Raw genomic sequence first — 115343 nt, 5'->3', positions numbered from 1 at the left:
TATCTATGCCCTAGTTGGTTTAGCAGGTCTATATTGTATTTCAATTCTTTTCAAACCAGATGAGGAGCTTGAACGTGTTCCTGAAACACAACGTTAATAGATAAGGGTCTGACTTCTTTTTTAGAGAGTCAGACCCTTTTCAGGTATAAAAAAAAAGGTCGGTTTTACCTTTTTTTATATACCTGAAGCCCTGTGCGTAGCCGCCGTTATCACTTTAGCCTTTTAAGCGCCCTTCTTAAAAGGCGTACGGCGTGCGAAGCCAGGGCCATTCCCTTTGACTTCCCTCTTTCTAGAAGAAAAAAGGTCGGTTTTACCTTTTTTTATATACCTGAAAAGAAAAAAGCACTCAAATGAGTGCTTTTACTATTTATTTCTTCGCGCGCTTGTTTAAGTCAGCTTGGATTTCGTTAGATTGCTTTAACCATTCTTTTAGCTTATCTTCTAATGTGTTAAATCCTTGTTGCTGTTGTTGCTTTTGTACTTGTGGCTTACGGCCGCCACCAGCATTTCCTTGTGGACGAGGCTTAGCCGGACGAGCAGGACGCTCAGGAGCTTCCTGTGTAGCACGGATAGAAAGTGAGATTTTTCCAGACCCCTCTTCTACATTCATGATTTTCACTTTCACTTCGTCTCCAACTTTAAGAACATCATTAATATCCTTAACGAAACCGTGCGCTACTTCTGAAATATGAACAAGTCCTTGCTTTTTTTCATCAAGAGCTACAAAAGCACCAAATGGCTTAATGCCAGTAACTTTTCCTTCTACGATATTGCCTACTTCATAATTTGACATATACATACATCTCCTAGATAATTTTTAACCTTTTAATTTTAACACAACTAGAGCGTTTAAGCAAAAACGGATTGTACTCTTTTTGTATTGTTATATTTACCCTATAATTTCAGCAAGTAAACAAGCCTTTTCGAATTCAAAAAAGCGCTAGAACCGTATCCGTATCCTAGCGCCACATCTTTATTTTGTTTGCAACTGTCCTCTTGCAAGATAACGCTCTTCTAACTCAATTTTCAAATCACGTTTGTATTTTTCTAATTTATACTCATTGTTTCGATCAATTAACGTAATGACCGTTCCAGCCTTACCCATTCTTCCTGTACGTCCAGATCGGTGCAGGTAGCTGTCAGGACTCGCTGGTGGATCCAATTGAATAATATGTGTAACATCATCGACATCAAGTCCGCGCGCAGCCACATCTGTTGCGACAAGTATATGCGTATCTCCTTTTCTGAAAGATTGGAGAGCATGCTCCCTTTCCTGCTTCCCTTGATCTGATGATAACGCTAATGTCTTAATTCCTTTATAAGAGAATTTTTCAGCTGTTTCAGCTAACTTTTCTAATTGGTTGACAAAAACAATCCCTTTTTCAATGTTTTCAGCGTGAATTAAGCGCCTAGCCGTGTCAATCTTATCTCTCGTGTCTACTCGAAGGAAAAGATGTTTAACCTGTTCTGTATGTAAAAGGCCACCTTCTGCTTCAATTTGAACAACAAACGGGGCTGCATCTGCCACTTGCTCTGAGAAATCTTTAGGAATCGTTGCAGAAACAAATAAGAACTGCGTCTCTCTTCCTGCCCGTTTTGCAATCTGCATCGTTGCTTCCCACGATGGACGCTCTGCCATCATCCGGTCAGCTTCATCAACGGCAACAACTTTCACTTCATGGAGCTTCAATTTCTTCATTTCAATCAGCTCTAACAATCTACCTGGTGTGCCAATCGCCAATTGAGGCTTCTGCTTTTTCAACTTTTCAACTTGACGCTTAATATTGGCTCCGCCAATAAATGCTCCAATTTCAATTGGTTCTTCCTTCGTCAAGCTTTTTGCCACTTCATGAACTTGCATGGCAAGCTCCTGAGTTGGTGCTAGTACAACGACTTGCATGCCCTTTTTATCCTTTTCAATCTTGGCAAGTGCAGGCAGGAGAAAGGCTAGGGTCTTTCCAGTCCCTGTTTGTGAACGAGCAATTAAGCTTTGTCCTTCAAGTGCTTCTGGAATCATTTTTGCTTGAATATCAGTTGGTTCGGTTACACCTTGGCCTTTCAATGCATTCACCAAAAAACTCGGTAACACATTAAATGAAAATGTTTCGCTCATTGTTTTCCCTCTTTCTATTTAAAACGTTTCTGTGCGCTTTAATTGTTCTATTTGTTGACCTGTTAATAGGTGAAGGTTATTTAAAAATGCTTGTTGGAAGGCACCAATACCTAGGCTTTCCGTTTTTTCATATGCTTGCTCACCTGCAATACCATAATAAGTAACCGCACTCGTTGTTGCTTCAAGGATATTTTCACGGTGAACAGCTATAAATGTACCAATCACTCCGCCTAAAAGGCAACCAGTTCCTACCACTTTAGTCATCCAAGGGTGTCCATTATGAATTGCTTGAGCAAGACTCCCATCGGTTACGATATCCACCTCACCCGTAACAACACATACACATTGAAATTGAGTCGCTGCACGTTTTGCTAAATCTAATTTATCGCCTTCCATATTGCCATCTACACCCTTGACATGAGCTTCTAATCCAACAAGAGAAGCGATCTCCCCAGCATTCCCTCTCAACACAGAAATATTTACTTGATCCAAAATTCTCTTACTGCTTTCTGTTCGAAACGCTGTTGCTCCTGCCCCAACCGGGTCAAGGACAACCGGTACTCCAGCACGATTAGCTTCTTGTCCAGCTACAATCATCTGATCAATCTGGTCTTTTGAAAGCGTACCGATATTTAATAATAAAGCTCCAGCTAACCTAGCCAAATCTGCTACTTCCTCTTCAGCATACGCCATTACTGGCGATGCACCTAGTGCCAATAATCCATTCGCAGTAAAATTCGTAACTACTACATTGGTCATACAGTGAACCAATGGATTCTCTTTTCGAACATGCTCTAGCAAATAAACCGCCCTCTTCTTGTTTAGATGATTATGAGAAAGTGAAGTCTATGAAAAAGGTGAAAACCAACCTCTTTCAATGCCTCGATTAAATAACTAGGCTCCTCACGTTGCAGTGCACTGAAAAGGTGAAAGTCGGAGGCCACTGAAAAAGGTATGGTTTTGACCTTTTTCAATGGCCTTTAAGCAATGAGCGGAACCGTTGCTTTGTCTTAAAGCCTGCTATGAGTGGTTTTCTCATAGCAGGCGCGCAACGTGTGGAGCCATTGCTGCTTCCTAGAATCTGCTAAAAAAGACTTTTTCAGTCCCCACGAAAGTCGACCTTTTTCAGTGTACTCGAGAAAATCTTACCTTTTTTCCCTACTAAAAACAAACGTAACATTTTTCTGACGATTATGTATACAATTCAAAACAATGCCCATAATGTATATTACAATCGTATTCCCCCTACGAATTAAGGCAAGAGCTTAAGCTCTTGCCCTCTTTTTTTATAGGTCCTACAATTCTACGTTAGTTTTTTTAACAGTCTTTCTAACCGCTCCACTGACTGTTCTAAATTATCCATCGATGTTGCATAAGAACAGCGAATGTGCCCTTCTCCTCCAGCACCAAATACATGACCAGGAACGACAGCCACTCTTTCTTCTAATAATAGCTTCTCTGCAAACTGCTCAGAAGTAAGCCCAGTTCTCTCGATTGATGGGAATGCATAAAACGCCCCGCCAGGCGTATGACAAGATAAGCCAATCTCCTTAAATGACTTTACAACATAGTTTCTACGTTGTTTATACGATTGCTTCATTCGTTCGATATCATCCATTCCGCTCTTTAGCGCTTCTAATGCTCCGTGTTGCGCCATTGTAGGTGCGCACATAAGGCTATATTGGTGAAGCTTGAGCATCGCTGAAAGCAAGTCCTCAGGAGCTAATACAAAACCGAGTCGCCACCCTGTCATAGCGAAGGATTTAGAAAAGCCCGAAATTAAAATCGTCCGGTCTTTCATATTCGGAAGCGACGCAAAACTAACATGTTTTTCATCATAGCTAAGCTCTGCATAGATCTCATCAGAAAATACGAGTAAATCATGTCGCTGGGCAAGCATAGCTATTTCTAGCATCTCTTCCCGATTCATTGTTGCACCAGTCGGATTATTAGGAAAACACAGCATAAGCGCCTTTGTTCGATCTGTAATAGCTGCCTCAATTTGCTTTGCTGACACTTTGAAATTATCTTGATTATTCGTTCCAACTGATACAGGTACTCCACCAGCCATTTGAACAAGCGGTACATACGACACAAAGCTTGGTTCAACGATAATGACTTCATCGCCTTCATTAAGAATAGCCCGCATGCCAATATCTATTGCTTCACTTGCACCTACTGTTACTAATACTTCGCTCTCAGGATCATACTGAATTGAAAAACGCTTGTTCATATAAGAGGAGATCTCTCTTCTTAGTTCAATGATCCCCGCATTGGCAGAATAAGCGGTGAAACCTCGCTCAAGGGACGAAATGCTCGCTTCACGAACATTCCAAGGCGTGACAAAATCCGGCTCCCCTACCCCTAGTGAAATAATGTTATCCATTTTTGAAGCTAAATCAAAGAACCGCCGAATACCAGACGGTTTAATCTGTTGAACACGATCTGATAATCGCGAGTTTGTTTTGACGTTTGACATTATGGTGTCACCACAATTCGATGGTCTTCTTCTCCTTGATCAAAGACAACCCCATCATGCTTATATTTTTTCAATTGGAAATGAGTTGTTGTAGAAATAACGGTATCAATCGTTGATAGTTTTTCCGAAACAAAGCGAGCAATTTCAGACATTGTCTTTCCTTCAATCACAACAGATAAATCATAAGCTCCAGACATTAAGTAAAGTGCTTTCACTTCAGGAAAGCGATAGATTCGCTCTGCTACTTCATCAAAACCTACCCCACGCTGCGGTGTAACTTTCACGTCGATCACAGCTGTAACGCCTTCTTGTTTCTCAACCTTACTCCAATCAATAACAGCAGAATAACTTAAAATTACTTTTTCATCTTCTAATTTTTTTAGAATTGCTTTGACTTCATCTTCTGTGGCATCAACCATTTTAGCAAGTGTGCTAATTGATACTCGACCATCTCCTTCAATGATTTGCAAAACTTCCAATGCTTTTTCATTCATTTTTTCACTATCTCCTTTGTGTTCGTTAAAGCGTATGTTATCTAATCATTTGGTTTATCATAACATACCGAGCCACTGTAACAAATCACCTTTTTTTTCACATTATTCGAACATTTCTTTTAAAAATGTTATCTTCTTTATGCAAGTGTTTCGATACGTTAAACAAAGTCTTCATTCCCTTACTTAGGAGGAGTCTAGAAAACATGACACCAACTGCACCACGTTATGCATTACTCATTATTGATATGATTAATGACCTTGAATTTTCAAGTGGCTATCAATTGCTTCCTTATGCTCTTACTTCGGCGAAGAACATTGCCACATTAAAACGCACGTTAAAAAATGAAGGTATACCCGTAATATATGTTAACGATAATTATGGGAAGTGGCAATCAGACTTCAGACACCTTGTCTCTCATTGTCTTGAAGAAGATGTTCGTGGCAAACCAATTGCTGAAATAATGAAACCAGATAATGATGACTATTTTATCTTAAAGCCTAAGTATTCAGGGTTCTTTGCTACTCCTTTAGATCTGTTGCTTACTCACTTACATGTCAATACATTAATTATTACGGGAGTTGCTGGAAATATGTGTGTGCAATTTACAGCAAACGATGCCTATATGCTTGATTACCAGCTTTTGATTCCATCTGATTGCGTTGCATCAAATACAACGAAAACAAATGAACATGCTTTATCGTTTATGGAAGAAGTACTAAAAGCCGACATTTCTCCTTCAACGACATTCATTAACAATCTAACAAAGGGGTTATCCCAAAAGGGCTGATTTTGACCTTTTGGGATAACCCGCCTTCTTTACCGGCTTTTATTTGTTTCTTTGACTTGGGTTCGTATGATCAACTTCAATATTATGAACATTTGCAAATTGAATCAATTCCGTTTCTAGCCCTTCTGGAGAGAAACGCTGCAGCTTCAGTCTGAACCCTCTTTTTAAATGAAGAAGGATAATCGTCCTTTGACCTAAATGAATAGTGGTCAGTTTGGCTACTTCATTCGCTTCGATTGTCCGCTTCCTTATAGTAAAGCCGAATACGTGAACAATATGAATTAATTTATCTTCAAGCACGTCCAGTCGATAACTGATTGTCATTGCTGCAAAAAAAATAAAAGAAACACCATATGCTACATTTGTCCATAATGTTTCTTCAAGAGCATACGCATAAGTAATCGTTAAAATAAATAAGAGAATCCAAAGAAATTTCGGCTCCTTAGCTTGATAAGTCAAGGTAACACCCCTTTCTTGTCTAACACTTCTCACTGCTGACAGTTTCGATTTTATCCTTTTCATTATACACGAGTTTCATCCGGCTTAAAGAGGGGGATTATACAAAATAAAACCATTTTAAAGGAGAAGAAGATGCAGAAAAACTCTTTTTATTCCCTATTTTTTCACAAACTAAAAACCGACCCTATTCCAGATTGGTCTGCCACATTGGCTTACTATTTTATGCTCTCTATTTTTCCTTTGCTGATTTTTTTATTAGCTCTTATTCCATATTTTCATTTTGACCTTGATACAATCTATTCATTTATTAATGACTACGTCCCTGAAGGACTTGATGAACTCTTTTCAACAACGATTTTAGAAGTCATTAGCGAGCCTCAAGGAGGACTCGTTTCCTTCGGGGTACTAGCAACAATTTGGTCGGCTTCTAACGGGGTAAATGCCTTAGTGCGCGCTGTCAATCGTTCATATAATATTGAAGAGACAAGAAACTTTGTTAAGCTTCGAATTCTTTCCATTTTGTTAACCGTTGCTATGATTGCCGTTATTTTAGTCACTCTGTTAATGCCTGTCTTTGGTAATGTAATTATTCACGCGCTCGAGGAATATTTCTTTCTCCCTCATGAAACAGCTCAAATCTTGAATTCATTACGTTGGATTATCGGAATTGGCTTGATGACGTTTGTGCTTATGATTGTCTACTCCATTGCTCCAAACGTGAAGCTAACTTTTAAGCAAGTTATTATAGGAGCTGTATCTGCAACGGTTTGTTGGCAAGTCATCTCAGCTTTATTTGCCACGTATGTAAGTAATTTTGGAAATTTCACGGCAACCTATGGTAGTCTTGGCGGGGTTATCATCCTTATGCTTTGGTTCTTTCTAACGGGAGTCAGTCTCGTTATTGGCGGTGAGATTAACGCCACTCTTTACTTACAAAAAAAATATAAAAACAGCAATATGCACTAGGAAAAGAAATTATCTCAAAAAAAATGTATATAATTTTCATTTTTGGAGATGATGGTATCAGAATGCACAGTGAATTTAAATGAACGAGGAGATGACAGGGAATGAATAAAACGGAACTTGTACAAGCTGTTGCTGAACGTACACAACTATCCAAAAAAGATGCCGGAAGCGCTGTCAATGCAGTATTTGATTTAATTGAGGAGTCATTGTCAAAAGGGGAAACAGTCCAACTCATTGGTTTTGGAAACTTTGAGGTTCGCGAAAGAGCGGCTAGAAAAGGACGTAACCCACAAACAGGTGAGGAAATTGATATTGCCGCAACAAAAACACCAGCATTCAAAGCAGGAAAGCAATTAAAAGAATCAGTGAAATAAACATGCCATGTGATGGTAGAACAAAAAGAAAAAGGTCTGATCTTGTGCAACCGTTCTAGATCAGACCTTTTTAGGCTATTTTTTAAGATTCCTGATACGGATTGGATTCAGCCGGCTTCTCGTACGTAACATACGTTTTGGCTATCATATCGTGAATACTTCTTTTGTCTTTCCGAAAGGCTACCATAAACGCACTAACAATAAAAGCTATCATTAACGTAATGGCATAAACAAACCCAGCAACGACGACTCGCAATAGCATCGTACCAAATCCAACATTACTTCCATCTAATTTAACGATTCGAATTCCTAACAATCGTTTTCCAACCGTATAGCCATACCACAATACAGGAAGAAGCAATGAATACAGTAAATTTCCTATTCCATCTACAATTTCTCTTGTATTTTGGGTTAACCCAAAAAGTGCCGCTAGAATAAAAATCGTCCCTGAAACAACGATGACATCAAGAATACTCGCCCCTACACGAACCCAAAATCCAGCAGGACGTTCAACCATAAGAAAAAACCTCCCTCTACTCTCAAAACACTCTGTCTATATTATAGACATTTTACAATGATAATGTACACACATTACTTTTGTTAACCGAAGACAAATAAATGTTGACAATACTCCCTCCCCTTATTATTCTAATGTTAACTACTTAAACACACGAGGTGAACAAGTGTCGTCGATTAAACCAAAAATACATACAGTTGATCTTGTACTTGTTGCCATGTTTGCAGCATTAATGGCTATTGGTGCTAATTTAACATCCTTTCTTGTTATTGGATCTGTTCCTATCACATTGCAAACACTTTTTGCCATCTTAGCAGGTGCTCTTCTCGGCAGCCGAATGGGCTCACTTGCCATGATTGTCTACTTGCTTGTAGGTCTTGTCGGCTTCCCTGTTTTTGCACAGTTTTCGGGTGGCTTGCGGACGTTCATTAGTCCAACCTTTGGCTTTCTACTTTCCTATATCCTGGTTGCTTTCATAACTGGACTTATTATCGAGAAAAGCAAGAAAAAGAAAATTACAATTTTTATGGTAGCTTGTTTTGTCGGTCTTATTATTAACTATGTAGTCGGTACTCATTATATGTACTTTGCTTTTCAATTTTTAGCAGGCCTTGAGGCAGTGAGCTATCAAGTAGTCTGGGCTTGGATGGCTGCACCTGCTGTCAAAGATATTATTTTAACTTTCTTTGCTGCTGTACTTTCCTCTCGTATTTATCATACCGTGAACAAAAGACGTGGACGCAACTCATTACCAAATCAAGTTGCTTAAAAGAATGCATCCAAACATGAAGACGCTAGGGCATTATTATGAGAGCAATGAAAGCTCCACTTTCATTGCCTCTATATATCCCTAGCGTCTTCGTCGTTTTACTTTATTATGATTTTACTTCAATCCGCTTAATTCGATATGTACCCTCATCTTTCACCATTGATACGTATAACGTTAAATAATCGATAGAAGGATAGCCAAGCTCACCAAATTGACTGTGACCATACAAATTATCCTCAGCATAAAATTGAATCGGCACATGCTCTGCTCTAAGTTCAATTTTCCCTTCAGCTTCATAAATTTGTATATCATCACTCATTATCATCCGTAAACCTGGGTTAAAAACCGTTTGTCTCGTTACTTCATAATAAGATGAATCCATGTGCTCTTCACTGCCCAAGTAAGACTGCAATTCTTCTTGATACACATACCGCTCATTATGCTGAACATAAATATCATCTAACAATTGTTCCATTCCAGTATCAGTCATATATCTTCCTAACAACTTCCGAATCTCATCTTCTGTATGATACTTTTCGTTATAATACGATTGATCATCATATGTATGATACGCAAATAACTCATGGACATGTTCTAGAAATTCGTCGAATATAGACAAAACCTCATCTTGATTAACCGTATCTTTATGACAGGCTGTTACGAATAAACAAATAAATATGAGAATAGCAATTGACCTCTTCATTTCTTTTACCCCGCCTCTTTCTTCTATACTAAATTAGACGAAGAAAGATGGTAAAAAGTTTCATTTTGCTAAAAAAGTTTAATCTTTTCTAAGATTACATAAAGGGAAAAACAGCCCTTTTTCTAAAAGGCTATTTTCGCATACTTTGTTGTTTTTATGGGGTACTTGTTTTCCAAATGTTCGTTCCATTGCGCTCCAGCCACTCCATTTCACTACGAGAAAAATGTTTCTTCACAGCAAAAATCTTTACGAAAACAGTTTTCTAAAAAGAACGGTCCTCGTTTGCATTGGCTTCACTCGCTGCGCGCCTAAAGGAGAAAAGCGCTCCTTTAGGCTTAAAACATTGGCAGCGGCTTCGCTCAATGCTTCGATTTTAAAGAAAAAGGGAAAACCGCCCTTCCTTAAAAAGTGCGGTCCTCGTTTGCATTGGCTTCACTCGCTGCGCGCCTAAAGGAGAAGAGCGCTCCTTTAGGCTTAAAACATTGGCAGCAGCTTCGCTCAATGCTTCGATTTTAAAGAAAAAGGGAAAACCGCCCTTCCTTAAAAAGTGCGGTCCTCGTTTGCATTGGCTTCACTCGCTGCGCGCCTAAAGGAGAAAAGCGCTCCTTTAGGCTTAAAACATTGGCAGCGGCTCCGCTCAATGCTTCGAGTTCAAAGAAAAAGGGAAAACCGCCCTTCCTTATAAGTGCGGTCCTCGTTTGCATTGGCTTCACTCGTCGTGCGCCTAAAGGAGAAGACCGCTCCTTTAGGCTTAAAACCTTTACGACGGCTCCGCTCAATGCTTCGAGTTCAAAGAAAAAGGGAAAACCGCCCTTCCTTAAAAAGTGCGGTCCTCGTTTGCATTGGCTTCACTCGCTGCGCGCCTAAAGGAGAAAAGCGCTCCTTTAGGCTTAAAACATTGGCAGCGGCTCCGCTCAATGCTTCGAGTTCAAAGAAAAAGGGAAAACCGCCCTTTTTCTTTGAACTCTATAGCATCATTGCGGCGATCCAGCCGAAGATGAATAGTGGTATGTTGAAGTGTAAAAATGTTGGTACGCATGTATCCCATATATGATTGTGCTGGCCATCTGCGTTTAATCCTGCTGATGGTCCTAGAGTACTATCTGATGCTGGGGCTCCAGCATCTCCTAGCGCTCCCGCTGTACCAATTAGAGCAATAATTGCTATTGGTGAAAATCCAGCAGCTAGTCCAAGAGGGACAAACAATGTAGCAATAATTGGAATCGTTGCAAAAGAGGATCCAATCCCCATCGTAATAAACAAACCTATGACAAGCATTAATAATGCTGCAGCGGCTTGACTTTCTCCGACAATATTCGCTGCTTGTGTCACAAGTAACTCTACATGACCTGTTTCACGGATGACAGCTGCAAATCCTGAAGCTGCAAGCATGACAAAAGAGATAAATGCCATCATCTTCATTCCTTCTGTAACGACATTATCTGCTTCCTTCCACTTCAATGAACCACTTACAAGGAGTACAACAAGACCAGCAAGAGCCGCGATGATCATTGAATCGGAAAGCTGCTGTACAATCAGAGTGGCAACAATTGCGATAAGTGCAGCAATGACAGACCACTTTGTAAAAACTTGTTGATTTACAGGCGCTCCTACAATAGGACGATCCTCATACTGCCTGCTTTTTCGATATGTTATAAAAATGGCAATGAGTAATCCTACAACAAGGCCTAACGTAGGTAACGCCATCGCCTTCGGAATATCAGATAGAGCAATAACTAAGCCATTTTCCTCCATGTTATCTGCAACGATTCCATGGAAAATCAGGCCGAACCCATACGGTAAAAAGATATATGGTGCTGTTAATCCAAACGTTAAAATTGTTGCAATTGCACGTCGGTCTACTCCTAATTCATTTAAGATTTTTAAAATTGGTGGAATTAAAATTGGAATAAAGGCGATGTGAATTGGTACGACATTTTGAGAAAAACAAGAAACGACCGCTAATAAAAAGAAAATCAGTGCTTTTGAAAGAGCTTTTTTTCTTGAATCTTCATTTCGTCCAACAAGCTTGATCACCCATGCAACCATGACATCCGGTAAACCGGTACGAGCGATCGCGACAGCAAACGCCCCTAGGAGTGCATAACTAAGAGCTACCGTTGCACTTCCACCTAAACCGTCAGTAAACACATCAATCGTCTGTGAAAAACCTAAGCCTCCAAGTAGTCCTCCGGTTAACGCTCCAATTGCAAGTGCTATGACGACATGGACACGGACTAGACTAAGTATTAACATAACAAGAACTGCTATTAGAACTGCATTCATTTTCCTCAAATCCTTTACTTTGCTAAACCACTAATATATTAAAGCACCCAACTAAACTATCACTATATTACTATATTGTCAATGGGCAGTCTTTTGTTTAATAAAGAGGTAAAGTATCTATTAATAACAACCACAACAAACAAGCCCACTAAAATAGTGAGCTCAAAAGCAAACGAGGGTTGAAAAAATTTATTCTTTTAGGTTGCGAAACTATCCAGAAATCTTTTTCATCCAATCAACGATTCCCATATTCTCTTCTAGACGAAGTTGTTCTACGTTCTTATGACCAAGGACCTTCCCATTTTTAATCAAAACAACTTCATCAAGTATGGCTTCAATTTCTCTAATTTCATGTGTCGTAATTAACACGACTTGACGTTCCAAATCAATAAAGGAAATCAAACCTTTTACAATAGAATCTCGTACCATTGGATCAAGGCCAGAAAGTGGTTCATCCATTAAAATAACCGGCACATCTCTTGAAAGGGTTAATACAATTTTTAATCGTCCTCGATTCCCTTTGGAAAGATGCTTAAGCTTTGCTCCACGGTCCAAATTCATGAATGTACGAATTTCCTCCGCCTTTTCTATATTGAAATCGGGAAACTGCGATGCGTAGAAATCAATGGTTTGGCCTACATTATAAAAATTATAATATTCATCTAACTCCGAGAGATACGACACTTGATTTGCAATCCGACTAATCTTTTTCCCATTAACAGTTATAGAGCCTTTTGTTGGGTGAGAAAGACCTGCAATTAATTTTAATGTTGTTGATTTCCCACTACCGTTTTCTCCAACAAGACCTATGATTTTCCCTTTTGTTAATTCAAGATCAACATCCTTAAGCGCAATTTTATTAATAAACCTCTTGGTCACTTCGTGCAGTTTAATCATCGAACTCCACCACCTTGCCGTTTTTCAAATAAGCTTTAAGACCAGCTTCGATTTCATCATCAACATATCCCATTTCATGCATGCCTTTTACAAACGCTGAAATTTCAACTTCCTTAAGCTGCTCTCTCATTTCTTGTAATGTTCGCTCATTCTCAGTAACAAACGTTCCTTGACCTCGCTTTGTTTCCACAATCTTCATCCCCTCTAACTCCCGGTAAGTCCGTTGTACGGTATTTGGATTTACGCTTGCTTGAATCCCCATCTCTCGAACTGATGGAAGCTTGTCACCGGGTTTTAACTCTCCACGCAAAATTTGTTTTTTTATTCTTTCAGCAAGTTGGCTGTATATCGGTTGTGATGATTGGAACATATCTGTCATATCTTACACCTCTACTTTTCGATCTAGCATCCAACAGGATGCAGCAAATAAGGCGACAACCACAAACGACTCAAATAAGTAAGTACCTAAGTAAAAACTAAGATTGCCTATATCTGTTACAACTTCTGTTCCTGTTTCTAAATTCGTTGTAATGTTAATGCCCTCAGCAATTCCTGTAAGGTGAATCTCTCCCCATTTTGTTAACACACCATATACAGCTGTATGTTTAAACCAGCTATAGACAAAAGAAGTTAAAATGAAAAAGACAATTGTCGCTAGAAAGCTTAAAAAAGATCCCATATATCGATTACACAACAAAAAAATCATCCAATAAAAAATAGCAAAAACTCCAAAGCTTACTGCAAGTAAAACTACGTGGGTTCCTCCGACCATCCCTGCATTCATGATATTAATGGTATTTAACTGTTCAGAAATATGCACAGACTGGTTTATCGCCATAAGTAGGGTCGCTCCTGTAATCGCCAATGTGATGAACATCGATACTAATCCAGCTACCAGTTTAGCTAAAAGAAGACCATATCCCGGCATCGTACTGTGAAGCCACAGGTGTAACTTTTTCTTTTCTACATGTAAACTATTTAACATGTAATAAATTAAATAGAACACTTGAAACCCTGTTGCAAAAAGAGCCACCGCCATAATGGCTTCCCATGTAAAGTCATAACGAGAACCAAAATATGCTGCAATGACCAGTGAAATCAAAAATGCAATAATCGGCCCTAAAAAAGCTGACATCCCTAATCTTATCTCTTTTTTTAATAAACTTACCCAAACATTCATATTTGAGACCTCCTTAAATGTACATAATATTACTGTATTAATCAAATAGTACACTAATACAAAGATACAGTCAATGGTATGAATGCCTAATTTCGAGGTCATTTAGCAAGTTAAACCAACCAAAAAAAGACTGTTGAGTTCAACAGTCTTTTCGTTTACTTATTTATTGATGTGCTGCAATTTCTTCTTCAAGCAATTCTAGCATTTCGCGACCTTCGTCACCGACAACTTCATCGCGGAAGAAGTCACGAACTGGCAATGCTAGCTCACGGAACGCTTCACGCTCTTCTTCTGTTAACTCGATTACCTCTGTTGCATTATCAGTATCATTAATAATCACATCTAAATGCGATTCGTTCATTTCTGCTTGCATTTCGAATACACGTGGTTGCATTTCTTCAACTGTTTCATCAATTAATGCACGAATGTCATCTGGTAAGCCATTGTAAAAATCTGGGTTAACCGTTGTCATTGCTACATAATTATTGTGGTTAGAAATCGTCATATAATCTTGTACTTCATGGAATGATGCAGCTTCAATGAAGAAGATTGGATTTTCTTGACCGTCAACCGTGCCTCGATCAAGGGAGTGATATAATTCAGCCCAAGTCATCGGAGTCGGCTCAGCACCATATGCTGCGTAAGACTCCATAATTAATGGGGATTCTTGTGTACGCATTTTAAAACCTTCGAAGTCTGCAGGTGTACGTAATTCGCTACTTCCTGTCCACTGCATCGCACCTTCAGTGAAAAATGCTAACGGCTTAATGTTATGAGCTTCATACATACCAGCTAAATGTTTATGTAGCGCTTCACTTGTATTAAGAATTTCTTGAGTTAGTTCTTGATCATCTGGGAAAAGGAATTGTAGAGCAAATACCTGACCTTCCGCTACCATCGTACCCGTAAATCCTGGAGAAACAATCGCAAATTCAAGCAATCCATCTTGTAACTGCTCAACCTGGTCTACTTCACTACCAGGAAGCTCCCCAAATGCATATACATCAATATTTATTTGTCCATCAGACTTTTCATTAATTAAATCGGCAAATTCACTTGCATATTCATATTGAACTTGACCTGGCTCTTCTTCTGTTGCAAAGCGCCACTCATACGTTTCCTGTGTTTCAACAGCAGTACCATCATCTGTAGCACCATCATCTGTTCCTGTTTCATCACTTCCACAAGCAGCCAGTGCCAAAGATAAAGCTCCTGCTACTGCAAATGTTTTCCATCCTCTTTTCTTAAAAAACATCAAATACCCCCTGTTTTTTTAATATAGAAATCTATTTTCAAGAAAATCTCTTACGCTCACTTTACAGCAAGAAAAGTGAGATTTCCTCAAATAGTATAATAAGTACGGATGCAATAAGTAGCATCACAATATACGGTGGTGTTCCTTTAATGACATCCAAATATGATTTATTAAACACAGCACTTGCGGTAAATATATCAACCCCAAATGGTGGAGTAGCAGATCCTAACGCTGCCTGGAATACAATTACAACCCCTAAATGAATGGGATCGACCCCAGCTGCTGTTGCTGCTGGATAAAAAATCGGTGTCAAAATTAAAATGACAACAATTGGATCGACAAACATACAACCAATAAAGAAGAAAAGGGCTACGATCACTAGAACATATAATGCTGATGGATCTGGTCCAAGTACCGCCTCCGTTAGCATTCTCGGTACTCTCGCATAAGAGATCAGCCACGAAAATGCTTGACCCGCTGCCACTAAAATGAAAACAGCTGAGGTCACTAAGCCTGTTGAAAGAGCGATTTTTGGTATATCTGGTAGTTTAATGGTTCGAAAAATGAAAAGCTCTAGTATTAATGCATAAAGGACAGATATCCCTGCAGCCTCTGTAGGACTGAAATAACCAAAGTAAATCCCACCTACAATAATTGCTGGAAAACCTAAAGGAAATAAGGCTTTTACCGTAACGCGCCATCGTTCTTTCCATGTGTATTTCTCAGCTAATGGAATCTTATAGATTCTCGCATGGATATAACTGTATATTGCGAACATTCCAAATATTAGTAACCCTGGTCCAATCCCTGCTATAAACAGGTCCCCTACGGATACACTCGGTGCAGCCAGCCCATAAATAATCATCCCAATACTTGGCGGGATTAATAGAGCTATGTCACTCGCGTTAATAATCAGCGCAATCGCACTTGAGTCCTTGTACCCTACAGATAAAAGCCGTTTACGCATCGGTGTTCCAATGGCGACAACCGTTGCTTGAGTTGAGCCTGATATGGAACCGAAAAGTGTACAGGCAGCCGCAGTTGTAATTGCATAGCCTCCACGCAGATGCCCAATAAATGCACCAACAAAATCTAATAGCCGTTTCGATGTTTTTCCCGTAGACATAATGTCGGCTGCAAAGATAAACAGCGGAACCGCTAGTAGAACATAAGATGATATCCCCTCCATCATCTGTTGAACGATAAACATCGTGTTTACGTTAGGTAAAAAGAAAAATACAAGCACAATGGATGCAACCATCATTGGAACCATCATTGGAAATCCTAATAACAGCAGGCCAAACATTATAGCTAACATAGTTGCTATCATTCTCAATTCCTCGCAGTCTTTGTATAGTTTCTTAGCTTAAGAGATGTTTACGATATTACGAATAGTCTTTCTTTTCTTGAGCCAAGTAGACTTCCTTTTCTCTAATATTTACCCACATATTTCGTAAAAATTGGATACCTCCAAGTACCAAGCCGATGAAAACGAAAATCGCAAAGAAGTATACTGGTACTTGCATGGCAGATGTAACTCGACCAGAATCAACGAGCGACATAAAATAGCCATAGGCAAACACAGAGAAAGTAAAAAGGACCACTGAGGTTACCGCTGGAATGATAATGGCAAGCAATTTTCGAATGCGAAATGGAGCTATATCATAAAAAGCCGTCATACTGATATGCCTACCTTTTCTGGCTGCATAACTAATTCCAATAAAGGTTGCAACAGTTACAGCCAAGCGACTAACTTCTTGGTGAAACGCCCAGCTAGAGCCTAAAATAGCTCGGCTTAATACATTGCCTACAACCATGATGGCGATTAAGATAATCGAATAGCTTAAGATTAGCTCTTCCATTTTGACAACCCATCGGTCTAACGTTCGCAATGCTTTCAATGAGTGTTCTCCCTCCTTTTTTAAAGAATTATCAAGTTAAACTAAATAGTTCAAAAACACCAAGTACCATAATCATACTGGAAGAAACTTCCCATCTCAAACGTGATATGTACGCTTGTTCTTTCCTATATTTGCATATTTGAGCATCTACCTAGCTAACAACACTCTTATAGCCTAATCCTCTAAACAGCGCTTGTATATTCTAAAATGCTCCACTCTTATAAGAAGAAAGACCTAACCAAAAGGCTCATGCATGGCTGTTGCGATACTAAAAAAGCCTGCTATAAGTGGAATACTCATAGCAAACTCTCAATGTGAGAAACCATTTCTGGCTATTGAAAAAGTTGGTTCCTATTTTTCATTAGACCTTTCATCCTATTTCTACACTTCAAAACACATCGTTCATATGACGTTTCACTTACTAAAACGAGTTAATAGGGCTTTTGTATCAGTCTTCTTTGTTAATTACAACTTGCGCAAGCGTTCTTGCCATTGCTCCTGTGCCACCTAAAGGTCCAAGGTTAGAAGCTTTTGATTGCCACGCCGTTCCTGCAATGTCAAGATGTACCCAAGGTGTTTCTTCAGCAAATTCACCAATAAACAAACCAGCTGTAATACTTCCTGCTGGGCGTCCTGGTGCATTATTTAAATCTGCAACATCACTTGTTTTGAGCATTTTTTTGTATGGAGCGTAGTTTGGCAGACGCCAGATCCACTCTCCTGTTTCAACGGATGCTTCTAATACTTCCTCCATTAACTCTTCATTATTCGTAACAGCTCCTGTTGTGCAATCACCAAGAGCAATAATAACCGCTCCAGTAAGTGTCGCTACATCAATGAGTGATGTTGCACCTAGCTGTTTCGCATATGTAATTCCATCAGCTAAAATTAAACGTCCTTCTGCATCAGTATTACGAACTTCAATCGTCTTGCCGCTTAACGAAGTTATGACATCACCTGGTTTTAGTGCTGAACCATTTAATAGGTTTTCTGAAGATGGAATAACAGCTAAGACGTTGACCCTTGGTTTCACCGTACCGATAATGTCCATCGCTCCAAGAACAGCTGCGGCTCCCCCCATATCCATTTTCATTTGATGCATATTTTCACGTGGCTTGATTGAGATACCACCTGAATCAAATGTTAAGCCTTTTCCTACTAAACCGATGATCTCATCTGAACTAGAGTTGCCGCTATATTTTAGGACAATCATTTTAGGAGGCTGGTCACTCCCCGCTGCTACCGCAAGTAACGCTCCCATTCCTAGTTTTTCCATTTCTTCACGTTCAAGAATTTCATACTCAAATCCATGTTTTTTTGCTAATGCAACTGCTTCTTCCGCCAAATCTGTCGGTGTCATCAAGTTTCCTGGTGTATTCACAAGCTTACGAGCCCGATTAGCGCCTTGCCCATATGTATAACCAACTTGTACAGCTTCTTTTAGGTCAACCTCTTCTCCATATAAAACGACTTCTTCTAAGTTCACATCGACTTCATTTGTTTTTTCCTTATAATCTAATACGGTATACGTACCCAGGGCAAGAGCCTCACCGATTAAGACAGCTGCATCATTTTTATCTACTGATACACTTACAAAACTTTCAACTAGGAAAGCGACCGTTTTAATCTTGTCCCTTTTCAATTGCTGACTAGCACTAGCTATTACTTCACGAACCGATTCAGTCGTTGAATCTTCTTTTTTCCCAAGTCCTACTACATAAACTGTCTCAGAATTCATGTTATCCATTGTATAAAGAATTGTTCTTTCACCATGTTTTGCTTTCTTCATTTTTTTAAGCTTTGAAATTTGCTTATGAAGCTCGTTGTCGACCTTTTCTACTTCGGGATGAAGTGCTACTTCCTCAAAAATTCCTAGTACAAGTACATTATGCTTTTTTTCACTTTGAAACACCGGTAAAGTTTTAAACACCTAAATCACTCCTTATTTAGTATCTCGTAATTTATTATACATCTCTTCTTCACTTATTTCGACAAACGAAATGATAACACGTCAATAAAATGTGATCTATTAACGAACACTAAACCTAACTAAATCTCTTTTTATGATATAATGAGAAACGCAATCTCCTCTAAAATTAGCCTCATATCTATGGTCACGTTCATGATATTTTTGGCTTTTAATATTAATTTTATTTGGCTGTTTTCGTTAAGATTGTTGAAATAGTTTTCCTCGTAGTGAAATGGAGCGGAAGTCACTCGACTCCTGCGGGATGCAGAGGTAGGGGCGAGACCCCACAGGCACAGCCGAGGAGGCTCGGCACCTCCTTGCGGGTGCGAGTGACTGGAGCGCAATGGAACGAACATGTGAAAAACACGTAAGCCATAAAAAACAACAAAGTATGCGAAAACAGCTTTTATTTTTAAAGAAAACTATAAAAAGTTTAATAATGACCACTGCAAGGAATAAAAACTAAGTATCTCAATTGTTTTACAGGAAAGGACGTATTCATGGAAATTTTTCACAACTTCCCGTTATGGGCAGCATTGTTTGCCATTGGATTTGCTCAATTTGTAAAAGTTCCACTTGCTTTTATAGCAACGAGGAAATGGGAATGGTCCCTATTAACAAGTACAGGCGGAATGCCAAGTTCACACTCAGCTGCTGTTACGGCTTTGTCCACAGCTATTGCTCTTGAATTTGGTTTGGATTCTTCCGTCTTTGCTATCGCCGCTGTTTTTGGCATCATTGTCATGTTTGATGCAACTGGTGTAAGGCGTCATGCTGGTTATCACGCAACTGTCATTAACCAACTTGTTACTGATTTTAATAAACTGGTCGCCGAAGTGAAATCGTGGCCTCAAAAAGAAGAAACAGAAAAAAGAAAAGAATTAAAAGAGCTACTCGGCCATCAACCAATCGAAGTTTTTTTCGGTGCACTACTTGGCATTTTCCTTACATTAACGTTACATGTAATCATTCACTAACACTACGAGAAGGGAGTAAATAAATGAGACTTATTTCAATATGTCCAAGCAATACGGAGCTCGTTGCTTACTTAGGCCTAACACCAAATTTAGTTGGTGTTGATGATTACTCAGATTGGCCAAAAGAAATCAACAACTTACCAAGATTAGGACCTGATCTTTCCATTCGAATCGATGAAGTAGAAGCATTGAAACCAGACCTTGTGCTTGCTTCACTTAGTGTTCCTGGAATGGAACGGAATGTTGAACAATTACAAGAAAGAGGCATTCCTCATGTTGTGTATAACCCGAACTCACTACAGGATATTAAAAATAATCTTCTCGATTTGGGTAGACGAACGAACAAAGAAGAAAAAGCACAAAAAGTTGTTCACAAGTACGAAAGCTTTATACATACATATCAAGAAAGGACAATGCAAGTCGAGCGTTGTAGCCTATATTGGGAATGGTGGCCTAAACCTGTATTCACTCCAGGAGGAAAAAATTGGTTAACCGAAATTAGTATGTTGGCTGGAGGGGAAAATATATATCACGATGTAGACAAAGCTAGTATACAAACTGATTGGTCTGATGTGGCCCATCACAAACCTGACCATATTTGTTTAGCCTGGGTCGGCGTTCAGACAGATAAAGTAAAGCCAGAGCTACTTTGGAAACGGCCCGATTGGCCAAGCTTGCATGCTCTTCAAACAAATCAAGTGCATGTCTTAGAAGAGCCGTTATACTGCCGACCTTCTCCTCGTCTTTTGTTAGGCCTTAAGAAGCTAGCAGCCATTTTGCACCCTACTGTGATGCCACTAGATGACGAACTTGACCCCTTGCTCGAGGTTGACTAAGTACGGATGATAAAAAATGACGTGTTGAACTACAATCAGTTAACACGTCATTTTGCTAAATTGTTTAATCAAACATTTGATTACGAAACACTTGGACAGCTTCATCATCATTCAATTTTTTAAACTCTTCTTCAGACAGATTTCCATCACCAGTTTTCACGACAAACACTTCAACTTCTTGCTTGCCCCATTGATTGAAAACATCATTTACCGTTTCATAATATAAATCAATTCGATTTCCTTTTATTGCAGATCCGGTATCAGCCACTACTCCATAACCATATCCTGGGATGAACAAAACCGTACCAATCGGATACACATTTGGGTCTGCTGCAATTGTGGAGTAAACGTCACGCTTCACTTGTACCCCAGAAAACGTAATGCCGTAACTAGGATCTCCGGGGTTTTTGCCTGTCGACTCATAGCCTGCCGTATAACCTGTTGCCACAACGGTATGTGAAGGATATTGAGACCAATCAATGGCTTCCTCTAAAGAAACAGGCTCTGACTCAACAACGTCTTGTGACATCGATTGTTCTTCAGTTTTTACAGCTGGCAATGACCTTGCTCTAAGCGCCGTACCTTTGAATCCATTGTTCCTAGCTGTATGTAGTAGCTCTTCACGTTCATTTTCCAAGTTATTCATCATCCAATGTTGTAATTCAGCAGCACTAACACCAGAAAAAGTTTGAAATGTTGTAAACAACGCTGCTACAAATAGGCCGCTCATTAATACTCTGCGACCAACTGCTATCATGCTTACCACAAAATTTCACTCCTCTCTTGAATTCAGGATCCCCAGAGAAGTTGAAACTTATACAAACAAATTGGATGAACATTTCAGAAAACGAAACATTTTAATAATATATAGCATTAAAGAGAGTTCTGCCCCCGCCGGAAATAATCTAGAAATAAAAAAAGCAATCTCAAAGGTCCGATCTTAGACCTTTGAGATTGCCTTTTAAAACATTTGATATCCTCTTACACGTAACATCTTTATGACTATTCCAGCAATGATTGCACCAATAAATCCACTTGTTAAGACTAAAATATCGACAAAATGTAGTGCGAGTAAATCAGATCCTAACATCGACAATGATGTAAGCGGTGCTGTAAAATATTCGAAGAAACTAACGTTATCAACAATTAAAATTACAATAATTGGATAGATAAAGGCCATTACCCACGTAGAACGTAAAATCATATTTAACAGAAATCCTATCCCAAAAAATAATATCAGAAATAGGACCATTGATATTAATAATTGCGGCAAATTCATAGCTTGCACCCCCATGTCCTTTTTAAGTTTACTGAACACTGGGGTTTGAAGTCAACTCAATGTATTGACATCTTTGTGGCAAAAACAAAAATTATGTTCTTGCCATTACAAGCAATTATTCACACTCTATAAAAAATGAGTAACTTAATGATTTTGATATCTTTTTTTAAAAGCAACTAAAGACCATTCCGTCACGCCTACGCTTGTTGCTCTTACCCTTCTCCATTACACTTATTGCATGTTTCACTCCCACCAAGGAGAAGTTGAAAATACCCTGTTCCTTCACAATAAGGACATTGTTCTGTAGCTGTTTGTGTAGACGAATTCTTCATCACTTTTCCCCCCTGTTGATAGTTTAGCCTATTAAAGAAATATTATCAGAATCTTTACAATATTAAAACCTCGTTACATTATCTCACGATGTAATGTAAGCGCAAACAACACACTCTTGCTATATATTTTTCAACTATTCTTACTTTTTCATACACAAAAAAACGAATGCAATTCCGCATTCGCTTTTTTTGCCTTATTACATTGGGTTCTTTCCACGTTTTAACACGAGGGCAGGTCCACCTAAAAGGAATAAATAACGGTTATCGATCATCTTTTTCATAAAGTTAGCAGATGTACCGAATAACTTTCTAGTCCCAACTACACCGATAGCTTCTTTCCCACCAAGAGATGCAACTGTTCCTTTGATATCAGGCTTAAATTGTTTAAGTGAGTCGCCTTTCATAAGAGCTTTGATGTTACTTGCACAAACTTCAGCCATTTGCATAGCAATTTGAGCAGTTGGCGGGTAAGGACGATTGATTTCTTCATTAATCATTAGAGCACAGTCACCAATAACAAAAATGTTTTCGTGACCTGGAGCACGTAAGTCTAAATCAACTTTAATACGTCCGCGCATTGCTTCAAAGCCTGATTTCTCAATGACAGAGCTTCCACGAACTCCAGTAGCCCAGACAACCGTTCCTGCTTTAATCTCATCGCCACTAGCAAGTGTTACGCCTGATTCAGTCACTTCTTTGATCGGGCAGTTAATCTTGAATTCCACACCACGGCTCTCAAGTAAGTTCATCGCATATTCCACTAATTCAGGATCGAACCCTGGCAAAGCAGAAGGAGCAGCTTCGATTACGTACATTTTCACTTTTTCTTTAGGGACATCGTAATGTGCACAAAGTTCAGGTAAGCGCTCTGATAATTCACCAATGAACTCAATACCTGTAAAACCAGCACCAGCTACGATAAATGTTAATAGCTCGTCCTGCGGCTCAGGAGTATTGTTATACTTTGCAAACATGTACTCAATATGTTCTTTCACTTCACGAGCACCGTTTACTGTCCACTTACTGAATGCGTGTTCATAAACACCTGGAACACCAAATGTTTCCGCTTCAGAACCTAGTCCAACTACGAGGTAATCGAATTCAAGTTCACCGTTTTCAAGTACGACTCTCTTTTCTTCACGCTTAATTTCTACAACACTGTCTTTAACAAATTTAATTTTGTTAAGATCAAGCACACTGTTGATAGGCATACGTGTACGTTCTGGAGATAGCGTACCAGCAGCTGGTTCATGTAACCAAGTTGTTTGATAGTGATAGTCATGCTTGTTAACTAAAGTAATGTTTGCTTCATTATGGCCTAGTTGCTTTGTAAGACGTGATGCTGTGATCATTCCAGCATAACCAGCGCCAAGAATAACGATATTTGGCTTTTTCAATTTCATCACTTCCATCTTCTAAATAATTTTTCTTCTATATTTTCCCCCGAAAAACAACATTGTGATTCTTTTCACGAATAAGTATAGAATAATAGCTAGTTATTAATAATAAATTTCGTAAAAAAGTCACAAAACCCACCTTTAATAATATGTTTTTTCGACGTATTTTTCAACTACTTTTAAAAATAATTATTCTTTTTCTTGTCCTTTTACTCACTTTTCTTTTACTCGCTATTAATGTAAGCGAAAGCGAAAAAACTTATGCATTCAGCATTTCGTTTTTTCTCAAAAAAAGATCTTCTTACAAAAAGTAAGAAGATCTTTAATCATTAGCAATCTTCAGGTGTCCCTGCATTCGTTGCTGTTCTAAATGATGAACCACATCCACACGAAGCAATAGCATTGGGATTATCAATTGTAAACCCGCCACCCATCATGTTTTGCTTGTAATCAACAACAAGCCCTTTGACGATTGGTTCACTTTCCTTATCAACTAAAACAGAGAGCCCATTTATATTAAGCAATGTATCCTCTTCATGCTTTTCTGTATCAAAACCCATTCCATAAGATAGACCACTACAGCCGCCACCTTTTACACCGATACGAAGCATTAAGCTTTGATCACCTTCAGCTTCCATCATGTCTTTAATTTGGCTTACTGCTGCATCTGTTATTGTAATCATGACACCCCTCCTAATCGCTGTTACGATTAGTATAACCGTTAATACTTATTACCTCAAGGTACGTGCTCACCCAATTTTTTAGAAGGATAAGGAACTTTCCCATTCTTTCGTTCCTGTCATTTCTAATAAAATCACTTTGTTATGTGCACGATCTAACTCCTGACTATAATGCAGAACGATAGGATGACTCAATCCGTATTGTCCTGCTGCAGCAACCATCTTGTTACGGAGTTCTTCTATTTTTTCCATACAGGCGTCTTGTTTCAATACTTTGTTCATCTCCACCATCCCCCCCATTTACAACTTCTATTTATCTGCACACTTCATAAATCAATTTTACCAAGTAAGTGGAAATCTGTGCAAGACCAAATAGTAAAAAAGTATGTATTCACATTTTTTCCAAATTTAGAAATACCCTGTATATACCAAAACGACTCTATTTCTTTCATTAAGCCTATTCTGATAGTATAATAGTAGGCAAACACGAAAGATCTTAATCACTTACTAAATATATTTCTATAAAAACAAGCATATTCCTTCAAAAAAAATGAATGATTTTAGGAATTTTGTTACGGTTTAATGAAGAAATGGAGGACAAGTACGGATGGGAATAATTTTAACGGATACAAAATTACAATCAATTGCCGAAAAGGTGAACCACGGCGAACGTCTGACAATTGAGGATGGCCTTTATTTATTTGAAAGTCCTGATTTATTAGGAATTGCTCAATTAGCCAATCAAGTAAATCAGAAAAAAAACGGGGATAATGTTTATTTTATTGAAAATATGTACATTAACCCTACAAATGTTTGTGAAGCTAGCTGCGGTTTCTGTGGATTCAAACGTAAGCCTGGGGATGAGGGCGCTTATACGATGGACAGTGACGCATTGTTAGAATATGTGGAAAAAAGATGGAATGATAACATTCGCGAGTTCCATATTGTCGGCGGACATAATCACGAAGTACCTTTTGACTATTACTTAAATACTATTCGAACATTAAAAAAGCACTACCCACAAGTTACCGTAAAAGCATACACAGGTGCCGAAATTGAGTTTTTCTCTCGTATTTCTGGTTTATCTATGAAAGAAGTATTAGAAGAGCTAATTAAAGCAGGTCTTGATACACTACCAGGAGGTGGAGCAGAAATTTTAACTGAGCGCTACCGTTTAAAAATGAGCCCAGATAAAGCATCGACAGACCAGTGGTTAGAAGCTCACGAGATTGCTCACAACCTAGGATTAAAAACACATGCAACTATGCTTTATGGTTCCATTGAAACGAAAGAAGAACGGCTGATCCATATGGACCGTTTGCGCCAGCTCCAAGACCGCACAAATGGTTATATGGTATTCATTCCGCTTGCGATGCAGCCTCGTAGCATTAATGCTGGAATTAAGCGTCGTACAACAGCTTATGATGATATGCGTACACTTGCAATCAGTCGATTAATGCTCGATAACTTTGATCATATTAAAGCATATTGGATTAACATTGGAGTTCAATTAACACAAATGGCGCTTACGTTTGGTTCTAGTGACATTCACGGAACGTTAATTGAAGAACGAATTTCCCACGCAGTTGGCGCATTAACGTCACAAGGTATTACGCGTGAAGAGCTTGTTTACCTTATTAAGAGCGCTGGTAAAACACCAGTTGAACGAGATACATTTTATAATGTGGTGAAAACTTACTAGGAGTTCCTTGAGGGGGAGTTCCTACGGAGTGCAAATTACAGATGATAGTGGTTCTCCATCCACAGGTGATTCCCATTAATTCAAAGAAAAACAGTCTTTCATTGCAGATGAAAGACTGTTTTCTTTATTTACCTTAATATTGGTCTTTATAACTTCGATGAAGACTGTTACTCTTGGATTTCAAACACGTTTTGGACTTCATACCCCCGATGATGTCCTCTCCCCTTTGAATTTCTTGCCAGTAATAAAATGCAAAACAAGCTAGGCAGTCCATCCTAGCTTGTTTCCTCATTAAACAAACATTTGTTTAAGATAGTTAAACAAACATTTGATCAAGTTATTTACGTTCAAAAACACCTTCACAAATCACTTCAGCTGCACCGGTCATTAAAACATGACCATTCTCAAGCCATGTAATTCCTAAGTCTCCACCAAGAAGGTGAACCGTCACTTCATTCCCTTTTTCGGCATGTCCATTTAAGATCGCAGCGACAACAGCCGCACAAGCTCCTGTTCCGCATGCCTGAGTAATTCCAGAACCTCTTTCCCATACACGAAAATGAAGTTCTTTCTCAGATACTACTTCAACAAACTCAACATTCACCCATTCTGGAAAACGTTCATCCTTTTCCATTTTCGGTCCAATGGTTTCAACTGGTGCATTATTAATATCCTCGACAAACAGGACAGCATGTGGATTGCCCATAGAAACGGCCGTTACTTGAAACGTTTCATGCTCAATTCGAAAAGCTTCTGCTACTACTTCATCTTGGTCTTCTCCTAACATCGGAATCAACTGTCTTGAAAGAATAGGCTTTCCCATATCTATCGTAACCGTTTTGACTTTGCCCTCCGTTATATGAACAGTCGCCTCCACTAGCCCACCCAATGTTTCAATTTGAAAAGTCTCTTCTTTCACATAGCCATGTTCATAAGCAAATTTTGCGACACAACGTAAACCATTGCCGCAATTCTTTGCTTCGGAGCCATCATTGTTAAATACACGCATCTTCACAGGAGCAACTTCAGAAGGACAAACGAGGATCATTCCATCCGAACCAATCCCTTTGTTTTTATCAGCTATTTCAACAGCAAGCGGCGCTAGCTTGTCTTCAACAAGCGTTTGTTTAAACAAATCTACATAAATATAACTATTTCCTAACCCGTGCATCTTCGTAAAATGCATGCTCGTCAATCCCTTCTTAACTGCTTATCCGTCCAGAAATAATCTTGATCTGCTTCTAAAATGGTTAGCTTGCCATTACAGCATGGTAAGATCAAGATCGTTTTAATTCCTTCTTCCGCCCTCTTAAAATCGGACTTCTTCATATTTGTTAACACGTTCTCCGTGTGACAAAAGGGACAAGATTGTAAATAAATATCATCATAAAGGCGTTCGTATGGCCACGTATTTACAAAAGGAATGACATCCATCTGTCACACATCCTTTCTATATTAAAACATTGGGTTTTCTTCTAGATGCGTATATATATTTTCAACTAACTCTTCTGTCGTCTCACCAGAAACATATTCACCATTTACAAGAGCATATAGCTCTCTTGCACAATTTCCACAACTACTAAGACAACCATACTCGATAATATCTAAATTAGGATCTTTTTCTAATTCTTCCATGGCTTTTTGAGATCCACTTGCTAAGTTACTAAGACAAAACTCTATAATTGGACGCATTTGCTCTCACCTCTTCAATCTACCTCTTTATGCTACTCTCGCAATGAAAAGAAGTCAATTGCCAGGCCGTTATTTTCTAAGGATTTATTGAGTTTATCAAATTGAAAAAATGAGTACTGTAAAGACAAGCTTGAAAACGCTTTTAAAAAAGTCATAAATTTGTTGTTTTTTTATATATTTATCGTTATAATCAAAACTGACCAAGGTCACTTTTGGTGAGGAGAAGAAAAATGAACGAACGAGCGAAAAAAGAACAGACTAAAGCGCGGATAGAAGAAGCTGCATTAACTTTGTTTCGTGAAAAAGGATATTCCCGAACAACTGTACAAGAAATTACAAAAGCAGCAAAAGTAGCAAAGGGAACTTTTTTTAATTATTTTCCAACAAAAGACTCTATTATGCAATCACTTGCCAACGATTTGCTTTTAGCAGTTATGCCACATATTAAACAAACGCATTTAAGAAATCGGCCACTAGCGATTCGATTACGTTCGTATTTACAATTTATATTAACTGACTATGATCGATATCCTGCGCTAACCATCGAAATGTGGAATCACGTTCTTAAGGAACAAACGCTTCTTTTTACGCACTGGAATGAACTTTTACAAGATGCAAAATCACGAGGGGACATTAACTCAAGTGCTTCTATTGAAACATGGTCACATATCATTCACAGTTTAATTTCGCATGGCATTCAAAATTTTGCATCAGAACCAACTAAGACCCGTTTGCTTGAAAACGTAATGACTTTGGTCGAAGCCAGTCTTGAAGCAATTATTGAAAAAAGGGGACATTCGTTTATGAAAAAACTCGTAATCTTAGGTGCCGGTTATGGTGGGATGCGCATTCTTCAACGCCTTTTACCTGAAGGACTGCCTGAAGATGTTGAAATTACTTTAATTGACCGCTTGCCTTATCACTGTCTAAAAACAGAGTATTACGCGTTAGCAGCAGGAACAGCAGCCGATCATCACCTCCGTGTCAGCTTTCCTGAAGATGCAAGGCTCCAAATCAAATACGGAACGATAACAAATGTGAACTTAGATGAAAAAATGGTTGAGCTTGATAATGGTGATTTAGTTCCTTACGATAAATTAATTATTGGTTTAGGCTGTGAAGATAAGTATCATAACGTTCCAGGTGCAGCCGAATACACTCATAGCATTCAAACGATGGATAAAACGCGCAGAACATATGAAACGTTAAATAACGTACGCCCTAATGGGATTGTATCAATTGTCGGTGCAGGGTTGAGTGGGGTTGAACTAGCTAGCGAATTAAGAGAAAGTCGTCCTGATTTAACGATTAAATTGTTCGACCGTGGCGAAATCATCTTGTCTATGTTCCCACGAAAATTAAGTACGTATGTTCAAAACTGGTTTATCGATCACGGCGTTGATGTGATTAATAAATCAAATATTACAAAAGTCGAAGAAGGCATTCTTTATAATCATGACGAACCGATTAAATGTGATGCGATCATCTGGACTGCAGGGGTACAGCCGGTTGAAGTGGTTCGTAATTTAGATGTTGAAAAAGATAAACAAGGTAGAGTGATTTTAACACCACAACACTTCTTACCAACAGATGAAGATGTATTTGTTGTAGGCGACTGTGCTAGTCTCCCTCATGCACCAAGCGCTCAGCTTGCTGAGGGGCAGGCAGAACAAATTGTCACGATTTTGAAAAAGCAGTGGGACGGAGAACCACTTCCTGAAGAATTACCTCAAATTAAATTAAAAGGCGTGTTAGGCTCACTTGGAAAAAAACATGGATTTGGTTTAATGGGCGAACGCACATTGCTTGGTCGAGTGCCACGTGTTTTAAAGAGCGGCGTTCTTTGGATGTATAAATACCATTCAGGTTCTTAATATTTCAAAAAGACGAGCAACGACACGGCGTGTCGTTGCTCGTCTTTGATTACCCTATTTTTCAGAATTACCACGGCTTAATTCATTAATTTTAGCATGAATATCTTTCAGCTTCGGATTTCCTTCTGCTACAACCTCTCCCTCAAGTACAACTAAAGGGTAAAAAAATTCGTCCTCTTTAATGGCTTCCGCATAATATTTGTGGTTCTCATCATTTGTAGGCTCTTCAATGTCGACATACTCAAAATCAATAGCTATGTGAGGATATTTTCTTGTGATAGCTGCTTCCAACCACTCCATCGTCTCTTTGGCAGTAGGAAGATGAATACAACTCGCACACTTTTCCTCTGCTCCATAAACCGTCATTTTCAAATCGCACCCCACCCTTTTTACGTTCATGTTATGTATGGAATCATTATACGACAGTTTCACTCTTTTTTCTTCTCCTTCCATTATTTCACCTGTTCATCTGCGTAAATTCAAGCAGAATCATGGATTTTTTTTATAAACACCATTATAATAGGTAGTAGAAAGGAGTTGTTTTGATATGTCAACAAGTACTGAAATGGTTGAACAAGTTAGTGAAGTATTAGATAAGCTCCGTCCTTTCTTGCTACGTGATGGTGGAGACGTTGAGCTCGTAGATGTAGAAGATGGAATTGTGAAGGTTCGTCTTCTTGGCGCTTGTGGCTCATGCCCAAGTTCAACGATCACACTAAAAGCAGGTATCGAGCGCGCTCTTCTTGAAGAAGTGCCTGGAGTAAAGGAAATTGAGCAAGTCTTTTAATAGTTACCGCCCGACAATGTCGGGCGGTTCTTCTTTTTACAAGGCTTTTTTCGTAAAGGTTGTTGTTTTTATGTGGGTTACGTGTTCTTCACATGTTCGTTCCATTGCGCTCCAGCCACTCGCTTTCCGCGGGGAGGTGTCGAGTGACTTCCGCTCCATATCACTACGAGAAAACACATTGCTTCACAGCAACAATTTACGAAAACATCCCTTTAAAAAAAGCTAAGACTTCTGGCAGAAATCTTAGCTTTTTTATCTTTAAACTCTTCATGAGTTCTGACAAAGGATTGAAACATAAAAACCCCTCACATATAAAACTCCTCAAACAACGATTCAGCTTCCTCATAAGAAGCAAAAATGGCATCGTCTTCCTCTATAGGATGGTAAAAGTCAAATAGCAACAATGATAATCTGCTTGGATCCATAGGATCTCTAGCAATCGTCGCTTCTTGAACATTTGATACTGTTTGTGTGTGTGGATTTCGATAAATAATGTAAACTTGTTGTCCCTCTTCAAGTTGCTGAATATCAAGCATAGCGGGCCTCCTTTTTTTTGGTTTGCCCGCCATACTTGTTCCCTATTCAACTATTTATCAAGCCGATGTTTCCTGTTTGGATTCCTTTTTTACTAGAACTCCTTCTTTTGCTGGTCTTAATAAAGCTACTTCAAAATCTGGGAAATGACGCTGTAATTTTTTTTGAATTTCCTCACCGCGATGAAGTGGTGCCAAACAAAGCATCGTCGGACCTGCCCCACTTAGAGCAGCTCCGTAAGCTGCTGTTTCTTCACGTACTACCTTGATTACTTCCTGAAGATGTGGCACTAATTCTCCACGATATGGATGGTGAAATAAATCTTCGCTCATCATCTTTCCAGCTAATTCCCAATCCCCTTGTAGGATTGCCGCTACAAGGACATTGGCAACACTGCTTGCTCGAACCGCTTGTTTATAAGTAAGTTCAGCTGGCAAGACTCCGCGCGCTTTTTTTGTTTTTAATTCCTCTGAAGGAACGAGTAAGACGAGATCAACTTCAGGAACGCCACCGTATAACACATGTGTGCTGTCTTCTGTATGAGTCCCAATTACGAGTCCTCCATAAACCGATGCAGCTACGTTATCCGGGTGTCCTTCCCACAGACTAGCGAAACGAACTTTTTCACGTACAGAAAGCGATTCACCTGTTAATTGATTTGCTAATTCAATCCCTGCAACAATGGCTGCTGCACTACTTCCAAGACCACGTGCTAACGGAATATCACTTGTCATGTTCACATGACAAGGAAGAAGTTTTTTCCCAATCTCTTTTGCAACATGTGCAGCAACTTGATAAATGAGATTGTCTTCTCCCTCTTCAATTCCTTGTAATTCAACAGATGATGATTCGAACAACCATTTATCTGACGGCCGAACTTCAAGTGTCAAATAGCGGTTTACTGCGAGCCCCACTGAGTCAAAACCGGGTCCTAAGTTTGCTGAGCTACCAGGAACCGTTATGACAAATGGTTGTTGGCTCATGACATCACACCACCTTTAAGGTGAGCAAGAAACGCTTCTTTATCATTTGGTAAGACTGTTGGTTTCACTGTTACTGTATCAATTGCCGTGTTTGGATCTTTTAAGCCATTTCCTGTTAATACACATACAACTGTTGATCCTTTTTTGATTTCTCCTGAATCAAGTTGCTTTTTCAATCCTGCAATAGACGCACAAGAAGCTGGTTCAGCAAATACCCCTTCTGTTTTAGCTAGTAGTTGGTACGCTTCTAAAATTTCCTCATCTGTGACAAAGTCAATTGCTCCATTTGATTCCTCTTTTGCTGCAACTGCTTTATCCCAGCTTGCTGGGTTTCCAATACGAATTGCCGTTGCAATTGTTTCAGGCTCTTCAATTACTTTATTTTGAACGATCGCAGCTGCACCTTCTGCTTCAAAACCACGCATCTCAGGTAAGCCCGTTCCTTTTTTCTCATGATACTCTTTAAACCCTTTCCAGTAAGCTGTGATGTTACCAGCATTTCCTACCGGGATAGCTAAAACATCTGGTGCTTTACCAAGTGCATCAACAATTTCAAATGCAGCTGTTTTCTGCCCTTCAATTCGGTACGGATTTACTGAATTTACAAGTGTAATTGGCTCTTGTTTGCTAATCTCACGGACAATATCAAGAGCGTTATCAAAGTTCCCTTTGATTTCTAATACCTCAGCACCGTACATAACTGCCTGAGCAAGCTTCCCTAGCGCAATTTTGCCTTCTGGGATAACAACGATACATCTAAGTCCTGCTCTCGCTCCGTACGCAGCAGCAGCCGCTGACGTATTTCCAGTTGAGGCACAAATGATCGCTTTGCTTCCCTCTTCCTTCGCCTTTGCAACTGCCATGACCATTCCACGATCTTTGAACGAACCAGTCGGGTTTAGCCCCTCATATTTAACATAAACATTTACTCCCCACTCTTTTGATAGCTGTTCTAACTCAATAAGTGGTGTATTTCCTTCATGTAATGTGAGTAGAGGTGTCTCCTCTGTAACAGGCAAGTATTCCTTATATTCTTGAATTAACCCTTTCCAACGACTCATTTTTAACGTCCTCCTTCGACACGGTAGCTGCTTTCAATCGATTCAATGACTTCAAGCTCAGATAATTTTTTATATAACTGTTCATAGTTTTCTTTAGTTGTATGGTGTGTAATCACAATAACTTCAGCCACTTCTTCACCTTCAAGCGGAAGTTGTAGTAGCTTCTCAAAGCTTACATCATGGCTAGCGAATAAACTTGTAACAGCTTGGAACGTACCAGCCTTATCAATTACACGTAATCGCATGAAATATTTCGAGTCTATTTCATTTGCTTTTTTGAGTACGCGAGCATGTAATGGCTCTTGTACCTGCCTGCCACATACACCTAACCGCATGTTTTTCATAACAGACACTAAATCAGAAACGACAGCAGTTGCCGTTGGCAGCGAACCTGCCCCTGGTCCGTAAAACATCGTCTCTCCTACCGCTTCACCATATACATACACAGCATTATATTCATTATGCACCGATGCTAGCGGATGTTCTTTTGGAAGCAATGTAGGTTCTACACTTACTTCCACACGTCCCTCATCACGCTTAGCTAGCCCGATTAATTTCATAGTATACCCAAGTTGATCACAGTAATCTAGATCTGTTTTCGTGACAGATGAAATTCCTTTAACAGAAACGTCGTCTAAGCTCACATCCATAGAAAACCCAAGTGTCGCTAAAATAGCCATTTTTCTTGCAGCATCTAATCCTTCCACATCCGCAGTTGGATCACTTTCTGCAAATCCGAGCTCTTGAGCAACCTTTAATACTTCTTCATACGAACTGCCGTTTTGCGACATTTTCGTTAAAATGTAATTCGTCGTACCATTAACGATCCCCATCATTTTCGTAATGCGATCTGCAGACAGTCCATCACTTAAGCTCCGTAAAATAGGAATCCCACCAGCTACACTTGCTTCATAATACAAATCGCAGCCATTTTCAGAAGCTACTTGTAATAACTCCGCACCGTACAAAGCCATTAAATCCTTATTAGCTGTAACTACATGCTTTCCATTGCGAAGAGCCGTAAGTAAGTGCTCGCGCGTCGTTTCTATTCCTCCCATTACTTCAATAACAACATCAATGTTTTGATCGAAAAGAACATCTTCTATTTGATCCGTCACGAGTGATTCATCGAGATCCACCGGACGTTGTTTTTCTTTATCACGAACTAGTACTTTTTTCACCGTTACTGGGCAGCCTACTTGGTGACGCAATTCTTCTTGGTGACGGCTAATAATAGAAACAACCCCTGTTCCAACTGTCCCTAAACCCAATAATCCGACGCGAACTTCCGCTGCTGACATACTCTCTCCACTCCTTCTCCATTACTCTATTCATGTATACTCAAAAAGTACATTTGTTTATCTATAATGGACATTATAGACCTCTTTTCGACTAAGTACAATAGGTAATTTAATAAAATTCAGAAAAGTATAAGATATCATAAAAAAAGCCGCGCTTGCGGGCTTTTTTTATAATATCTATGCAATGTGCGGAGCCGTCACTTTCTTTTAAGCCTTTACTGAGTGGTCTTCTCAGAAAAAGCGCGCGACGTGCAGAGCCATTGCGCTTCTTCGATACTACTATCGCCTCCCTCGCTCGATATACGCTGATTTCCTTTACTATTCCCCAAAAAAAGACTAGTCAAAAAGGGAAATTCTCCCCTCTATAACTAGCCTAAAATATGATCAACCGCGACTACAACCAATCAAGCGGTGGCACTACAGTTGTACCGACTCCTTTAGTCATAAGTACAGTTTCAGCAAATTCTTTTAGAAAGCGTTCATTCTTATATTCATTTTCAAGCATCCGAAAAAAAGATTGCCCGAGTTGAATTTTTTCTTCTTGTAATTGACTTCGATAATAGCCCTCTATCGCTTCAAAATAGTGAAGCGGAAATAACAATCTTGCATATAATAGCTTCCATGAATAGCTCGACAATGGTTCGTACTGCTCATACCCTTTTAAAAACTCATTCAATTTCCCCCACGGAAAATTCGTTTCTGCTAAATGTTGATCTCGCGTCCATTCAGCTAAATCTCTACAAGCATGATCGTAAACAAATTCTGTCGGACGTTTTACGATATCTCCTTCTTCCGATAGGACAACCCACGTTCGATCCGTAAATCTCCTGTGACATATAGTGGGCTTTTCCTGATTACGGGCTGGATCATCCAAAGTTGCATCGACAACATATTGAATCGCATTTTCCGTCAGTCCCATAAAATAAGGATAAGAAAACAAAAAAGCCTCATCCACATAAGATTGCGGTCTCTCGTACAATATTTGCTGATACCATCCTTCTAATTGCTCCAACCTTGTTTCCCACAATTTCGGCCATTGACCGAAGAAATCATATCCTCGCTTCGGATACGAAAATTGCTTTCCAAAATGGTGAATAGCTGCTAAATGTCCACCCTTTTCTTCTAACGTTCGAAACCTAAAATGCCCTTCTTTTCTTTCCGCGGTCATTGGCAAAGCACAAACATAAACTTCTTGCCCATCAATTAAGCCACTCCTTCTCCTTTGCAGAGTATACAGGGGCTCAAGTACGGATGAATCGCCAATCGATCGCATGTAATCAGCAAAGGCTGTCATTTCATCTTCTTGTGACATACACTCTTCTTTCGGCAACAAAATATACGACTTACCGTCGGCTTCAAAGCCTTCGTATGACCCAATGGAAAAGCGCTTTTCACAATAAATCCCATACACATCATAAAGGTTCCTCTCAAACATTTACTTCCCTCCCTAACCTTACTCCTTTACCTAGTCTATGACCCAAATGAATAAAATGTGTATGTGGACAGTAGACTAGTATTAGCCTATAGTCATAATCAGGCAATGCCGACGGAGGTGTTTCGATGACAAAAAGGATTATGGACGAAGTTGAAATAAAAGCGAGAGAATGGTTAATTGAACGAGGGGTTACTTTAGAGGACATAGCCGAGCTCGTCTACTTTTTGCAAGTAAAGTATCACCCTGATCTCCAACTTGATGTTTGTTTAGATAACGTTGATAAAGTTCTTCGCAAGCGTGAAGTACAAAATGCAATCATTACTGGAATTCAGCTGGATATACTAGCTGAAAAGAATTTACTTGATGAACCTTTGCAAGGCATCATCGACCGAGATGAGGGATTATACGGCGTTGATGAAATTATTGCTTTATCCATTGTGAATGTCTATGGCTCTATTGGCTTCACAAACTACGGGTACATTGATAAACAAAAGCCTGGTATTTTAGAGAAATTGAACGACAAAGAATCAGGTAGCTGCCATACCTTTTTAGATGATATTGTCGGAGCAATTGCAGCGGCTGCCTCAAGTCGTCTTGCTCACAGTGCAGCTAATACGGAGTGATATTAAGCAAGGGGTTGTTCCAAAAGGTCTGTTTTTTGACCTTTGGAACAACCCCTTTTTTTGGAAAACCCTTATCAAACTGGAAGAAAGTTGTTAACCCATAACCTATAGCTTAATGGTAAAATGAACTATCATGGACGTACTATACGGGGGATATATATACAATGCATAAAAAAAGAAAAGTTTTACTATACATCACCCTTGGGATAATTTGGATATTGGTAACTGATTATATCGTTGCGCAATTGAATTCAGATCTACAAGTGTATATATTAATACAGCAAATCAAAGGGTTTATTTTCGTCATTTTATCGGGTTGCTTTATTTACTATGCCTTTGTCAAAAAGGTTGAAACTCAAGCCGTTAAAGCTGAAAAGGAAAAACTAGAGATATTAATTAATTCAATGGTTGATTTCGTCAACTTTAAAGATGGACAAGGCAGATGGACTCAAGCTAACGAGTTTGCGTTAAAACTCTTTCAAATTGAGCATGTTGATTATGTGGGTAAAAAGGATAGTGAGCTTGCTGAATATAGCGAATTTTACCGAGAGGCGTTCTATTACTGCGAAGCTTCCGATGAAGATGCTTGGAAAGTCGGGAAAGTATCGCGGTGTATTGAACAAATCCCTTCGCCTGATGGGAATACAAAAACATTCGATACGATTAAAGTGCCCATCTTTAATAAAGATGGCTCCCGAAAAGAATTAGTCGTTATGGGGCGGAACATTACTGATCAAGTCAAAGTTGAGAAAAAGTTAGAAAAGAGCCGACAAAATTATAAATCTCTAGTCGAGTTTAATCCCGGATTAGTATTTATTTTAAACCGCCAAGGGAATGTTTTAGAATTGAATCCGCAATTTAATGCGATGACTGGATATGACTCGAAGGATTTTCTAGGAAAATCGATCATGCCTCTAATTGAGAAAAAGAGCAAAAGAGAAGTTATCCGAGCCTTTAACCAAATTCTAAAAGAACAAACAAATTGGGTGAATCAGGAAATTACTGTATCCCACAAAGATGGCAGTCAGCGTATCTTTCGATGTACAGCTGTACCAACAATGTATAATGACAAGGTATTTGGCGCAATTGGCTACGCAATCGACGTGACAAAGGAAAAAGAAACAGAAGAACGATTACGTAAGACAGAAAAACTTTCAGTTGTCGGCGAACTTGCCGCAAGCGTCGCTCATGAAATTCGCAACCCTTTAACATCGATTAAAGGTTTTATTCAATTTATGAAATCAAACGATAACCATAACCAATCTTACTATACGATTATCCTCGATGAATTAGAAAGAATTAATCAAATTTCTAGTGAACTATTAGCATTAGGAAAACCTCGTGAAGTTCAGTTTGATAAGTGTGATATCAATCAAATTTTTGCTAGTGTTATGTGGTTACTAGAATCTCAAGCTAATTTATATAACGTCAAAATCGATTATTACCGAGATAACACATTAGATCATATTGAATGTGAGCCAAACCAATTAAAACAATTATTTATCAATATCATTAAGAATTCAATCGAAGCCGAATCTAAGAATATCAATATTAATGTAGGTGAAGTTATGAACAAGCTTCAAATTACTATTTATGATGATGGAAACGGCATTGATGAAGATCGAATAGAACGTTTAGGAGAACCTTTTTATTCATCAAAGGAAAAAGGAACTGGATTAGGGTTAGCCGTAAGCTATCGAATTATCCAAGCACATCACGGTAGTATTCATTTTGATAGTAAGCTAAATAAAGGAACTACCGTTACAATTACTTTGCCGACAACGCATCAGTAAATGTCTTAATAGCCTGTAAAGGGGGTGTCTCAAATGAGTCACCCCCTATTTCTTGCTAAGTAAACGTGTCTATTTTAAGACTTCCAATAAATAAACATAGTTTTTTTTCCTTTATCTGATAAAATTAGCGTGAGGTGATACTTTCAATGAGTGAATACGGTAAGAATGATATTCGTGAATGGAAGAAAAAACTAGCTCCATTTGAACAGTCACGAGTATCTATAAGTGTGCGTCAATTAATTAATTCAGTTGGACCTTTTTTAGGATTATGGATTTTAGCGTATGCAAGCTTAGGAATTTCCTTTTGGTTGACTTTGTTACTTGCCATCCCTGCAGCAGGGTTTTTGGTCCGAACGTTTATCATCTTTCATGACTGCACACACTACTCTTTTTTCAAGAGCCGTAGGGCAAATGAAATCGTCGGTATCATCACTGGACTATTTACATTTTGTTCTTTTGAACAGTGGAAACGTAGTCACACAACTCACCATGCGTCAAATGGAAACTTGGAGAAGCGAGGAGTTGGCGATGTTTGGACGATGACATTGCAGGAATATGTGAAGGCTTCTTCGTTTAAGCGCTTCGCTTATCGAACGTACCGGAACCCTCTCGTCATGTTTTTAATTGGGCCTTTATATCTTTTTTTAATTGATTATCGTTTTAACACGAAAGGGGCTTCCCAAAAAGAGCGAAGACACGTTTGGATGACGAATGTTGTGTTAGTATCTATTGTTTTCCTTTTAGGGTCTACACTAGGATGGACAAACTACCTCCTAGTACAGCTGCCGATCTTTTATATCGCAACATTTGCAGGCGTATGGCTGTTTTACGTACAGCATCAATTTGAAGATGGCTATTTTGAACACAACGAGAATTGGAATTTTGTTGAGGCTGCTTTAAAAGGAAGCTCGTATTATAAGCTACCAAAAGTATTGCAGTGGTTTTCCGGTAGTATTGGTTATCATCATGTTCACCATTTGAATTCTCGTGTACCGAATTACCATCTTGAAGCAGCTCATTTAAGTGATCCAAAACTGCAGGATGTTCCAACATTAACATTATTAACTAGCTTAAAATCTCTTAGCTTCAAACTTTGGGATGATCAAGAAAATAGATTTATTGGCAATCGTGATATTAGAGCGTCCTTGCAGAATAAGAAAGCAAAGGCCGCGTAATGAAAAAAAGAAAACCGTTAAGAATAATAACGGGTTCTGTTTTAGGAGAGAAAATGACAAATAACATTAGAAATAGCGTACAAATTCGCAATGATTTTGTACGCTTGTTTTTTTATTGTTGTATCAATGTTTGATTAGAATTCAACTTAAAATTAGCAGTTGGTTTAGCATACCTTTTAGCAAGAGTACATAAACTTATGTTACCTTTCTATTTCATATGCTAAAAGGTATGCTGATTACTTTATTAGTTTAAGAGTACGTTAATTTTTGTAGGAATTATGGAATTTGATGTTAAAATAAGTGTAAGGAAATTCTTTATTCAACTAACCAATCAGCTTTAGCAAAAGATGGGGGGATTGATTTTATGATAAGTTGGATACAAAAAGTGTTTCAGGCTACAAAATACTATTCAATATGGGATTTTGCTCTGTTAAAAGTATGTCTTTTTTCTATGGGGATTCTTATAGGTGTTTATTTCTTTCAATATTTCACTTCTCTAATGTCGATTATTTGGGTAATTTTTATCATTTCTTATATACTGATTATGTATAAAACATTTATAAAATACCTCAAAAAATGAGTGACAACATATTATGCAACGACTGTCTTCTGATGGAATATCGTTATATCAATTGAAAAAATAATTTGTAAAGCTAACGGAAGAGCATTTATTTAACAAGGGAAGAAATATGAGTAAAAACGCACAGATACTATTTTATCTGTGCGTTTTTGTATGTTAATTGCAGTGTTAATTTGCTTGGGATTGGAATGTTAAATGTAATGCTATTTAACCTGCTAATTAACGATTTCCCTCCCAAAACTGAACCCGTTATAAGAATAAGCGGTTTTCTTTTTTCATTTAAGTGAGAGTCAAAAACTTAGGTGCATCACTACTCATTTAACTAATTTTTTATGTTCAAACGATCTTCTTGTCTTACCCCAAAATAATAAACCCCTTAATCAAATGTCCATTCTGCCAATGTATCAATAGCATGCGTCGGTTTATCTTCTAGCGCCTCTACTTGTTCCTTTGTTGATACCCCTGTATACACCATCAATGTATCCATCCCTGCTCGTATTCCAGCAAGAATATCGGTATGGTAGTTATCACCGATCATGATGGTTTCGTCTTTTGTTAAGCCTATAACATCCAATGCTTGTTCAACAATGATTGATTCAGGTTTTCCAATAAACTTAGGCGCAACCCCTGTCGTTACTGACAAAACAGAAATTAATGAACCTGCCCCCGGCATTAATCCACGCTCCGTCGGCAATGCGACATCGCCATTTGTAGCGATAAACGTTGCTCCTGCTCTTATATTCAAAGCTGCAACAGCTAGCTTTTCATACGTAATCCCGCGGTCTAACCCCATCACGACGAAATCAGCATTCTCTTCCACGATTTCATGCCCTTCTTCTTCAAGAGCAAACTTCAACCCTTCTTCACCAATCATGCACACACGCGCTTGCTTCTTTTGCTCAGAAATATATGTAGCTGTTGCCATACTTGTCGTAAATACATGCTCAGCCGTTGCCGGAACATCCATTTCACGTAAGTGTTCGGCTACCTGCTCCGGTCTCTTAGTTGAATTATTTGTAACAAATAAATAAGGAAGCCCTTTCTTCTCAAGTTCCTTCACAAAGGTAACAGCTTCATCAATTTTTTCACTTCCACGGTACATCGTTCCATCCAAATCGATTAAAAAACCTTTATAGCCTTTCATACATCCCTCTTCCTATAGAGAAACTTCATCCTCTATCCCTCTTTGTTCTCTTTCACTTTATATATACAGCATGACGTATTTTCCTTCGCAATACATGACTTTCGTTCAACATGATCGGTCTTTAGCAAACGCTTAAACAATTGTTGTTCACAAGTACAAGCAATTGGATATTCCTTAGCCACTTGTGCAATTGGGCAGTTGTACTCTATAAACTCATACTCCCCTTCATTCAACTCTTTGTATTCGACCATATAGCCACCTGCGCTTTGAACGCGGGCGAGTGCTGCAATTCGTTCAGCAAAAGAGCCTTTAATTTCTGCTTCATACTTCTCATAAAGACGTTCTCTGCGCTGTTCAAATAATTGATCAACCATTTGACTTCCGCTTAATTGTTCAACATCTTGAAGAATGCCTAATGATAAATCGCTGTAATTCCGCGGAAACGTTTCGCTCCCTTTTTCTGTTAAGTAATACTTATGAATTGGTCGTCCCATCGCTTGTTTTTCCAACCTAGAGTCAATTAGCTTCTCCTTCTCAAGTTCCCGTATATGCCTTCGAACGGCCATCTCCGTTACCTCTAATTCAGTAGCCAAAGTTGAAACTGTTAGCTCTTGATTGCGTTTTAACAACGTTAAGATGACTTGACGTGTAGAGTTCGCTTCATTCCTCACAACGATCACCATCCTTATCACCCATTGTATGCGATGAACGATAAAAACTCAAAAGGACTGGCTCCTAAAAGCTAGTTTTATGAAAATGCCTTAGGTGACAAACTGCGAACCCGCGTCCTTAATCAGCCTCTCTCATTTGGCAAGAACGCGCTAACCGGACCTAACTCCTCTGTCAAATACCTTCTTACATCTAAAGGAAACTGGGTTAATGAAGCCTCATGGTTCGTCAATATTTCCACTATCTGTTGGTGGTTCACCTCTGAATAATTGGCAATTAGCTGTTTGCGCAGGCCAATGATTGTTTTTAAAGCAACCGCATCGTTAATCTTCACAACTTTTTCATCCTCTAATATGTCAATAATATCTTCATACCCACCTGGATCCCGCATAATAAATCCATCAATCATACTATTTCCAACATCAATAATTGATTCAATAACTACATAAGCAAGCCGCTCTAACGCTAGCTTTTCTGTTAAATTATTACAAGATGTTAGTTGTTCAACCTGTTCTTGTAGTGATTCCATATAATGGAGTGTTTGTTCAATTTTATTGCGATCTACAAAATACATGATGATACCTCCACACATTATTCTCTTCTTCGCGTTTTCACAACATGTTCTGTTCTCTCTTAGTATACAACACCAATGTCATCCTGAGCATAAAGAATCACGCACAAGAATCGAATCATTTCTTCCAATCCTCTCCCGTGGTATGATACTAAATATACACGGTGAAAGGAGCAATAATATGTCTGAGCGCTTTTTTTTATACGATGATATTGAAGAAACACGAACTCGTTTTGTAAGCTTTATGGGGGAAAATCAACGTTTTGACCTTGCCATTATTAACTCATCCAGATATTACGGAAAACAACTTGTGCTCGATGTCCAATCAAACCGGTTTGCGATCATTGGTTCAGACGATCTTGATGAACCTGGATACATAGAACATGCCTTCAACTTAACTGCTGAAGAGGCAGGAGAACTACGCTCATTTTTATACGAAATTGTTTAGGCGCACACAAAATAAAAAACACCTCATTCGGGCAAAATACTGAATAGGAGGTGTCTTTTTTATGACTGATAAAGAGGAACAAAAGTATTTCGACTTTTCAAATGTTGAAACACAGCGAAATTTCCTTGCTGCAGAAGACTTTCCTGAGGGGCCATATGGCTCACCAATCAATAAAGATAAGCCTGTTTCAAATAAAAGTACTCCATGGGAACCAGGACAGCGCTACTATAGTGCTTTTAATTATGAATTTAAGTCCCTGCACCAAAACTTACCTAGGCAGTTTCCAGAGGCTCACCCCACTCACGATGATCCAAACAAAAATGAGGAGCCTCCCTATACTTCGAACGATTAGTAAGATAAGGAAAAAGCAGTCTTTAGCAGACTGCTTTTTCCTTATTCTTTCCCTTTTTGGGCTGCTGGTACTTTCACTTTCTTAATGACAAAATAAGCACAGCCAAAATTACAGTACTCATACAAATAATCTGGTAAGGTACTAATTTTTGTATCATGTGTAGACTTTTTATGCTTGTCCTCAAAGAAGCCTCTCAGCCTTAATTGGTTATAACCCCAATCGCCTACAATGTAGTCATACTTATTTAGGACGTCAGCATAGCGATCTTTAAATGCTTCTTCGTCCCATCCATTTTTTACATCTTCAACAATTTCAAATTGCATCCCTTGTATGCGAACCATGTGGCTCACCTCTTTAACTTTGCTCTCTCTTAATTATAACACAATAAGACGACACACTTGCAACAGGTTTCCCGAAAACTGTAACATCACCATCATTTACTAGCAGTAAAAGAGACGTATTTGGGTCAATCTGAAAAGAGAGGGGGTTTGATCATGATAAAAAAATCATTATTAGTTGGCGGTCTTGCAACGATGATGCTTGTTAGTGGATGTCAAATGCCTGAACAAGGTCAAACACTGCAACGCACAGCTAATTACGACAGCCATCAGCCAAATGGTGGACACTATCCAATTAATCAACTGAACGAAACAAACGATTATAATCACTTCGGCTATACACGATATGAAAGAGAACTTGTCATGGGTAATGGCCGACAACCTGTCATTCCTGTTATAGATCGCGGACGTTTATCAGATGCCGTAACGAGAATGGTCTTAACAAATGATGTCGTAAGTGAAGCTGGGGCTCTTGTAACAGACAAGTACGTTCTTGTTGCGTATGATGCTCAAGCAGATAACCGCGAATATGTTGCAGACCAAGTAAAACGCAGCGCATTGTCTATTGTGCCTAGATATTATGAAGTTTATATTACAGATAACCACGATCATTTTGATGAAATCGAACGGTTCCAACATTTAACTTCAGCTACTTCCGATATCGAACGTACAATAGAGCAGACAATTGAGCAAATGAAGCTAGAATCGCCACAAGGAGAGTATAACGAAAACACTGACGATGACATGAACATCATGCAATCGAAACAGAGAAGACTTATGGATCGATAACATGGCAAAAAGGAGCTGTCGTCTCAAAAGTCCGGAACAGAGGTGGCAATGGCTCCGTTCGCACGCGTCGTGAGTGTGTAACCCACTCCTCTCAAAGCTTTTAAAAAGAGGTAGCGACTCCGCTCATTGCTTCGGGGATGTCCTAAAAGGTCTGCATTTGACCTTTTAGGACATCCCCTTTTATTGATTTGTCACTTTTTTCGCTTCTGCTCGAACTTGCGCTTCGTTTACTTGCTCATCAGCGTGATAAGAAGAACGAACTAATGGACCTGCTTCGCAATGGCTAAACCCTTTGCTTAATGCAATTTCTTTTAGCTCGGCAAATTCGTCTGGATGATAATATTTTTGAACTTTTAGATGCTTCTTCGTTGGTTGTAAGTACTGACCAATTGTCATAATATCGACATCAGCTGCTCGTAAGTCATCCATTGTTTCAATGATTTCTTCTTTTGTTTCACCAAGACCAATCATTAAACTTGATTTAGTCGGAATGTCAGCATGCATTTCCTTTGCCCGAAGTAAGAACTCTAGTGTCCGCTCATATGTAGCACGAGCACGAACCCGCGGCGTCAAACGACGAACCGTTTCAATGTTGTGATTCATAATATTTGGACGGGCGTCCATTAACGTCTTCAAGTTATCAAAGCTCCCTAACATGTCCGATGGTAGTACTTCAATCGTACAGAAAGGATTGCGTCTTCTAACCGCACGTACAGTCTCTGCGAATACAGCCGATCCGCCATCTTTCAGATCATCACGGGCAACAGCAGTAATAACAACATGCTTAAGACCCATTGTCTCAACTGACTCTGCGACACGTTCTGGCTCTTGTAAGTCAAGCTCATTTGGCAATCCTGTCTTCACGGCACAGAACCTGCATGCTCTCGTACAAATGTCTCCAAGAATCATAAAGGTCGCTGTTTTACGAACAGCCCAGCACTCATGAATATTAGGACAACGCGCTTCTTCACAAACGGTATTTAGTTTGTTTTCGCGCATCATTTTCTTTAAACCCGTATAGGACTCATTCGTATTTAATTTTATTTTCAACCAATCCGGTTTACGTAAATGCTCTTCTTTCTTTGCCATTTATTTCACTCCATCCAAAATACCTATTTAAAACTCATGAACACTTTTTCTCTATACTACTTTATCATGATTTCCGAAAAATAACCAAGCGCTCGCTCAAAATTTCCAATCATTCTCTCCTATTTTTCGAGTTTTTTTCCCCACACTATATAAAGAGAAAACAAGGTCGATTTACCGTGGGCACTGAAAAGGTGAAGATCAGAGTCCGCTGAAAAAGTCCTTTTTAGCGGATTCGAGGAAGCGGCAATGGCTCCACACGTTGCGCGCCTGCTATGAGAAAAAGCAACGGTTCCGCTCATTGCTTAAAGGCCAACCTTTTTCAGTGCCCTCGAGTTACCAGCAGTGTTTGCAAAGGTAGAAAGGAGCCTGACATGAGATTGAAGAAAATCATCGTATTAGCACTTATTGCAGTGTTTATTTCTCTTCCGTGTGTCACTGCGGCTGAGAAAGACGAATTAACAAGTGAACAAATTTACGAGAGACGGATGGATCTATATAAAAAGGTTGAAACGTTAACAAACGTACCATGGCATTATTTAGCTGCTGTTGATACGTATGAGCGCGGGTTACGACGTGCACGTAAGGATCGCCCAAAAGAAGATGGGTTCATTTCCATTTATTACTCTGAAGAAGATTGGGCAGGGGAATTTAATCCGAACAAAGAAGATACACATCCTCTTTCCATTCAAATGTTTGGTGGAGTCGGTTTAGATGGCGATGGTGATGGTCTAGCTGAGCGTACAAATGATGAAGATGTTCTTTTTACGATGGCCCAATATATTGAAGGTTACGGCTTTGATGAAGAAGACTTTCGGATAGCTCTATGGGAAAAGTACAAGCGTGATCAATCTGTTCGCATTGTCCACGGCCATGCCCTTGTATATGAAAAGTTTGATACTTTAGATCTCGATGATCATGCGTTTCCAATGCCTTTAAATTACAACTACAGCTACAAGAACACATGGGGTGACCGACGCGGATGGGGCGGAAGACGGATTCATGAGGGAACCGATATTTTTGCTGGTTATAATGTTCCTATTCGTGCAACAGCGTATGGACGAGTCGAAATAAAAGGATGGAATAAATATGGTGGCTGGCGTATAGGTATTCGTGATCTAGATAATATCTATCACTATTACGCTCATCTAAGTGGATTTGAAAAGGGAATTGAAGAAGGTTCGATTGTAGCCCCTGGCGAAGTAATTGGTTATTGTGGAAGCTCTGGTTACGGAAAGCCTGGTACACAAGGAAAATTCCCACCACATCTTCACTATGGAATGTATCGTGATAATGGTATTACGGAATGGTCTTTTGACCCATATCCATCTTTAAAACAATGGGAGCGAAAGGCTTATCAGGATCGAAAGAAAAAGAAATAAACGTTTGATTAAACAAGGGGTTACGCCAAAAGGTATGTTTTTGACCTTTTTGGGGTAACCCCTAAGCAATGAGCGGAGTCGCTACATCTTTTAAAAAGCCTTGAGAGGAGTGGGTTACACACTCACGGCGAGTAGCGAACGAGCCATTGCCAGACTTTGAGACACCCACTTTCCCATTTCTTATTTTTTCTCTTTCGCTACCTTCACCGCATTAGCAATGCTTAGTCCTAATCCTCCCCAAATAATCAGCATACCAACAATCATCATGGTTACTGCGCCACCACTCATGCTCGCTCAACTCCTTTTCATTATCTTCTTGGGATATTCAAGTCATTTTTCTGCCATTTGCTTCTTGCAAATAAGAACCCGATCACAATCGCACCTATGGCTACGAGCCAGCCTGATCCAATTAGGAAACTAGTCGAATATCCTTCATAGTTATTCGTTAGGTTTTCAATTAAGTTTTGGATAAACATGAACCCTAACACAATTGGCGTAACAATACTCAAACAAATTCTCCACCATGCCCCAAGACGGAAATCAGAAACTCCATCTGCATGAGTCTGAAGCTCTGGCAGCTTTTTGACAAACCACGAGACAGCAATAACGGAAACGAGCCCCGCAAAAGCAATCCCAAATTGATTGATGAAATAATCAGCCGCATCAAGGAAGAACAATCCACCTTGAGTTGCAAACAATAAAGAGATGACTGCTGCTAATCCGCCGCCGATGCCGACTGCTTTACGACGCGAGAACTTGAATTTATCTTGAACACCCGATACAAACGTTTCAACGATTGATATGAGAGAAGACAACCCTGCAAGTACGAGTGAACCAAAGAACAAGACCCCAAATAGTCCATTCATTCCTGGAAAGGTGTTAATTATCTCTGGAAAGACAACAAAAGCAAGACCAATTCCAGCATCAGCAACATCAGCTACGCCAACACCAGATGCTTGGGCCATGAATCCAAGTGCCGCAAACACCCCAATCCCAGCTAATAGCTCAAAACTCGAGTTACTGAAGCCTGTAATAAAGGCATTGTTTGTAATATCTGACTTCCTCGATAAATAACTTGAGTACGTAATCATTATCGCAAATGCAATTGATAAACTGAAGAAGATCTGACCGTAAGCTGCCACCCATACTCCTGGTGACATAATTTCATTCCAATTAGGCTTAAAGAATGCATCTAGACCAGTTAGAGCTCCTTCTAGCGTAATAGCACGAATGACAATGAGTAAGAACATGGCCACAAGTAACGGAATAAAGATCCGATTTGCAATTTCAATTCCTCTTCTAATTCCTTTAAATAAAACACCTAGTGTAATAATCCAAACGATCACTAATGGAATCAACACGCTAGGAACCAATGCTCCTATCTCTCCAGGTGAGCCCCCTGACACTATATCTATTCTCTGGAGATATTCCCCCATTAAAAAGCCGCCAGTGTCTTCTCCCCACCTTTGATTGAAGGCAAAATACGTATAGGACAACGCCCACGCAATGATGACTGCATAATAAGTAGCAATGACAAATGAAATCGCTACTTGCCACCAACCGATCCACTCGGTTTTTTTGTTCATTCTCGCGTAAGTTAGTGGCGCTGAGCCCCGGTACTTGTGACCAAGTGTGAATTCCATAATGAGAAGAGGAATACCAGCAGTTATAAGAGCAAATAAGTACGGTAAAAAGAAAGCTCCTCCTCCATTTTCATAGGCAACGTAAGGAAAACGCCAGATGTTACCTAGACCTACAGCAGAACCAATGGCCGCCAAAATAAAACCAGCACGAGTTCCCCATTGTTCTCTCCCGTTCATTGACTTCACCTCTCTGCATAAATTTTATAAAACACTTTCTATACTTGTTTATTCAGAATATAAACACTTTAGTATAGAATTTTTTCAAATATTAGAAAACGCTTACATTTTACACATTCCTGTTATACTTTGCTACAGTGAAGGAGAAAAGTAGGCGAGCAAGGTTCCTAAACCTATGCTTGTATAATTTCATTGATGATATTTCTTTCATGGGGAGTTGTCACACTCACATTAAAATTGAGTACGATGAATTAATATAGAATAGTTTTGATAAATGGTGAGAACGTTTAAAAAGGAGGTGGTAACTTGGCTAGATACAGGAGAAAGCCAGAAATTATTGAAGCAGTAAAGATCACTAGAACGATCACAATCGAGACTGCAAGTGGCTCACTAATTGGTAACCCAGGAGATTATCTCATTACAGATAAATACGGTGAACAGTATCCTTGTGACGCAAGGAAGTTCGAACAAACGTATGAGCGAGTTAAAGATGGGAAAGACGTTACTACGTTTATTAAAAAGGCGTTGCGTAAAGTCAAAAGAAAGTCGAAAGAATTCTTTGCGAAATCCCAAGGGTAATATTGCAGAAATCATTTCTTATCCTCTTGAGACAAACAGATTGTTTCTACAAAGAAGCAGCATTGTTCAAATGAGGGTTTTCTTTTTGCCGTCGGTTTTCAAATCCCTATTCTTCTATTTCCACACTTACGTATAAAGGACTAACTTCAAATGAAATTAGCCCCCTGCCTTATCACTCACTTTTTACAGGTACATATCCTGTCTCCTCAATAAGACGTTGTCCTTGTTCCGACAAAATCCAATTAAGAAACCGATCAACATTCGGATTGTCGCTTTCGGCGGTGATCGCATAAAACTCCGAAGCGAAAGGATAAGCACCACTGCGAATCGTCTCTTTGTCTGGATACACACCTTCTATTTCGAGGTGGCGGATTTCCCCGTTTTTGACCATTTCATTTGAAAAAAATCTAAACGTATACCCTATTGCATTTTTGTAATTTTTGTAGCTAGAAACTTCTTCAAATACGCCTCCCATACCTGATACGACATCTTCAGTTGGAGGATCTGCAATCGGGACATCCCCCATTATTTTCTCTAATGCCGTTTGACTTCCACTGTCAACTGGACGTTGGAACGCACGAATCGATGTATTCTCTCCCCCAACTTCACTCCAATTTGTAATTTCTCCTGAATAAATACCTTGTATTTGTTCAACCGAAAGCCCTGTTACAGGATTTTTTTCATTTACAAAAAAAACAAATGCCTCACGACCAATTGGAATCATCTCTAGCTCGACCCCACGCTTTTGCGCTTGCTCCATTTGGCGTTTCGATGGAGCTGCAACAAAAATTATATCCACTTTTCCGTTTAATAAATGTTGAAATGCCTCCCCTGTCTGGTTTGACATCACTTCACTTTGATGAACATTATATTCTTTTTCAGGATAAGTTGCTCTCGCAAAGGCAGAATAGACTGGATACAAAGCTGTAGCTCCATCGAGAATCGGGAGATCCCCTTCTAGTTTTACATTTGCAGGTTCGTCTAAAGCTACAACATTTGTATCATCATGAAATGGTTGATAGCCATATAAATTATAATCTTGATCACTTACTGTCACGATACTTCGTTGATAACTTTCATAAATCTCATAAATAGTAATGGAGAAGAGGCACAATGCAAGAAAACTCATCACGGTTATCTTTAATGTTTTCGGTTTCAGCAGACGGAAGATGACTACAACCGTAAAAATCATTAAACTAACCGTTACAACAACAATCAGTGGCGTATAAAACGTAAGCCCTCCCATAAGCAAACTAATGACAGCTCCCACATAGCCGATAATACCTAGAACAACGACCATAATCAATGCGAGGATACAATTGAGAACTAAGTTCGATTTCATTGAAATTCTCCTTTGCAACAATATGATATGAAAACTACTCTCACTTTACCATAATCATACAATTTTAATAGTTTTATTTTAGACGCAAAAAGGGTCAACCTCAGTTTGAAGTTGACCCTTTAGATGAATTACCTATTTGCACTCACTTTTTTTAAAACCATTATTGTTACAATAAGCAATGCAAAAGCAACCATTAAACTCAGTACTACATTTGTCGTAAAACCTAATACTAGATAAGAGATCACTGTAATTCCAGCTGCAATGAGCGCATATGGAAGCTGGGTAACGACGTGATCAATATGATGACTTCCTGCTCCTGTTGAAGAAAGAATCGTCGTATCTGAAATTGGAGAGCAGTGATCACCAAAGATCGATCCAGCTAAAACCGCTGCCATCATCGGCAAAATCAATGTAAGATCAATGACTGCTGCCATCTCCCCAGCAATTGGAAGCAACAAGCCAAATGTTCCCCATGATGTACCGGTTGAAAAAGCTGCAAAACCAGCAATAACAAACAAAATGACTGGTAAGAACATCGGATGAAGATTTGACTGTTCAACAAGTGACGCTAAATACGTTCCTGTCCCTAGGTCACCAATGATTGAAATAAGTGTCCATGCAAAGAACAAAATGTAAATGGCTGGCAGCATGGATTTCATCCCAATAACTAACGAAGCTCCAAGCCCTGTACCTGATTTCGGCTTAAACACGTTCAAAATGAGGGCAACGGCTAAGCCGAACAAGCCACCATATACAAGAGCTGAAGCAACATCTGTATTTTCAAAGATCGTCAAAATCGTTACATCGCCTTCTGTCCCTTCAATTCCTGTTGTCACCATAAAAAATACTGTACCAGCAATTAACGCAATGATGGGCCATACTAAGTCACCAACCTTGCCTTTTTCACTTGCTGCAATATCATCTTGAGCACCAGGAATCGGACCAAGACTTGCATTAAACAATTCACCTGAGTTTTTCGCTCGCTCTTCATGAGCCTTCATCGCACCAAAATCCAGATTGAACCATGCTACAGCTAATACAAGCCCCATCGCAACTAATGCATAAATGTTCATAGGAACCATAAGTAAAAATGCTTGCAAAGCTTCATATTGAGTGACAGAATGCGTTGCAAAGATCCCTGCAATAATCGCTATAATGTATGCTCCCCAGCTTGAAATTGGGGCAATTACACACATTGGAGCTGCCGTTGAATCTACCAAATACGCTAGCTTTGCACGAGAAATGCGGTGCCGATCGGTTAACGGGCGACTCACATTCCCGACTGTCAAACTGTTAAAATAGTCATCAATGAAAATAATAAGACCTAGAACAACCGTTAATAACTGTGCACCAACACGTGTTTTCACACGTTTCATTGCCCACTCCCCAAACGCCCGACTTCCACCTGAACGGGTAATAAGGGCAGCCATCATACCTAGTAATAATAAGAAAAGAACAATAAAGAATTCCCATGTATTTATAGCAAATCCTTCATCAATAATGGCACGAGTCACTGCAGAGAATGTGACGTGTTCTACATCAAAATCAAAAATGATGCCCATTACAATCCCATAAATATTTGCAGCTGCTGCAAGTGGATTAAAATTATTAACCATTAACGCCCCAACAATTGCACCTGTACCAAGTGATAATAATACTCTTCTTGTAAGAATAACCATCACAAGTGCTAAAATTGGAGGAACTAAAGAAAAAATAGATGATTCCATAATGATACCTCCTAAAAATGGATGGTAGTTACATAGATGAAGGACTAACTGCAATAGAAAAATACAACTATGAGTGCTCCACTCTGACAATTATTATAGGAGCGAAGAGACATCTCGACAAATACTTACTTGTTCCGTATCTACGTCCCTTTTCCATAGAAAAAAGGCAATAGTGGATAACCCACTATCGCCTAACATCCGCGCGTGAATCCCCATAATCATGGTAGTCCTCCATAACTTGGCTGCTCCAAGTTATGACAGCTCTGCACTTATTCAATACAGATCCAGCAAAAGCAGCCTGACCTCTACTTCCACTTCGGCGACGGCCCCTTTCCCTTTTCCTCAACGTTGTCATCCTTAGAAAAGGTACTATTGGCAATCGCGCCTCTACCTCATCGTAACAATGAGGCACCTCTATTTAATTACCAATTATGGATGTTATCATGTTTTTTCTATATTAGCAATGTTAATTTAAACCACATAAGGTTACGGTTTGTGCGGGTGATAAAGTATGATTATTAAGCACATCAATTAATTTTTTTGGGATTATTTTTATGTCCTTATCACACTTTCTAATTCCATCATATTCGAGCAACCAAGCTATTTTCTTACCATCCCGCCAAACTATCTTTCTTTCTCTCATACGTACGAAACTCATGCTGATAACGATTTTTCTCGTCAACGATCCCTTCTTCGACTGAAATGACTTCCCACTCTTTTGCATCAATTTCTGGGAAGAACGTGTCGCCTTCAAAGGTCTCATCAATGTATGTGACATACAACCTATCAACATGGTCCCAAAAAAGCATGAATACTTCTGTTCCACCTATGACAAAACATTCTTCATCTTGCTTTGCTATACTTAATACTTCTTCAATCGAGTGTACAACTTCACAGCCTTCTGCTTCATATTGTCTATCTCTTGTTAACACAACATTCCTTCGCTTTGGCAATGGTCTACCAATAGACTCGTACGTTTTTCTTCCCATCACAATCGTATGACCAGTCGTGACCCTTTTGAAATACGCTAAGTCCGCTGGGAGATGCCATGGCAACTGATTTTCTTTTCCTATTACGCGATTTTGATCCATTGCAACAACAAATGAAATCATATGTATCCCCTTTTCTTACCCTTATTTTTGTTTTATCGTATCATAATTTAGCCACTCGACAATATAATTGAAGCAATAGACAGTAAATTGCTCCTTTCCGGGCTAAACAATATCACAGCCTCTACTCTCGCCTCAAGCTGTTCTCCTGTCTTTTATTATTTAACGAACTAAAGCTTTTTACCTATTTTCCATAACTTTTCCTTTATTATAGTTGACAATGACATACAAAAGAATTTATAATAATAAATGTAAACGCTTTCAATTAATTCAGTACTACTTTGCAAAAGGGGAGTGTTCGTATTGTCCTTGAAAACATTGTCTCATATCGATAAAGAACAAATTATCGATACCCTTTTAGAAAATCAATTGTTCAAGATGCCTGATGGCCGTCAATTATATGAAGCAACAGAAGAAGAGTTGAGATTACTTGTATGCTCTGAACTTGAACAAGGTAATCACTATACATTTTGCTAACTAAATAATTATGCCTGTATCATATAGATACAGGCTTTCATTGCTTATTTACTTATTTATACCCATCAGGATTGCTTTCCTGCCATCTCCACGAATCGGCACACATTTCTTCAATCCCTTTTTCCGCGCTCCAGCCTAACTCTTCTTTTGCCTTAGATGGATCAGCATAACATACCCCTACATCACCAGGTCTACGCTCAACAATTGAATATGGCACGTCACGATTGGAAGCTTTCTTAAATGCTTCGACCATCTCAATGACACTATAGCCGTTTCCAGTTCCTAGATTATAAGCATGTGCCCCTGTTGTTGTCACGATCCTTTCAAGAGCTTTTAAGTGCCCTTTAGCAAGATCTACGACATGAATATAGTCTCTAACTCCTGTACCGTCTATCGTTGGATAGTCGTTCCCAAATACCTTTAATTCCTTTAACTTTCCAACAGCCACTTGGGTAATAAATGGCATCAAGTTGTTTGGAATTCCATTAGGGTCTTCTCCAATTCTGCCACTATGATGGGCACCAATCGGATTAAAGTAACGCAATAATGCGATGCTCCACTCTTTGTCTGATACATACAAGTCTCGTAAAATTTCCTCAATCATAAGCTTTGTACGTCCGTATGGATTTGTAGCACTTAGCGGGAAATCCTCTAAAATTGGAACACGATCTGGCATTCCGTAAACCGTTGCCGATGAACTAAAGACGATGTTCTTAACGCCATAGGCTTGCATCAGTTCACAAAGAACTAAAGTTCCTGTAATGTTTGTATGATAATAGTGAAGTGGAATTTCAACAGACTCCCCCACTGCCTTTAACCCTGCAAAATGGATAACCGCTTTAATGTTATGTTCAGCAAACACTTTCTCTAAAGCTGGCTTGTCCAACAAGTCTACCTCATAAAACAGAAAATCCTTACCGCTTAGTTCTTTGATTCGGTCAATCGATTCATATTTGCTATTTGAAAAATTGTCAACGACAACAATTTCATAACCCGCATCTAACAGCTCTACACACGTATGGCTCCCTATATAGCCCGCCCCGCCTGTTACCAATATCACCAAACTCACTCCATTCATAAAGTCCCGAAATTAGAGGTCATAAACGTTTCCCTCCTCATTCTCTTGGTAATATCTTACCATATCACTACTTACTTTAGTAGAAAGAGGTCACTATGAAAAAGGAAGGGGTTTTTCCTTTTTCATAGTGACCTCTAAGCAATGTTCGGAGCCGAGCCATTGCTGCTTCCTCAAATTTGCTAGAAGAGACTTTTTCCGTGCCTTCTATTACAATAACCATTTCACCCATCCAACAATCGATAGCCAAAGTGGAATACTTAATACAATTCCCCAAACTAAACCGACAAATACATCTCCATCATACTGTTCCATCGAACCAACCTCCTCGTTGTATTAGTCTTGGCACATTCCGGATGTTTCAAACGAGGAAACATTGCACATATAAAAAATAGTTTGAAAAACAGCCAAGATGACTACACTGCTAGTGATTGAACTGAAAAAGGTTGGGGTTTCCTTTTTCAGTTCACTCTATGCAATGTGCGGAGCCGTTGCCATGTTTATTAAGCCTTTTATGAGTGGGGTTCTCATAGAAGGCGCGCAACGTGCGGAGCCATTGCAACTTAATCAACTGAAAAAGGTTGGGTTTCCTTTTTCAGTTCACTCTATGCAATGTGCAGAGCCGTTGCCATGTTTTTAAAGCCTTCTATGAGTGGGGTTCTCATAGAAGGCGCGCAACGTGCGGAGCCATTGCAACTTAATCAACTGAAAAAGGTTGGGTTTCCTTTTCCCAGTTCACTCTATCAAGGAGGTGTGTCTACTTGGCTTTATGGTTGTTCATAACTTGGCTCATTCTCTTAGCTATATTGCTTTTTACACAAAGCGCTAGTGATTTTCTGCGTGATGGACAGCTTCAGTTTGCTTTTACAACCGCCCCCCAATTTTCAGGGTTTTTCCATATGTATTCATTTGTTGGCGCGAGTATCTATTTTTCCATACAAAAATTTGGCCATTTTATTGCCTTTTTTATTTTGGCATTCTTAAGTACAATTGTTTTCCGAACAATAGTAGGCGCTCTGTTCTTGTGCTTCTTTCTCGCGTTTTCAACAGAATTTATTCAGCCATTTTTTAACCGCGACGGTAGATTGCTAGATATATTGATTAATGTTTCCGGTACCTTGAGTTACTTATTGCTGTATGCCCTCTTTCATAAACGTAAATCGGTGAACTTACGAGAAGTTCAATCTAGTTAGGAGGATTTTATGATCAAAGCAGTTATTTTTGGAGTGTTTTTCGTCTTTCTTTGTGTTGCCATCCCTAGTTTTTTAGGCTTTTACCACAGTTCTAATCAAACACCAGAACAAGTGAGTGAACCACAAACTGAACAGCAGATTGAAGAGGAAATAGAAACAAAGTCCGAACAACACGACTCAATCAATGAAGAAGATTCGAATACATATGACGAACTAGAAGGCCAACAACCAGAAATAGAGCAGCCTAGTGACGAGCTCGTTTTTTCTAATAGGGATGAGGCTATTGAAGCCGTGTTAGAAAGGTTTTCACTGACCGAGTTAATTAGCATTTTCACTAGTGTTCGAAATGGTGTTGACGATGAAAAGCGGGATGAGTTGGTTGAAAAACTACAGGAGCAATTTACGGATGAAGAAATTGAGGCTTTAAAAGTAATTGGGTTTGCCGAGTTAGAAAAAGTTCTTCAATAAGCATTTACATATGAGACAAAAACGCCTAGAGCTCAAATCACTGCTAGGCGCTTTCTTGTAATCAAATTAGCTTTTTATACACTTTGTTCCTTCCGTACTCGAGCGAGTGGCGGTTGCTTTGTTTTCATCTTTTTCGTGAAATAGCTATGCAAAAGCATCCCGATCACAATAAGACTCATGCCGATCATTGCCATTCCATTTGGCAAAGGGGTCGATAGTAGCGCGATCTCCCCCATTAACACAAAAAGAACTTGAGTTGATTGAGTCGCTTCAACTGCTGCAAGCTTCTTCTGGTTTCCTCTTACCCGGTCCGTAGCAATAAAGAACAAAATCGTTGCAATGACGCCTGAACTTATGGCGACAATAAAGGATTGAAGAATTTGATCTGACGAAGGAGCTCCAACTTGGATAAACGCAACTAGACTGAGAACAAGCCAGAAAGGAATTGTGACTAATGTCATTCCAAAAACCCTTTGAAATGTATCAAGGCGTCCCCCACAGACCTCCATCATTTTTCGGTTTCCAAGTGGATATGCGACAGCTGCAAACATAACGGGCAGAACACCGATCATCACCGTTTGCATCGACACGCTATTTGCATTCTGTAGCTGCATGAGAGCGACACCAAACAAGATCATTAATGAAATACAAAATGCGCCTAAAGGAATTTTTTGACGGACTTTTTGAATTCCTTCGTTTGTCTGAACTGATTCCAAAAAAAGTGGAGCCAATAATGTTCCTGCTACGATAACTAATTGCCACGTTCCAGCTACAAGCCAACCAGGCCCATAGGCAGCTGCAAACGTAATCGGGGCATAAAATAAGACAAATCCAACAAAACTCCAGCCAAACCAAGGCATAGGATTCTTCCTAATTTCAACTATAATTTGTTTAAGATTATTTCGAAACAGAACAATAAGAAATAAAAAAGGAAGCATAAATAGAAACCGTAATGATGAACTCCACATCCAACTTCCTCCCGCTAGTTCCATCGAGCGGTTCAGTATAAATGTAACCGCAAAGAACATCGCTGCGAATAATCCAAGCATAATTTCCTTCATATTTTCACCTACCAGAGTGAGCAATAGTTATAGTATAATATACCAATAGTTAACTATAATATACTCCAACTTCTGGAAAATTTCCACTTATATATTATGTAAAAAACCTAAGTAAGGGAGGGACTTATTTGGATCGCTCATATCAAACAGACGCAGAAAGATTGGCCAAACAAGTAGGTTTGACTTTAAGAAAAATAAGGCAGCAACGTGGACTAAGCTTGCAGCAATTAGCTGATCTCACAACGGTCAGCAAACTTACATTAGGAAAAATTGAGCGCGGTGAAGCAAACCCATCACTCTCAGTCATTTGGAAAATTGCCAATGGGCTTGAGATCCCAATATCACTTTTGCTAAATGAAGACAGCGAAATTAAAATTTCACGTAAACATAAAGGAAACAAAGTAGTAAGTGCTAATGAAGCATGTACGTTAGAACCAATGTTTGACGTTTCAACATTTGGATCAAGTGAAATTCACAGAGCATTCCTCAAACCAAGAAGCGAATACAATCCAGGCGCCCACCAATTAGGTGTGGTCGAGTATGTTACCGTTATGGCTGGAGAACTAATCATTCAAATAGATGATGAGTCGTTTCATCTATTTGAATACGACTCGATTAAATTTAATGGAGATAAGGAGCATACGTATATAAACCCAACAAACGAAACAACTGTACTGCATTTTGTCATGACATATGCGAAGTCTTAAAAGTTTGCATAAAACAAAAAAACGCTAGGATAAACCTAGTCGTTTGTTGTAGCGGACTCTTGCAGACAAAGAGTCCTGCTTTTTATATATGCTTTGGCATCTGTTGTTCACAAATTTGAATCATCTCTTCTAAAACATCACTTTTGCTTAGTTCAGTCCACGGGATCTCGACACCTTTCCCAGGTGCTAATGCTCTTCCTCTATATTGTTGATCCTTATTCATCGCTATGTAAATATCCCAACTCCAAGACTTTAAATTGTCCTTTAATGCTTCTCCTGTTTGCTTAATATCGACTAAATAATGATTTTTCACTGTAAATTCCTCATGGTTTTTCATTTAATCTGCACTCCTCTCTTCCACTACATTAATTTCGTCATACTTTCTTATTTCCCTATAAGAATCGTCCTACAATTACCGACATAATTCTTCCATTCCTACTATCGTGAAATACTAATTGTCATTATTCGACATGTTCTTCGGAATAAGATAACATATTTCCACGAATGATAATAAAAAGAACAAGTGTTGACCTCAACTATTGCTCGGAAAACGAATGTGTAAATCCTCTTACTTGAGGTCTTCAAAAAGGAGGACGGAATGAAAAAAATTCCAGTTGGGAGCTATTTTTATTTTGTTGCCGCACTACTATGGCTTTTCTTAGCCTTTACTGATTTTGGAACTTGGTCTATGAGAGTCTATATAGCTTTATTTTTTCTTTTTATAGTGATTGGTATTATTAATTGGCGGATGACGGATCGAGCGAATAAAGATTAGAACGACCTGAGTCAGGTTGTTTCAGTATTTCTAAACAAAAATAAACTAGTTAAAGAGGTGTTTGTATGAACCACGATGTGGATTACGATCGAGATGGCGACAGAGAAGATGCCCTATCATTTGAATCTGTCAAGCAAGCGTTACAATCAAGTCTTGAACAGGAAGAAGAAATGATGAGAACATATTTAATTCTTGCTGAGCGAATTCACAATAATGACGTTTTAAAAACGAGATTGGAAAATTTCGCCGAAGGAAATGCAAAGCGTTCGAGGCAGTTAATTGATGAAATTGCAATCAGTTCAGATCAATGATCGAACAGAAAAGAAAAAGGTTGTCTCCAACAAGATACAACCCCGGAACCACAAGTTGTTCGGGATAGGATCTAGGCAGACAACCTTTTTTTATACAGCTACAGGAGCTTTGATAGATGGGTGAGGGTCATACCCCTCGATTGTAATATCATTCATATCGAAATCAAAGACCGATTTTACTTTAGAATTGAGTTTCAAAGTCGGAAAAGGTTTTGGTTCTCGGCTAAGTTGCGTTTCGATTTGTTCAAGATGATTTAAGTAAATATGTGCATCACCTAATGTATGAACAAAATCCCCAACTTCTAAACCACATTCATGAGCAATTAAGTGTGTAAGAAGTGCATAACTTGCTATATTGAAGGGGACCCCCAAAAAAATATCTGCCGACAATTCATTCGATTAAGTACGCTACACTTAATCCGCTCTTTGTATGAGCAGCTACATGTTTCCATGTAGATTAGACCATATCTCCATCCTAAATAGGATGCTCCCCGTTTCGGATATCAATCACTTATATCCTACGAACAATCACGTTCTGGTCGTTGCACCTTCCTATACGATAGGCTTGGCTCAGGATTGTCCACCATCACTTAATTAGTAGTTGGTTTGGATTTCCCCTGAATTAGAGGAGTGTTTCAATACGGATTTCTCCGTAAAGGCGCTCAAATGTTTAACGCTGATATAATTGACAACTTAATTTTCCATCCGCAACATAAAATTGAAAAAGAGTATGACACGGGGGTAAAAGCGCCTCTCCATGTGAGAATTGGTTGGCGTTCCAGCTTACAACTAAATGTCTACGGCTATTTGCATTGGATTTGATTTGTTCAATGACATCTTTCAATTGGTCAGTGTACCCGTATGGCCCTTGAAAACTCCTCCACTGTGCACCATATGCTGCAGCACCAATCGATCCCCATCTTTCTGCAAAATCGTCATCTTCTAATATACGTGTACAGAACTTATCTATTTCTTCTTTATAAACCTTTGCAAACTCCTTATCTTGTTGAGCTCTGAGAGCAAAATTTGTCATGTTAGGGCCTTTGTATTCATCCGACTCAACAAATCTTTTAAATGGCCACTCGTCCCAGATATGATTGTTGTGTTGAAGTAAATAACGAATATTTGTATCCCCTTTTATAAACCATAATAGTTCACTTGCAATTAATCTAAAAGGAACACGTTTTGTAGTTAGCAAAGGGAACCCTTTACTCAAATTAAATCTCATTTGGTAGCCAAATATGGAAATAGTTCCTGTTCCTGTTCTGTCTCCTTTTTCAAAGCCATTTTCAAGCACATGGCGACACAGATTTAGATATTCATATTCTGGATGTTTCAAAAATAATCACTCCTCATTTCTTTTTATTATATAATGGTTTACCACTTGGTCAGCCGTAAAAATATACTAGATGTTTGTTAACTGTTGAACAAATTATAAGTTTTCAACAGAGTATAGTATAGCATATAATCGCTGCCAAACACTTTTAACTCGTTTCGTTGAGCCCTATTGATTCCCCTAATAATAAGCAAATTTGTATTTTTTTCTTCCAAATACAAATACTACAGAAAACCATTCTGATTGAAAGAGGAATAAAAGATGTTTCGAAAGTTTCGATATGCCAAAAAGGTCCATGCATTAAAAAGCACTCAACCTATACAAAAGAAAAAAACAAACGAAAAATTAGATAGCTATATTTATAAAAATTTAACTGAACTGAAAAAAATATTGCGGAACAGTGAAGATGTGAAATTCAGAGAGTTCGAAGTATATTATCAAGCTCCTATTAAAGTGTTCATTTGCTTTTTAGAAGGACTTGTCAATGAAGACTCTGTTAATTTACATGTCGTCAAGTCGATCATGGAACCTAATTCAGTTAATGGAACATCTCCTCCCCTCTCAAATGATGTTCTTTCCGTCATGAAAAAGCGGATCGTCAGCACCTCAACGATTGAAGAAATTGATAAGTTGAGCGATGCAGTCGATCGCGTTTTAGCAGGAGCTACTGTTATCTTTATCGATGGCTATCAAACGGCGTTATCCGTTGGGACACAAGGCTTTGAATCAAGAAGTGTAGAACAGCCTGATACGGAATCGCTTGTTAGAGGATCGCGCGAAGGGTTTAATGAAGTGTTGAAAGTAAATTGCTCCTTAATTCGCCGGAAAATTAGTAATCCTAACTTAACGTTTGAAAGCATCAAACTCGGCAAGCAAACCAAAACTCAAATCCGAATTTGCTACATTGAAGGAATCGCTGACTCGAAAATTGTTGACGAGGTTCGAAAACGAATGGAGCGGATTGAAACAGACTCGATTCTTGAATCGGGTTATATCGAGCAATTCATCGAAGACCACCCTTACTCGATTTTTCCGACTGTTGGAAATAGTGAGCGGCCTGATAAAGTAGCATCCAAATTATTAGAAGGCCGAGTTGCCATTTTATGTGACGGGACTCCCTTTGTTTTAACCGTACCGCATGTGTTTATCGAAACGTTGCAAGCTTCAGAAGATTATTATTCTCGTCCTTTTTTATCTTCTATTATGAGATTGCTGCGAATTCTTGCCTTGTTCTTAACGATCGGAACACCTGCTATCTTTGTTTCTGTAGCTACATATCATCATGAAATGGTTCCATCTCTTCTCCTGATTACCATGGCCGCAGCGGAAGAAAAAGTTCCCTTTCCTGTTTTTATTGAAGCACTGCTCATGATTATCGTTTTTGAATTACTGAGAGAAGCAGGAGTGCGAATGCCGCGACCGGTTGGTTCCGCTATTAGTATTGTTGGAGCGTTAGTTATCGGTGAGGCGGCAGTTCAAGCTGGGGTAGTTAGTGCACCGATGGTTATCGTTGTTGCCATTACAGGGATTACTGGTTTTGTTGTCTCTGCATTAAATGACGCGATTGTTTTAAGCCGTTTTATACTTTTATTCATGTCTGGAATCTTTGGCTTCTACGGAGTATTGATGGGGACCCTCGTTCTTTTAGGTCACGCTTGCTCATTACGCTCCTTCGGTACCCCTTATTTAGCTCCAATGGCACCGATTGTTTGGAGCGAGTGGAAAGACGCGCTTATCCGTCTTCCATTATGGACGTTCCAAACAAGGCCACAGTCTATTACTTGGAGTCGAACGAAGCGGGAAAGTTCGCAAACAAAGCCGCAGAAACCTAGTAGTTAGATGAAGGGAGAGAGCGAAAGTTGAAAAAGAAATGGATTCTCTTCATTTTCATTCTGCTCTTAACGGGCTGCTGGGACCGGAATGAATTAACCGAAATTGGTATGGTCGCCGCGATTGCGATTGATAAGGATTCAAAAACAGGAGAATATGAGGTAACCTCGCAATTTTTGCGGCCCGCAGCCGAAAGCACACTGACTCCGAGTCCAGAACGCCCCTATTTATTAGTGTCGACAACGGGGAAGACCATTTTCGAAGCAAAAAGACAGTCGACCAAAACAACAGATCGGCATGGCTTTTTTGCCCACAACAAAATAGTAATTATCAATGAAGAGGTAGCAAAAGAGGGATTAATGCCTCTTTTAGACTCAATGATAAGAGGAAAGGAAGTCAGAGGTCACGTATGGCTTTGCATTGCTAGAGGAATAACGGCAAAAGAAATACTGGATATCAAATCTGATAATATCGCCCGGATTCCGGCGATGTATTTGCACAGCCTAAACAAAAATGCCGAACAAGGCTCTGCTACACTCAATCTTTTAACATACTTTAAAGATACACTAGGACAAGGGATTAATCCGGTTGCAGGCGTACTGACGATTGAAAAAACGGGGACTGAGCCCTTTGAGCGAGTCAGACTTTCGGGAGGAGCTGCCTTTCACGAAGATCGTCTTAAAGGATTTTTAAATGAAAAGGAAATTAGGGGATATCATTGGATTACTAATAAAGAGGCTGCTCAAACAGGCGCCCTCTCCTTTCCTTCTTTACTTGAGAAAGGCAAGCTTGTCACCGTTGAAGTAAGAGAGGTACAAGCCACTATTAAACCTGAAGTAAAAGGCGAAACTGACATCTCCTTTACCATTGAGGTGTACCAAGAGGCCAGGGTTGCTGCTGAACAAGCTATTGGTGAATTTAAGGAACGAAAACAACATGTTGATTATTTGCATCAAATAGAAGAAGAAAATAAGAAATTGATCGAAGACGAAATTGACTTAGTCGTAAAAAAAGCGCAAAAAGAATTCAAGGCTGATATATTCGGTTTTGGCAGAGCGTTACATAAGGATTACCCGCATGTATGGAATAAGGTTAAGGACAATTGGGACGAGATGTTTACAACGGTTCCATATACGATTAAAGCGGAAGTTGAAATCCCAAGCTCTTTGCTGATCCAAGGTCCGTTTCAGCCCGAATCGTGATTAGCGTTTGAAAAGGAGGGTTGCTATTTGATAGAGCAAAACACTAACTAACGCAATAGCTGATAGGGTGCCAAATATTAAACTTACCAGCACATAAGGATCTTCTTTTAAGATCAAGCATTTTTCTAACATTCATTATTCTCCTTTCATGAGGAGAATTTTTTCTTTTTTATTAAAATAATCAGTGTACCTCTCTATAAAATCATGGTTCATCTTGCTCCTATATAGAGTCATTTGTGCTAACGTTTCAAGAGGAGGGTTGCTGCTTGATAAAGGAAAACGAATACTAATATGCCAGCACATAAGACTCCTCCTGCTAAAATAATTCCCGTATAAGGATCTGTTTTTATAACTGACCATATTTCTTGCATAATCATTATCCTTTCTAGGAGGATTTTTTTTTCTTTTTCACTAAAATGATAAGCAATAGCAAAACGGGAAGAAAGCCAAATAAAGGGATAGAATACGTTGCATTGATAACTCCATTCCATCGTTGGTAGCCAAAGCTTGGAAAACGAAAGTGAGCAACTACAGGAAGAAACAGTCCAAAAATGAGCATGATCCATTTAAGTTTTAATTTGCGATGGATCCAGGAAACAGTTAAGGCAAACCCATAAAAATGCAAGGCCGTTTTATAAAAACCACCAATAAACATGATAAAAACAGCGATACTATCTAAATTTGTAATGACCTCAGCTATATTTATGGTTAGGATCGTTTCCAAAAGCGGAATTTCAGATTTAGCTGTTAATTCGGCTCCCAAAACACTGATCATGACAGTGACCGAGGTAATCAGTAAAACGGTTGCTGTTCCAACAGCCAAAAACGCTGTTTTCTGAAGCAATTGAGGCTTGTCTACATAATGCCAAATCACCATGAACATTACCAGCTCTGCATAAGGAAATCCAACTACGTGCAGAAGTTCGTTTAAAACAGGTCGAATTCCTTCTCCTAATATTGGTTGCAGGGCTTCCAAGTCAAAATGACCAGAAAATATGGTGAAAATATAGATGCTTATTAAAAAAAAGACCAGATACGGTAATAAGATCTCACATGTTCTTGCCAATACTTCAATCCCTAAAAAAAGGATGTATAGCACCGAAAATATGAAAAGATACCATATTAAGAGGATGGGTGTTAAAGGCAAAGATGTGATTTTAATCAACCTGCCGAACTCATAAAAATTATGCGAAGCTTGACTATAAAAATATAGAGCATAACAAATGAGCAATACAGGAGTCAGTTTTTTTCCTATCACTTCGTTCAAAATGTCAGAGAAGTTTTTTCCAGGATATTGCTTTGGGATTTCTGTATAAACCCATATTAGAAAAAAACCAATAATGACTGCCATCATAATGACCAGCCAAGCATCACGGCCTGCCCCTATTCCTAAAGCAAATAAAGTTGTACTTCCAACATGAAAAACAACGATGAGCATAAATAATTGCGTGTTTGATATGCGAATCATATTCAGTTCTCCTAAAGCATTTATAGACATGGACGTTATTCACAAACTTTTGTGGACATGCTTATTAGCAGGGTATCCAGAATCCTGCCCCGCCATAACCTCAGTTTCTGTATCTTTTGTGAGTATACAAAAAAGCAGAGCTAAACTAAACTCTGCTTTTTTGAAGATCTCTTATTGTATTTGGAACGCCTTTGACCTAATCCTTGCTCCTACTATTCCACAATTCTGGTCAATAATTCCCTATTCGTTTACTTCTGATTAATATAACCATTATATGCACGAGCTAGCTTCATTAAGCCGTTTGCTTTTCATGATTATCTTTTTTCTTGCGCATGAATTGGATTGCAAGTAATAACGCTAGTAACCCAATTCCGATTGTATCTGTAACCCACGATCCGTGAATAAAGACTAAGGCTGTTACAAGAGCAAGAATTCTTTCATATAAACGCAACTTCACTAAGAAGAAGTTTTGAATAAACACAACAAACGCAATAATTCCTAATAATGCAGTGAAAATATTTTGTGCGATCACTGGCCATGAATAAAGACCGGCATTCTCAGGCAATAAGAGAATAACTGTGTTCGTTGCAAATACAAACGGAAGGAGCAATGCACCTGAATCAAACTTAAAGCCTTGGACACCTGTTCGAATTGGCTCTGAGTTTGCAATTCCCGATACCGCATAAGCCGGTAAGTTGATCGGTGGTGTATCGTCCGCTAAAATTCCGTAATATAAAACAAATAAGTGAGCTGCCATAATAGGTACACCCATCTGAACAAGAGCTGGTGCAACCATTGCTGCAAGGATTACGTATGTTGCTGTTGTTGGCAAACCAAGTCCTAAGATCAAGCAAGCCACAAGTGTAAAGGCTAGGGCAAGATATAGATTATCGCCTGCAAAGCCGACGATAATAATCGGTAATTTTGCTGATAAACCTGTTAGATTAATAACTCCAATTAAAATCCCTGCTGTCGCACACGCTACGACAACTGTTAGAGAATTACGTGCAGCCATTTCAAAGCCTGCTAATAACTCGCGAACTCCAAAACGAACAGGAGCAGCATCTACTTTGAAGCTTTTTTGTAACAAAACGACGAAAAGGGCAATAAAGATCCCAATCGTTACCATTACTGCAATTTCAATGTTCCAATCTAAAACAAAATGCATCGCATATGCTAACCCTGCAAGTATAACGGCAATCACAATACCTGGTCCAATTTTTTCACGGAAACGATGCGTAAATACTGCAAGAGTAAGCAACATGACAATGGAGAAGAAAGCAGCATTCGGAACTGTATTTCCTCGTACTAAGAAATAAACGAGGACAATTACCGGTAATATTAAATACCCGTGTTGGATCATCGTTTTTCTCGCAGATACAAGCATCTCTTTCGGCAACCCTTTAATATTATGCTTGGATGCTTCGATATGAACCATAAATAGGATCGCAATATAACTAAGTATGGCTGGAATCGCCGCCGAACGGATAATTTCTGCATACGAATAAGGTGTGTACTCAATCATTAAGAAGGCCGCAGCACCCATAATTGGCGGAAGCAATTGACCACTTGAGGAAGCGGCTACTTCAATTCCCCCAGCTGTTTGCGGGCGGAATCCTACTTTTTTCATTAACGGGATTGTAAACGTACCTGTTGTTACTGCGTTCGCTACTGAACTACCGGAAATAGATCCAAGCATACCAGATGAAACAACAGCGGCCTTAGCAGGTCCCCCTTTATATTTCCCGAACGCCCGTAGTGCAAGATCAATGAACATTTTACCTGCACCAGTTGCTTCTAGTATCGCTCCAAATAAAATGAAAATAAAGACATATACGGCAGAGACCGATAATGGTGTACTAAAAATTCCTGAAGTTGTATATGTCATTTCATAAATAAAGTTCTCGAAATTTGCTCTCGTATGTCTAAAGGGCGGATTTAAGTGATGCCCTAAAAAGAAATAGGCAATAAAAATACCTGCAATAATAACGAGAGGTTTTCCTACAACTCGCCTAGTTGCTTCTAGAACGAGAAGTATCAAAGCTATTCCAACAAACTTATCCATGTCGGTCATTCGACCAGTTAAAATGGAATTGGACGTTTGGTTAGCATAGAGATAATACCCGACAAACAGGGCAATGAGTGCAATAATAAAATCATACCAAACAATTTTTGTCTGTCCTAAGCCTCTTTTTATCGGGAAAATAAGATAGACAAGTACAAGTCCAAAAGTAAGGTGGATAATCATATGAGAACGTGTCCCGACTCCTGGCATTAATCCAAACCCTGCTGTATAAAGATGATAGACTGACATGATAATAGCTAGTGCTAAAATTAATAAAGCCATCCAGCCTCTTACTGAACGGTCACTACCAGCAAGTTCATTTACTTTCTTTTCAACTTCTGGATCAGCCTGATAACTAATTTCTTCTTTTTTTGACATAGTTTCAACTCCTTTACAGCAATATATGACCCCTAAATTTACTCATGTTTTACCACTTGAATACGAATCCTCTCGCCACTCAATTCACCTGATAAATCAATCGATTCTTCTCCATAATAAAAGCTATGGGGATACAAGTGTGATGGAAGAATATTAAGGTATTCAAGTTCGCGATGATCTTGAACGACAAAAAAACCATCTACAATCTCAAAGTTATCCTTTGTTTCATAAGGCAAGCCTGCACCAAAGGATTTCGTCCAACTTTCAGTAGCAATCATCCTAAATTGCTCGTCTATTGTAAAATACTCTCTAACAGGCGACAACTCTACAGAGTGTAAATATTCATGATAAAACGTATCATGAGGTTGAATCTTTTCTTCCCAAAAAACTATATCATTATAAGGTAGGTAAATTTGCAAGAGATATTCCTGTTTCCCACTTGGCGAAAACTTCAGTAAAGTAATTATGATTAGAAGGAACAAAAAGGCAGTGCTAAATAGCAATGCCTTTTTGCTCCATTTTTTATTTCTATTGCTCATCGTAGTAAAGTTGTGCACCTGGATGAACATCGATAGGCATACCGTCTTGTGCAGTATCTAATGTGATGTTAGCACCTTGTTGGTGAGCGTTACTGAATTGCTCTGTGTTTTCAAACATTGCTTTCGTAATTTCATAAACAAGGTCCTCGTCCATATCAGTAGATACGACTAACATTGCGAGTACGGCAGCAGTTGTTGTGTCGCCTTCTGTACCATAAGTGTCAGCAGATACTGTATACTCAGTGTAGTAAGGATACTCAGCAGCTAACTCAGCAATTTTCTCAGAGCTAATAGATACTAGATTGATATCCTTCGTAGCTTTAAGAGCTTCTACTGCACCAGTTGGTAGACCAGCAGTGATGAAAGCAGCATCAATGTTTCCATCTTGGATGCTTCCAGCTGCATCACCAAAGCTCATGTATTCTTCAGAGATGTCATCATATGTGATTCCGTGAATTTCAAGGATTTGACGAGCGTTAGCTTCTGCACCAGAACCTAAGTCCCCAACTGCAATACGCTTGCCCACTAAATCTTCTACTGTTTCAATTCCGCTATCTGCAGCTGTAACAATTTGAATGACTTCAGGATAAAGTGTTGCGATCCCTTGGAATCCTTCTAATGCTCCTTCATCCTCAAACATTTGAATTCCTTGGCTTGCATAGTATGCAATGTCATTTTGAACTAATGCAAGATCAGCATCTCCGTCTACAATTCCGTTAATGTTAACAACAGAAGCACCAGACGAGAATGAAGCTGCTTCAACGTTTTCAATGTTTGCATTAATAATATTGTTTGCTAAGGCAGCACCTAGTGGGAAGTATGTACCTTGCTCTCCACCAGTCATAATAGTAATATCAGTAAATCCACCAGCTTCTGTTTCACCAGCATCTTCTGTTTCACCAGCATCCGCTCCGCCTTCTGCTTCTGGCTCTGCTTCATCAGCACCACCACATGCAGCTAGAACTAACATAAGAGCTAGCATCATTAAGAAACTTAACTTTTTCATGTAAATTTCCCCCTTATTTCTTTAGTTTGATAGTTTTACAAATAAAAGGAATATATTTGCAAAACAATACATTGTCTATTGTATAGCCAAGTCTACACTTTTACAACTTATTGCTCTATTTTCAACACAAAATTTCATGTGACATTTTCTGCACAAGTGCGGGCAATATTTCCAGGGGTCAGACCCCTCTTTAACCCTGCACTACAGTAAAGAGGTCCGTTAAGTGAGTTTCTGCATATATTGTATGGGATGAAGTAATTACTTAATAGGGAGGATTGGATTTAGTGTTTTATTATCACTACAGGATGCCTCAGCCACCTTACTGTTACCGTCAACAAGAGTCTCCCTTCCCTCCTGTTGATACAAGTTTTTTCGAACAATCATTGATTGCTTATCAGACACTACTAGAGCATGGGTCTATTGTCGTTAATAGTCTTGTTGCTTCCGAAGAGAAAATGAAACAGTTAATGGACGCTGCCCAAGCAAGTGATGATGCTACAGTAGATAGAATTATAAGAGAGACTGGTGTACCCACCATCGTTGAAACGTCTTATAACCCTACTGGTGTCACCTTTACGCTACGTGCAGAAGCAGGAGGAACTCCTTGCTGTACCTTAACCATGTATATTAGGTGGGGATTTTAAAAAAGCAATTCGCGTAGGCGAATCGCTTTTTTAATTAGAATTGTTTCTATTTTAATGTGTGTGCTTCGGTCGATAAGAAAGTGATATCAATATGTGTGTTGCTGTAATTCCTAAAAAATAAACTATTCTTTGCCTTTTCCTTTTTTAACCTCATTTTTTAAGTGAATCAAATCCATCAATCAATCTTTCCTTTTACATCGTTGCTTTAAGTTGCCAAATATTCAGCAAATCAATTTTATTTTCCTCTCCTAAAATTGAAAGATTAATTTGGGTTCCCTTAAAATAAAATCGGTTCGTCATAACTAAACTCCCATCATCTACAAAGAGTTCAATGCTTGAACGGTCAACATAAGCAGTTAATTTTATATTACTCTTTCCATTCTCATAATGAGCTTGGCAAAGGTCTCGTTCTCCTTGCTGCATTTCTCTTCGGTCAGTGAATACATTTTTTCCTATGCTATCATAACCAACTTTTAGAGATTCTCCTTTTTCTGACGATAAAGTGAAGCCTAACTGATTTGAGCTCCCTGACGTTATCAACATCTCTAGTTCAAGACAGAGATCCGACAACTCTAGAGCCTTTTCGTACTCCTTTACTAACTGTTTTGTCCGTAACTGTTTCAACTCCTCTACAGGCTTCATTATTAGTTTGTTATTTTCTACCGATAACTCTCTTGGGATCGTTAACGCGCCTGCCCATCCATCCGCTTGTTCTGGCATATCTTTTTTCCACATATTCATCCAGCTAATTAGAATACGTCTATTCTGATCATCTAAAAATGTTTGAGGAGCATAAAAATCAACGCCATAGTCAATTTCATCATTACTAACCGTTTCAAACGCACCTGTAATTTCATCCATCTTTCCAATCATATATCTCGTTTTTGATCCTTCCATATTCATAGGAGAGAAAATCAGAACATCTACGTCATCAGCTAAAGAGAAAAAGTCTGGACACTCCCACATATCTCCTTGCTTGCCGTTACTCTCTAGCATAACTCCCGTATACTCCCAACTCTTCAAGTCTTTTGAGCGATAATGCAGAGCCTTGCCAATTCCATCTTTTCCAGATCCAATTACCATGTTCCATAGGCCATTTTGTTTCCAAACTTTTGGATCACGAAAATCGAAAGACCCATCCTCTGGCGGAGCAGCAATCACTGGATTCTCTTGTAACTTCTCAAAGTGGATTCCATCAGTTGATTTCGCAACACATTGAACTTCTTTCGGCTCTCGCTTCTCGTTATGCCCTGTATAAATTAAATAGAGTTCATCTCCGGAAACAACCGCACTGCCAGAAAAGCAGCCTCCTGCTTCATACTCATACTCTGGAGCAAGAGCTACAGGTAGGTGCTCCCAATGAATAAGGTCCTTGCTTTTTGCATGCCCCCAGTGCATTGGCCCCCACTCAGATTTAAATGGATAATGTTGATAAAACGCATGGTACTCCCCTTTAAAATAGACAAGACCATTCGGATCATTTAACCAGCCCGCAGGAGGAGCAATATGGTACCCTAGCCAAAACTTTGACTGTTTTACTTTTTCAGCATGATTTTGTAACTGTTCATTTGCTTTTTCTACTGTATAGTTCGTTTTTATTGATTCCATTAGATAATACCTCCTATTTAACTGCTCCATCTGATACTCCACCAATAATGTGACGCTGCAAGAAGAGATACACAACAATAACCGGCATTAACACCATTAAATACGAAGCAAAGGCTAAGTTGTAATTTGCTGAGTATTGTGATTCAAAGACATATTGCATTAGTGGCAGTGTCCAATCACTAGAATTATTTAACACTACTAATGGCATTAAGAAGTCATTCCAAATCCAGATAATATTTAAGATTGCTACTGTTACGGTCATTGGTTTTAACATTGGGAAAATAATATGCCAAAACGTCCGAAACACTCCGCACCCATCAATTAACGCGGCATCTTCCAACTCTCTTGGTATGGATTTGAAGTAGGCTACGAATAAAAAGACACTTTGGAAAAGACTGTATGTGATATAAAGCAAGATTAGTCCCCACTTATTTAACATTCCTATTGCACTTAGCTGTTGGATAAGCGGCAGCATCAACACTTGAAACGGAACAAATAGTCCACTCACAAAAAAGTAGTACATAACACGGTAAAATTTCTTATCTTGGTTACGTGCAATTGAATACGATACACTTGATCCTAAGATAATAATAAACACGATAGAAATCCCCGTAATCATAAACGAATTCATAAAACCTTGAACATAGTTCGTCATTTCAATCGCTTGTATGAAGTTCGCAAATGAAAAACTTTCCGGTAAAGCTAAAAATGATACTCTCGTTTCTTCTGGAGTCTTAAATGCAGTAATAACTGTTAAATAGAGAGGAAACAAAATGGCTAAGCCACCTGTAATGATAAAAGCATATACTCCTAATTTTTTGAAATTCATTATAGCTGCACCTCCTTCTTACGTAAGAAGTAAATCTGAATAAATGAAATAATAACAATCATAAGGAATAGCAAGAGAGCTGCCGCTGTTCCATAACCAAATCTATTATTTAGAAACCCTAAATTATAGATTAAGAGTGTAACAGATTCTGTTGCAAAACCAGGTCCTCCCCCAGTCATTGCGACGATATAATCATAGACCATTAAATGCTGCTTCATGGCAAGAATCAAACAAATCGTGATTGAAGGAACAATAAGAGGCAATGTAATGGTGAAAAATTTCTTCAAGCCTCTCGCTCCGTCGATATCAGCAGATTCATAGACTTCTTGTGGAATGGTTTGCAGCCCAGCCATGTAAATGATAACTAAGATAGCTGATGCTTGCCAAACCGTTACAACAACAAGTGCCCAAAACACCGTATCCTGATTTCCTAGCAAATTCGTTTGAAGAACATCAATATTTAACTGTTCACCTAAATAAGGAATAAATCGAAAATAAATTTGTTTCCAAATAAAACCGATGATTAACATACTCAATACCGCCGGGAAAAAATAAAGCCCACGAAAAAAGTTTTGAAATTTAATTTTCGAAACTAAGGCCATCGCAACACTTATGGCTATAATATTCGATAAAATGGTTGAAACAATCGCATACTTAAACGTAAAGCTTAATGAGTTTAAAAACCTTGAATCACTAAAAATATTAATATAATTTGAAATACCTACAAATTCCTTTGTACGACTAACGCCATCCCAATTCGTCATACTTAAGTACACTCCATTTAACAATGGATAGACATAAAAGAAACTTAGAAGGATCAGTCCGGGTATTAATAAAATGAAATAGCCCCGACTCATACTTCGATATATATTTTGATTCATGATAACCCCTCATTTCTATTATTTTTGAGGGTGACTTTCGCAGCCACCCTCTGACAGGAAAATTATTGACGATAACTCGCAAACATACTTTCTAAATCTTGTAAGTATTGCTCGATATCCTGATGACTAAAGAAATTTTGTGAATGACTACGGAAATCTGCTTCTGCAGCCGTTCCACCAGCCCAATAATGGTTCGGCCAGTTAGCTACTTTTCCTTCTTCAATGTGAGGAAGCAGTCCTTGTAATACTGGATCCTTAATTTCCACACCTTCTACTGCACTAAATGAACCATCAAGGTCAGCAAACATCTGTGCTTCATCAACTAAAAATTCAACAAATTTTAATGCTTCTTCTGGATAGTCTGTATCTGCAGAAATGGACAATCCTACATCTACACCTGAGATGGTAACATGTTCATCAAGGTTATTTGTTTGAGGGAAAGTGAAGTAACCAAATTCCTCATCAAAGTTCGGATTCATATCGCGAAGTGTTGGGAGTACCCATGCCCCCATAAAATACATTGCACCTTCACCATTGGCAAACATTGCATTTCCTTGATCGTAATCTGTACCCATATGATCACGTTGAGCAAACTGAAGAACATCTAACATTTTTTGGGCTGTTTCTTCCCAACGCGGATCTCCTACAATTGTTTCATTCCCAGCATTCAAACTTTCCCAATAATCTGGTCCAAATTGTTGAGCAATGAAATTCAAGTTAAAGACAGAGGCTTGATCAAGATTTTGGTTACCCATAATAACTGGTGTTTCACCTGCTGCTGCTAATGCCTCACTTACTGCTAAGAAATCATCCCAAGTTTGCGGTACTTCAATGCCATGCTCTTCAAACATAGCCTTATTGTATATAACTCCATTAGCATTCAAAGAAAGTGCCACACCATACATTCTGTCATTCTCAATATAACGATCTTGGATTTCTCCGTTCACTTTGTCAATAAAATCTTCATCTGTCACATCAAGCAAGTAATCATTGTTAGCACGTAACACATAATCCGCTTCTACTGGATACGTAATAAAGATATCTGGAATATCCCCTGTAGAAAAGCGTGTTTTTAATACTGTCATTCCATCTGGTACTGTATTTTGTTCAATATTAATAGTCGGATTTTCATCCTCAAACTTTTCAATTAATTGGTTAAATGTTTGTACGGCTTCTGACTTCACTTGGAAAAATTCAATAGTCTTCACACCATCATTTGAACCTTCACCGGAACCGTTTGAGGTAGAATCTCCAGAAGTATTACACCCTACAAGAAGTGAAGCTGTTAAAATTGCTGATAAAATAAGTGATTTTTTCATTTTTCTTTCCCCCTTTGATTACATCTTACACCAAAGAAAACGTTTCCATAATGAGGTGTTCTTTCGAGAAATGTTTGATTTTTTTCGAAAGCGCTTTACTTTAATACAAAAAAAACTGCTATGAATTGTTTCATAGCAGTTTTCCCCTTAGCTACTCTCCTTTTTACGATAAGCACTAGGTGTTTGTCCTACCTTTCGTTTAAAGACTTGGCTAAAATATCGTTGATCTTCATAGCCGACTAAGTTTGCAATAGCATAAGTTGGCTTCTTCGTATCTTTTAATAATCGGCACGCATGCTTAACTCGAACATTTGTAACATGGTCAATAAACGTTATTCCGTGATGCTTCTTGAAAAGAGTACTAAAGTAACTAGGGCTGAAGCCAAATTGTTTGGCCACACTTTCATGAGTGACTTCTTTTTGGTAATTGTTTTCAATATATGCCTTTGCTTGCTTCAATACTTCCGCACTATCATTTGTTAACTCTTGATAGGCTTCATAGTCAGTCTTCGTAATGACCTTCTTGTCAACAAATGGACTAATTGCTTTAAGCTTCATAGCAAATTCATACGACAAGTGGATTGTTTCTAACCGATCCGTTATCGTTCCTATAAATATAGTTACATTCTCTACTTCATTCTGTATCTTTGTCGCAAACGTCTCCATCTCTACCACTAAGTTACCTGTTAAAGCAAAAACGATGACAACCTGTCCCTTACTTGGATGATACACATACTTTAACTTTTGATCCGTGTGGATATCAACCAGGTGCTCTTCTACGAGATGAAAGTTATCAAGTTGAATAACCATCACACCATATTGTAGATAGAGTTGTTCAAGTGGGTGTGGTAGAGATGTGTTTTTTTGAACAAGTAAGTCAAAGATCTTCTGTTTGTCAGTGGAAACATTTAACTTCTTTTCTTTTTCTATTTCCTTAATTGCTTTTTCAATAACTTGATAGAGCTCATCACGATCAATTGGCTTTAATAAATAATGATAAGCTTTGTATTGAAGAGCGTCACGGGCAAAAGCAAATTCATCAAATCCACTTAAGACAATCACTTTGTCTGCTTTTCTTTTTGGAGCAATCGCTTCAAGAAAAGCAATTCCGCTCATTACAGGCATCTTTATATCCGTAATCACAAGATCCGGTTCATGTTTTTCATAAAGTTCAACTGCCTGTTGTCCATTATTACCCGTCGCTACTACTCGACAATTAAATGTTTCCCAAGGTACTGTATTTTTTAAGCTCTCAACAATTAACTTTTCATCATCAATTAGGACTACTTTATACATCTATTCATCACCCTTCAATGAGATAGGTATATGGATGCGAATGCTTGTACCTAATGTAGAGCTGCAAATCATAAGTCCGCTTTTCTTTCCATAATACATGCGTAAACGTTCATGCACGTTTAAAACCCCAAGACCTTGATTATTTTGTACATCTTTTCGACTTAGGTTTTCCAAGCTTTCGATCGAGAAGCCAGGCCCGTTATCTTTTACATCAATAATTAGTTGATCGTTCTTTCTTTGGGCTGCAATTTTAATCATGCTAAATGTATCATGATGAATTCCATGTTCTATACTATTTTCTACAAGTGGCTGCAAAATCAATTTAAGCACTGGTAAATCTTTCACTTGACCGTCTATATGACTTTCATAATTGAACTGATAATCATGTCGTATTTTTTGAATTTCTAAATAACTCGTTACATGACGTAGTTCTTCTCTAAATGTAATATCATAAGGACCTTTTAAACTGATTCGAAGCAATTTTCCTAAGTTTGTTACCATTTTTTCTACCTCTCTAGTCTTATTCAAACTAGATAAGGCATTCACTGATTCTAGCGTATTATATAAAAAATGCGGATTAATTTGATGCTGCAGTACTTTAAATTCTGCTTGCTGCTTTTGTTTTTGCTCTTCTTCTACACGTTTAATCATTACTTTAAGCTTCTCAACCATGTCATTAAATCCATTTGATAACGTTTGAAACTCCTGCTCTTTGAAATCCGGCATATCAACTTGTAAGTTTTCTTTTGTCGTTTGGGCCATTTTTCCTTTTAATATTGTAAAGAACGTAATCAATTTTTGCGAAAATGTTCTATGAAAGATTGTAAATAGGATTAACAACACAATAACAAGAATAATCGTAAAAATTCGTATGGGAACAATTTGAGCATTTACACTTTCCCAACTTTTTACTGAAACAAGCGTCCAACCACTAAAAGTTGGCGAATAGGTTAGAAGAAACTCCTTTCCATCCTCACGCTTAAACATTGTTGAACCGGTTTGTTTAGAGGAAATACGCTCTGTATAATTAGATAAGTCTTCGTTAATGAGTTCATTTCCGGTACTGTAAATGATTGATCCTTCTTCATTTAGTATCAACCATTCACTATCACTATTTTTAGCAATTTGATTTGTATTACTAAGCACATCTGGTTGTATGTGCAGGAAAAGAAAACCAATTGGCTCAAGTGTATTTGGATGTAACACACTGCGCCCTACTGTAAAAAGAGATTGTTCTTTCCCAACTAACTCTTGGTTTTTTAATGGTCCAATCCAATATGGTGCCCCTTTTCTACTTTTTATTTCTTGAAAATAGCTCTTATCTATCATTTGCTTGTATGAAACTTTAGGAGGACTGATAAAGTACAAGGGCTCTCTTTCTTCATTAATTAGTAAAAAATCGTAAGTAAATGGATAACTAAAAAGCAAACGAGTAATGTCGCGCTCCATTAGGACTCTTTCAGATGTGAACTGCCATTCACGTTTATTTAGATAGTATTGTACACTTTCTGAAGTTATCACATAGTCAGTAAATAGATTAACCTCTCCCATGATGGAGTTGATATTCAAGTTAATTGCATCTTGTGTATCTAGCATATGTTGGCTAATTTGATCTTTCAAAATTTTTGATGAGACCTCATAAGACATCCACCCCAATACTATAAGAGGAAACAATACAAAACCAAAAAAAGCGAGATAAAAGCGTTTACGTAAACTCAATCGGAGCATCTCCTCTCATGCTTATTTATATATAGGCTCACGGTTGTCCTATTTAGTTCCACAGTATTGTTGAAGCAAAGAAGAAAGGATTTTATTATTCTTTCTTATTTTACATTATAAAAAACTTCCGCACACTCGCGAAAGTTTTATCTATCAAGAAAACTTATTACGTCCCTGCAGCAGCTAATGTTGCTTCCGTTTCTACTATTGTTACATTTAACCGTTCCATTAAATCAATGTCGTACGGTTCAGCAAGTTCAATACCATTTTCTTTTATAATACGGACGACAGGATGCGTACTTAACTGCTTATTTTGCTTCACTACAATCCCTACTCTTTCATCATTAAGAGTAACGGTTAACCCAACAGGGTACACCGCAACCGTCCTCCTGAATGCTTTGACAAGGTCCTGATCAAATTGTTTCCCAACACCTGAGTATAAAAGTTCTAACGCCTCATGTGGGAGGATTGGTTTGCGGTACACTCGATTTGAAGTGACCGCATCAAACACATCAGCAATGGCAATCATTTTCGCATAGAGATGAATATCATTAGACTTTAAGCCTCGAGGGTAGCCTGTCCCATCTAAACGTTCATGATGTTGAAGAGCACAATGAGCAGAGAGCAATGAAATATTAGGGGCTTTTCGTAGAATCTCAAAACCGGCCATTGAGTGACTTTGTATAACTTTAAATTCTTCATCAGTCAATTTTCCTGGTTTATTTAAAATTTCAACTGGAATTGTCATTTTACCTATATCATGAAGCAAGGAACCCATGCCAATTTCCATCAATTGTTTGTCATTGAAACCTAGGTCTACTGCAAGTCCTAATGTATAAACACTAACATTCAACGAATGAGTAAAAATATAGCTATCATAGACAAACATATCTGAAAGCAATGTTAGAGCATTTTCATTATTTTTAATATCAGTTAAAATGGCACGAAAGATTTTCGCAAAGTCTTTATTCAAATGATCAATATTAACGGATTTTTTCAACTTCAAATGATTAGCAATGCCTTTAAATTCAGATTTAATTGTTCTAATTGCTTTTCGTTTCGTCTCAAACGAAACGCCTGTTTCAACCACAATTCCATGCGTTCGCTCATCATAAATGTAAATAAAAGATATGCCTAGTTCATACAGACGAGTAAGTGAGCGTTCTGTTAGTTCAACTCCATCATATAGAAGGATTTGTCCATTATCGTTATAGATGGACTTAGCAAGCCTAGCCCCTGCTGTAACTGATCTTATTGCAACTAACCTCATGTTCATCTCCTTCTTGTGACCGTTCAAAGGTATAGTAATTACTTAATAGATTCTTTATGAACTCGTACTCACTTGAACATCTCTATTTAATTAATTTTCTAACCTCAGTTTACAACATACACGTCAGCCTGCAAGTAAATTGCTTCCAATTTAGAATGTTATACAACGAATCTAAAGGAATATGTCGAAATTCGGTCAATAAAGGAAAAAAATATAAAATTCTGACCATAAAAAACTAGCTGCTAAGATTATTTCTCAGCAGCTAAACAAGCTCGGTAACCCAAAGGGAAAACCACCCTTTGGGTTACCGAGCTTGTGCGAACATGTTTTGCGATGGCTTCTCTCGCCGTGCGCTTTTTGAGAAAACCACTCAAAAAGCTTAAAACATTACGGCGGTTCCGCTCATCGCTTAGATCCATATCCAAAAGGGAAAACCACCCTTTTGGATATGGATCTATTTCATCTTGAGCAATGCGTCTTTGCCTTTCATTCCGGCGGTTATTCCAAGTTGTTCTGCTTCTAATGTTACGGATTCTAATGGTGCTTCTAATAGTTGCTCTATTGTACGGACCCCCACGGCTCGACCGGCTACAATTTTACGGTCGATCAGCTTTTGGTTTGTATTAAATAGATTCACGTCAAGTGCTCCACACATAATGTACCCTTTATCGTTTGTAACAGCCATAAAATTCGTTTTAGGCAACTTTAATGTTACAGCAATAAATGTTTCGCCTTCAATTTGGATTGGGTTCATTTCAAGCACGGTATGCTCTCCTCCTATCGTCTCATATCATTCTCATTAGTACGATATGAAAAGAGATCCGGAGGCGTGAACCTATCTTACGTCCAATTTTGCTTGAGCTTCCATGCAAGCACATCACGTAAAAATTCGGGCATGAAGTAATGCTTCTCCTCTGATTCTGCAATTGCAGGGAAAATATAACCAAACGTGTACATATCCAGTGTTGCTACTCGATAGATTTGATCTTTTATTATTGGTTGCCCTAGGATGAAAACGGTCTCTGACTCATCGATCTCAATTCCCGTAAATAGCATCTTTCCTAGTACTTTCCCTCGAAATCCAAAGCCTTTTAACGCAAGATGAGTTAGTTCCTTAGTAAGGGAGCGCTTAATCGTCGCTTCTAATGCTTCTCCCGTCAGTGTAACAACACAAGGGTTAATAGGATGTGGACAAATACGATGGATGTCCCCTTTTGTGATCACTCCTTTTTCTAAAGAACCAAGAAGAACCCCAGCATGTAACATACCTACTTTTTCACCGCACCATTCTGTTACAGCATCACATAACATTTGACCTGCTTCCGTATGCTCTTGCCATTTTACAGTAAGTGGCTTGGGTAAAGTTGTCACAGGTTCACTTAAAAGGAGACTCGCTTCCTCTTTCATCCTCTTTAGTAATTGGTCTGTCTTCTCATCAGTTTTTTGATTTTTCACATCAAGGAGAACAGCTTCTTTCCGATATATGGACTGAGTGTTGCGGTCAAACTGAATATCAATCTTCCCTAAAAAGGCTCCATTTTTTCCAGCTTGAGCAATTAGTGTGTCATTAATAGTTAGTCCTGATGGCAAAACGTGATGAGTATGCGCTCCAAGAATCACGTCAATCCCCGTAAACTGATTCGCAATTTTTTCGTCAGTCTTTAAACCTAAATGTGACATGAGGACAACAATATCCGCCTTTTTTTCCAGCTGAGGCAAAAGCTCGTGCAATACGTCTATCGGAGAAAGCGCCTTCCAACCTAATAACTCATAAAAATGAAGAAAAGGTGCCGTAAGACCCATCATACCGACCTTCAACCCATTCTTCATTGTATGTATAACATAGCGCTCGGCCCACTCTAAACTGCTCCCATCAGCATTGACAATATTCGCAAGCAAAACGGGAAATGTTGCCTCCTTGTAAAGAGCTGTAAGTTGCTCTTTAGAAAAAGTTACACCTTCATTATTGCCAATTGTGACATAATCAGCTTTTGCTTCATTCAGGAGCTCGATATTTCCTTTTCCAAACATGGCCTCCGTTATTGGATTGCTTCGATCTGCATGGTCCCCGAGCTCTAAGTATAATGTATGGTCATCTCGTTCTTTTTTTATATGAGCGACCATTTGCGACCAATGATCAAAACAACTATGTATATCATTTGAGTGGAATAATGTAACCCGCTCCATTGTCAAAATAAGTACCCTCCTTCTAAAAGCATTAAGCCGATGTCATCCCTTCATATATTAATCTGAATGCCATAATAACCAGCATCAACCGAAGGAAAAAAACAAGCTTCTCGCTTGAGAGCTTTCGATTAATGGCAGCCCCAAGCGTCCCTCCAATCCATGCCCCTGGTATTAAGGCAAGAGCGTATACCCAATTCACATTGCCTTGAATCATATGCGATACCGATCCTACCACCGCTGATAACAAAATAATAAACATTGATGTAGCTACAGCTAAATGCGGAGGAAAGGCAAAGAGAACAATCATTGCTGGTACAAGGAGGGAACCCCCACCAATACCAAATAGCCCTGAGAGCATACCAACAACAAAAGAAATTGCGAGAACTGGAGCAATCCTATATCCATATGTAAAGTCTATTCCCTCTTCATCAGTATACGTTCTTTGTATCCCTTTTCCTGAACGAGGTAGTGGCTTTAAATACTTTCTAATAAATAGAATAAATGAAACAAAGAGTATAAAAAAACCTAAGTAAACTTGGAATGAATCTGTGTCAAACCCACGATTTAGCCATGTACCAATAATCGCACCTGGACCACTCGCACTAAAAAAGAGCAAACCACTCTTATAATCTACTTTCTCTTGCTTTATATAAGCGATCGTTGCAGATATCCCGGTAAAGATCATGATTAACAGTGACGTACCAACAGCTACTTGTGGCGTAATGTCTAGAAATGAATGACCACCTAACATTAACAATGCTGGCACGACAACAATGCCTCCACCAAGGCCCATCAAACTGCCTAGTGTTCCCCCAAGCAGACCAACAACTAATAAAATTACCCATACCATCTATTTCACCTGATTTCTGTGCACCTTGAGGTATCATGCTTTATTTTGATCAAAATCGATAAACGAACCCTCTCACTTTACAGAGTTAGACAAAATAGGGAAAACCGCCCTGTTATTACAGTTCGTGCGAACATTTGCAATGGCTCCACACGCCGTACGCCTTTTGAGAAACCCGCTCAAAAGGCTAAAAAGATAACGGCGGCTCCGCTCATTGCTTAGAGATAGACAAAACAGGGAAAACCGCCCTGTTTTGTCTATCTCTATTATCAAGAAAACAGATCGAGTTGTCTAGGTGCTAGTCCAAGATATTCGATTTCAAGCAATTCGATGAGTTGTTTTGCATTGGTTGCTGCATCGCCGCCTGAATTGTTATTAAAAATAATATAGATGTCCTTTGATTGTGCTGTGAGCTGTTTTATGTTTTGTTTCCATTCTAGTAACTCTGCTTCGTTGTATTTATATAAATAACGTACGTCTCGCCACGTTCCATCTCCTGGGTCATTCCATCCATGAATATTACGACCATGGAATCGAATCAATGTCTTTTCTGTATGAGTTGCTTCTAATATAATAGGAACCGATCGGACACCAGCCTGTGGTTCATCGCAAATGCTATGGATCCACTCTTCTTCTCTCATAAACAACAGCGTCTTCTCACACATGTTACCCTCAAACCAAGATCTATGACGAAACTCAAGCGCAACGGGTAGTCCTTGTAGTTGTTCTTTCACATAGCGAATCCACCCGACATGTTCTTTTTTGCAATCAAACCAAGGTGGAAACTGGCAAAGGACCATGGCTAGTTTTCCCTTTGCAATAAGAGGGGTTAAAGACTCTCGAAATGCTTCAAACATCTCTTCCTTTGTAGCAAAAGGAGCAAATCCACGTTGATGCCCAGTCATTCCTTGATAGGCCTTTACGACAAATTGAAACGTAGGTGGAGTTTCTCGTGCCCATTTCTCCATATTTCTAGTAGGTTGAACGGCATAAAATGAAGCATCTATTTCAACAATTGGAAAGTGTCCTGCATACACTTCTAATTTCGACTGCTTGCTCATTCCTATGTACAAGTCATCATGATCTCCCCAACCCGCAAGGCCAATATAGATCATTGTGTTCACTCCTCATCGTGTACATCCTCAGTCTTTTTAGTTTACCATGAAACCTCTTTCTTTACAGAATAGTTGATCCATGAATTATTGTGACCAATAAAAAGAGATAGAGCAGTCCTCTCTATCTCTTCCTAATACTCCCCTGTAATAATAGGCGTTCCCATCGTAATATCGACACTATCGCCATTCCCTAAGTCCCTCACACCTATTTGCAAGTTTATGTTCTCAGATTCATTAATGGCTATACCACTATCCCACTGTTCCGTATAGGCAGATACAGATACAAAATTACTTTCCTCTAAACCTTCCTTCACTTGTGCAGAAAATAATTCTACTAGATTTTTCGCTAGACGATCTAGCTCCTCATTCTCTTTTCTTTCCATCGTTGTGCGGATCGTTACATAAGTGTCATCTCCTTTTGCTTTTTCAGAGATCACATCTAACATGTCTTTATCCCACTTCTCTCCTGTTATTTGGTATGTAATACTCACCATTTGCTGTTCTCTACTTTCGTGAGACGTTATCACCACTCGCTCATCAGAATTCGTTTCTGGCATAGATTTTGTCCCAACCACTTTTCGGTAGTTACCGTTCCTTACTTCTTCTTCTAGCCACTTGAAACCACGATACTCACCCTTCATATTTATTACGAATCTATCAAATGCTTGAGAGTTTGTGCCAATATTTTTCTCTATCTTTGAGTACACAGTCCAATTTTTAATACTCATATCCTCTTCCATCGCCACATGTATCATTTCCTTAAGTTCATATAATTGATTCGTATCACTGCTTACATATTGAGTTTTATATAATCCAAACATGGCTGAAATTAACACACTATACAAAATTATATTTTTTATCATTCTCCTCACCTCCTTACAAGCATTGACAGATTCATAGAAAAATAAACGAGTGACATAGATTCTTTTTAAAAGAAATGACCGCATAAAAAAGCACCTGCATGTGAAAGAGTGCAGGTGCTTTTAAGCATTTTATAAGCGATCATTAACTGGCTTTTTCTAATTTCTTTTCATGTCCTTTACGCACAGGTGTTTCTGGTGCTTTTCCATTTCCTTTTCTACCTGATTCATCAAGCTTTCGCACATCTATCTTTGTCGTTGTTGCATCAAACACAAATTGATAAGCTCCATCTACATCTGGGGTAAATGTAGGGTTATCGCCTCCTGGAAGCCATTCACCATCCATAACAACTTTAAACTCAACTAGTTTGCCTGCTTCAAGTTCGATTGCTTCTGACTTCCATACGTTTTCTTTTTCATCAAACGTAAATGATTGATCATCATTTTCCCAGCTAAGAGGCTCTGATCCTCGTAACACACCGGCTTCATACTTCTTATAATCTACTTTTTCTTCCCCTTTGGCTAACTTACCCGACACTTCAAAAACTTTGAAACCTTGAGCTTCCATTTTGATCTCAATGGTTCCTTTTCTCGTCGTTTTCTTTTCTTGCGTTATGGCATTTTCAAGTCTGACATTTGTTAAGCGATCTTGTTGATAAAGTTCTGCTAAATTAAACGTTTGTTCATCACCTTTATTCACTAGAACAAGCAAGCGTGAATCATCATCTTTACGTTCAAAAATTAGCACATCATCATTTACGAAAATTTCTTCAAACGTACCTGTACGTAATGCAGGGTACTGATCTCTTAAAGCAATAATTTCTTGATAATGAGTAAATAGATCCAAGTCTTGGTCTTCCTTATTCCATGGCATCATTTCACGGTACCATCTGTCTTTCCAATCACTGTAGTCACTATGGTTTCCACTTTGTGTCATACCAACTTCCGTACCATAATAAATCATTGGGGAACCAGGTAACATAAATTGAGTAAAGGACGCAAGCTTCAACTTATTCGTATCGTTCCCCGCTTCATACAAGAACCTAGGAACATCATGGTTATCTAAAAATGACGACATAATATATTCAGGGTGATACGTAGCTTCGTTTTCTTTTATTAAGTTACTAACATTTTTCATGGAACCATTGTTAGCAAACGTATTTTTAAACGTATCATGGAAACCAAAATCAAGAGCTCCATCTAACTTCCCAGAGTAAGAGTTGATCTTTTCACGGTTGTCCCAAATCTCACCAAAAATATAATAATCTTTATCTAGCTGCTTAACCGCATGGCGGAAATCCACCCAGAAGCTATAGCTAGGTCCCTTTGCATAGTCTAAGCGGTACCCATCAAAGTTGACCTCTTCCAACCAAAAAGGAATCACTTCTTCAAGCATCCAGTCTCTTGTTTCTTGGTTGTCGTTATTTAATTGTGGCAGACTTTCCACCCCGTAAAATGTTTCATAGGAGCCATCTTCATGGAATGTATAATAGTCGAAATAAGGACTATCTTGACCATTTTTTAAAGCATCTTGAAAGAAAGGATGTTCATCTGAACTATGGTTTGGCACCATGTCATAAATCACTTTCATGTCACGATCATGAGCCTTTTCAATTAATTCTTGTAAAATCTCAAGCGTTCCAAAGTTCCTATCCACATCTAGGAAATCAATTGGATGATATCCGTGTGAAAATGGACCTTCAAAAACAGGCGATAAGTAAAGAGTGTTCACACCTAAATCGTCTAAGTAATCAAGTTTTTTGATCACACCTTCAAGGTCGCCGCCCATCCAGTCTTTCAATGCTTCCTCTAAACCAACTTCATCAACATCGACCGTATCGTAATTGTTATATGGATTTCCATCTTTAAAACGGTCGACAAAGATGTGATAGATCACAGCATCTTTGGCCCAATCAGGGGATGTGAAATCATCTACATAATAAGCAAATTCCGTTGCTTCGGCAGAGTCTAAGCTATTCGTATCGGCAAATTGAGAACCTTCGCCGTCTTGATCCCATACATCAACTTTATATTTAACAGGTGTTTCGTTTGATTGAGCAGGAATCGTTCCTTCTAAAACAGATACATACCCACGACTTCTTTCATCCGTTGAAACCACACTCATCTCAACAGCTTGTCCTACTTGAGCTTCACCTCTTGCTCCCTTTGGCGAAGCACCATCTGTTGTAAAATAAATTCCTCCATCGGTAATCGGTCCATAATGTTCAACTTCAACGGTGATCGTTACATCATCATTCTCACTTGGAATAAACGGAGAATGATTAAAATCATGAGTTACGTTACTTGCAATTGGAATACCTGTCCAAGCTTCCACCGTATCTTCCACTACGTTTGCTTCTTCCGCGAAGCTCGCTGTACGGTGTTTATCTCTTACTTCTTGATACTTTGCATTACCTAAACCATAACGATACTGCAACTCTTCACCAGCAGGCCCTCTTAAGGTAATGGAATAAAGTCCATCTTCGTCCTTAGTCATTCGTGTAACAGTATAATTAAAGTTATTCATATTGGAAGCAACCGTTGGGATAACCCAATCAGGCGTTTCTTCCGGTACCGTCAATTGTAATGTTAACTCCCCGTCATACTCTGTCGCCGGACGGACATCGACAAGTCTCTCATCTGCTGGATGAAAAACAAACTGATAGTCTCCTGCCTGAGGAGTTGTGTACTCTAAGTTCGCTCCTGGCATCCATTCGCCATCATATACAAACTTGTATTCTACCTTTTGACCACCTGGTAGATTGATAGGTTCACTAATCCATACTCCATCTACTTCATCAAACAACAAAAGGTGATCATTTCCATCCCATTTTAAAGGGGCTACACTTCCTCGTAGTAAGACACTTTCATATCCATCCGCATCACCAGACCACTGTCCATGAGCAGGTTGTGCAAACGTTGGCATAAACATACTTACCAAAAGCAACATTGACAAAAATAATAACGATAAACGTTTCATCCTCAAACCCTCCATCTTCATTTTATGCAAACGCTTCACAAAAGCGCTTACATCAATGATAAAAGGATTGTTATTTATTTTCAATGAGTTGTAGTGTTTCAAAATTAAAATGAGTCCTTTGAACGAGCATCAATGCGCAATTTCCGCGCAAACAAGAAACCGTTTGCACAATAATAGTAAAAAAGAAGCAAATCCCCGAAAGGACTTGCTTCTTTTTATATTAACCGATAGACCCTTCCATCTCGAACTTGATTAATTGTGCACAAAATAGTTTGAAATGGCTTATTAAGAAACGGCTCTATATCAAATGAGCGCACAAGTAAAATTCCTGCGAGAACGTTCAAAATAACTTGAACTTCAGTTCTGAAGATAAAGAAAAAATTATTAGGAAGAAGCATGAACCAATAGGGTCCAGGAACGAAAACTAATAAAATTAACAAAATTACAAAACTAAACAGTAACCAATTAATCCTTACTTTCTTAGAATAAATTTTAATTAGCTTCTTAGTCTCAATTAAAATACCAAATAAGAAATACAAAACACTTAATAAAATTGAATAAATTAAAATCCATTTAACATTGAAAAAATCAAGCATTTGTTCATATCTAGGAATAATTAGTGCTATTAGCATTAAAATTATAATGCCAATTATGCTAGACAAGACCGCTGTTTTTTTCACCTAATCACCCTTTCTCTTATTGAAGATAACTGCTTCGTTAGCGCAATAAGGCAAGCGATGGCTTGTTAAAGCATCGCCCTCGTTAGTTCAAAATAAAGGATGCGCTATTCCTTAAAGCGGCGCATCCTTTATCCGAATAAACATTTAATTTCAATTTGTCATAATAATTTCATATTCGCCAATTTCAGCTTGACCAGGGTTTGAAAATAAAACAACATCCTTATACCAGACTTTAATTTTTTGTCCAATTTCAATTTCTTCAGTTGCATTGGAAAGCCATACAGAAAGTTCATCGTTTTCTGAATCAACAACAAGGATTTTATCATTATCACGTTCTGTTACAACCCCAACAATACCTGTATTTGCTTTTAGTGCTTCTCTGTCATCGATGTCTAGTTTACGCTCTTGCAACTCTTCCCCTGCTAAATCTTCTACAACTTCCTGGTTCACTTCGATATTTTCCTTTGACACACAACCTATTAACGCTGTACCCAAAAATAAAACTAAAATAAAAAAACTAAATCTTCCTTTCATAGCACCCTCCATTAACAATTTAAATTTCCCTTACTGTTTCTTTCTGTTGTTAGAAACACACACTTTTTACCTTTTTACTTCAATAATGTTTTTAATTATTACTTATCACCCATATTAGTTAGACGCTACAAAATATATAAAGTTACACTATTGCCATCTTTTTTATTAAATGCATCAGTAGTTGAAGAAGCGACAGCCTGTTGTTCAACTATTCTGCCACGTTACTTCAACAAGGAAAGGGACTAATCCTACACTGAACAGTACCTTTCTTTGTTCCACATTAGCTCCCGTTAGCTGAAGAAGAATTAATTAAAGACTAAGTTTAAATAATCTCCGTGACCTCGAATTAGTTCAACCTCATCCTTTGAAGAAATCCAAAAATAATGGAATATTAGTCCTTCTTCATCCTCTCCACCTGTTGGTTCATAATCCCATTCATCTGGAACATTTGAAACATTTATCTTGTAAAAAAATCTATTATGAATTGCACCATCATCATTTTCCCAATAATCTTCTGCTATTAAATTCTCAACCTCAAAATTTTTCAATCCTGTTTCTTCTCCAATTTCTCTTATTACTGCATTATAGGTGTTTTCTTTAGGTTTTACAGTACCTTTAGGTATCTGTATCCCAGCTTCAGCAACAGGATGGCGAAAAACTAATACCTGTGTTCTATCTTCTTTAACTCTTGTTACATACCCATATGCTTTTTTTATCGACATCATATACATTCCTCTTTCAATATGCATATTTCTTCAACCTTATTAACCTGCCTCGTTTGCACAAGAAGCGATTGCTCATATGGAACAATCGCACCATTCATTAAAATCAATTTATTTTTTCAACTTAAAAACCATGAAGTCAGCGCATCTAAAATCTTCTTCAAATGAAGGATATTTTTTTAGCATCTCTGTTGATGGCTTCGGTTCTACAATGCTTTCTAATACAAAACCAGTTTTGATTAGAGTATTTATATAACTTGTTAATGTTCTATGGAAGAATAACATTTTTTCTTTATCACCTAAACCTTGTTCATACGCACCTTCATAAAAATATTTATCTACGTTCCAGTGCAACTTTTCACCACTCTCTGTTTTCTCCCAACCACATTCTGGAGTAACGAAACAAGGATGCAATATAGAAAAAATAAAAATACCCCCATCTACTAATAACCGATACATTTCTTGAAACGCTTTTTCATAATTCGCTAGATCTTGAATAACCATATTTGACACTACTAAATCGAACCTTTCATCTTCTAAATTATTCAAGTCCTCACAATTACCTTGTCTATAATCAATTAACAAATCTTTTGGAGTTCTTCCTTTAGCAATTTCTATCATTCTTGAAGAATAATCAACTGCTGTCACAGTAGCACCAGACTTGGATAAAATTCTGCTTAAATATCCTTCGCCACATCCTGCATCTAAAACTTTTTTATTTCTCACATTTCCCATAAGTGAAAATAAAGTAGGGTTTAAAAAGACTTCTTTATGAAGGTCTCCTTGTTCAGTATGATTTTTTGAATATGTATCTGCAAAAGCATCCCATCTCTTAATCGCTTCTTGAGTACCTACATTTTGTATCATTTATTAATACCCCCAATACCATTTTCTTCAAATCCATTCCCTTTATTTCTATAACCTTCTTAAAGTATCCTGCTCCGTTAGCGCAATAAGGCAAGAGATGCCTTATTAAAGCATCGCTCTCCGTTAGTTGAGGAAACTTTTTCTCTTTAACTACTTTCATCCTTTTTATTTTAAATTTTGAAGTTACTAAATATACTGCAATGAATGTTAATATTAAATCAGTATAGGGACTACTAGAACCACCTAGAAGAGTTGCACCAATCATAAAAACTATAAATGTCAAAACAATTAAAGCTAATACATACATACCAAAACTCCCCATCATAACCCCCATTAAGTTCTAAACAAAATTTTCGGTTTTCATTAATGCCTCCGTTACTTTCATAAGACCAAACCACATAATTAACTAATTTTTCGTATCTTTATCAGAATAAAACTGACCAAATATAATAAACAGCTAATACCGAATAAAGCAAAAATTCCAGGTGTAAAAGCAAAATAAACACTATATGGTAATGACCATCGGTGTTTGGAAGCTGATACTCAATAATTTTTTATTAAAGCGGTCGATTCAAATAATCACACTATACTTCATTGACATATATGTATGAATAACATATAGTGTAATTATGGAAAAAGATAAATGGGTTATACAGTACAGTAAAGGGATCTATGAATTGGCTATTCTTATGCTTCTAAAAAGTAACGACATGTATGGCTATAAGCTTTCATCAAAATTAAAGGAAACTGGATTTTTAAGTTTATCTGGTGGAGCTATTTATCCCATATTAAATAGGTTATACAAGAAAGGATGGATTACTTATTATAATAAGGATGAGAAAGAAAGTGGGAAAGGCCCGAATAGAAAGTATTATCAAATAACTGATGAAGGTATTAACATAGTCGATGATCGACTTGAACATTTTAATAACCTAGGTAATGTAATTAATAGCTTATCAAAGGGAGGAGAGTAAAAGCTTTATGATTCAAAACTATATAGATAATTACGTAAAGGCATTTTCAAATGAAATTTCTGATCTCCCAAATGGAATAGTAAAAAACTCAACGTTAGAAATTGAACAACACATGAATGAACTTTTTGAAGAATTGAAAAATAAAGGTTATCAGGAAAAAGAAATAATTCATGAGTTAAAAAAAGAGTTCCCAGAACCGGGGCTATTAGCCCGAAATTACATTGAGGAATATAAAACTGTAGATGCTGAAACTGTAAAAAAAAGAAAATCATTTTCGGCGTATACTTTATTATTGATTTTACCAGCCTTAATTATATTAATAATTCCAATTTACCTAAGTTATTTTGATATCTCATTAAATTCTCCATTTATTTTAGCTCTAGCCATTGGGGTTATAATGTTAAAATCTAAAAAGAATTTGCTAGATTATGAAAGTCTAAAAAAGTGCAAAGTGATTTTCCAATTAATATTAGCACTTTTATTTGGGGCATTTTCAATAGGTATAGCTTTTAATGAAGATTTTAATGTTGTTTTTTCCTCTTTATACTTAATTATTCTTTTAATTGTTTTATTTTTAATATACTTGGTATATAGGAGTGCTATCCGTTATCTAAGTTCAACTTAAACCAAAAAAACCTCAATATTATTGAGGTTTTTTTATTTATATTTATTTCTTTATTTATACTTGAGAACAAGTAGCCCAAAATGCTAAATCACAAGCAATTCCACAACCAATGCCAATGCCGATATTTACAACACCTAAAGGCCCGCATAAAGCTAAACAAGCAAGAATACCAGAAGCTGTACAAGCGAAGCTAAATCCGTTAAGTGTGAAAGTGTTAGATATGCTGACCATTCCGTCATCAGAATTGTTACTAGTTTCTTTCAAGCTACTATATAGAACTTCTCCTGTGTCTGCACCTTCAGTTAAAATAATTGTTCTCTCTTCTACCGTTCTATTATCCATGTCAATCCAAGCTAAATCGCGAACAACTTTGTAATCTTTTGTGTAAAAATTAACTACTAAGGCAACTTTTTCATAAGTTTTCCCGTTGGGATGTTCTAAATTTTCAAGAATAAAAACATTGTTATCTTCGAAAGCTTCAAAACCTTCTCTCTTTAGTTCGTTAAAAATAGTTCTTACTTCTCTCTGTTGTTTTGCTAAAGATGAGTTGATAATACCCTTCTCATTTCCTTCTGCACCTATAGTAACGCTGATGCCTTCATTTTCTAGCTCTTCGATTGCTTCTTCTAAATTTGTAGAACAAGTTGTACACTCTCCTTGGTTTGCTGAGACAGCGGTCCCAAACGGAAGAAAAGCAAGAACAACAGCTAGAAAAACTAATAAACTCTTTGTTTTAAAACGTCTCATTTCATCAACTCCTAATTAATATTTTTTCGTTTCCATATTATCACACAAAAATGTAAGAAACTAGTAAAATATTAAAAAATAGTAAAATATTAAAAAATAGTAAAATAGAACCACTTAATAAACGAGTTTTCTGTTTACTCATTACCGTTCCATGTACTGCATTTTGATTCTGATAATTGGTATCCTATTTGGACGTTTAGTGCTACGAAACTCGATGTTATGGCTTCTCTCTAGGGTCAAGATATAGGATTTCAAAATAGAATTTGTCAAAAGCAATGGGCCCGTATAAAAAGAAGAGGGTGTTCTGAAAGAGAACACCCCAGGATCTTCGTTAATTGAGTTTATGAACTGTATAAGCACAGCAATACTTTTAAGTTATGACCCTTATTCAACAAAAATAATGCCGACCTCAAATCGGCATTAGGATTTGTTGGATTATTATTTTTAAACGACTTTATCTCAATTCATCATTCAAAGGTACAATTACTTCATCTAATGTCGTTCTCCACTGCCGCTTCATTTCCGGTCCTCAATTAAAGTAACAGCAGATACTTATCTGGATGTAACAGAAAAGATTGAAGAGGATGAACTGAAGAAATTTGCTGCTTACACAAAAAGATAAACGGAGTCGGCACAAAATTGGCACGACCCCGTTTCATTTATCTTTAATTACCTCTCAAACCCTTACGCTATAAGGATTTCAAACAATTACCCAATCGAACCTTCCATCTCAAACTTGATGAGACGGTTCATCTCAACGGCATATTCCATTGGAAGTTCTTTTGTGAATGGCTCGATGAAGCCCATTACGATCATTTCTGTTGCTTCTTGCTCAGAAATACCACGGCTCATTAGGTAGAAGAGTTGATCTTCAGATACTTTTGATACCGTTGCTTCATGCTCAAGCGTAATGTTGTTGTTTAGAATTTCATTGTAAGGAATTGTATCTGATGTTGACTCGTTATCCATGATTAGTGTATCACACTCAATCTTCGACTTAGAACCTTCAGAACGACGGCCAAAGTGACAGATACCACGGTACGTTACTTTACCACCATGTTTTGAAATCGACTTCGATACAATCGTTGATGAACAGTTAGGCGCTAAGTGATGAACCTTTGCACCAGCATCTTGGTGCTGTCCTTTTCCTGCGATTGCGATTGAAAGGATCGTACCTTTTGCCCCTTCACCACGCATCACAACAGCTGGATACTTCATCGTCAACTTAGAACCGATGTTACCATCAACCCACTCCATTGTTGCACCTGCATCTGCAACTGCACGCTTTGTAACTAGGTTAAAGATGTTTGGAGCCCAGTTTTGGATCGTCGTGTAACGGCAGTATGCGTCTTTTTTAACGATGATTTCAACAACCGCACTGTGTAGTGAGTTTGTTGAATAAACTGGTGCTGTACATCCTTCTACATAGTGTACAGAACTGTCTTCATCAGCGATGATTAACGTACGCTCAAATTGCCCCATGTTCTCAGAGTTAATACGGAAGTACGCTTGAAGAGGTGTTTCTGTTTTTACGCCTTTTGGTACGTAAATGAAAGATCCACCAGACCAAACAGCTGAGTTAAGTGCTGCGAACTTGTTATCAGTTGGAGGAATGATTGTTCCAAAGTGCTCTTTGAAAATTTCCTCATGCTCTTTTAACGCTGTATCTGTGTCTGTAAATAGAATTCCTAAATCAGTTAATTCTTCTTTCATGTTGTGGTATACAACTTCAGACTCATACTGAGCAGAAACCCCTGCTAAATACTTTTGTTCTGCCTCTGGGATCCCAAGCTTATCAAACGTGTTTTTGATTTCTTCTGGTACTTCATCCCAAGACTTCTCTGACTTCTCTGATGGCTTAACGTAGTACGTAATATCATCAAAGTTTAATTCAGCTAAATCTCCGCCCCATTGTGGCATAGGCATTTTATAAAATTGTTCTAATGATTTCAAACGGAAGTCTAACATCCATTGTGGTTCATCTTTCATGCGTGAGATTTCTTCAACGATTTCTTTCGTTAATCCACGCTTTGAACGGAAAATCGAAACATCTTTGTCCGAGAACCCATATTTATATTCTCCGATTTCAGGCATTTTTTTCGCCATTGTGAAAGCCTCCTCTATAATTATCGAGTGCAATGGTTTCACACGCTGCCCCTACATAATTCTTCTTGAGCTAAGGCAGCGGCTACGCACATTGCTTCAAGTTAGATCAATAAGGTCAAAACCCGACCTATTTATCTAACTTTCTTACTTGCGGTCGTTAATTCCCTTTTCCATTGCCTTCCATGCAAGGGTCGCACATTTAATACGAGCAGGAAACTTCGCCACACCTTGTAATGCTTCAATATCGCCTAAATCAAAACGCTCATCATCGTACTCTTTGCCGAGCATCATATCCGAAAACATTTGGGACATTTCAATTGCCTCATCCAATTTCAAGCCTTTTATTGCTTGAGTCATCATTGAAGCGGAGGCTAAACTGATTGAACATCCTTCTCCAACAAATTTCGCATCTGTGACCTTATCATCTTCTACTTTCATTTGAACTTGAATGCGGTCACCACATGTTGGGTTATTCATATTTACAGTAACCGTATCACCATCAAATTCCCCTCTGTTGCGTGGGTTTTTGTAGTGATCCATAATCACCTGTCTATAAAGTGTATCTAAATTAGAAGACATCGCCAAAGTACTCCTTTGTTTTTACTAGTCCAGTGACAAGTGCGTCAACGTCCTCTTTCCTGTTGTATAAATAAAAGCTAGCACGAGCTGTTGCTGTAACGTCAAGCCATTTCATGAGCGGCTGTGCACAGTGATGACCGGCACGAACAGCAATTCCCTCAGCATCTAGTACCGTTGCAACATCGTGAGGATGCACATCATTCAAATTAAATGTTACCACACCTGCGCGCTTTTTCGGTCCAAAAATTTTCAACCCATCAATTTCAGATAATTTTTCAATCGCATATTCAGCTAATTCATGCTCATGCTTTAATACATTATCTAAACCGACCTCTTCTAAGAAGTCTATGGCTGCACCTAGTCCAATAGCACCTGCGATTATTGGAGTCCCACCTTCAAATTTCCAAGGTAGCTCTTTCCATGTTGAATCTTGCAGTCCGACAAAATCAATCATTTCGCCACCAAACTCAATTGGCTCCATTTTTTCTAGGAGGTGTTTTTTGCCGTAAAGGGCGCCAATGCCAGTAGGACCACCCATTTTGTGACCTGAAAAAGCGAAAAAGTCACAATCTAGATCTTTTACGTCCACTTTCATATGCGGCGTACTTTGCGCACCATCAACAACCATAATCGCTCCATTACGATGAGCAATTTCAGCAATTTCTTTGATCGGGTTAATCGTTCCAAGCACATTTGAAACGTGCATAACGGAGACGATTTTTGTATTTTCTGTAATTGTCTTTTCAACTTCAGCTAAATCAAGTGTCCCATCTGGCTGAAGCGGGAAATATTTTAACGTTGCTCCTGTCACCTTGGCAACTTGTTGCCAAGGAATGATGTTGCTGTGATGCTCCATCATGGAGATCACAATTTCATCGCCTTCTTTCAAGTTGGCACGAGCGTAACTAGAAGCAACCAAATTTAACGCTGTCGTTGTACCACGTGTGAACACAATCTCTTCGATCGAGTTGGCACCGATAAAGTTACGAACTTTTTCACGAGCACCTTCATATCCATCCGTTGCAAGTGTTCCAAGCGTATGAACTCCGCGGTGAACATTTGAATTATAGCGACGGTAGTAATCATCCAGTGCTTCAATGACCTTTAGTGGTTTCTGAGAGGTTGCCGCGCTATCCAAATAGACAAGCGGATTCCCGTTTACATTTTGATCAAGAATCGGAAATTGCTTTTTTATCTCTTTGGCATCCATTATTGAACTTTCCCTTCGATTGCCTCTCTCAAACGCTCCTTAACAGACTCAATAGGAAGTTGCTCCACAACTGGTGCTAAGAAACCGTGAATAACTAAACGCTCTGCTTCTTTACGAGAAATCCCGCGACTCATTAAATAGAACATTTGCAATGGATCTACTTGACCAACAGATGCTGCGTGACCTGCCGTTACGTCATCTTCATCAATAAGAAGAATCGGATTCGCATCTCCACGTGCCTTTTCACTAAGCATTAATACACGCTCTGTCTGAACACCATTTGACTTTGTCGCACCATGTTCAATCTTTGTAATGCCGTTAAAGATCGCCGTCGCTGCTTCACGCATAACACCATGCTTAAGGATATGCCCTTCAGAATGCTTTCCGTGATGGAAAATCTGTGTTGTGAAGTTTTGCTTTTGCTCGCCACGGCCAATTGTTACGGTCTTCGTGTCAGCCCAAGAACCATCACCAACAAGATGAGTTGTATTTTCAGAAACCGTGTTGCCGTCATTCATTTGACCAAGAGCCCAGTCAACACGAGCATCTTTATCCACGTGTCCACGACGAACAACATACGTCGTTACATTGCTGCCAAAGTTATCAACTGCACCAAACGTAACTTTCGAGTTTGCTTTTGCGTAAACTTCTGCAACAATATTTGCTGCTACTGGTCCACTTACCTTTGATGTGTAGTTTTCCACATATGTGACAGAACTGTTTTCTTCTGCTACAACGATCACGTGGTTAGAAAGAATCGCTTCTGGTGTTTCAAGTGAGAATACCGCTTGTAGTGGTACTTCCACTTGGACATTTTTTGGCACATAGATAAATGCTCCACCATTTAAAAGCGCTGCGTGCAAACCAAGAAGTCTGTTTTCTTGCGGCTTTACAGCTTCACCGAAAAAGTATGGCTTTACAAGGTCCGCATGCTTTTCAAGAGCTGTTTGGATGTCTGTAAAGATTACACCTTTTTCAGCTAGTTCCGCATTTGTCTTTGTATAAACAGCTGATGTATCTTGTTGAACATACAAGTTCTGCTCATCTGTCTCTTCGCCGATTAACGCTTGAAGTTCCTCTGCCAAAGCTTTTACAGAAGTAGCTTTCGGTTTTTGATTCATATCAAAGCGCGTTTGCGTGAACGTCCACTTATCAATTTTAGTTTTATCTGGCTTTGGAAGCTCTGCAGACCCAGAAACCTCTAAGCCTTTCAAACGAATGTCGCGAACCCAATCTGGTTCGTTGCGCCCATTCGAGAATGATTCAATTTGTTCTTTTCCGAACAATCCTTTTGTCTCGACTGACATACATTACCCACCCTTTACTATTGTACTGCTCGCTTCGTGCGAGGTTGCATGATCTTGATTCGTTACTGACCTATTTTTACGCTTCTTGGTTTGCTGCTTCTACACGCTCGTCTTCAATACCAAGCTCTTGTTTGATCCAGTCATATCCTTCTGCTTCTAAACGAGTAGCAAGCTCAGCGCCACCAGATTTCACAATGCGTCCTTGCATCATAACGTGTACTTTGTCAGGAGTGATGTAGTCAAGTAGACGTTGGTAGTGAGTGATAATTAAACAGCCAAAGTTCTCGCTGCGCATTTCGTTTACACCTTTTGAAACGACTTTAAGTGCATCGATATCTAAACCTGAGTCGATCTCGTCTAAAATAGCGATCTTTGGCTCAAGCATTAATAGTTGAAGAATTTCGTTACGCTTTTTCTCTCCACCAGAGAAACCTTCGTTTAAGTAACGGTGAGAGAAAGAATCGTCCATATCAAGAAGTTCCATTTTCTTATCTAATTGACGGATAAATTTCATTAGAGAAATTTCGTCGCCTTCTTCACGTTTCGAGTTGATTGCTGAACGTAAGAAGTCTGCATTTGTAATTCCGCTAATTTCACTTGGGTATTGCATTGCTAAGAAAAGACCAGCTTGTGCACGCTCGTCCACTTCCATTTCTAGCACGTCTTCTCCATTAATTGTTACAGATCCGCTTGTAATTTCATATTTAGGATGACCCATGATTGCTGAAGCAAGAGTCGATTTACCTGTTCCGTTTGGCCCCATGATTGCATGGAACTCCCCACCTTTGATTTCAAGGCTGAAATCTTTTAAGATTTCTTTTCCTTCAACTGATACGTTAAGGTTCTCAATTTTTAAAAATGGTACTGACATTTACAATGACCTCCAATGTATTTTGCTTCATCTATGATAAAGCTTGCTAATTTTTGTAATAGTTTTATTCTCAATCTATTCTCATTACAATCTTATACTAAATCTATTCTTAGTTCAAGGACGGTGAATCAATTATAACTACATTTATACTATGGTTATAGTGTAAACGTTTCCGTGCTATGGAACTGCGAGAACAAGAACTTTATGTAATAATTTTCACCTATTTATCCTTACTATCATTCCTATAAAATCCTCAAAGTAAACCGAAAAAAAAAACGGTTCATAGAAGAAGAGTAGCACCAAGTGGCACTACTCCTTCTAAATTTATCTTATTTATCTCGGTCTAGCCAAATTGAGCGGTTAGCTTTTTGCTCTTCTCATAGTCTTTTTCGCGTTCCTTCTCGACTTCTAACCGTTTTTCCAAGTTACGATTATACTCTGCATAACTTGTTCCGTGAGATTGGTGCATTGCTTTTTCCATTTCACCATTGTGTTGGTTTTTTAATAAATGGATAATAAATCAATCCTTTCTCGTTTTGTCACAAATAATCGTACCATAGTCAGAAAATTCGACCAACACGGAAATAACGAGGTAGATCGCGATATACAGACGTGAGATTTGATTATGTAATGTCAGAAAATGTTCCGATGCATTTCCTCGACCTTACAAAGCCAGAAAGCTTATCTCTTAATTATTGCAGCTGATTTTTATTGCCACCTATTTCTGAAATACACTCTTGAACAAGGGTTACAGCCTGACTCATAGCTGCTCCTCCACCAAATGCTGCTGTGACTCCGACCGTCTCTAAAATCTCCTCTTCCGTGCACCCTTGATCTAAGCACCCTTTTGCATGATAAATAATGCAATATTCATCTTGCGAATAAACACTAATTCCAAGAGCTATCATTTGCTTCTCTTTTTGAGACAGCTTTCCTTCTGCAAAACACGCCTCAGTAAAAGCATTATACTTCTTTGCTATATCAGGCATTTTCTGCGTGAAATTCCCTAGTCCTTGTTTATACTCCTGTAATGCCTGGTCAATCGGGTTATTTTGCTGCTGTTGATCCATCTAACATACCTCCTAATTCTAGTCATAACAACGATAGTATTCGTTAACCGTTAAAGCTTTATTCAACATTGAAAGTCCTCCATTTTTTTAGAAGGTTGAACGAAAACGAATCAAGGCCTTATGGAGCTTTTGCTCAAATTAGGCCTCTTTTCCCTTCGAACTGATTGGAATTGTAATTAAAAAGGTTGTGCCTTTTCCAACCTCACTATCAACGCTTATTTTTCCTCCGAGTTTCTCAATCGTGTTAAAAACGATCACCATGCCAAGTCCAGTTCCTTCGTTTTTTGTAGAATAATAAGGTTTTCCCATTTGACGAATCTCTTCCTCTGTCATACCAACTCCATTATCCTTAATACGAATCATGACATTCCGATTTTTTTCTAACACCTCTACAAAAAGAGTCCCACCTCTTTCTTTCATTGATTCAATCCCATTCTTGTATAGATTAATTAAAGATTGTTGAATTTGATTCTTATCATAGTGATTGAATAAGGAGTTTTCAAAACGGAAGCGTAAATCCACTTGGTGAAGATTAGCATAAGGTTTCATAATGCTATTAACATATTCTGTTTCTCCTTTTAAATCCGAATAAACCATGTTCTCAGCTTGCGGCTTAGCAAGCGAAAGAAAATCTGACACAATTGTTTCAGCTCTGTTTAGTTCTTTTAATGATAAATCAATATACCTTTTTTGTTCTTCATCCAATGTTTTTGACTGATTTAAAAGTTGAAGAAAGCCATTTGTAACGGTCAACGGGTTTCTAATTTCATGAGAAACACTAGCTGCTAACTCACTTATGAGCAGTGACTTTTCCGATTTTAATATTCGTTCTCGTGTTTTTATATTAGCGATAATCTTTTCCAACAACGACAAAATAACCAACATGCCTAACACATGTATGATAGTCACGTTTGCTGTAATGACCCAGAACTCTCTCGTTATCGTTTCAAAAAACGAAGACAAAGCAAAAAGATAAAGGACCATCGTTAGAAATGAAAACAATCCTGCAATCCAAACTTTTTTATTAGATTTATGCTGAAGAAACATATTACTCCAAAAAGGGATCAACATTAGAATAAGCGTCGAGAACTCGAGAGAACTAAGAAACCCTTCTGATCCAAGAAAGTAACGATACGTATTTAATACAACGTACAGAGGAATAGCAACTTTGTATCCACCGTATAGCGACGCAATAATGAAAGGAATATAGCGCAGATCAAAAATAAAGCCGAAATCTAATTGAATTGGAAACGACATACATAAGATCATCGACCCTGCTGAAAATAAAACGGTATGAACTGATTTATATTGAACCTTTTTCCTTCCTTCTAAAAAGACAAGATAGATAACTACTGGAAAGAGAAGAAACAAAAAATTGATTAGTAGTGTTTCAGTCAAAGGAAACACCCTTTCTTTAGTAATCACTAATTTCTCATGTTAACAAGCAAAAATCATTATTAAGAAAAGACTTTTCCCATTTTTCTATAATATCATACATAAAAAGAAAGCATCCTATCTCTATTTTAGGCTGCTTTCTGCTCTTCTATATTTTCATTTATTTTACGAAAGACAACATAAAAGTACGTTGAGCCTAACACATATAAGAAGGCTGTAATCGTAAAAACATACGCATATCCATAGTAGGCACCATAGATCATAACAATGGATGTTGATACAGGTCCCATAACTGCCCAGCCTAGCTGGAACACCATTTGACCAACTGAATTGGCTAATCCTTTCATTGAGTCATCAACCGTTCTCATCATTAATGCCATTTGAATCGGATTTCCAGCATTCATCAACGCTTGTCGAAATAAAAAGCCAACCACTGCTAACCAAAGTGTTTCGGTGTACGCTGTTAAGAGTAGAAACGGAAGCGATGCTAGTTGCAGCATTACAACCGCTTTGACCTCCCCAAACCGTTTAACGACAGAAGGCCCAATGCTTTTGGCTCGAAAAATTATCCTACCAACTTCTTGCGTTTAAAAACTCCTAAAAAAATCCGAGAAATAATCTTTACAATAAACACAGCAAACATAGAATGTATCCAAGTCCAGTGCCCTTTAAACTTAAGGGTCTTCGTGCACCGTTCAAGCCATATTTCATAGGCTGACTGAGGTATGCCAAATAACATAAGCTTTCCAATGATGCCAGGTAACTTTGAGTTGTAAGATGATTGACAATACCAAATTGATAAGAAAGGACAAACCAAGTAATCGTAAATAACATTAATTTTGAATTTATTCGGTAAAAAGCGAACCGGATATTTCACTTGTTTTGTCTCCACTAAAGTTTTGTCAAATGCAAAATTTACAAGGGCATTTACAAGGAATAAAGGCAACCAAATTTTCACTGACGGCTTTTTAAATAGTGTCGGGAAACTTAATATCCCAAAGATGATTCCAAATTTCAAGATCACTCGTTCCTTCATAAAAATGCACACTCCTTTATAAATGTAGGGTGTGCATTCGCAAATAAAACTATGATGACTTTACTTACCTAATACTGCCACAACAAGTCCTATTGCTAAGGCTATCATTGGCACTACGACGAAGTTAAAAATCATTTTTTTACGTTGCTTTTTCTTAAACGCTTCTTCAGGTGTTAAAAACATTTATTTCCTCCATATTTTTTATTTCACACAGAGGACGATTACATCCGGTAGCTGGCTGGCATACTGGCATTCCAATGAAGCCCCTTTAGCTTTGCGTCATCAACTTTCGGTGATTTTGCCCTTTTCGCATGTGTGTACATTTTAATTATCGACATCATTAGAAAAATGTTTAGATTTAATTTTATTTTCCTGATAAAGTCCCTGGTCATGTAAATAAGCAATCAGAAAAAAGGCCAGAGTAGAAGGCCACTGAAAAAGGTGTGGTTTTTTACCTTTTTCAGTGGCATTTAAGCAATGAGCGGAACCGTTGCTTTGTCTTAAAGCCTGCTATGAGTGGGTTTCTCATAGCAGGCGCGCAACGTGTGGAGCCATTGCTGCTTCCTCGAATCCGCTAGAAAGGACTTTTTCAGTGCCCTCCAGAGTAGAGCTTTTTCTTCTCTACTCTGGCTATCAATCTTAGCACCAGCCCTCGTCACAGCCTTCTACGTAAGACTTTACTTCATTAGGATTTTCTTGCTCATAGCGAAAGATTTTATCTTTTTCAAATTCAAAGCCTTCAGCCATTTCATGCTGAAATCCTTGATTTGTTTCAATCACTTTCCCTACTTGCGCATCCCCCATATATAAATTCATATGGCCGTTCTCATACTTTCCCTTTACCTTGCTTGTAACATCAACACGTACGAGACTCATGATATAACCCCCTTATACAGAAGTTAGTTTTATGGTGCCCTGGCTAGATGTTTTGCAATCATGGGGATATTATGAAAAAGAGGAAGAGCGACGTGTAACGGGTTCCGTCACCTATCTGGCAAACCATTAACAGCAAGTTTCTTTCCTCATAAAGCTGTTATTGGACTTTAAGGTGCAAAAACTTAGGGGTAATAGCCTACATAAAAACGATGATGGACTTTTAAAACCGAAATTCAAGGGTAATATTCTTCATAAAGCTGATGAAGGACTTTACAAGAAAGTAACCCAGAGGTAATGTTCTTCATAAAGCCAATGATGGACTTTTCTGACCTAAAAACCATTGGTAATGTCCTTCATAAAGCCAATGCAGGAATTAAGAGACAGAAACCCAACAATGGTTCGGTACTTTCTTTTAGGTGAATCAAAAAACCAAAAGGGAAATTCCCTTTTGGCCTAGATAGTGCGAACATGCTTGCACTGGCTCCACTCGCCGTGCGCCTTTTGAGAAGTTCGCTCAAAAGGCTTAAGACATTACGGCGGCTCCGCTCAGTGCTACGAAGATTAAACAAAAAGGAAAAGCACCTTTTTGTTTAATCTTCACTAATCATTTCTTCGTATTTTTCTGCTGTCATTAGCTTGTCAATTTCGCTTGAGTCGCTTGGTTCAACAACGATCATCCAAGCTTTTTCGTATGGAGACTCATTTACAAATTCAGGAGAATCATCAAGGTCTTCATTTATTTCAACGACCTTACCGCTTATTGGTGCATATAATTCAGATACCGTTTTTACTGACTCAACGCTACCAAAAGGCTCGTCCGCTTCAATCTCATCGCCTACTTCTGGAAGTTCAACGAATACGATGTCTCCAAGTTCAGATTGAGCGAAATCCGTGATCCCAACACGAACTTTCTCTCCTTCAACTTTTACCCATTCGTGCTCTTCTGAATACTTTAATTCCTTAGGTAAATTGCTCATTTCTAATACCTCCATCTAAATTAATACAAATTTTACTACATTATACCTTCTTTGCCATTGAAAACAAACAGTTAGATCCAAGATTCCTCAAATTGTTCTTCTTTAAACCCTACTGTCACCTTACTGCCATCCGTTGTGATCGGACGTTTGATCAGCATGCCGTCGGACGCAAGTAAGCTAAGAGCTTCATCTTCACTCATATCCTTAATTTTATCCTTCAATCCAAGTTCGCGATATTTTTGACCGCTCGTATTAAAAAACTTTTTAAGCTCTAAGCCACTCTTTTCCAAAAGATCACGGAGCTCTTCTTTTGATGGTGGTTGTTCTACAATATGTATAGCGTTCATTTCAATTCCTTTGTCAGCAAACCATTTTTTTGCTTTCCTGCATGTACCGCATTTTGGGTACTCATAAAACGTAATCGCCATTTTTCTCCCCTCCTTACACTCCACTATTTTTGTTCAGAAGCACAACATTATATACACCTTACTTTAGAAATCATCTTGGCTTCGTCATCTATTAAGGGAAAGCCAATGATTGGTACTTTCCCTTATTTATTATTACTCATCTTCGGTTTGTTCACAATTATTTAGCTCAATGATTTGCTCTGTATTCCAAGTTGTCTGCAAAGCATCATGAACAGAGCCTTCAATTGACTCGGACTTTTCTTCTATTCCGGTTAATGGAGCGGTGTAGCTGATTTTCTCTTTTTTTGGCAATTGGATCTCCTCCTCTGCTCGTCCTTGCTTTAGATTGTGTTTTTACAAGGGAAAACATGTGTCTAGCGAGTAATTAGCATATTTTTGCGAGTAAACAGCTAACAGCACTAGAATAATGGCAAAGAAGCCTCAAATATTTGAGACTTCTTTGCACTGAGAGGAGAATGCTCCATTTGAAAGGAATATATTTTATTTTTTGAGAGAGATGAACCTCTCAAAAAGTGATTACAACATTAAACAACATAGCGTTTTTCTTCTAATACTACTCCGGCAATTTGACGTTTCTTCGCAATCACATTGATTGGTGTGTGACGTGTTAACTTACGAAGAACACCCAGCATCGTGCGGAGCTTATCGCCTTCTTCCATACCTACAAGCGATTCCTTTGCATGTGCTTCAATACGGTTAAAGGCTTCTTGGCAATAGACTTGTGTCATGAGAAGCATTTGCCGCGCTTTATCTAAACCAGATTTAGTGATTGCCTTTTCGGTACGGAGAATGACTGATTCCATTGAATAGATTTCACTTACGATGTCAGCAACATTGGAAAGCTGTTCTTGCTCGTGCTGGAGTTTTTCTGCAAATTTTTGAGCGCCATTTCCAGCGACCATTAAGAAAATTTTCTTTGCCATGCCTAGAAGGTATTTCTCTTGCTCAAGTGGCTCATCACCAATTTCTTGTGGCATTAGCATCATGATTTCTTCTTGAAGGGCTGTCGCCTTTTGTAGTAGTGGCAGTTCACCTTTCATTGCTTTACGCATGATTGTTCCAGGAACGAGAAGGCGATTTATTTCATTTGTCCCCTCGAAGATTCGGTTAATACGAGAATCTCTGTACATACGCTCAACTTCATATTCAGCCATGAACCCATATCCACCATGGATTTGAACGGCTTCATCAACGACGTAATCAAGTGTCTCAGATCCAACTACTTTATTTAAGGAACATTCGATAGCGTACTCAGCAATCGCTTTTGCCACCGCGCGGCCATCTTTTTGCTCTTCGTCAGATAAACCGCCAAGGCGTTCTTCAAAAAGTCCTCCTGTTCGGTAGATTGAACTTTCTGCTGCGTATGTCGCTACAGCCATATTCGCTAATTTTTCTTGAATGAGCGAAAATTTTCCGATTGGGGTTTTAAATTGTTTTCGCTCAGTCGCATATGTTGCTGCAAGTTCAAGGGCTCGCTTCGCACTCCCAACACAACCGACTCCAAGCTTATACCGCCCAACATTTAAAATGTTAAAAGCAATCACATGACCTTTTCCGATTTCACCAAGGACATTATCAACAGGCACAAGTGCATCTTCTAAAATTAATGTTCTTGTTGAGGAGCCTTTGATCCCCATTTTCTTTTCTTCTGGGCCAGTTGAGACACCCTCAAAGTCCTTCTCGACAATAAAAGCAGTGAACTTATCTCCATCAATCTTTGCATAGACAATAAACACATCTGCAAAAGCCGAATTCGTAATCCACTGTTTTTCTCCATTTAGTACATAATGTGTACCTGCTTCATTTAGGATAGCCGTTGTTTTTGCTCCTAGGGCATCTGAACCTGAACTAGGCTCTGTTAATGCATATGCTGAGAGCTTAGCACCTGATGCCAAATCCGGGAGATATTTTTCTTTTTGTGCATGACTTCCGAAGAAAACGATAGGTAAAGAGCCAATTCCAACATGCGCACCGTGGCTAAGGCCGAACGCGCCGCCCCGGACGAATTTTTCAGAAATAAGAGAAGAACTAATTTTGTCTAGCCCCAGACCGCCATATTCTTCAGGGACATCTGCTCCAAGCAGCCCGAGTTCTCCAGCTTCTTTTAATAATCGAACCGTGTGATCAAATTGATGCTCCTCAATTTTTTCTAACACGGGCTCAACTTCCTTAATGACAAACTCTTCTGTTGTTCGGCCAATCATAACATGTTCGTCTGTGAAATCCTCTGGAGTAAATATCTTATCTGCCTCAAGATCCTCTACTAAAAAGCTCCCGCCTTTGACTACCTTGTCTTCTGTTTGACTCATATCCTGTTCCCCCTTTTTAATTAGCCAATCAGTTCAAATACTCCAGCAGCTCCCATGCCTCCGCCGATACACATTGTGACAACACCAAACTGTTCATTCCGACGCTTCATCTCATGCATAAGGGATAACGTTAATTTCGTACCCGTGCAACCGAGTGGATGCCCAAGTGCAATCGCACCACCATTGACATTGACTTTTGCATGATCAAGATTTAAGTAACGGATAACTTGTAATGCCTGTGAAGCAAAAGCTTCATTTAATTCGAACAAACCGATATCAGATAGTTCTAGCCCTGCTAACTGCAATGCTTTAGGGATTGCTTCAACCGGGCCGATCCCCATAATCTCTGGTGCCACACCTGCTACTGCAAAGGAACGAAATTTCACAATTGGTTGTAACCCGTTTGCCCTAGCTTCTTCACGGTCCATGACTAAAACAGATGCTGCACCATCGCTCATTTGTGACGAGTTCCCTGCTGTTACACTTCCTTTTGGGTGAAAGGCGGGTCTCAGTTTGGCTAACCCTTCTGCAGTTGTATCTGTTCTTACACCTTCATCCGTTGTAAATTGAACATGCTTCTCTTTCAATTTGTGATCATCACCAACCGAGCGAAGTGTTACATCAACAGGAACAATTTCATCTTTGAAGTGACCTGCACGAATTGCGGCTGCCGCTCGTTTATGACTTTCCACTGCAAATGCATCCTGGTCCGCACGGCTGACCTCAAAGCGACTTGCGACCTCTTCAGCTGTAAATCCCATTCCCATGTAATATTCAGGTTGTTCTTCTACAAGCTTCACATTTGGAGCAATGACATGACCGCCCATCGGAATCATGCTCATTGACTCTGCTCCTCCGGCTATGATTGCTTTTGATTGACTGAGCATGATTCGCTCAGCTCCGTACGCAATGCTTTGTAATCCAGATGAACAATAACGGTTGATCGTAATGGCAGGGACGGTGTTTGGCAATCCTGCTAACGCGGAAATGTTCCGAGCCATATTCATGCCTTGTTCAGCTTCTGGCATCGAACACCCGATAATCACATCCTCAACGAGTGATGCATCAAAATCTCCAGCACGTTTCAACGTTTCACGAACCGTGATCGCACCTAAATCATCTGGCCGGACATTTGCTAACGTGCCTTTTTTTGCTTTTCCGACTGGTGTACGTGCACCAGCTACAATCACTGCTTCTCTCATTGTGTAATCCCCTCCCTCTTGCCAATTAGTTACGAAGTGGTTTTCCTTTTGTTAACATATATTGCATCCTCTGTTGAGACTTAGGCTCGGCAACTAAGCTAAGAAATGCTTCTCGTTCTAAATCAAGCAAATACTGTTCGTCGACAAGCGTTCCTTTTGCGACTCTACCACCAGCAAGTAAGAATGCTAGTTTCTCTGCAATTTTTAAGTCGTGATCGGAAATCATGCCACCAAATTTCATCGTCTTTGCCCCAAGTAACATCGTTGCATAGCCGGTTTCACCAACGACTGGAATTTTCGTTCTTTCCGGAGGGCGATACCCTTTTGCATCTAAATGAAGAACCTCATTTTTCGCACGGTCAATAAGGAAATCCCCATTGATGACAATGCCATCTTTTGTACCTAAGAAGCCATGATCAACTGCCTCTTGTGCCGATGTCGATACTTTCGCCATCGCTATCGTTTCAAACGTTTTATTGGCTACCGATTGAAGGTCTTTTCTATCTGATTTTGCTAAGTTGCGAAGGTAGAGCTCTTTGTTTCCTCCACCACCTGGAATTAAACCGACTCCGACTTCAACTAAACCCATATATGTTTCAAGAGACGCTTGAATGCTAGCTGACGGCAAGCAAATTTCGGTCCCTCCACCTAGTGTCATCCCAAAAGGGGCTGTGACAACTGGCTTTTCTGAGTAACGAATGGTAGCCATTGCTTGTTGGAACTGACGCACAACGAGCTCGATTTCAAAGAAATTATCATCTTGTGCTTCCATTAAGATCATCATCAAGTTCGCACCAACACAAAAGTTTTTCCCTTGGTTGTTGATGACGAGCCCTTTATAATTTTTTTCTACTTCTTTAATCGATTTATTAATCATTTGAATAACATCTGCACCGATCGAGTTATTCGGTGAATGGAATTCAAGCAGTGCTACATCATCACCAATATCAAGTAAAGAAGCACCAGAATTTTTAAATACGACCTTATCTGGCTTTAATGATTTTAGGTTGACAATTTTTTCGTTAACTGGCTTCGCCTCATATCTTCCTTGGTGATAATAGGAGCCTCCTTGATAAAAGCTTTCTTGGCCAGACTCAAGCATTTCTTTTACCCATGCTGGAACGGTGTCTCCCTCTGCTTCCATTCGTTCTACAGACTTTGCTACACCGATTGCGTCCCACGTTTCAAACGGACCTAACTCCCAACCAAAACCCCACTTCATAGCTTGATCAACCGCATAAATGTCGTACGCGATTTCATACGCTTTGTCGGCAGAATAAAGGAGAACTGGTTTTAGTAAATTCCAAATGAGCTTTCCAGCCCTGTCATCGGCATATGTTAGCGTTTTTAATTTATCCGTCAATTTTTTGGCTTGCTTTGCACGTTCTATCGAAGGTGCTTTTAACTTTTTACGCTCGTTATATTGAAGAGTCTTTGGATCTAACTCAAGAATCTCTTTTCCTTGCTTCACATAAAAGCCTTGCCCGCTTTTGCTTCCAAGCCAGCCTTTTTCAGCCATATTTTTCATAAATTGCGGAGGGTCGAATATACTTTTTTCAGAGCCACTTGCGACATCGTACACGTTTTTTGCTACGTGCAAAAACGTGTCAAGTCCGACCACATCAAGCGTTCTAAACGAAGCACTTTTCGGACGTCCTAGTAACGGACCTGTGACTGAATCCACTTCCCCAACTGAATAATCGCCTTTTATCATTTCGTTTACCGTAACGAGTAATCCATATGTTCCAATACGGTTTGCGATGAAATTAGGTGTATCCTTACATTCGACGACACCTTTTCCGAGCACCTCTTCAGCAAACGCTTTCATAAATGTCGTAACATCGTCCTTTGTCTTTTCTGTTGGGATAATTTCTAATAATTTTAAGTATCTAGGCGGGTTGAAAAAATGTGTTCCAAGAAAGTGAGCTCGGAAATCTTCGGATAACTCTTTTGACATGGCTTCAATCGAGATTCCTGATGTATTTGAGCTGACAATCGTTCCTGGCTTCCTGACCTCATCTACTTTTTTTAATAGTTGCTGCTTAATAGTTAAGTTTTCAACAATTACTTCAATGATCCAATCGACTTCCTGAAGTCGGGTTAAGTCATCCTCGAGGTTTCCGGCTTCTATGTAAGAAGCTTTTGTTTTTGATGAAAGTGGTGCCGGCTTTTGCTTGGCTAGTTTTTGAATCGCGGTCGTACTTAAGCGATTACGAACAGCTTGATCTTCAAGCGTCAAACCTCTTGCTTCTTCTTGAGAGGTTACTTCGTTCGGCACAACATCAAGTAATAATGATGGGATACCGACGTTTGCTAAATGAGCTGCAATCCCTGAGCCCATCACGCCTGAACCAATTACTGCAACTTTCCTTATATGACGAGTCATAATTCTCCCCCTTTTACCATTTGAATATAAAATAAATAATGGCTTATAAAGATAACGAATGAATACTCATTCATTATTTCTACAAAAAAATAACGACAGTCAATTCTCATTTTCTTAGAATTATCATACCTAATAATTCCAAATTACGCAATAGATAATTCAGAAAAATTTGCAAAGTACAAAGATACTTTTAGTTTCATTTAAAAAAATCAACAAAAACCAAATTATGGTAACACCCCCTACTTGTTCATTACATAATAACACGTCTTTGTCTCTACACTAGTAAAGTATCCGAATGACGGATACGTTGCAATCGTGCAACATCCAAAGGAGGGTATATGATGGATCAAATGCAAGGAATGCCAAATCAACAGCAGACGGGGATGCAAAACCAAATGGGTGGACAACAGCAACAAATGACGTATCAAACACCACCTCCTATTATTACAACAAAGGACCATTTGTATCTAAACGATATGCTTTCTTGGAACTTACTTGCGATGAAGAAAGCTCACTTCTTCGCAGAGCAATGTCAAGACCAAGAAATTAAATCCGTTTTAGAGAAAACGGGTCAAATGCATCAGCGTCACTATCAAAAAATCCTAAGTCACTTAAAAACACAGCAACAACAGCAATCAATACCAATGCAATAAAGTTCATTCCAAAAGGACACTTCTCCCTTTTTGAATAACTTTAGATTATAGGAGGTATTTGCATCATGAATCAGCAATCTGAAAAAATTCAAAATCCAGCAATGCAAGTTCCTAAAACTCCACAGATGAACGACCGTGACTATATTAACGATATTTTATCTTGTGCAAAAATGATGACGAACAATTATAGTGTTGCGTTAAATGAGATGAGTAACGATCAATTATACCAAGACCTTTCTCAAATCTTTAACGAAACTCAAAATTGTCAGCGCGAGCTTTACAACACGATGTTCCGCAAAGGGTTTTATGGCTTGGAAGCAGAAGATCAGCAAAAAATTGATCAATCGCACCAACAGTTTTCTGGTTACAGTACACAATTTCCTTATCAGCAATAACGCTATACACCAAAAGGTCGAAGCGACCTTTTGGTGCTTTTATATATTAACAAACGCATGACGACCATTCGTCATACGTTTTAACTTTTTAATTTTCTCCGGTCCATTCTTGATGTGATTTGAACTGGCTTGTAGTTTTTTTCTATATTTTTTAAACGAACAATTGCCATATACAAAATAAGAGCTAGCGTCACACCTGTTAGTCCACCTGAAAAATCTAAGAGTACATCTTGGACTAATGGAGTTCGATTTGGTGTGAAAGCTTGATGGATTTCATCTGAAATCGCATAAAGTAGTACAAAAAGAAGGGATCCAAAATAGCTCAATTTCTTTTGGCAACCGCTAGCCCATAGTGCGCGGTATGTCAAAAACCCTAAGAGGAAGAAAAAGCCAAAATGAGCACCTTTTCGAATAAGGAATTCAATAAAGCTCTCTATTCCTAATCGTTCCACACTAATTTCATTTCCCGCATATTGAAAACGAATACCTTCTAACAAACTTTGCGCTCTTCCATCAGTGAGTTGATTTTTTATGATAATTAATAATTCCTCGATTCGAAACGCAAATAACATTCCTAGAAGCGCTAACACACCACATATAGCAATGAGGATCACAACAAAGCCCAACGCTTTCCCAACTAGTTTATATCCATGTTTACGTATGGCTTTCATGACATAAGTGACAATCACTGCAAACGCAAGAAAAAGGAACGTTCCTATAATAAAGACGAGCACCTTCCATCTATCTACAATTACCTGCATCGTCCGCTTAAATCCATTTTCTTCCACATACAGACGATGCTGCACATGTTCCATTTTGAGCTGATTATACATCTCTTTCATTTTGTCTAAATCCGTAGCTTGAGAGATATATGGTCTTATGTCTTGTTGCTCATAAGGTTGAGAAGATGCCGTAAAAATCATCGCTGCTACAAACAAAACAGGCAACCAGTAAAAAACTACGATCTTTAACCATTTTTTCATATTTACTCCTAATTTATCCGTAGATTCTTCCGTACTCTATTATACCATAGGTCGATGAATGGCCTTACTGTCGTAAACTAGGAAAGATTCTATTAATTTAGCATTTGATTTACATATTCTCGAATAACTTGTCATACAATTTAACAACACTTGAAAAGGTTGGTGATCGTATGGCAATTGTGACTCTAGTTGAATACCTCAGAAACAGTCAATTACCTGTAACCATTCATCTTAATGATGTTAGTTTACGTAACGTCACTTTAGATTTCTTTGAAATTTCCGAAAAAGATTTATGGCTATTCACCAAGGAAGGACATGAAGTAAAAGTCGATATTAGTGATTTTACATTAATAGATTTTGATGCTACGGTTCATAAGGCATTTACTAGTATAGAAATGGTCAGTCAACTTAGAACCCTCAAAGAAGATATCCCTTATAATGCTTACGTAAAAAACTCTAATAATCAAGTCATCGCAAGTTTTATCTGCATTGGTGGGAACTGTTAACGAACAAAAAAAAGCTGCCTCAACAAGGTTTTCCTTTTGAGACAGTTTTTTTATATTGATTATACCCCTATAGGTAGGGGCAAGACCCCTCTTTATCACACTAAAGCACTCACTCGGCTTTCAGTCTCCACATGACGCTTGTGAAATCGCCCCTTACTTTTGGAATGTTGATCCCGACATTCATTAGCTCATCGCCGTAGTACGACTGGCCAAGTTCAGCAATCGTGTACTTTTTGTCTGGATCTAATCCTTGTAATTTCACCGACACAAAAGCAGAGTTCGCTTCATCTAATACTCTAAAATGAGCAAACACGGCTTCGGATTTATCTTCAGATACAAACATCCAAGCTGTGTAATTGCCTTCAAAAGGGCTTAGTAAACGATAGAAGTCACCGAATTGAATAAGCGGTCGGATTTCTATATAGTACTCTACTTGGTCAATGACCTCACGTTGCTCTTCCTCTGTCATTTTCGTTAAATCTAACTCATAGCCAAGGTTGCCAGACATTGCGACATGACCACGCATCTCAAGTGAAGTAATTCGGTTTACTTGATGGTTCGGTACATCAGACACATGCGCTCCCATTGAACTAACTGGGTAAACAAGACTTGTACCGTATTGAATTTTCAAGCGCGAAATCGCATCCGTGTTATCACTCGTCCATGTTTGCGGCATGTAATATAGCATTCCAGGGTCAAAACGTCCACCTCCACCTGAGCAGCTTTCAAATAAAATGTGTGGAAACTTTGTTGTGATTTCGTCCATCACTCGGTACACCCCAAGGACAAAACGATGCGCCACTTCTCTTTGTCGTTCCGCTGCAAGCGTTGCCGAACCAGCTTCTGTCATATGGCGGTTCATGTCCCATTTTACATATGTGATCGGTGCACTTGAAAGAATCGTGGAAATTCTGTTAATAATCTCATCACACACTTCTTTTCGAGAAAAATCTAAAATTAATTGGTTTCTTCCTGTAGACTTATTACGATCTGGAACATGAATGCACCAGTCTGGATGCTCACGAAACAAATCACTGTTTTCAGATACCATTTCCGGTTCAAACCAAAGCCCAAATTGCATATCCGTGTTACGAACGTTGTCCACTAACGATTCTAACCCATTTGGAAGCTTATTTTTATCAACAAACCAATCGCCAAGAGATGTATTGTCATCATCACGCTTGCCAAACCAGCCGTCATCTAGTACGAATAACTCGATCCCTAGGTCTTTTCCTTTGCGGGCAATATCGGTAATCTTTTCTTCATTAAAATCAAAATACGTCGCTTCCCAGTTGTTAATAAGAATTGGACGTTCCTGATCTCTAAACTCTCCGCGGCACAAACGCGTGCGGTAAAGCTTATGGAAGGTACGTGACATTTCCCCAAGTCCATTGGACGAGTAAACCATTACAGCTTCTGGTGCAGTGAACGTTTCACCTGGTTCAAGAAGCCAAGTAAAATCAAATGAGTTGATCCCCATCGTTAGACGCGTGCAGTCAAATTGATCGACTTCGACAGAAGCTTCAAAATTCCCACTGTACACAAGGTTAATCCCGTATGCATCTCCGCGGTCTTCCTTCGTATCTTTTCTAACTAACGAAATGAACGGATTTTGCTGATGACTGCTTGTGCCGCGACGGCTTTCAACAGATTGAACTCCGTAACGCAGCTCTGTTCGATTAATATAACGTTCTCTTTCATGAGCTCCGTAAAGCGTGATCATCTCAAACTGATTATCTTGAAAATCTATATTCATACTAGAAGCCTTCATTACTTTCAGATTGGACGAACCTTCGTTTTCCAACTGAACCGAGCGAGTAATCACATCTAGATCGGCATAGGCCGTATAAAGCAGCTTCACTTTTAAGCCGATTAGTTCATCAAAGAGAATCAACTCTAATGTTTCGGCCTCATCATCAGACTCAATATATGTTGCAGGAAGCCCTTCAAGTGTTGGCTTTCCTTTTACAATTGTGTGAGAAAGATAGCGCAAATCGGTGATTGTACTGCCATTTTCAAGCTGAACTTGATAAGCTGGTGTCCGAAAGTCCGTATTGCCATATGCCGGATATTCTTGCGGCAATGTATCTAAAGAAAACGCGCGTTCACTTGGAACAGGATTAGGTGAAAAGCCTCTATCTCTAAAACGAACCTGGTTTGAATGATTATACTCATTAATTTTTTTGCCCCAATATAGGTGAGCTAAATAACCATCATTTATAATTTGCATAACATAGCTCGTGTTTTTAGCTTTTAAATGAAATGTTTTTGTCTCTTGATTAAACGTAATAGCCATGTGTCCCTCCTGCTTTTGAAGAGGCTGCATAAACAGCCTCCGTTTTCAACGGTTCATTCCTAGTACTCTCTTACTTTATTGCTCCCTTTGTTACTCCACTAATAATCCATTTTTGTGCAAATAGATACACAATCAACATCGGTAATAGCGCTAGTAAGTAAGATGCAAATGCTAGGTTGTAGTTCACGCTGAACTGTGATTGGAATATATACTGTACTAATGGAAGCGTTGCATCCGCACGGTCTGATAGGATGACAAGCGGCAACATGAAGTCATTCCACGCCCAAAGTGCTGTTAGAATTCCAACTGTTGCATTCATCGGTGCTAAAAGTGGGAAAACGACTCTCCAGAATACGCCCCATCTGCTGCATCCATCAATAATGGCTGCTTCTTCTAACTCTTTTGGTATCGTCTTAATGTATCCAACATACAGGAATATATTGAACGCTAGGCCGTACACAACATACAAAATAATCAGCCCAGTCGGGTTGTTCAAATTTAGCGCACTCATTTGTTTGACAATCGGTAACATGATGATTGGAAATGGTACGAACATTGCACTGACAAAATAATAGAATAAAATTTTATAGATGCGTTTGTGCATGTTTCTAGCAAT

Annotated in this window: 122 protein-coding genes, 3 pseudogenes and 2 riboswitches (1 of these 127 running past the window's edge); of the genes and pseudogenes, 34 read left to right on the top strand and 91 right to left on the bottom strand. The window is 38.7% G+C overall.

All coding sequences use genetic code 11. The annotated features are described in order from the left end of the window. Nucleotides 1-97, top strand: the 3' end of a protein-coding gene (locus AC1FXP_RS18480) for a DUF378 domain-containing protein (protein ID WP_034626543.1). The gene continues 131 nt to the left of window position 1, outside the view; 97 of the gene's 228 nt are visible here — the last part of the coding sequence; the start codon falls outside the window, past its left edge; it ends in the stop codon at nt 95-97. Between the two features lie 270 nt (nt 98-367). Here AC1FXP_RS18480 and yugI read toward each other — a convergent pair whose 3' ends face one another. The 5 genes from yugI to AC1FXP_RS18455 form a co-directional block, all read right to left on the bottom strand. Further along, nucleotides 368-793, bottom strand: coding sequence for a S1 domain-containing post-transcriptional regulator GSP13 (gene yugI / locus AC1FXP_RS18475; protein ID WP_250097775.1), 426 nt, complete (start codon nt 791-793; stop codon nt 368-370). 180 nt (nt 794-973) lie between these two features. Continuing rightward, the gene (locus AC1FXP_RS18470; protein ID WP_480063472.1) at nt 974-2113 is read right to left on the bottom strand and encodes a DEAD/DEAH box helicase; all 1140 of its coding nucleotides are present in this window, start codon (nt 2111-2113) and stop codon (nt 974-976) included. Nucleotides 2114-2131: 18 nt separating this feature from the next. Further along, a complete protein-coding gene (thiM, locus tag AC1FXP_RS18465; RefSeq protein ID WP_480063470.1) occupies nt 2132-2914 on the bottom strand; it encodes a hydroxyethylthiazole kinase in 783 nt (260 codons plus the stop codon). 502 nt (nt 2915-3416) lie between these two features. Continuing rightward, nucleotides 3417-4592: an aminotransferase gene (locus AC1FXP_RS18460; RefSeq protein WP_480063468.1), complete on the bottom strand. Its 1176-nt coding sequence runs from the start codon at nt 4590-4592 to the stop codon at nt 3417-3419. Next, complete coding sequence (locus AC1FXP_RS18455) at nt 4592-5086, bottom strand: Lrp/AsnC family transcriptional regulator (protein WP_480063466.1); 495 nt, start codon at nt 5084-5086, stop codon at nt 4592-4594. Before AC1FXP_RS18455 ends, AC1FXP_RS18460 begins: the two co-directional genes overlap by 1 nt. 203 nt (nt 5087-5289) lie before the next feature. On the opposite strand from AC1FXP_RS18455, the gene AC1FXP_RS18450 reads away from it, so the two are divergent. Further along, nucleotides 5290-5874 (top strand): cysteine hydrolase family protein, encoded by a 585-nt coding sequence (locus tag AC1FXP_RS18450; RefSeq protein WP_480063465.1) that lies wholly within the window; start codon nt 5290-5292, stop codon nt 5872-5874. Nucleotides 5875-5913: 39 nt separating this feature from the next. On the opposite strand, the gene AC1FXP_RS18445 is transcribed toward AC1FXP_RS18450, so the two are convergent. Further along, nucleotides 5914-6333 (bottom strand): hypothetical protein, encoded by a 420-nt coding sequence (locus AC1FXP_RS18445; protein ID WP_480063464.1) that lies wholly within the window; start codon nt 6331-6333, stop codon nt 5914-5916. A 132-nt stretch (nt 6334-6465) separates the two neighbouring features. Between AC1FXP_RS18445 and AC1FXP_RS18440 the strand changes: the two genes are divergently transcribed. Next, nucleotides 6466-7299 carry a YihY/virulence factor BrkB family protein gene (locus tag AC1FXP_RS18440; protein WP_480063463.1) on the top strand — a complete coding sequence of 278 codons (834 nt, stop codon included), beginning with the start codon at nt 6466-6468 and terminating at the stop codon, nt 7297-7299. 101 nt (nt 7300-7400) lie between these two features. Continuing rightward, entirely contained in the window at nt 7401-7673 is a 273-nt protein-coding gene (locus tag AC1FXP_RS18435) for an HU family DNA-binding protein (RefSeq protein WP_250097782.1), read from the top strand. 82 nt (nt 7674-7755) lie between these two features. Here AC1FXP_RS18435 and AC1FXP_RS18430 read toward each other — a convergent pair whose 3' ends face one another. Then, a complete protein-coding gene (locus AC1FXP_RS18430) occupies nt 7756-8190 on the bottom strand; it encodes an RDD family protein (protein ID WP_480063461.1) in 435 nt (144 codons plus the stop codon). A 166-nt stretch (nt 8191-8356) separates the two neighbouring features. Here AC1FXP_RS18430 and AC1FXP_RS18425 point away from each other — a divergent pair, with 166 nt between their 5' ends. Then, the gene (locus tag AC1FXP_RS18425; protein WP_480063459.1) at nt 8357-8959 is read left to right on the top strand and encodes a biotin transporter BioY; all 603 of its coding nucleotides are present in this window, start codon (nt 8357-8359) and stop codon (nt 8957-8959) included. 106 nt (nt 8960-9065) lie between these two features. Here the strand turns inward: AC1FXP_RS18425 and AC1FXP_RS18420 are convergent, their stop codons facing one another. The 9 genes from AC1FXP_RS18420 to AC1FXP_RS18380 form a co-directional block, all read right to left on the bottom strand. Further along, on the bottom strand, nt 9066-9662 hold the full coding sequence (locus AC1FXP_RS18420) for a hypothetical protein (protein WP_480063457.1): 597 nt from the start codon (nt 9660-9662) through the stop codon (nt 9066-9068). Between the two features lie 966 nt (nt 9663-10628). Then, nucleotides 10629-11948, bottom strand: a complete 1320-nt coding sequence (locus tag AC1FXP_RS18415) for a Na+/H+ antiporter family protein (RefSeq protein WP_480063455.1) — start codon at nt 11946-11948, stop codon at nt 10629-10631. A 210-nt stretch (nt 11949-12158) separates the two neighbouring features. Next, on the bottom strand, nt 12159-12845 hold the full coding sequence (locus tag AC1FXP_RS18410; RefSeq protein WP_480063453.1) for an ABC transporter ATP-binding protein: 687 nt from the start codon (nt 12843-12845) through the stop codon (nt 12159-12161). Beyond that, entirely contained in the window at nt 12838-13224 is a 387-nt protein-coding gene (locus tag AC1FXP_RS18405; protein ID WP_480063451.1) for a GntR family transcriptional regulator, read from the bottom strand. Before AC1FXP_RS18405 ends, AC1FXP_RS18410 begins: the two co-directional genes overlap by 8 nt. Before the next feature lie 3 nt (nt 13225-13227). Then, the gene (locus AC1FXP_RS18400) at nt 13228-14025 is read right to left on the bottom strand and encodes a hypothetical protein (RefSeq protein WP_480063449.1); all 798 of its coding nucleotides are present in this window, start codon (nt 14023-14025) and stop codon (nt 13228-13230) included. Nucleotides 14026-14188: 163 nt separating this feature from the next. Next, complete coding sequence (gene dctP, locus AC1FXP_RS18395) at nt 14189-15280, bottom strand: TRAP transporter substrate-binding protein DctP (protein ID WP_480063448.1); 1092 nt, start codon at nt 15278-15280, stop codon at nt 14189-14191. A gap of 61 nt (nt 15281-15341) precedes the next feature. Continuing rightward, a complete protein-coding gene (locus tag AC1FXP_RS18390; RefSeq protein WP_480063447.1) occupies nt 15342-16610 on the bottom strand; it encodes a TRAP transporter large permease in 1269 nt (422 codons plus the stop codon). A gap of 55 nt (nt 16611-16665) precedes the next feature. Then, complete coding sequence (locus AC1FXP_RS18385) at nt 16666-17181, bottom strand: TRAP transporter small permease (RefSeq protein WP_480063445.1); 516 nt, start codon at nt 17179-17181, stop codon at nt 16666-16668. Between the two features lie 448 nt (nt 17182-17629). After that, nucleotides 17630-19111: a leucyl aminopeptidase gene (locus tag AC1FXP_RS18380; RefSeq protein WP_480063443.1), complete on the bottom strand. Its 1482-nt coding sequence runs from the start codon at nt 19109-19111 to the stop codon at nt 17630-17632. 539 nt (nt 19112-19650) lie between these two features. Between AC1FXP_RS18380 and AC1FXP_RS18375 the strand changes: the two genes are divergently transcribed. Further along, nucleotides 19651-20127 (top strand): divergent PAP2 family protein, encoded by a 477-nt coding sequence (locus AC1FXP_RS18375; protein WP_332633653.1) that lies wholly within the window; start codon nt 19651-19653, stop codon nt 20125-20127. A gap of 23 nt (nt 20128-20150) precedes the next feature. Beyond that, nucleotides 20151-20963 (top strand): cobalamin-binding protein, encoded by an 813-nt coding sequence (locus AC1FXP_RS18370; RefSeq protein WP_480063441.1) that lies wholly within the window; start codon nt 20151-20153, stop codon nt 20961-20963. Between the two features lie 64 nt (nt 20964-21027). On the opposite strand, the gene AC1FXP_RS18365 is transcribed toward AC1FXP_RS18370, so the two are convergent. The 6 genes from AC1FXP_RS18365 to AC1FXP_RS18340 form a co-directional block, all read right to left on the bottom strand. Beyond that, nucleotides 21028-21720, bottom strand: a complete 693-nt coding sequence (locus AC1FXP_RS18365; RefSeq protein ID WP_480063497.1) for a 3D domain-containing protein — start codon at nt 21718-21720, stop codon at nt 21028-21030. A 204-nt stretch (nt 21721-21924) separates the two neighbouring features. Further along, a complete protein-coding gene (locus AC1FXP_RS18360; protein WP_480063440.1) occupies nt 21925-22242 on the bottom strand; it encodes a YuiB family protein in 318 nt (105 codons plus the stop codon). 212 nt (nt 22243-22454) lie between these two features. Continuing rightward, nucleotides 22455-22574 (bottom strand): YuiA family protein, encoded by a 120-nt coding sequence (locus tag AC1FXP_RS18355; protein WP_480063439.1) that lies wholly within the window; start codon nt 22572-22574, stop codon nt 22455-22457. A 197-nt stretch (nt 22575-22771) separates the two neighbouring features. Beyond that, nucleotides 22772-23986: an NAD(P)/FAD-dependent oxidoreductase gene (locus AC1FXP_RS18350; RefSeq protein WP_480063438.1), complete on the bottom strand. Its 1215-nt coding sequence runs from the start codon at nt 23984-23986 to the stop codon at nt 22772-22774. 314 nt (nt 23987-24300) lie between these two features. Beyond that, the gene (locus AC1FXP_RS18345) at nt 24301-24654 is read right to left on the bottom strand and encodes a HesB/IscA family protein (RefSeq protein ID WP_480063437.1); all 354 of its coding nucleotides are present in this window, start codon (nt 24652-24654) and stop codon (nt 24301-24303) included. Nucleotides 24655-24732: 78 nt separating this feature from the next. Further along, nucleotides 24733-24933 (bottom strand): Spo0E family sporulation regulatory protein-aspartic acid phosphatase, encoded by a 201-nt coding sequence (locus AC1FXP_RS18340; protein WP_480063436.1) that lies wholly within the window; start codon nt 24931-24933, stop codon nt 24733-24735. Between the two features lie 325 nt (nt 24934-25258). Between AC1FXP_RS18340 and mqnE the strand changes: the two genes are divergently transcribed. Next, nucleotides 25259-26353 (top strand): aminofutalosine synthase MqnE, encoded by a 1095-nt coding sequence (gene mqnE / locus AC1FXP_RS18335; RefSeq protein ID WP_480063435.1) that lies wholly within the window; start codon nt 25259-25261, stop codon nt 26351-26353. Between the two features lie 337 nt (nt 26354-26690). Here mqnE and dapF read toward each other — a convergent pair whose 3' ends face one another. Genes dapF through AC1FXP_RS18320 form a run of 3 tightly spaced genes read right to left on the bottom strand, consistent with a single transcriptional unit; the run spans nt 26691 to nt 28045 of the window. Further along, the gene (dapF, locus tag AC1FXP_RS18330; RefSeq protein WP_480063434.1) at nt 26691-27548 is read right to left on the bottom strand and encodes a diaminopimelate epimerase; all 858 of its coding nucleotides are present in this window, start codon (nt 27546-27548) and stop codon (nt 26691-26693) included. Beyond that, nucleotides 27545-27787, bottom strand: a complete 243-nt coding sequence (locus tag AC1FXP_RS18325) for a hypothetical protein (protein WP_250097803.1) — start codon at nt 27785-27787, stop codon at nt 27545-27547. Before AC1FXP_RS18325 ends, dapF begins: the two co-directional genes overlap by 4 nt. Before the next feature lie 21 nt (nt 27788-27808). Then, on the bottom strand, nt 27809-28045 hold the full coding sequence (locus AC1FXP_RS18320; RefSeq protein WP_480063433.1) for a YuzB family protein: 237 nt from the start codon (nt 28043-28045) through the stop codon (nt 27809-27811). A gap of 230 nt (nt 28046-28275) precedes the next feature. Between AC1FXP_RS18320 and AC1FXP_RS18315 the strand changes: the two are divergent. Continuing rightward, nucleotides 28276-28389: pseudogene (locus AC1FXP_RS18315) on the top strand (TetR/AcrR family transcriptional regulator); the annotation flags it as partial. Nucleotides 28390-28848: 459 nt separating this feature from the next. Then, nucleotides 28849-29919, top strand: coding sequence for an NAD(P)/FAD-dependent oxidoreductase (locus AC1FXP_RS18310; RefSeq protein WP_480063495.1), 1071 nt, complete (start codon nt 28849-28851; stop codon nt 29917-29919). 54 nt (nt 29920-29973) lie between these two features. On the opposite strand, the gene AC1FXP_RS18305 is transcribed toward AC1FXP_RS18310, so the two are convergent. Further along, entirely contained in the window at nt 29974-30285 is a 312-nt protein-coding gene (locus AC1FXP_RS18305; RefSeq protein ID WP_480063494.1) for a YuzD family protein, read from the bottom strand. Between the two features lie 181 nt (nt 30286-30466). Here AC1FXP_RS18305 and AC1FXP_RS18300 point away from each other — a divergent pair, with 181 nt between their 5' ends. Then, a complete protein-coding gene (locus AC1FXP_RS18300) occupies nt 30467-30706 on the top strand; it encodes a NifU family protein (RefSeq protein ID WP_034626592.1) in 240 nt (79 codons plus the stop codon). A 305-nt stretch (nt 30707-31011) separates the two neighbouring features. On the opposite strand, the gene AC1FXP_RS18295 is transcribed toward AC1FXP_RS18300, so the two are convergent. The 5 genes from AC1FXP_RS18295 to yutH all read right to left on the bottom strand — a co-directional run bounded on the left by AC1FXP_RS18295 (nt 31012) and on the right by yutH (nt 36020). After that, entirely contained in the window at nt 31012-31242 is a 231-nt protein-coding gene (locus AC1FXP_RS18295) for a transcriptional regulator SplA domain-containing protein (RefSeq protein WP_250097807.1), read from the bottom strand. A 57-nt stretch (nt 31243-31299) separates the two neighbouring features. After that, on the bottom strand, nt 31300-32223 hold the full coding sequence (gene thrB, locus AC1FXP_RS18290) for a homoserine kinase (protein ID WP_480063432.1): 924 nt from the start codon (nt 32221-32223) through the stop codon (nt 31300-31302). After that, nucleotides 32220-33284 carry a threonine synthase gene (gene thrC, locus AC1FXP_RS18285; protein WP_034626598.1) on the bottom strand — a complete coding sequence of 355 codons (1065 nt, stop codon included), beginning with the start codon at nt 33282-33284 and terminating at the stop codon, nt 32220-32222. The genes thrB and thrC overlap by 4 nt, the downstream gene beginning before the upstream one ends. A gap of 2 nt (nt 33285-33286) precedes the next feature. Beyond that, nucleotides 33287-34585, bottom strand: coding sequence for a homoserine dehydrogenase (locus AC1FXP_RS18280; RefSeq protein ID WP_480063431.1), 1299 nt, complete (start codon nt 34583-34585; stop codon nt 33287-33289). A 394-nt stretch (nt 34586-34979) separates the two neighbouring features. Continuing rightward, a complete protein-coding gene (gene yutH / locus AC1FXP_RS18275) occupies nt 34980-36020 on the bottom strand; it encodes a spore coat putative kinase YutH (RefSeq protein WP_480063430.1) in 1041 nt (346 codons plus the stop codon). A gap of 125 nt (nt 36021-36145) precedes the next feature. On the opposite strand from yutH, the gene AC1FXP_RS18270 reads away from it, so the two are divergent. The 3 genes from AC1FXP_RS18270 to desA all read left to right on the top strand — a co-directional run bounded on the left by AC1FXP_RS18270 (nt 36146) and on the right by desA (nt 39611). Next, complete coding sequence (locus AC1FXP_RS18270) at nt 36146-36643, top strand: phosphatidylglycerophosphatase A family protein (protein ID WP_480063429.1); 498 nt, start codon at nt 36146-36148, stop codon at nt 36641-36643. A 164-nt stretch (nt 36644-36807) separates the two neighbouring features. Beyond that, nucleotides 36808-38436, top strand: a complete 1629-nt coding sequence (locus AC1FXP_RS18265; RefSeq protein ID WP_480063428.1) for a PAS domain S-box protein — start codon at nt 36808-36810, stop codon at nt 38434-38436. Nucleotides 38437-38582: 146 nt separating this feature from the next. Next, on the top strand, nt 38583-39611 hold the full coding sequence (desA, locus tag AC1FXP_RS18260; protein WP_480063427.1) for a Delta(5) desaturase DesA: 1029 nt from the start codon (nt 38583-38585) through the stop codon (nt 39609-39611). 956 nt (nt 39612-40567) lie between these two features. On the opposite strand, the gene AC1FXP_RS18255 is transcribed toward desA, so the two are convergent. The 3 genes from AC1FXP_RS18255 to AC1FXP_RS18245 all read right to left on the bottom strand — a co-directional run bounded on the left by AC1FXP_RS18255 (nt 40568) and on the right by AC1FXP_RS18245 (nt 42578). Beyond that, nucleotides 40568-41335, bottom strand: coding sequence for a TIGR01457 family HAD-type hydrolase (locus tag AC1FXP_RS18255; RefSeq protein WP_480063426.1), 768 nt, complete (start codon nt 41333-41335; stop codon nt 40568-40570). 32 nt (nt 41336-41367) lie between these two features. Beyond that, a complete protein-coding gene (locus tag AC1FXP_RS18250; RefSeq protein ID WP_480063425.1) occupies nt 41368-42018 on the bottom strand; it encodes a helix-turn-helix transcriptional regulator in 651 nt (216 codons plus the stop codon). 110 nt (nt 42019-42128) lie between these two features. Continuing rightward, on the bottom strand, nt 42129-42578 hold the full coding sequence (locus tag AC1FXP_RS18245; RefSeq protein WP_480063424.1) for a DUF86 domain-containing protein: 450 nt from the start codon (nt 42576-42578) through the stop codon (nt 42129-42131). A gap of 178 nt (nt 42579-42756) precedes the next feature. Here AC1FXP_RS18245 and AC1FXP_RS18240 point away from each other — a divergent pair, with 178 nt between their 5' ends. Beyond that, nucleotides 42757-43023, top strand: coding sequence for a DUF3055 domain-containing protein (locus AC1FXP_RS18240; RefSeq protein WP_480063423.1), 267 nt, complete (start codon nt 42757-42759; stop codon nt 43021-43023). A 61-nt stretch (nt 43024-43084) separates the two neighbouring features. Next, nucleotides 43085-43375 carry a cytosolic protein gene (locus AC1FXP_RS18235; protein WP_480063422.1) on the top strand — a complete coding sequence of 97 codons (291 nt, stop codon included), beginning with the start codon at nt 43085-43087 and terminating at the stop codon, nt 43373-43375. 41 nt (nt 43376-43416) lie between these two features. Here the strand turns inward: AC1FXP_RS18235 and AC1FXP_RS18230 are convergent, their stop codons facing one another. Beyond that, nucleotides 43417-43716 carry a YutD family protein gene (locus tag AC1FXP_RS18230; RefSeq protein WP_480063421.1) on the bottom strand — a complete coding sequence of 100 codons (300 nt, stop codon included), beginning with the start codon at nt 43714-43716 and terminating at the stop codon, nt 43417-43419. 153 nt (nt 43717-43869) lie between these two features. On the opposite strand from AC1FXP_RS18230, the gene AC1FXP_RS18225 reads away from it, so the two are divergent. Further along, on the top strand, nt 43870-44502 hold the full coding sequence (locus AC1FXP_RS18225) for a YhcN/YlaJ family sporulation lipoprotein (protein WP_480063420.1): 633 nt from the start codon (nt 43870-43872) through the stop codon (nt 44500-44502). A gap of 180 nt (nt 44503-44682) precedes the next feature. On the opposite strand, the gene lipA is transcribed toward AC1FXP_RS18225, so the two are convergent. Beyond that, entirely contained in the window at nt 44683-45591 is a 909-nt protein-coding gene (gene lipA / locus AC1FXP_RS18220; protein ID WP_480063419.1) for a lipoyl synthase, read from the bottom strand. Nucleotides 45592-45962: 371 nt separating this feature from the next. Here lipA and AC1FXP_RS18215 point away from each other — a divergent pair, with 371 nt between their 5' ends. After that, complete coding sequence (locus AC1FXP_RS18215) at nt 45963-46970, top strand: M23 family metallopeptidase (RefSeq protein ID WP_480063418.1); 1008 nt, start codon at nt 45963-45965, stop codon at nt 46968-46970. Between the two features lie 180 nt (nt 46971-47150). On the opposite strand, the gene AC1FXP_RS18210 is transcribed toward AC1FXP_RS18215, so the two are convergent. Together AC1FXP_RS18210 and AC1FXP_RS18205 are read right to left on the bottom strand one after the other, a co-directional pair. After that, complete coding sequence (locus tag AC1FXP_RS18210; RefSeq protein WP_480063417.1) at nt 47151-47258, bottom strand: methionine/alanine import family NSS transporter small subunit; 108 nt, start codon at nt 47256-47258, stop codon at nt 47151-47153. A gap of 20 nt (nt 47259-47278) precedes the next feature. Next, entirely contained in the window at nt 47279-48790 is a 1512-nt protein-coding gene (locus AC1FXP_RS18205; RefSeq protein WP_480063416.1) for a sodium-dependent transporter, read from the bottom strand. A 306-nt stretch (nt 48791-49096) separates the two neighbouring features. On the opposite strand from AC1FXP_RS18205, the gene AC1FXP_RS18200 reads away from it, so the two are divergent. Beyond that, nucleotides 49097-49369 (top strand): hypothetical protein, encoded by a 273-nt coding sequence (locus tag AC1FXP_RS18200; protein WP_480063415.1) that lies wholly within the window; start codon nt 49097-49099, stop codon nt 49367-49369. A gap of 172 nt (nt 49370-49541) precedes the next feature. On the opposite strand, the gene AC1FXP_RS18195 is transcribed toward AC1FXP_RS18200, so the two are convergent. The 3 genes from AC1FXP_RS18195 to AC1FXP_RS18185 form a co-directional block, all read right to left on the bottom strand. After that, nucleotides 49542-50711, bottom strand: coding sequence for a PstS family phosphate ABC transporter substrate-binding protein (locus tag AC1FXP_RS18195; RefSeq protein ID WP_480063414.1), 1170 nt, complete (start codon nt 50709-50711; stop codon nt 49542-49544). 128 nt (nt 50712-50839) lie between these two features. Further along, nucleotides 50840-52438 (bottom strand): Na+/H+ antiporter NhaC family protein, encoded by a 1599-nt coding sequence (locus AC1FXP_RS18190; protein WP_480063413.1) that lies wholly within the window; start codon nt 52436-52438, stop codon nt 50840-50842. A 216-nt stretch (nt 52439-52654) separates the two neighbouring features. Then, a riboswitch (Lysine riboswitch) is annotated at nt 52655-52836 on the bottom strand. Between the two features lie 210 nt (nt 52837-53046). Beyond that, the gene (locus AC1FXP_RS18185; RefSeq protein ID WP_480063412.1) at nt 53047-53550 is read right to left on the bottom strand and encodes a dihydrofolate reductase; all 504 of its coding nucleotides are present in this window, start codon (nt 53548-53550) and stop codon (nt 53047-53049) included. A gap of 300 nt (nt 53551-53850) precedes the next feature. Here AC1FXP_RS18185 and fbpA point away from each other — a divergent pair, with 300 nt between their 5' ends. Beyond that, nucleotides 53851-54024: a Fur-regulated basic protein FbpA gene (fbpA, locus tag AC1FXP_RS18180; protein ID WP_480063411.1), complete on the top strand. Its 174-nt coding sequence runs from the start codon at nt 53851-53853 to the stop codon at nt 54022-54024. Nucleotides 54025-54076: 52 nt separating this feature from the next. Here the strand turns inward: fbpA and galE are convergent, their stop codons facing one another. Then, nucleotides 54077-55087, bottom strand: a complete 1011-nt coding sequence (gene galE / locus AC1FXP_RS18175) for a UDP-glucose 4-epimerase GalE (RefSeq protein WP_480063410.1) — start codon at nt 55085-55087, stop codon at nt 54077-54079. A 424-nt stretch (nt 55088-55511) separates the two neighbouring features. On the opposite strand from galE, the gene AC1FXP_RS18170 reads away from it, so the two are divergent. The 3 genes from AC1FXP_RS18170 to AC1FXP_RS18160 all read left to right on the top strand — a co-directional run bounded on the left by AC1FXP_RS18170 (nt 55512) and on the right by AC1FXP_RS18160 (nt 56760). Then, nucleotides 55512-55739, top strand: a complete 228-nt coding sequence (locus AC1FXP_RS18170) for a hypothetical protein (RefSeq protein WP_480063409.1) — start codon at nt 55512-55514, stop codon at nt 55737-55739. Nucleotides 55740-55860: 121 nt separating this feature from the next. Continuing rightward, a complete protein-coding gene (locus AC1FXP_RS18165) occupies nt 55861-56292 on the top strand; it encodes a VanZ family protein (protein ID WP_480063408.1) in 432 nt (143 codons plus the stop codon). A 9-nt stretch (nt 56293-56301) separates the two neighbouring features. After that, on the top strand, nt 56302-56760 hold the full coding sequence (locus AC1FXP_RS18160; protein ID WP_480063407.1) for a hypothetical protein: 459 nt from the start codon (nt 56302-56304) through the stop codon (nt 56758-56760). 74 nt (nt 56761-56834) lie between these two features. Here AC1FXP_RS18160 and AC1FXP_RS18155 read toward each other — a convergent pair whose 3' ends face one another. Next, nucleotides 56835-57821: a DMT family transporter gene (locus tag AC1FXP_RS18155; protein ID WP_480063406.1), complete on the bottom strand. Its 987-nt coding sequence runs from the start codon at nt 57819-57821 to the stop codon at nt 56835-56837. A gap of 128 nt (nt 57822-57949) precedes the next feature. Between AC1FXP_RS18155 and AC1FXP_RS18150 the strand changes: the two genes are divergently transcribed. Continuing rightward, complete coding sequence (locus tag AC1FXP_RS18150) at nt 57950-58528, top strand: helix-turn-helix domain-containing protein (protein WP_480063405.1); 579 nt, start codon at nt 57950-57952, stop codon at nt 58526-58528. Nucleotides 58529-58610: 82 nt separating this feature from the next. Here the strand turns inward: AC1FXP_RS18150 and AC1FXP_RS18145 are convergent, their stop codons facing one another. After that, on the bottom strand, nt 58611-58865 hold the full coding sequence (locus AC1FXP_RS18145) for a hypothetical protein (RefSeq protein ID WP_480063404.1): 255 nt from the start codon (nt 58863-58865) through the stop codon (nt 58611-58613). Between the two features lie 261 nt (nt 58866-59126). Here AC1FXP_RS18145 and AC1FXP_RS18140 point away from each other — a divergent pair, with 261 nt between their 5' ends. Continuing rightward, nucleotides 59127-59303: a hypothetical protein gene (locus AC1FXP_RS18140; protein WP_480063403.1), complete on the top strand. Its 177-nt coding sequence runs from the start codon at nt 59127-59129 to the stop codon at nt 59301-59303. Between the two features lie 65 nt (nt 59304-59368). Beyond that, nucleotides 59369-59614 carry a hypothetical protein gene (locus AC1FXP_RS18135; protein ID WP_480063402.1) on the top strand — a complete coding sequence of 82 codons (246 nt, stop codon included), beginning with the start codon at nt 59369-59371 and terminating at the stop codon, nt 59612-59614. 90 nt (nt 59615-59704) lie between these two features. On the opposite strand, the gene thyA is transcribed toward AC1FXP_RS18135, so the two are convergent. Further along, complete coding sequence (gene thyA / locus AC1FXP_RS18130) at nt 59705-60004, bottom strand: thymidylate synthase (protein WP_480063401.1); 300 nt, start codon at nt 60002-60004, stop codon at nt 59705-59707. A 283-nt stretch (nt 60005-60287) separates the two neighbouring features. Beyond that, nucleotides 60288-60953: pseudogene (locus AC1FXP_RS18125) on the bottom strand (thymidylate synthase); the annotation flags it as partial. A 258-nt stretch (nt 60954-61211) separates the two neighbouring features. Between AC1FXP_RS18125 and AC1FXP_RS18120 the strand changes: the two are divergent. After that, the gene (locus AC1FXP_RS18120; protein WP_480063400.1) at nt 61212-62789 is read left to right on the top strand and encodes a spore germination protein; all 1578 of its coding nucleotides are present in this window, start codon (nt 61212-61214) and stop codon (nt 62787-62789) included. 20 nt (nt 62790-62809) lie between these two features. Next, entirely contained in the window at nt 62810-63982 is a 1173-nt protein-coding gene (locus tag AC1FXP_RS18115; RefSeq protein WP_480063399.1) for a Ger(x)C family spore germination protein, read from the top strand. On the opposite strand, the gene AC1FXP_RS18110 is transcribed toward AC1FXP_RS18115, so the two are convergent. From AC1FXP_RS18110 to AC1FXP_RS18090, 5 genes are all read right to left on the bottom strand, one after another. Next, nucleotides 63983-64114, bottom strand: coding sequence for a hypothetical protein (locus AC1FXP_RS18110; RefSeq protein WP_480063398.1), 132 nt, complete (start codon nt 64112-64114; stop codon nt 63983-63985). Nucleotides 64115-64367: 253 nt separating this feature from the next. Next, the gene (locus AC1FXP_RS18105) at nt 64368-65450 is read right to left on the bottom strand and encodes a GerAB/ArcD/ProY family transporter (RefSeq protein WP_480063397.1); all 1083 of its coding nucleotides are present in this window, start codon (nt 65448-65450) and stop codon (nt 64368-64370) included. 292 nt (nt 65451-65742) lie between these two features. After that, a complete protein-coding gene (locus AC1FXP_RS18100; protein WP_480063396.1) occupies nt 65743-67893 on the bottom strand; it encodes a TRAP transporter permease in 2151 nt (716 codons plus the stop codon). 38 nt (nt 67894-67931) lie between these two features. Next, nucleotides 67932-68432, bottom strand: a complete 501-nt coding sequence (locus tag AC1FXP_RS18095) for a DUF1850 domain-containing protein (protein WP_480063395.1) — start codon at nt 68430-68432, stop codon at nt 67932-67934. Further along, nucleotides 68422-69438, bottom strand: coding sequence for a TAXI family TRAP transporter solute-binding subunit (locus AC1FXP_RS18090; RefSeq protein ID WP_480063394.1), 1017 nt, complete (start codon nt 69436-69438; stop codon nt 68422-68424). The genes AC1FXP_RS18095 and AC1FXP_RS18090 overlap by 11 nt, the downstream gene beginning before the upstream one ends. Before the next feature lie 284 nt (nt 69439-69722). Here AC1FXP_RS18090 and AC1FXP_RS18085 point away from each other — a divergent pair, with 284 nt between their 5' ends. Beyond that, nucleotides 69723-70082: a YuzC family spore coat inner layer protein gene (locus tag AC1FXP_RS18085; RefSeq protein WP_480063393.1), complete on the top strand. Its 360-nt coding sequence runs from the start codon at nt 69723-69725 to the stop codon at nt 70080-70082. A 192-nt stretch (nt 70083-70274) separates the two neighbouring features. On the opposite strand, the gene AC1FXP_RS18080 is transcribed toward AC1FXP_RS18085, so the two are convergent. The 18 genes from AC1FXP_RS18080 to AC1FXP_RS17995 all read right to left on the bottom strand — a co-directional run bounded on the left by AC1FXP_RS18080 (nt 70275) and on the right by AC1FXP_RS17995 (nt 90103). Then, complete coding sequence (locus AC1FXP_RS18080) at nt 70275-71690, bottom strand: glycoside hydrolase family 32 protein (RefSeq protein WP_480063392.1); 1416 nt, start codon at nt 71688-71690, stop codon at nt 70275-70277. A gap of 13 nt (nt 71691-71703) precedes the next feature. Beyond that, nucleotides 71704-72519, bottom strand: a complete 816-nt coding sequence (locus AC1FXP_RS18075) for a carbohydrate ABC transporter permease (protein WP_480063391.1) — start codon at nt 72517-72519, stop codon at nt 71704-71706. Beyond that, the gene (locus AC1FXP_RS18070; protein WP_480063390.1) at nt 72519-73400 is read right to left on the bottom strand and encodes a carbohydrate ABC transporter permease; all 882 of its coding nucleotides are present in this window, start codon (nt 73398-73400) and stop codon (nt 72519-72521) included. The genes AC1FXP_RS18075 and AC1FXP_RS18070 overlap by 1 nt, the downstream gene beginning before the upstream one ends. Before the next feature lie 62 nt (nt 73401-73462). Beyond that, nucleotides 73463-74719, bottom strand: coding sequence for an ABC transporter substrate-binding protein (locus tag AC1FXP_RS18065; RefSeq protein WP_480063389.1), 1257 nt, complete (start codon nt 74717-74719; stop codon nt 73463-73465). Between the two features lie 147 nt (nt 74720-74866). Then, entirely contained in the window at nt 74867-76015 is a 1149-nt protein-coding gene (locus AC1FXP_RS18060; protein ID WP_480063388.1) for a response regulator transcription factor, read from the bottom strand. Then, nucleotides 76016-77734 (bottom strand): cache domain-containing sensor histidine kinase, encoded by a 1719-nt coding sequence (locus AC1FXP_RS18055; RefSeq protein WP_480063387.1) that lies wholly within the window; start codon nt 77732-77734, stop codon nt 76016-76018. Between the two features lie 166 nt (nt 77735-77900). Then, on the bottom strand, nt 77901-79004 hold the full coding sequence (locus AC1FXP_RS18050) for an HD-GYP domain-containing protein (RefSeq protein WP_480063386.1): 1104 nt from the start codon (nt 79002-79004) through the stop codon (nt 77901-77903). A gap of 248 nt (nt 79005-79252) precedes the next feature. Then, the gene (locus AC1FXP_RS18045) at nt 79253-79429 is read right to left on the bottom strand and encodes a hypothetical protein (RefSeq protein ID WP_480063385.1); all 177 of its coding nucleotides are present in this window, start codon (nt 79427-79429) and stop codon (nt 79253-79255) included. Between the two features lie 29 nt (nt 79430-79458). Continuing rightward, nucleotides 79459-79767 (bottom strand): YunC family protein, encoded by a 309-nt coding sequence (locus tag AC1FXP_RS18040; protein ID WP_480063384.1) that lies wholly within the window; start codon nt 79765-79767, stop codon nt 79459-79461. Nucleotides 79768-79844: 77 nt separating this feature from the next. Further along, the gene (locus AC1FXP_RS18035; protein WP_480063492.1) at nt 79845-81191 is read right to left on the bottom strand and encodes a bifunctional metallophosphatase/5'-nucleotidase; all 1347 of its coding nucleotides are present in this window, start codon (nt 81189-81191) and stop codon (nt 79845-79847) included. 31 nt (nt 81192-81222) lie between these two features. Beyond that, nucleotides 81223-82041, bottom strand: coding sequence for a sulfite exporter TauE/SafE family protein (locus tag AC1FXP_RS18030; protein WP_480063382.1), 819 nt, complete (start codon nt 82039-82041; stop codon nt 81223-81225). Between the two features lie 266 nt (nt 82042-82307). Continuing rightward, nucleotides 82308-83153, bottom strand: coding sequence for a DUF72 domain-containing protein (locus tag AC1FXP_RS18025; RefSeq protein ID WP_480063381.1), 846 nt, complete (start codon nt 83151-83153; stop codon nt 82308-82310). A 131-nt stretch (nt 83154-83284) separates the two neighbouring features. Beyond that, on the bottom strand, nt 83285-84016 hold the full coding sequence (locus AC1FXP_RS18020) for a YwmB family TATA-box binding protein (RefSeq protein ID WP_480063380.1): 732 nt from the start codon (nt 84014-84016) through the stop codon (nt 83285-83287). Between the two features lie 142 nt (nt 84017-84158). After that, entirely contained in the window at nt 84159-86993 is a 2835-nt protein-coding gene (locus AC1FXP_RS18015; protein ID WP_480063379.1) for an alpha-amylase family glycosyl hydrolase, read from the bottom strand. Nucleotides 86994-87823: 830 nt separating this feature from the next. Then, nucleotides 87824-88207, bottom strand: a complete 384-nt coding sequence (locus tag AC1FXP_RS18010) for a DUF3221 domain-containing protein (RefSeq protein WP_480063378.1) — start codon at nt 88205-88207, stop codon at nt 87824-87826. Nucleotides 88208-88512: 305 nt separating this feature from the next. Beyond that, complete coding sequence (locus tag AC1FXP_RS18005) at nt 88513-88932, bottom strand: NUDIX hydrolase (protein ID WP_480063377.1); 420 nt, start codon at nt 88930-88932, stop codon at nt 88513-88515. Nucleotides 88933-89040: 108 nt separating this feature from the next. Continuing rightward, nucleotides 89041-89796, bottom strand: a complete 756-nt coding sequence (locus AC1FXP_RS18000) for a class I SAM-dependent methyltransferase (RefSeq protein ID WP_480063376.1) — start codon at nt 89794-89796, stop codon at nt 89041-89043. Further along, on the bottom strand, nt 89762-90103 hold the full coding sequence (locus tag AC1FXP_RS17995; protein ID WP_480063375.1) for a hypothetical protein: 342 nt from the start codon (nt 90101-90103) through the stop codon (nt 89762-89764). Before AC1FXP_RS17995 ends, AC1FXP_RS18000 begins: the two co-directional genes overlap by 35 nt. A gap of 322 nt (nt 90104-90425) precedes the next feature. Here AC1FXP_RS17995 and AC1FXP_RS17990 point away from each other — a divergent pair, with 322 nt between their 5' ends. Together AC1FXP_RS17990 and AC1FXP_RS17985 are read left to right on the top strand one after the other, a co-directional pair. Continuing rightward, nucleotides 90426-90770 (top strand): PadR family transcriptional regulator, encoded by a 345-nt coding sequence (locus tag AC1FXP_RS17990; RefSeq protein WP_480063374.1) that lies wholly within the window; start codon nt 90426-90428, stop codon nt 90768-90770. A 7-nt stretch (nt 90771-90777) separates the two neighbouring features. Beyond that, a complete protein-coding gene (locus AC1FXP_RS17985) occupies nt 90778-91395 on the top strand; it encodes a hypothetical protein (protein WP_480063373.1) in 618 nt (205 codons plus the stop codon). Nucleotides 91396-91449: 54 nt separating this feature from the next. Here the strand turns inward: AC1FXP_RS17985 and AC1FXP_RS17980 are convergent, their stop codons facing one another. From AC1FXP_RS17980 to AC1FXP_RS17890, 19 genes and pseudogenes are all read right to left on the bottom strand, one after another. Continuing rightward, entirely contained in the window at nt 91450-92142 is a 693-nt protein-coding gene (locus AC1FXP_RS17980; protein WP_480063372.1) for a putative immunity/bacteriocin fusion bifunctional protein, read from the bottom strand. 708 nt (nt 92143-92850) lie between these two features. After that, nucleotides 92851-94248 carry a Fe-S cluster assembly protein SufB gene (sufB, locus tag AC1FXP_RS17975; protein ID WP_480063371.1) on the bottom strand — a complete coding sequence of 466 codons (1398 nt, stop codon included), beginning with the start codon at nt 94246-94248 and terminating at the stop codon, nt 92851-92853. 144 nt (nt 94249-94392) lie between these two features. Beyond that, nucleotides 94393-94827 carry a Fe-S cluster assembly sulfur transfer protein SufU gene (gene sufU, locus AC1FXP_RS17970; RefSeq protein WP_480063370.1) on the bottom strand — a complete coding sequence of 145 codons (435 nt, stop codon included), beginning with the start codon at nt 94825-94827 and terminating at the stop codon, nt 94393-94395. Next, on the bottom strand, nt 94817-96037 hold the full coding sequence (locus tag AC1FXP_RS17965) for a cysteine desulfurase (RefSeq protein WP_480063369.1): 1221 nt from the start codon (nt 96035-96037) through the stop codon (nt 94817-94819). The genes sufU and AC1FXP_RS17965 overlap by 11 nt, the downstream gene beginning before the upstream one ends. After that, on the bottom strand, nt 96037-97344 hold the full coding sequence (sufD, locus tag AC1FXP_RS17960; protein WP_480063368.1) for a Fe-S cluster assembly protein SufD: 1308 nt from the start codon (nt 97342-97344) through the stop codon (nt 96037-96039). The genes AC1FXP_RS17965 and sufD overlap by 1 nt, the downstream gene beginning before the upstream one ends. Before the next feature lie 76 nt (nt 97345-97420). After that, nucleotides 97421-98215 carry a Fe-S cluster assembly ATPase SufC gene (gene sufC, locus AC1FXP_RS17955; RefSeq protein ID WP_250098809.1) on the bottom strand — a complete coding sequence of 265 codons (795 nt, stop codon included), beginning with the start codon at nt 98213-98215 and terminating at the stop codon, nt 97421-97423. A gap of 343 nt (nt 98216-98558) precedes the next feature. Next, entirely contained in the window at nt 98559-98696 is a 138-nt protein-coding gene (locus tag AC1FXP_RS17950) for a YuzK family famiily protein (RefSeq protein WP_480063366.1), read from the bottom strand. 211 nt (nt 98697-98907) lie between these two features. Next, entirely contained in the window at nt 98908-99285 is a 378-nt protein-coding gene (locus tag AC1FXP_RS17945; RefSeq protein ID WP_480063365.1) for a carboxymuconolactone decarboxylase family protein, read from the bottom strand. A 138-nt stretch (nt 99286-99423) separates the two neighbouring features. Beyond that, complete coding sequence (locus tag AC1FXP_RS17940) at nt 99424-100683, bottom strand: ATP-binding protein (RefSeq protein WP_480063364.1); 1260 nt, start codon at nt 100681-100683, stop codon at nt 99424-99426. Nucleotides 100684-100808: 125 nt separating this feature from the next. Further along, a pseudogene (locus AC1FXP_RS17935) lies at nt 100809-101237 on the bottom strand (MFS transporter); the annotation flags it as partial. 8 nt (nt 101238-101245) lie between these two features. Continuing rightward, the gene (locus tag AC1FXP_RS17930) at nt 101246-101716 is read right to left on the bottom strand and encodes a CBO0543 family protein (protein WP_480063363.1); all 471 of its coding nucleotides are present in this window, start codon (nt 101714-101716) and stop codon (nt 101246-101248) included. 60 nt (nt 101717-101776) lie between these two features. Further along, entirely contained in the window at nt 101777-101899 is a 123-nt protein-coding gene (locus AC1FXP_RS17925) for a hypothetical protein (RefSeq protein ID WP_275980364.1), read from the bottom strand. A gap of 43 nt (nt 101900-101942) precedes the next feature. Next, nucleotides 101943-102029, bottom strand: a riboswitch (cyclic di-GMP riboswitch). A gap of 326 nt (nt 102030-102355) precedes the next feature. Then, nucleotides 102356-102592, bottom strand: a complete 237-nt coding sequence (locus AC1FXP_RS17920) for a YusG family protein (RefSeq protein ID WP_480063362.1) — start codon at nt 102590-102592, stop codon at nt 102356-102358. Between the two features lie 590 nt (nt 102593-103182). Further along, nucleotides 103183-103569: a glycine cleavage system protein GcvH gene (gcvH, locus tag AC1FXP_RS17915; RefSeq protein ID WP_480063361.1), complete on the bottom strand. Its 387-nt coding sequence runs from the start codon at nt 103567-103569 to the stop codon at nt 103183-103185. Between the two features lie 71 nt (nt 103570-103640). Then, nucleotides 103641-103997, bottom strand: a complete 357-nt coding sequence (locus AC1FXP_RS17910; protein ID WP_480063360.1) for an arsenate reductase family protein — start codon at nt 103995-103997, stop codon at nt 103641-103643. A 132-nt stretch (nt 103998-104129) separates the two neighbouring features. Beyond that, a complete protein-coding gene (locus tag AC1FXP_RS17905; RefSeq protein WP_480063359.1) occupies nt 104130-104288 on the bottom strand; it encodes a hypothetical protein in 159 nt (52 codons plus the stop codon). A 233-nt stretch (nt 104289-104521) separates the two neighbouring features. After that, the gene (locus tag AC1FXP_RS17900; RefSeq protein WP_480063358.1) at nt 104522-106306 is read right to left on the bottom strand and encodes an acyl-CoA dehydrogenase family protein; all 1785 of its coding nucleotides are present in this window, start codon (nt 106304-106306) and stop codon (nt 104522-104524) included. Between the two features lie 20 nt (nt 106307-106326). Continuing rightward, nucleotides 106327-107508 carry an acetyl-CoA C-acetyltransferase gene (locus AC1FXP_RS17895; RefSeq protein WP_480063357.1) on the bottom strand — a complete coding sequence of 394 codons (1182 nt, stop codon included), beginning with the start codon at nt 107506-107508 and terminating at the stop codon, nt 106327-106329. Between the two features lie 25 nt (nt 107509-107533). Next, nucleotides 107534-109894 carry a 3-hydroxyacyl-CoA dehydrogenase/enoyl-CoA hydratase family protein gene (locus tag AC1FXP_RS17890; protein WP_480063356.1) on the bottom strand — a complete coding sequence of 787 codons (2361 nt, stop codon included), beginning with the start codon at nt 109892-109894 and terminating at the stop codon, nt 107534-107536. A gap of 338 nt (nt 109895-110232) precedes the next feature. On the opposite strand from AC1FXP_RS17890, the gene AC1FXP_RS17885 reads away from it, so the two are divergent. Together AC1FXP_RS17885 and AC1FXP_RS17880 are read left to right on the top strand one after the other, a co-directional pair. Continuing rightward, nucleotides 110233-110547, top strand: a complete 315-nt coding sequence (locus tag AC1FXP_RS17885; protein ID WP_480063355.1) for a hypothetical protein — start codon at nt 110233-110235, stop codon at nt 110545-110547. Nucleotides 110548-110612: 65 nt separating this feature from the next. After that, nucleotides 110613-110942 carry a spore coat protein gene (locus AC1FXP_RS17880; protein WP_480063354.1) on the top strand — a complete coding sequence of 110 codons (330 nt, stop codon included), beginning with the start codon at nt 110613-110615 and terminating at the stop codon, nt 110940-110942. Nucleotides 110943-111022: 80 nt separating this feature from the next. Here the strand turns inward: AC1FXP_RS17880 and AC1FXP_RS17875 are convergent, their stop codons facing one another. Then, the gene (locus AC1FXP_RS17875; protein ID WP_480063353.1) at nt 111023-111925 is read right to left on the bottom strand and encodes a VanZ family protein; all 903 of its coding nucleotides are present in this window, start codon (nt 111923-111925) and stop codon (nt 111023-111025) included. Between the two features lie 170 nt (nt 111926-112095). Here AC1FXP_RS17875 and AC1FXP_RS17870 point away from each other — a divergent pair, with 170 nt between their 5' ends. Continuing rightward, nucleotides 112096-112431, top strand: coding sequence for a hypothetical protein (locus tag AC1FXP_RS17870; RefSeq protein WP_480063352.1), 336 nt, complete (start codon nt 112096-112098; stop codon nt 112429-112431). Between the two features lie 109 nt (nt 112432-112540). Here AC1FXP_RS17870 and AC1FXP_RS17865 read toward each other — a convergent pair whose 3' ends face one another. Together AC1FXP_RS17865 and AC1FXP_RS17860 are read right to left on the bottom strand one after the other, a co-directional pair. Then, on the bottom strand, nt 112541-114727 hold the full coding sequence (locus AC1FXP_RS17865; protein WP_480063351.1) for an alpha-galactosidase: 2187 nt from the start codon (nt 114725-114727) through the stop codon (nt 112541-112543). A gap of 70 nt (nt 114728-114797) precedes the next feature. After that, on the bottom strand, nt 114798-115343 hold a 546-nt coding region (locus AC1FXP_RS17860; protein WP_480063350.1), incomplete at its 5' end, for a carbohydrate ABC transporter permease.

The sequence above is a fragment of the Halalkalibacter sp. HAAS-P013 genome (assembly GCF_056619925.1).
Note: the sequence above shows the minus strand (reverse complement) of the source record. Positions and strands in the feature narration are given on the sequence as shown.

Excerpts from the sequence above, each read along its gene's own strand:
- yugI (WP_250097775.1), bottom strand. The coding sequence starts at position 793 with ATGTCAAATTATGAAGTAGGCAATATCGTAGAAGGAAAAGTTACTGGC.
- AC1FXP_RS18470 (WP_480063472.1), bottom strand. The coding sequence starts at position 2,113 with ATGAGCGAAACATTTTCATTTAATGTGTTACCGAGTTTTTTGGTGAAT.
- AC1FXP_RS18460 (WP_480063468.1), bottom strand. The coding sequence starts at position 4,592 with ATGTCAAACGTCAAAACAAACTCGCGATTATCAGATCGTGTTCAACAG.
- AC1FXP_RS18455 (WP_480063466.1), bottom strand. The coding sequence starts at position 5,086 with ATGAATGAAAAAGCATTGGAAGTTTTGCAAATCATTGAAGGAGATGGT.
- AC1FXP_RS18450 (WP_480063465.1), top strand. The coding sequence starts at position 5,290 with ATGACACCAACTGCACCACGTTATGCATTACTCATTATTGATATGATT.
- AC1FXP_RS18440 (WP_480063463.1), top strand. The coding sequence starts at position 6,466 with ATGCAGAAAAACTCTTTTTATTCCCTATTTTTTCACAAACTAAAAACC.
- AC1FXP_RS18435 (WP_250097782.1), top strand. The coding sequence starts at position 7,401 with ATGAATAAAACGGAACTTGTACAAGCTGTTGCTGAACGTACACAACTA.
- AC1FXP_RS18430 (WP_480063461.1), bottom strand. The coding sequence starts at position 8,190 with ATGGTTGAACGTCCTGCTGGATTTTGGGTTCGTGTAGGGGCGAGTATT.
- AC1FXP_RS18420 (WP_480063457.1), bottom strand. The coding sequence starts at position 9,662 with ATGAAGAGGTCAATTGCTATTCTCATATTTATTTGTTTATTCGTAACA.
- AC1FXP_RS18415 (WP_480063455.1), bottom strand. The coding sequence starts at position 11,948 with ATGAATGCAGTTCTAATAGCAGTTCTTGTTATGTTAATACTTAGTCTA.
- AC1FXP_RS18410 (WP_480063453.1), bottom strand. The coding sequence starts at position 12,845 with ATGATTAAACTGCACGAAGTGACCAAGAGGTTTATTAATAAAATTGCG.
- AC1FXP_RS18405 (WP_480063451.1), bottom strand. The coding sequence starts at position 13,224 with ATGACAGATATGTTCCAATCATCACAACCGATATACAGCCAACTTGCT.
- AC1FXP_RS18400 (WP_480063449.1), bottom strand. The coding sequence starts at position 14,025 with ATGAATGTTTGGGTAAGTTTATTAAAAAAAGAGATAAGATTAGGGATG.
- dctP (WP_480063448.1), bottom strand. The coding sequence starts at position 15,280 with ATGTTTTTTAAGAAAAGAGGATGGAAAACATTTGCAGTAGCAGGAGCT.
- AC1FXP_RS18390 (WP_480063447.1), bottom strand. The coding sequence starts at position 16,610 with ATGATAGCAACTATGTTAGCTATAATGTTTGGCCTGCTGTTATTAGGA.
- AC1FXP_RS18375 (WP_332633653.1), top strand. The coding sequence starts at position 19,651 with ATGGAAATTTTTCACAACTTCCCGTTATGGGCAGCATTGTTTGCCATT.
- AC1FXP_RS18370 (WP_480063441.1), top strand. The coding sequence starts at position 20,151 with ATGAGACTTATTTCAATATGTCCAAGCAATACGGAGCTCGTTGCTTAC.
- AC1FXP_RS18365 (WP_480063497.1), bottom strand. The coding sequence starts at position 21,720 with ATGATAGCAGTTGGTCGCAGAGTATTAATGAGCGGCCTATTTGTAGCA.
- AC1FXP_RS18360 (WP_480063440.1), bottom strand. The coding sequence starts at position 22,242 with ATGAATTTGCCGCAATTATTAATATCAATGGTCCTATTTCTGATATTA.
- AC1FXP_RS18355 (WP_480063439.1), bottom strand. The coding sequence starts at position 22,574 with ATGAAGAATTCGTCTACACAAACAGCTACAGAACAATGTCCTTATTGT.
- AC1FXP_RS18350 (WP_480063438.1), bottom strand. The coding sequence starts at position 23,986 with ATGGAAGTGATGAAATTGAAAAAGCCAAATATCGTTATTCTTGGCGCT.
- AC1FXP_RS18345 (WP_480063437.1), bottom strand. The coding sequence starts at position 24,654 with ATGATTACAATAACAGATGCAGCAGTAAGCCAAATTAAAGACATGATG.
- AC1FXP_RS18340 (WP_480063436.1), bottom strand. The coding sequence starts at position 24,933 with ATGAACAAAGTATTGAAACAAGACGCCTGTATGGAAAAAATAGAAGAA.
- mqnE (WP_480063435.1), top strand. The coding sequence starts at position 25,259 with ATGGGAATAATTTTAACGGATACAAAATTACAATCAATTGCCGAAAAG.
- AC1FXP_RS18325 (WP_250097803.1), bottom strand. The coding sequence starts at position 27,787 with ATGGATGTCATTCCTTTTGTAAATACGTGGCCATACGAACGCCTTTAT.
- AC1FXP_RS18320 (WP_480063433.1), bottom strand. The coding sequence starts at position 28,045 with ATGCGTCCAATTATAGAGTTTTGTCTTAGTAACTTAGCAAGTGGATCT.
- AC1FXP_RS18310 (WP_480063495.1), top strand. The coding sequence starts at position 28,849 with ATGAAAAAACTCGTAATCTTAGGTGCCGGTTATGGTGGGATGCGCATT.
- AC1FXP_RS18305 (WP_480063494.1), bottom strand. The coding sequence starts at position 30,285 with ATGACGGTTTATGGAGCAGAGGAAAAGTGTGCGAGTTGTATTCATCTT.
- AC1FXP_RS18300 (WP_034626592.1), top strand. The coding sequence starts at position 30,467 with ATGTCAACAAGTACTGAAATGGTTGAACAAGTTAGTGAAGTATTAGAT.
- AC1FXP_RS18295 (WP_250097807.1), bottom strand. The coding sequence starts at position 31,242 with ATGCTTGATATTCAGCAACTTGAAGAGGGACAACAAGTTTACATTATT.
- thrB (WP_480063432.1), bottom strand. The coding sequence starts at position 32,223 with ATGAGCCAACAACCATTTGTCATAACGGTTCCTGGTAGCTCAGCAAAC.
- thrC (WP_034626598.1), bottom strand. The coding sequence starts at position 33,284 with ATGAGTCGTTGGAAAGGGTTAATTCAAGAATATAAGGAATACTTGCCT.
- AC1FXP_RS18280 (WP_480063431.1), bottom strand. The coding sequence starts at position 34,585 with ATGTCAGCAGCGGAAGTTCGCGTCGGATTATTGGGTTTAGGGACAGTT.
- yutH (WP_480063430.1), bottom strand. The coding sequence starts at position 36,020 with ATGTTTGAGAGGAACCTTTATGATGTGTATGGGATTTATTGTGAAAAG.
- AC1FXP_RS18270 (WP_480063429.1), top strand. The coding sequence starts at position 36,146 with ATGACAAAAAGGATTATGGACGAAGTTGAAATAAAAGCGAGAGAATGG.
- AC1FXP_RS18265 (WP_480063428.1), top strand. The coding sequence starts at position 36,808 with ATGCATAAAAAAAGAAAAGTTTTACTATACATCACCCTTGGGATAATT.
- desA (WP_480063427.1), top strand. The coding sequence starts at position 38,583 with ATGAGTGAATACGGTAAGAATGATATTCGTGAATGGAAGAAAAAACTA.
- AC1FXP_RS18255 (WP_480063426.1), bottom strand. The coding sequence starts at position 41,335 with ATGAAAGGCTATAAAGGTTTTTTAATCGATTTGGATGGAACGATGTAC.
- AC1FXP_RS18250 (WP_480063425.1), bottom strand. The coding sequence starts at position 42,018 with ATGGTGATCGTTGTGAGGAATGAAGCGAACTCTACACGTCAAGTCATC.
- AC1FXP_RS18245 (WP_480063424.1), bottom strand. The coding sequence starts at position 42,578 with ATGTATTTTGTAGATCGCAATAAAATTGAACAAACACTCCATTATATG.
- AC1FXP_RS18240 (WP_480063423.1), top strand. The coding sequence starts at position 42,757 with ATGTCTGAGCGCTTTTTTTTATACGATGATATTGAAGAAACACGAACT.
- AC1FXP_RS18235 (WP_480063422.1), top strand. The coding sequence starts at position 43,085 with ATGACTGATAAAGAGGAACAAAAGTATTTCGACTTTTCAAATGTTGAA.
- AC1FXP_RS18230 (WP_480063421.1), bottom strand. The coding sequence starts at position 43,716 with ATGGTTCGCATACAAGGGATGCAATTTGAAATTGTTGAAGATGTAAAA.
- AC1FXP_RS18225 (WP_480063420.1), top strand. The coding sequence starts at position 43,870 with ATGATAAAAAAATCATTATTAGTTGGCGGTCTTGCAACGATGATGCTT.
- lipA (WP_480063419.1), bottom strand. The coding sequence starts at position 45,591 with ATGGCAAAGAAAGAAGAGCATTTACGTAAACCGGATTGGTTGAAAATA.
- AC1FXP_RS18215 (WP_480063418.1), top strand. The coding sequence starts at position 45,963 with ATGAGATTGAAGAAAATCATCGTATTAGCACTTATTGCAGTGTTTATT.
- AC1FXP_RS18210 (WP_480063417.1), bottom strand. The coding sequence starts at position 47,258 with ATGAGTGGTGGCGCAGTAACCATGATGATTGTTGGTATGCTGATTATT.
- AC1FXP_RS18205 (WP_480063416.1), bottom strand. The coding sequence starts at position 48,790 with ATGAACGGGAGAGAACAATGGGGAACTCGTGCTGGTTTTATTTTGGCG.
- AC1FXP_RS18195 (WP_480063414.1), bottom strand. The coding sequence starts at position 50,711 with ATGAAATCGAACTTAGTTCTCAATTGTATCCTCGCATTGATTATGGTC.
- AC1FXP_RS18190 (WP_480063413.1), bottom strand. The coding sequence starts at position 52,438 with ATGGAATCATCTATTTTTTCTTTAGTTCCTCCAATTTTAGCACTTGTG.
- AC1FXP_RS18185 (WP_480063412.1), bottom strand. The coding sequence starts at position 53,550 with ATGATTTCATTTGTTGTTGCAATGGATCAAAATCGCGTAATAGGAAAA.
- AC1FXP_RS18170 (WP_480063409.1), top strand. The coding sequence starts at position 55,512 with ATGACTACACTGCTAGTGATTGAACTGAAAAAGGTTGGGGTTTCCTTT.
- AC1FXP_RS18160 (WP_480063407.1), top strand. The coding sequence starts at position 56,302 with ATGATCAAAGCAGTTATTTTTGGAGTGTTTTTCGTCTTTCTTTGTGTT.
- AC1FXP_RS18155 (WP_480063406.1), bottom strand. The coding sequence starts at position 57,821 with ATGAAGGAAATTATGCTTGGATTATTCGCAGCGATGTTCTTTGCGGTT.
- AC1FXP_RS18145 (WP_480063404.1), bottom strand. The coding sequence starts at position 58,865 with ATGAAAAACCATGAGGAATTTACAGTGAAAAATCATTATTTAGTCGAT.
- AC1FXP_RS18140 (WP_480063403.1), top strand. The coding sequence starts at position 59,127 with ATGAAAAAAATTCCAGTTGGGAGCTATTTTTATTTTGTTGCCGCACTA.
- AC1FXP_RS18135 (WP_480063402.1), top strand. The coding sequence starts at position 59,369 with ATGAACCACGATGTGGATTACGATCGAGATGGCGACAGAGAAGATGCC.
- AC1FXP_RS18120 (WP_480063400.1), top strand. The coding sequence starts at position 61,212 with ATGTTTCGAAAGTTTCGATATGCCAAAAAGGTCCATGCATTAAAAAGC.
- AC1FXP_RS18110 (WP_480063398.1), bottom strand. The coding sequence starts at position 64,114 with ATGTTAGAAAAATGCTTGATCTTAAAAGAAGATCCTTATGTGCTGGTA.
- AC1FXP_RS18105 (WP_480063397.1), bottom strand. The coding sequence starts at position 65,450 with ATGATTCGCATATCAAACACGCAATTATTTATGCTCATCGTTGTTTTT.
- AC1FXP_RS18100 (WP_480063396.1), bottom strand. The coding sequence starts at position 67,893 with ATGTCAAAAAAAGAAGAAATTAGTTATCAGGCTGATCCAGAAGTTGAA.
- AC1FXP_RS18095 (WP_480063395.1), bottom strand. The coding sequence starts at position 68,432 with ATGAGCAATAGAAATAAAAAATGGAGCAAAAAGGCATTGCTATTTAGC.
- AC1FXP_RS18090 (WP_480063394.1), bottom strand. The coding sequence starts at position 69,438 with ATGAAAAAGTTAAGTTTCTTAATGATGCTAGCTCTTATGTTAGTTCTA.
- AC1FXP_RS18080 (WP_480063392.1), bottom strand. The coding sequence starts at position 71,690 with ATGGAATCAATAAAAACGAACTATACAGTAGAAAAAGCAAATGAACAG.
- AC1FXP_RS18075 (WP_480063391.1), bottom strand. The coding sequence starts at position 72,519 with ATGAATTTCAAAAAATTAGGAGTATATGCTTTTATCATTACAGGTGGC.
- AC1FXP_RS18070 (WP_480063390.1), bottom strand. The coding sequence starts at position 73,400 with ATGAATCAAAATATATATCGAAGTATGAGTCGGGGCTATTTCATTTTA.
- AC1FXP_RS18065 (WP_480063389.1), bottom strand. The coding sequence starts at position 74,719 with ATGAAAAAATCACTTATTTTATCAGCAATTTTAACAGCTTCACTTCTT.
- AC1FXP_RS18060 (WP_480063388.1), bottom strand. The coding sequence starts at position 76,015 with ATGTATAAAGTAGTCCTAATTGATGATGAAAAGTTAATTGTTGAGAGC.
- AC1FXP_RS18050 (WP_480063386.1), bottom strand. The coding sequence starts at position 79,004 with ATGAGGTTAGTTGCAATAAGATCAGTTACAGCAGGGGCTAGGCTTGCT.
- AC1FXP_RS18035 (WP_480063492.1), bottom strand. The coding sequence starts at position 81,191 with ATGGAGCGGGTTACATTATTCCACTCAAATGATATACATAGTTGTTTT.
- AC1FXP_RS18030 (WP_480063382.1), bottom strand. The coding sequence starts at position 82,041 with ATGGTATGGGTAATTTTATTAGTTGTTGGTCTGCTTGGGGGAACACTA.
- AC1FXP_RS18025 (WP_480063381.1), bottom strand. The coding sequence starts at position 83,153 with ATGATCTATATTGGCCTTGCGGGTTGGGGAGATCATGATGACTTGTAC.
- AC1FXP_RS18020 (WP_480063380.1), bottom strand. The coding sequence starts at position 84,016 with ATGATAAAAAATATAATTTTGTATAGTGTGTTAATTTCAGCCATGTTT.
- AC1FXP_RS18015 (WP_480063379.1), bottom strand. The coding sequence starts at position 86,993 with ATGAAACGTTTATCGTTATTATTTTTGTCAATGTTGCTTTTGGTAAGT.
- AC1FXP_RS18010 (WP_480063378.1), bottom strand. The coding sequence starts at position 88,207 with ATGAAAGGAAGATTTAGTTTTTTTATTTTAGTTTTATTTTTGGGTACA.
- AC1FXP_RS18005 (WP_480063377.1), bottom strand. The coding sequence starts at position 88,932 with ATGATGTCGATAAAAAAAGCATATGGGTATGTAACAAGAGTTAAAGAA.
- AC1FXP_RS18000 (WP_480063376.1), bottom strand. The coding sequence starts at position 89,796 with ATGATACAAAATGTAGGTACTCAAGAAGCGATTAAGAGATGGGATGCT.
- AC1FXP_RS17995 (WP_480063375.1), bottom strand. The coding sequence starts at position 90,103 with ATGTATGTATTAGCTTTAATTGTTTTGACATTTATAGTTTTTATGATT.
- AC1FXP_RS17990 (WP_480063374.1), top strand. The coding sequence starts at position 90,426 with ATGGAAAAAGATAAATGGGTTATACAGTACAGTAAAGGGATCTATGAA.
- AC1FXP_RS17985 (WP_480063373.1), top strand. The coding sequence starts at position 90,778 with ATGATTCAAAACTATATAGATAATTACGTAAAGGCATTTTCAAATGAA.
- AC1FXP_RS17980 (WP_480063372.1), bottom strand. The coding sequence starts at position 92,142 with ATGAGACGTTTTAAAACAAAGAGTTTATTAGTTTTTCTAGCTGTTGTT.
- sufB (WP_480063371.1), bottom strand. The coding sequence starts at position 94,248 with ATGGCGAAAAAAATGCCTGAAATCGGAGAATATAAATATGGGTTCTCG.
- sufU (WP_480063370.1), bottom strand. The coding sequence starts at position 94,827 with ATGTCTTCTAATTTAGATACACTTTATAGACAGGTGATTATGGATCAC.
- AC1FXP_RS17965 (WP_480063369.1), bottom strand. The coding sequence starts at position 96,037 with ATGGATGCCAAAGAGATAAAAAAGCAATTTCCGATTCTTGATCAAAAT.
- sufD (WP_480063368.1), bottom strand. The coding sequence starts at position 97,344 with ATGTCAGTCGAGACAAAAGGATTGTTCGGAAAAGAACAAATTGAATCA.
- sufC (WP_250098809.1), bottom strand. The coding sequence starts at position 98,215 with ATGTCAGTACCATTTTTAAAAATTGAGAACCTTAACGTATCAGTTGAA.
- AC1FXP_RS17950 (WP_480063366.1), bottom strand. The coding sequence starts at position 98,696 with ATGGAAAAAGCAATGCACCAATCTCACGGAACAAGTTATGCAGAGTAT.
- AC1FXP_RS17945 (WP_480063365.1), bottom strand. The coding sequence starts at position 99,285 with ATGGATCAACAGCAGCAAAATAACCCGATTGACCAGGCATTACAGGAG.
- AC1FXP_RS17930 (WP_480063363.1), bottom strand. The coding sequence starts at position 101,716 with ATGAAGGAACGAGTGATCTTGAAATTTGGAATCATCTTTGGGATATTA.
- AC1FXP_RS17925 (WP_275980364.1), bottom strand. The coding sequence starts at position 101,899 with ATGTTTTTAACACCTGAAGAAGCGTTTAAGAAAAAGCAACGTAAAAAA.
- AC1FXP_RS17920 (WP_480063362.1), bottom strand. The coding sequence starts at position 102,592 with ATGAGTCTCGTACGTGTTGATGTTACAAGCAAGGTAAAGGGAAAGTAT.
- gcvH (WP_480063361.1), bottom strand. The coding sequence starts at position 103,569 with ATGAGCAATTTACCTAAGGAATTAAAGTATTCAGAAGAGCACGAATGG.
- AC1FXP_RS17910 (WP_480063360.1), bottom strand. The coding sequence starts at position 103,997 with ATGGCGATTACGTTTTATGAGTACCCAAAATGCGGTACATGCAGGAAA.
- AC1FXP_RS17900 (WP_480063358.1), bottom strand. The coding sequence starts at position 106,306 with ATGAGTCAAACAGAAGACAAGGTAGTCAAAGGCGGGAGCTTTTTAGTA.
- AC1FXP_RS17895 (WP_480063357.1), bottom strand. The coding sequence starts at position 107,508 with ATGAGAGAAGCAGTGATTGTAGCTGGTGCACGTACACCAGTCGGAAAA.
- AC1FXP_RS17890 (WP_480063356.1), bottom strand. The coding sequence starts at position 109,894 with ATGACTCGTCATATAAGGAAAGTTGCAGTAATTGGTTCAGGCGTGATG.
- AC1FXP_RS17885 (WP_480063355.1), top strand. The coding sequence starts at position 110,233 with ATGATGGATCAAATGCAAGGAATGCCAAATCAACAGCAGACGGGGATG.
- AC1FXP_RS17880 (WP_480063354.1), top strand. The coding sequence starts at position 110,613 with ATGAATCAGCAATCTGAAAAAATTCAAAATCCAGCAATGCAAGTTCCT.
- AC1FXP_RS17875 (WP_480063353.1), bottom strand. The coding sequence starts at position 111,925 with ATGAAAAAATGGTTAAAGATCGTAGTTTTTTACTGGTTGCCTGTTTTG.
- AC1FXP_RS17870 (WP_480063352.1), top strand. The coding sequence starts at position 112,096 with ATGGCAATTGTGACTCTAGTTGAATACCTCAGAAACAGTCAATTACCT.
- AC1FXP_RS17865 (WP_480063351.1), bottom strand. The coding sequence starts at position 114,727 with ATGGCTATTACGTTTAATCAAGAGACAAAAACATTTCATTTAAAAGCT.